Source organism: Fictibacillus sp. WQ 8-8, from assembly GCF_024494405.1.
Classification (GTDB): domain Bacteria; phylum Bacillota; class Bacilli; order Bacillales; family Fictibacillaceae; genus Fictibacillus_C; species Fictibacillus_C marinisediminis.
In genome coordinates this window covers 569,813-685,155 of sequence record NZ_JAMXKG010000003.1, presented here as the reverse complement: position 1 = coordinate 685,155, position 115,343 = coordinate 569,813, and the positions used below count along the sequence as shown (strand labels likewise).

Here is a 115,343-nt window from a genome sequence, read left to right as displayed (position 1 = left end):
GGGTTTAATCAAATCTTCCCTATTATTAAATAGACTCTCATCATTTGTCAAACGGTTTTCAATTATTGCCAATCGAATAAAGAGAAATAACAGGGACTAATACTTCATTCTGACCTAATATATCAAACTTAATTCACTTAAAATATCCTCAGCTTCCATTACAAGCTTGGCTCCCTGCTGAATCAGGCGGTTAGTGCCTGATGCACATTCATCCAATATGGATCCTGGAACAGCAAAGACTTCCCTTCCCTGTTCCATTGCTTGATCTGCTGTAATAAGAGAACCGCTTCTTTCCCGCGCTTCCACAACGAGAGTACCACGGGTTAATCCGCTGATGATTCTGTTCCTTTGCGGAAACTGCCATTTTCTTGGCGGCAGATCATACGGATACTCAGACAAGAGAAGGCCTTTTTTTGTAATCCGGTGTGCCAAGGCTGTGTTGGCCTTGGGGTAAATACGGCCAATTCCTGACCCGAGTACTGCAATCGTACTGCCTGACTGCGTTAAAGTCAATTCATGGGCATGGGTATCGATCCCTGCAGCAAGCCCGCTGACCGTTACCCAGCCTTTTTCCAGCAGGGGCATAAGCACTTTATTCAGGCTTTTTAATCCGCCCTCGGTGGGATTCCTGGTTCCTACTACACTAATAGCGAGAGGAGCTGACAGCGCCTCTGTGTTCCCTTTGCTGTACAACACCCAGGGCGAATCAAAAATATGGCGGAGAGGAACGGGGTAATGACTATCAAAATATGTATGTATTTTTATATTATGCTTTCGGTATGTTTGTTCGATGGAGCGGTAAGACAGCTTCCGGATATCTTCTAAAAAATCATTGCTATTCTGATGACTCATACGGAACCGTTCTATAAGCTCTTTCTTGCTCAATTGAAAAACAGCTTTTAACTCCGGGTCAAATGCTAAGAATGACTGGATGGCTTTCCACCCTGCTCCGCGGCAATGATGAAGAAGAATTAACCGTTCTCTGTCCATAGTCTCCTCCAATAAAACCAAAATTTTTTTAAAAAAAGCTCCCAAAAACGGGAGCTTTATGCTTATACATTCGCTTTATGAGTTGTGCAGCGGTCAAGAAGCCCTTTTTCCTTAAGTGCAGAAACAAGTGTTTCTCCCATAACTGAAGGAGTTTCAGCGACATTAATTCCGCATTCCTGCATGGTTTTGATTTTTTCGGCAGCAGTACCTTTACCGCCGGAAATGATCGCACCGGCATGGCCCATACGTTTTCCTGGAGGCGCTGTTTGTCCGCCGATGAAACCGACAACAGGTTTTTTCATGTTGGCTTTTACCCATTCAGCAGCTTCTTCTTCAGCTGTTCCGCCGATTTCACCGATCATGATGACAGCATAAGTATCTTCATCTTCATTAAATGCTTTTAGCACATCAATGAAATCTGTTCCATTTACCGGGTCTCCGCCGATTCCTACTGCTGTAGATTGGCCGATTCCGCGCTGTGTAAGCTGGTGAACCGCCTCATAAGTCAATGTTCCGGAACGGGATACAACCCCAACGTGCCCTTTTGTATGAATGTACCCAGGCATGATACCGATCTTGCACTCATCTGGCGTGATAACACCCGGGCAGTTAGGACCGACAAGACGAGTTTTCTTGCCTTCCATGTAACGTTTTACGTTAACCATGTCCATAACCGGAATACCTTCTGTAATACAGATAGCAAGATCAAGTTCTGCGTCAACTGCTTCCACGATGGAATCAGCGGCAAATGCAGGCGGAACATAAATGACAGAAGCCGTAGCACCTGTTGCTTTAACCGCTTCTTCAACTGTATTGAAAACAGGAAGGCCTTCTACTTCCGTACCGCCTTTACCCGGTGTAACACCGCCGACAATTTTCGTTCCATATTCAAGCATCTGCTGTGTGTGGAACAGGCCTACAGATCCTGTAATCCCTTGCACGATGACCTTTGTGTCTTTATTGATAAAAATACTCATCTATTTTCTCCACCCTTCTACCTTATTTCGGGGAATTTATTTTACTAAAGAAACGATTTTCTCAGCACCGTCTGCCATGGAATCTGCAGAAGTAATGTTCAATCCAGATTCATTAAGGATTTTCTTGCCAAGCTCTACGTTCGTACCTTCTAAACGGACAACCAGCGGCAGGTTTAACCCTACTTGTTTTGTAGCTTCAACTACTCCGTTAGCGATAACGTCACATTTCATAATTCCGCCGAAAATGTTAACGAAAATCCCTTTAACTTTTTCATCAGAAAGGATAATTTTAAATGCTTCTGTTACTTTTTCAGCAGTTGCACCGCCGCCTACATCAAGGAAGTTGGCAGGGTCTCCGCTGTAGTGTTTGATGATGTCCATCGTTGCCATAGCAAGACCAGCGCCATTAACCATACATCCGATGTTTCCATCAAGGGAGATGTAGCTCAAGTCATATTTGGAAGCTTCGATCTCTTTTGCATCTTCTTCTTCAAGATCGCGGTACTCAAGAATGTCCTTTTGGCGGTAAAGCGCATTTGAATCAAAGTTTAACTTCGCATCAAGTGCCTTTATGTTGCCGTCACCTGTTACAACAAGCGGGTTGATTTCTGCGATAGAGCAGTCTTTTTCAACGAAAGCTTTATAAAGTCCCATCATGAACTTTGCCGCTTTGTTCACAAGCTCTTTCGGGATGTTGATGTTGAATGCTAAGCGGCGAGCTTGGAATGCTTGAAGCCCGATCGCTGGGTCGATGACTTCTTTGAAGATTTTCTCAGGCGTCTTTTCAGCCACCTCTTCAATTTCAGTACCGCCTTCTTCAGATCCCATCATGACAACGCTTGATGTTGCGCGGTCAAGCACGAGGCCGATGTAATATTCTTTCTTGATGTCGCAGCCTTCTTCGATAAGCAAGCGTTTAACTTCTTTGCCTTCAGGGCCTGTTTGATGAGTGACAAGCACTTTCCCCAAAATTTCATCCGCATATGTACGAACTTCATCAAGGTTTTTAGCCACTTTAACACCGCCGGCCTTTCCTCGTCCGCCAGCGTGGATTTGAGCTTTAACAACAGTAACAGCGCTTCCTAATTCTTTTGCAGCTTCAACTGCTTCTTCTACGGAATACGCTACTTTACCGTTAGGAACAGCCACACCGTACTTTCTTAGTACCTCTTTACCTTGATACTCGTGGATATTCATTCTCCATCCTCCTATCATGTTCAAAACTAAACTACCGATACCATTTTATATAATAGAAGCCGAACTGTCTACCATTCTACAGAATTATTGCAAACGCATTCACCTAATATCGACATTTTTACATATTAAAAACTACACAATATGTAATAAAATAGGAGATATATCGCCTCATACTGCTTCTAAATGAAAAGCAGGTTATTCACCCCTGCTTTTTGTTTCTTTCCTGCCGTTCGATTTTTCTTTTTTTCTGTCTGGCTTTTTTTCCGTAAAATCCCGTTCTGCAGCCGGACGGTAGATCCCGAATTCTTCGCCGATCTCTTCCCTGTACTGATTGAGCATCGAGTCGACACCAGGAACAAGCAGTTTTCTTCTTGGCATGATGGACGCCTCCTTTTTTAGTATAGGATGCCCAATCACACTAAAAATATCGTCTCCTGTCAATGCTGTCCCTGATCCACTTGGTAGATGAACGCAAATACTTCTGCGACCACTTCATAGAGTTCTTGTGGGATTTTTTCATTGATCTCCAGCTGTGAAAGAAGTGCCACAAGGGAGGGATCCTTCTGGATGGGAATATTGTTTTCCTGGGCCACCGATAAAATTTTTTCTGCTGTTTTTCCCGTTCCTTTTGCTGTCAGCTTGGGCGCCGCCATATTCTCATGATAAGAAAGGGCAGCGGCACGAGGTAGTGTTTTCTCTTTATTCATATTCGCAGATCAACTCCATTCATAGGCTCAGGAGCGCTTTTAGCCAGTGCTGGCCGCTCCTTGCCTCCGCCCATTATCATAACCCCTGATAAGTGGTAATCGATTTGTTTGAGAGACTCCCGAAGCATCTCGATACGGTCCTGAGGTATCTTGTTGGCTTTCTCCTGGCCGTTCCAGATCTGCAGGGAGAGGATGCGGTTCTGAATCGTTACTCCTACTGTTGTTTCTTTCATATTTTCAAGCTGTAAAATAAAGAGAATTCGGCAAAAATCACTGTCGATTTCACCAGTTTCTGTTTTTTTTCCTTCCCATCTCACGGTAAGGTCAGCCGCCTGTATGCCTAAGTTCATCGGAAGCTGAAGCAGGACTTGTTGAACGTTCTCCTGGCTTTGGAGCATGTTCAGCTGAAGCCCGGTTATCTTATGCAGTACCTTTTCAGCCTGTGTTCTGAACGCTGCTGTCATCTTCTCGTTACTCTCAAGTACTTGAAGAAGGAGTGACTTTACACTTTTGTTCACTGCTTCTTCCTGAGACTGTAAGGATTGCAACCTTGCTTCATGAAACAGGCCAAGATGGTCAACCTGCTTCTTAATGGCTGCCGGCAGCCTGTCTTTGCTGTGGTCGGATAAAAGTAAGGATTGAACGAAAGCACGATCTTCTTCAGGAAGTTCAGGCAGAAGCTTCAAAAGCTGGGTCATCGCTTGTTCCCGGCTTACACCCTGCTTTGAGAAAAATTTCTCCATATCAACTTTGGCTGCTGTTCCGTTTCCTTTTGACGTGCTGCCGGCTTTGATTTCCTCCAATGTCCTGGCAGGATCCAGCCACCCGGCTTTTTTTAGTATATATTCTAGCTGCCCGGCTGTTTTTGGCTGTTTTTCGCTTACTAAGGCATTAAGAATCGCTGCTGCCGGCTCTTCCAGTGATACAGCTACAGACCCTTTTAATACACCGTTTAACGCTTGCTTCAGCTCGTTTAACAGTCCGGCAGGTTGGTGATTATCGATCGTATTCAGGAGCCTCAACAGCTCTGTCCGTAGCGGGCCTGTTTTTTCATAAGCTTCCATGACCCTGAACGTACCTTCTGTCAATGGAATATCTCGCTTCATCATCTGGTGAAGAATTTCTGCTGTTTTCGGTTCATTGTTCTGTGAAATTCGAAACAAATCCGCAACTGTTGCCAGCTGTTCTTTTGTAGCAGGCAGTTTGGAAGTCAGCAAAAACTGAGCGGCCATTCTTGCTGCAGGATCTTTAGGAGATCCGAGCTGTGCTGCCACAAATTCTGCAGAATCCATTTTACCGCCTTTTATGGCTTCCAGTTTCTTTAACGCCAGGGGTTCGGTTTGACTGACTCCAAACCAATAGCTTTCTCCTGCTTGAAGGGCGGTTTCCAGCAATGCTGTCCTAACCTCTCCCTGCAGAGACAATTTCGCCACGTTTCCTGGCAATATTTGCAATACCTTTGCTGCCGTCAGCTGTCCTTGCACCAATGCGGATCTGTTCTTGAAGGTTCCAAGCAGGGAAAGGAGCTCCCCGTTTTCTACTCTCATAAACTGCTCCTCCTTAAGCTTAAAGCAGTGAACCTTGCTGTACAGGAGAAAAGGATCGGCGGTGTTCCTCAACTGGACCGAATCTTTCCAATGCTTCAAGGTGCTCCTTCGTGCCATAGCCCATGTTTTTATTAAAATGATATTGAGGGTGGTTCCTGTGCAGCTTCTTCATATACCGGTCTCTAGTCACCTTTGCAATGATGGAAGCGGCCGCAATAGAAACACTTTTTGCGTCCCCTTTGATGATTTTGGACTGGGTAACAGCAAGGGGAAGTTCCATCGCATCAATCAGCAGATGATCAGGCTGCTCCTTCATAGCTCCGACTGCTTTTACCATCGCTTTCTTGGAAGCTTGATAGATATTAATTTCATCAATTTCCTGTGCGGTCACCAGACCGATGCCGATCGAAACCGCGTTTTTCATGATTTCTCCAAATAATTCTTCACGCCGCGATTCACTGAGCATTTTTGAATCATTCAATCCTGGTATGTATGTGCCTGGTTTTAAAATGGCTGCAGCTGCGATCACAGGGCCTGCAAGAGGGCCTCTTCCCACTTCATCAACCCCTGCGATTACATGCTTTCCTTTACTGGTCCACTCCTTCTCAAACACCATCATCTGTTCATAGCGATCCTTGAGCAGCCGGGCAGATTCCAGTGCTTTTTCATGTCTCAAAATGATTTTCTTAACTCCGGAACGTTCATCACTCTGAAGTTCATCTATAAAAGCATCAAGCTCATTTTTTTCTTCTTTAAGCGCATGGATTCTTTCTTCAATTTCCTTGATCGTAAGTTTCATCGTCAACCTTCGCTTTCTATGTATATCGGCCATCATGAATTAATCATTTAGCAGTTCAGGTTTATTATAAAGAAAATAGGCACGCTTGTGCGTGCCTACTGGATAAAATCTTTTGGTCTTTCATACGACAATCTGCCTAATTTTTCAGAACGGATGTCGCGCAGCACTATTTCTGCTGTCTTCTCATAATCGATATAGCCGCCGCTCATCAAACAACCGCGTTTTTTTCCAATCTCATCAAAAAGGACGATCGGGTCTTCTGGAATTGACTCAAGATTGTATCGTTCCTGCAGCCGGGCAGGATAGTGAACCTTAAAATACTTAAGCGCAAACAGAACAATCTCCGAAAAATCAAGAAGTGTTTCTTTGATGGCTCCTGTTACAGCCAGCTTCAGCCCAATGGATGGATCCTCAAATTTCGGCCAAAGAATACCCGGTGTATCGAGTAATTCCAGTGCTGAACCCACTTTAATCCATTGCTGTTTTTTGGTGACACCCGGTTTATCACCGGTGACCGCAATGTTTTTTCCTGCCATCCGGTTGATGAGCGTGGATTTTCCAACATTGGGAATTCCAAGGATCAACGCTCGGACAGCTCTTGGCTTAACGATGCCTTTGGCTCTCATCTTATCGAATTTTTCCTTGACCAGTTCTTTTGCTTTTGCCTCAATACGATTAATGCCCTGGCCCGTTTTAGAATTAATCACAAGAACAGGGAGGCCTTTCTGCTCGAAATAGTCCGACCAAAGTTTTGTAACCTCCGGATCCGCCATATCCGCCTTGTTTAATAACAGCAGCCGCGGCTTTCCGGCTGTAATCTCGTCAATCATCGGATTGCGGGAGGCAAGGGGCACTCTCGCATCTACCAATTCAAAAACAACATCGATCAGTTTAAGTTTTTCTGTAATTTCTCGCCTGGCTTTTGCCATATGGCCAGGAAACCATTGGATGGTCATTCCTTCACCTACTTTACTACACCTATATCATTAATCGGCCAGAACTTCACGCTGGCTTTGCCGATAATATCATCCATGTCTACAGTGCCGATATTCCGGCTGTCACTGCTGTGCCTTCTGTTATCTCCTAGCACAAAAACTTTCCCCTTGGGAACAGTGTGTTTTCCTGTCACTTCATACAGAGTGAAATCATAGGTTAAGTTTCCATCTTTCGTCTGTTTCTTATACGGATCCAAATATTTTTCCTTTAGTGGTTTGCCGTTTACATACAGAGTATCGTTTTTGTATTCAATCTTGTCGCCTGGAAGGCCGATGACCCGTTTAATGTAATCCTTCGTTTCTGTCGCCTTGAACACGACGATATCAAATCGTTCCGGTTTATCCATTTTATTAACAACAAGCCGATCCCTGTTGTGCAAGGTAGGCATCATGGACTCGCCATCAACCACGATCGGAGCGAATAAAAAGTAACGAATTGCTCCGGCGAGAATCAAGGCCACTGCCAATGCTTTTAACCATTCCCAAGATTCTTTTTTCTGACGTGCCATACTTCATCCTCACATTCAACTTAATTTTTTTCACATTATTTTAAATATGTAAAAAGGAGCTTGAGATGAGTCAAGCTCCTTTTGTGTGTAATTAGCGAATCTCTTTAATACGCGCTGCTTTACCGCGAAGTGCACGCAAGTAGTAAAGCTTAGCACGACGAACTTTACCGCGTCGAACGACTTCAAGGTTCGCGATTTTAGGTGAATGTAAAGGGAATACACGCTCTACACCAACACCGTAAGAAATCTTACGAACAGTGAATGTTTCGCTTATTCCAGTTCCGCGCTTTTTGATTACAACGCCTTCGAAAAGCTGGATACGTTCGCGAGTTCCCTCGACAACTTTAACGTGAACACGAACAGTATCACCAGAACGGAACTTAGGTAGATCCGATTTTAGTTGCTCTTTAGCAAGCTCTGCAATAATCTGTTGCATAGTTATTGCCTCCTTCCGACAGATGTTCTTGCCTCGTTTTCTTCAGCAGCGGAACACCTTAATACTGGCCTAAGCCACGAGATTTATCTTACCATAGGAGAGAGACAGAGGCAAGTAGTTGCATAAAATTTAGTCCTCTTTTTTAACCTCTTCAAGCCATTTTTTCTCTTGAGGGGTTAAGTCCATTCCTTCTAACAGATCAGGCCTTCTTCTCCAAGTGCGTCTTAACGACTCTTTAGCACGCCATTCTTCAATGTTTTTATGATTCCCTGACAATAGGACCTCTGGCACCTTCATCCCCCTGAAATCTGCGGGTCTCGTATATTGGGGATGCTCGAGCATTCCGCTGCTGAACGAGTCCTTTACCGGTGACTCTTCATTGCCGAGAGCACCAGGGAGAAGCCTCGTCACACTATCGATAACGACCATCGCGCCGAGTTCACCGCCAGTGAGAACAAAATCGCCGATCGAGATCTCATCTGTCACTAAATTTTCCCGGATGCGTTCATCATATCCTTCATAGTGTCCGCAGACAAAAATCAAGTGCGATTCTTTCGAAAGCTCCTCCGCTTTTCGCTGGCTGTAGCGCTCCCCCTGCGGACAGAGAAGGATGACCCTCGGCTGCTGAGTATCATTCTCCCGCTTCAAGGCTTCTACAGCGTCAAACAGAGGCTGGGGTGTCAGGACCATGCCTGCTCCTCCGCCATAGGGGTAATCATCAACACGCCGGTGTTTGTTTTCTGTATACTCTCTAAAATCGGTCACATGAAACTGGACGAGACCCTTTTCCTGTGACTTTTTGAGGATAGATGAACCGAATACACCGGTAAACATCTCAGGAAACAGCGATAAGACATCAATCTTCATGTTAAATCAGACCATCCATCAGATGAATCGTGATTTGTTTGTTTTCGATATCCACCTTTTTTACAACTGGAGGAATGTAAGGAACCAGGATATCAGGCCCGAAGTTTTTTCGTTTCACGACCCATACGTCATTTGCTCCCGGAGAGAGAATTTCTTTTACCTTTCCGAGTTCTTCGCCTTCATGCGTTATCACCGTGCAGCCGATGATATCATGATAGAAGAATTCCCCCTCATCAAGTTCAACGGAATCGTCCGCAGGCGTTTTCAGGAGATGACCTTTGTACTTTTCAACGTCGTTAATGTTCGGATGTTCTTCAAACTGCAAAAGGTCGAACTGTTTGTGAACCCTGTGCGCGGCTATGACAACCGGTATCAGGCTGCTCCCGTCTTCGAAATCCACATAAAGTGTGTTTCCTATTTTATATCGTTCTTCAGGAAAATCCGTGCGGGAGATCACCCGAACTTCCCCTCGTATACCATGTGTATTAACGATTTTTCCTACGTTTAACCATTTCGGCATATGTATCCACCCTTGTGCCCGTTTCTTATATACAGTGTGGGCTGAATGATTAGAATCTATAATCAAAAATCATTTAAAAGTGCAAAAAAGGGCTGAGGCTGCCCTCATCCCTTTTCAAGCTTAAAGAAGTAACTTTGCCGCCGAATTCAAATCCGGCTATACGATTTCTAGTGAAATACGTTTGTTCTGGCTTGTTCCAGCAGCATTGACAACAGTACGGATCGCTTTTGCCACCCGGCCTTGTTTGCCGATCACCTTGCCCATATCTGAGCTGTGCACGGTTAATTGATAAACAAGCTTTTCGCCATCAGCTACCTCTTTCACGCTGACTTCTTCTGGATGATCAACAAGAGCCTTAACAATCGTCTCGATTAACTCTGTCATCATATCATCACCCATTATTTTTGTAGTTTAGCGTTATGAAACTTTTCCATAATCCCTGCGTTAGAGAAAAGGTTACGTACAGTGTCTGAAGGCTTCGCGCCGTCAAGCATCCATTTAAGAGCCTGCTCTTCGTTGATTTTAACTTCTGCAGGATTAACAACTGGATTGTAAGTGCCAATCTCTTCGATAAAGCGACCATCACGCGGTGCGCGAGAATCTGCTACTACTACCCGATAAAATGGAGCTTTCTTTTGCCCCATGCGTTTTAAACGAATTTTTACTGCCATTGTAAAAATACACCTCCGAAAATTGTTCACACAAATCAATATAATATAATAAATTCCCAGCTTTGTAAACCAGAAAATTCATCCATTTTACATAAACGGAAATTTCATTCCGCCTTTTTTCTTGCCCTTCATCATACCGGACATTTGTTTCATCATCTTCTTCATATCGTCGAACTGCTTGATGAGGCGGTTTACTTCCTGTACGGTCCGTCCGCTCCCTTTCGCAATCCTTTTTCTTCTTGAAGCGTTGATGATCTCCGGCTGTTCTCTTTCGAGTTTGGTCATCGATCGAATGATAGCCTCGACATGGCCAATCTGTTTCTCATCTATGGAGACATTTTTCAAGCCCTTCATCTTGTTCGCGCCCGGCATCATGCTAAGCAGTTCATCAAGAGGGCCGAGGTTTCTGACCTGCCCCATCTGATCAAGGAAATCATCGAAAGTAAAAGACATGTCCCGCATCTTCTTTTGCAGTTCTTTTGCCTTTTCTTCGTCAACGTTAGTCTGTGCTTTTTCAATAAGCGTCAGCACATCACCCATTCCAAGAATCCTGGAGGACATTCTGTCTGGATGGAACGGTTCTAGCGCATCCATCTTTTCTCCCATACCGACAAACTTAATCGGGAGATCTGTCACTGCTTTAATGGAAAGTGCAGCACCGCCGCGAGTATCTCCATCAAGCTTGGTCAGTACGACACCCGTTAATCCAAGCTGCTCATTAAAGCTCTCGGCAACATTAACGGCGTCTTGCCCGGTCATGGCATCAACCACAAGGAAAATTTCATTGGGATTTGCCAGTTCTTTTACCTTTTGAAGCTCATCCATCAGTTCTTCATCAATGTGAAGGCGTCCTGCCGTATCGATGAGAACATAATCATGATGCTCTTCCTTTGCCTTAGCCAGTGCCTGTTTCGTGATCTCAACCGGGCTCACTTTGTCCCCCATTGAGAAAACAGGAAGACTCAGCTGTTTGCCAAGTGTTTCGATTTGCTGAATCGCTGCAGGACGATAGATATCGGCAGCCACCAGAAGAGGATTGCGGTTATGCTTCTTTCGAAGATGATTCGCAAGCTTCCCGGTTGTCGTCGTTTTCCCTGCCCCTTGCAGCCCGACCATCATAATGACGGTTGGCGGCCGGTTGTTGACAGCGATCTTGCTTTGTTCTCCGCCCAATAGAGCAGTGAGCTCTTCGTGAACGACCTTAACAACCTGCTGGCCTGGAGTAAGGCTCTTCAGTACTTCCTGACCTATGGAACGTTCTGTCACTCGCTTGATAAAATCTTTTACTACCCGGAAGTTAACATCGGCTTCCAATAGTGCAAGCCTGACTTCACGCATCATTTCTTTAACATCCGCTTCTGTTACCTTACCCTTGCCCCGGATTTTCTGCAAGGTGTTTTGAAGCCGGTCGGCTAATCCTTCAAATGCCATAGTATTGTCGCCTCCTATTCCATGTTTTCAAGGCGATCAATGATCTCAAGAACTTTATCAGACGAATTTCCGAGCAGTTCTTTTAATCTGGAAAGTAACTGATCGCGTTCCTGAAATTTCGCAAATAAACCGAGTTTTTCCTCGTATTCTTCAAGCATCGCCTCGGTCCGTTTTATATTATCATAAACGGCCTGGCGGCTTACATTATATTGTTCAGCGATTTCTCCAAGGGAAAAGTCATCCAGATAATAAAAAGCCATGTAATTCTTTTGCTTCGGTGTCAGCAAGGACTGATAAAAGTCATAAAGATAATTAATTCTCATCGTCTTATCCAGCATCCCAACACCCCTTGTTAAGTGAAAAGCCTTTACGTTAAATTATAGTACACTGTCGAAGAAACAATGTCAAGATTTTTTCTTGATAGATTAGAAAAGCTGAGATACCTGTTCAGGGACGACAAGCATTCTCCGCAAATACTGAGAAGTTGTCCGAAACACTTCCATTCAGCCAACCTCATACAAAAAAAGAAAAGCGGATTACTCCGCTTTTTCTTCCTCCAATCCAGAAAAGAGTCCGTAGACAAACTGATCAGGATCAAATGCCTGCAGGTCGTCGATTTTTTCACCTAGGCCGACAAATTTCACAGGGATATCAAGTTCGTTCCGGATGCCGAGAACGATTCCGCCCTTGGCTGTACCATCGAGCTTAGTAAGTACAAGACCTGAAACATTTGTCGACTGGCTGAATATCTTCGCCTGGCTCATCGCATTCTGTCCAGTCGTCGCATCAACGACAAGCAATACCTCATGCGGTGCTCCCGGCACTTCCCGTTCGATAACGCGTTTCACTTTTTCAAGCTCATTCATTAAATTAACTTTGTTCTGCAGCCTTCCTGCAGTATCGCACAGCAGAACATCCACGTTTCTGGATTTGGCAGCTTTTACGCTGTCAAAAATAACGGCTGCAGGATCGGATCCTTCCTGATGTTTGATAACATCCACGCCTGCACGCTGCCCCCAGACTTCAAGCTGCTCGATCGCTCCAGCGCGGAATGTGTCCCCGGCAGCAAGCATCACGGTTTTCCCTTGTTGTTTCAGCTGATGAGCAAGTTTTCCGATCGTCGTCGTTTTCCCTACGCCGTTTACACCGACAAAAAGGATGACCGTCATGCCTTCTGTTTGAAGGTTCAGTGAGCCGTCCTGTTCTCCTTTATGGAGCATTCCAGCGAGTGTTTCTGAGATCGCGAATTTCAGTTCTTCTGTTTCCTGGATGTTTCTCGTACGCGCGATGTCCTTTAATTTGTCGATTAAATCCATAACCGTATGGACGCCTACATCGGCACTGATCAAAATTTCTTCCAGTTCCTCGAAAAATTCTTCATCAACTTTTCTGTACCGCTTAACGAGGTCATTGACTTTTGTCGAAAAAGAAGTTCGGGTCTTTTCCAGTCCGCTTTTGAATTTTTCAGATACAGAGTCTGTTTGAGAAGTGAATTTGTCTTTTAGTCGTTTTAAGAAGCTCATAGGTTCCTCCTTCAAATTCATACATGATACATTACTTTGTCCCGACGAGATCCCTTGATTCCTCCAGCTTGACGGAAACAAGTTTGGAAACCCCGGATTCCTGCATCGTAACGCCGTACAGCACGTCCGCTTCCTCCATCGTTCCTTTACGGTGGGTGACGACGATAAACTGAGTTTCATTGCTGAACGTTCGCAAATAGCTCGCATAGCGGCTGACATTGGCATCATCCAGTGCGGCTTCCACCTCATCAAGGATGCAGAAAGGAACAGGACGGACTTTCAAAATGGCAAACAGCAGGGCAATAGCGGTCAGCGCCCGCTCTCCGCCGGACAATAGGGCAAGATGCTGCAGCTTTTTACCTGGAGGCTGAGCAAGGATATCCACGCCGGTCGTCAGCAGGTTTTCCGGATTGGTTAAAGATAAATCTGCCCTTCCTCCGCCAAACAGCTCTTTGAAGATCTGGCCGAAATGTGAGCGGATATTTGTGAACGTCTCCTCGAACCTCTTCTTCATTTCTTCGTCCATCTCATCGATGACTCCATGCAGTGTCTGTTTTGCTTCGACGAGATCCGCTCTTTGTTCTGTCAGGAAATCAAAACGCTGCGATACGCGTTCATACTCTTCGATGGCACCAAGGTTCACCATGCCGAGTTCTTCTATCCCGAGTTTGATTAATTTGACTTTCTTCCTCGCCTCAGCTGCCTCCATGGTCAGCTGGAATTGTTCCTTCGCACCTTCAAAGGAAAGCTCGTATTCTTCCCGAAGATGGGTGAGGCGGTTGTCGAGCTCAACATCGAGCCTGTTGATGCTCACCTCTTCTGTACGGAGGGCATCGTTCAGCTGTTTAAGAATGCGTTTTGATTCTTTCAGTTCACGGTCCCGGCCCTCCACTTGCTGGTACACCGTGAGTCTTTCCTGTCTGCGCTGAGAGATGAGGTGAAGTACAGAATTCTTGTCTTGCCTTTTTTTGGCGATGTGTCCATCAAGTATTTCTTCACCTGATGAATTGCTGTTCATCTCTTCTTCCAGCATCCAAAAATCCTGCTCAGTCTCTTTAAGCTGATCGTTCACTTCTCGGAGTTCCATCTGGATCCTCTCCAGTTTCTCTTCCTGGTTCGCCGTTTGCTGGTCTTTTTCTGCAATCTTGATTTTTAAAGCGGTGGCTGACTGCTGAATCTCTTCTTTCGAGGTTTGCTGGTCTTTCTTACGGGCATCCAGCTGTTCGATCTGATCCTCGAGCGATTTCGCGTCTTTCACATTTCTCTCTAATGAAATCTGAAGTTCTTTAATCCTTTCAGCGATCGTGCTTTGTTCCGAATGATAGCTATTCTTCTCCCGGTCATACAGAGAGAGGCGGTCATTCAGGTTTTTCTCTTCGATCTCAATTTCGCGCAGTCTGCTTTTTAAAGACTGCTCCTTTAGCCTGCTGTTCTCTCCTTCTTCACGGAAGGATTCGAGCTGAGATCTCAACTCTGTAATCGCTGTTTTTGAGTCCTTTACCTGCTCTTCGATGACAGCTGTCTGCTGTTCCATTTTCTCCAGTTTTCCAGTGACCGTGTCCAGTTCCCGCTGTCTTCCAAGGAGCGAGGAATTCTTTTGTTTGACGCTTCCTCCCGTCATGGAGCCGCCAGCACTGACTACATCTCCTTCAAGGGTAACAATCCGATACCTGTAACGGAGGGTTTTGGCGATCTCGTTCGCTCCCTCGATAGTTTTAGTGATCACGATGTTGCCAAGCAGGTTTGCGATGATCGTCTCGTATTTGCTGTCTCCAGTTACGAGCTGAGAAGCCACTCCGACATATGCAGAGTGCGAAGCGACCAAACTGATTTCAGACGGTGAGATAAAACGCCCCTTAATGACAGATAGAGGGAGGAACGTAGCTCTCCCGAATCTTTTTTTCTTTAAAAAAGCGATAGCGGCAACGGCATCCTTTTCACTTTGGGTAACAACGTGCTGCATGGATCCGCCGAGAGCCGTTTCGATGGCTGTCTCGATGTCAGCCGGTACGCTGATGAGTTCAGCGACCGCACCTTCAATGCCCTGCAGTACGGTTCCTTTGGCTTTAAGGACTTCTTTTACACCCTGCATAAATCCCTGGTACTCATCCTGCATGGATTCAAGCCATTCTTTTTTTGATTTGAACTGCTGAATGAACTGATAGGCTTGATACAGCTTGCTTTGCATTTCTTCGTTCTCTTTTTCTTTTTGTTCAAGCTGCTGTTTTAATCCGGCATACTGCTTTAAGTGAGACTGAATATTCTCCTCAGCTTCCTTAGCCTTCTCGAGCAATTCTTTTTTATCTGAGGTGACTCTTTCACGTTCAGCTACATATTTCTCGTGTTCTTGATCCAGCCTGCTCGACTTGAACTGCTGCTGGTTCTGCTGATCCGATAAATAACGAATTTCATTCTTAATGGAAGCCTGGCTGTTCAAGTTCTCAAAGTAGTCACTTTTTAAACGTTCCAGCTCTGCTTCAAGATCGAGCTCGATGATAGAAAGACGGTTCTCCTCTTCCTTCAGCTGGCTGCGGAGTGAACGCAGTTCCTTCTTCTGTTCGCCAAAAATCTTGGTCCCTTCTGTAGAAGCAGCCTGGAGCTCCTCGCTTTTTTTCTTAAGTGTCTGAATCTGCTGTTTGAGAGACTCTTTATTCTGATGATAGTTTTTCTTTCGTTCTTTTAAGACTTCGCGTTTCCCTTCAAGCTTTTCAAGCTCTTCGCTCGCGACGAGAAGCGACTGCTGCAGTTCGTCTATGGATTCGTCCAATGCCTGTATGTCGGCTCTGGCTCGTTCGAGTGATGCTTCTTCATTTTTCACTTTCGATGATAGTGCGAAATCTTTATTTTTGAGTTCTTCTACGAGTGTAGATTGTTTTTCCCATTTTTCATGCAGTTCTTCAATTTCAAAAACCGTCAAAGCCACTTCGATCTGCTGAAGTTCTTCTTTTTTCTCAAGAAAATCCTTGGCGATGGAGGCCTGTATTTTTAAAGGCTCAACTTGTCCTTCTAGTTCATAAAGTATATCTTCCACCCGGTTCAGGTTTTCCTGAGTTTCCTGCAATTTTTGCTCTGCCTTTTGTTTACGGGTTTTGTATTTCAGGACCCCGGCTGCCTCTTCAAAGATCTTTCTTCTGTCTTCCGCCTTACTGCTCAAGATCTCTTCGATCTTCCCTTGGCCGATAATCGAATACGCTTCACGGCCAAGACCGGAATCCATGAACAGATCCACGATGTCTTTCAGGCGGCACTGCTGTTTATTCAACAAATATTCACTGTCACCCGAACGGTACACTCTGCGGGTGACACTGATTTCATTATATTCAAGCGGTATATGCTGATCTTCATTATCAAGCGTTAGTGTTACTTCAGCCACGTTCAGCGGTTTGCGGTTATCGCTTCCAGCGAAAATGATATCTTCCATCTTTGAACCGCGGAGCGATTTGGCCGATTGCTCACCAAGCACCCAGCGGACGGCATCCGAAATGTTGCTTTTACCGCTGCCGTTCGGCCCTACGACCGCAGTCACACCAGGCACAAATTCAATATTGATTCGATCCGCAAAAGACTTAAAACCTACTACATCTAACCGTTTGAGGAACATCTTAATCCCCCTTATGTATTCTTAACTAATTTATTTTACCATAGATCAACTTACAAATAGATTCTTTTATGCTACAATTATGTAATATTGAGGATAGAAAGGGTGCTACTATGAACTTATCCACTCCCAGCCAGGAGAACATAGAGTTTATGATAGAAGGCTTGAAAAAAAAGCTCCAGCTCGTAAACTCAGGTCTGATCCAAGGTGATGATTACACCGTTGACCAATATGATGACATAAAAGAACTTTATGATATGGTAATGAAAATGCCTGGATTCAGTGTACGAGATATGGAAGGCATCGTCTCCGAGCTCGGTTCCCTAAAAAAGAAGTAAGCGTTCATACATAATCATAAGAAAAACACCCTTTTCGCAGGGTGTTTTTTTTATTGTTTCATTATCTTCTCGAGCGCTTCCTGTGCAGCATGCTGCTCTGCTTCTTTTTTAGAACGTCCAAAACCGATTCCGAACGTATCTTCATTTAACTTTACCTCAGATACGAATTCCCGGTTATGCGCCGGCCCTTTTTCCTGAATGATTTTATAATCAATCGTTCCAAGACCTTCTCGCTGAACATATTCCTGAAGCTGGCTCTTAAAATCCATCACATGAGAAAAAGCACCTTCATTAATTCGGGGAAAAACATTCACTTCCAGAAATCCTTTAACGGCTTCGATTCCTTTATCAAGGTACAGTGCACCGATAAAGGCTTCAAACACATCTGCGAGCAATGCCGGCCGTGTGCGTCCGCCGGTGTTTTCTTCGCCTTTGCCCAGCAAAACATAATCCCCAAAATGAAGCTCGTTGGCCAAAATAACGAGAGATGGCTCACAGACAATGGCTGCTCTTAATTTTGTTAACTCTCCTTCGCTCATAGTCGAAAACTTTGAGTAAAGAAATTGAGAAATTGTCAATTCAAGAACTGCATCCCCTAAAAATTCAAGCCGTTCGTTGTCTTCGTAAGGACGTCCCCGATGCTCATTCACATATGATGAATGGGTAAATGCCTGAACCAGTAATTTTTCATTGTCAAAGAAGAGATTAATTCGTTCCTGTAAGGGAGCTACCTTTTGTTTGCGTACCTTTTCATCCATCTGTTTTCTTGCCTGATGCTTAAATCTCTGTCTCGAATGTTTCTTTAAATTTGATGTCTGTTTCTTTGAACCTTTCATCATTGCCTCCTGCAAACACTTAGAGGGTATCGGCATTATTCTTCTGCCAACAGGTTTAAAGTCCCGCACCATCTGTTACGGGACTTTGTTCAGCATAAAATTAGTTGTTGTTGCTGTTTATGTAATTAACAACGTCACCAACCGTTGTAATTTTTTCAGCATCCTCGTCGGAAATTTCCAAATCAAACTCGTCCTCAAGTTCCATAACTAATTCAACAACATCCAAGGAATCAGCACCTAGATCTTCTTTAAAAGAAGCTTCGGTTTTAACCTCAGCAGCGTCTACACCAAGACGATCTACGATAATCTTTGAAACTCTTTCTAATACGTCTGCCATGTGTATTCACCTCCTTTCAATAATATATACCATTTCATAAGAAAAAAAAAGATAGAAAAGATAGAAATGCTGAAGTGGCCTGTTTAGAGACGAAAAATGGCGGAAGTCTCACACAGCAACACGGTCTTTGTGTTGGAGGGGGAGACTGAAGCATTCGAGTCTCTGGCCACTGAAGCTGGATTCCATAAAAACTGAGAAGCTCTCCTTAGGCTTCCCAGTTTTCGCTATTCTTACATCACCATTCCGCCGTCGACGTGGATCGTCTGTCCAGTAATATAGGAACTGCAGTCGCTTGCTAGGAAAGTGACGAGGGAGGAGATGTCTTCCGTGCTCCCAAAACGGGCAAGCGGTATTGCCTTCAGCATCTCACCTTTTACATTTTCTTCAAGAACGTGTGTCATATCCGTATCAATGAATCCTGGAGCCACTGCGTTCACCGTAATATTTCTGCTGGCTAATTCTTTAGCCGTTGATTTTGTCAATCCGATAACACCTGCTTTGGCTGCAACATAATTGGCCTGGCCAGGATTTCCGGATACACCGACAATGGAGGAGATATTAATGATTCTCCCCTTTCTCTGCTTCATCATCTGGCGGGTTACGGCTTTTGTGCAGAGGAATACACCTTTTAAGTTGGTGTCAAGGACAGCGTCCCACTCGTCCTCTTTCATTCTCATGATCAGGTTGTCTCTCGTGATACCTGCGTTATTCACTAGAATGTCCAGAGCACCAAACTCTTCAATAACTGTTTTAACCATAGCTGATACCGATTCACTATCTGCCACATTTGCTTGTACAGCGATAGCGTCCTGGCCCATTGATCGTATCTCATCTACGACTTCCTGCGCCTTCGCTTCACTGCCTGCATAGTTTACGGCCACTTTAGCGCCGTTTTTTGCCAGTTCCAACGCGATGGCCCTTCCGATTCCCCTGGATGCGCCTGTAACAAGAGCTGTTTTTCCTTTTAACATCAGTTTTACTCTCCCTTCAGCTTTTCCGCTGCTGCATTTATGGTTGCTTCATCACTGATGGCGATGACATTTGCCCGGCGATTCACTTTCTTCACGAGGCCTGACAGCACTTTACCTGGTCCGATTTCGATAAAGGTATCTACACCTAAAGCCATTAGTTCATTAATGGTCTCTTCCCATCTGACCGGAGAGTAGATTTGCTTGACGAGCTTTTCTTTTATTTCCCCTGCATCTGTTACCGGTTTGGCAGAGACGTTCGCAAGGACCGGAATTTCTGCATCCTGAATCGTAATCGAGTCAAGAACATCCTGCATTTTCTCAGCTGCCGGCTCCATTAAGGAAGAATGGAAAGGACCGCTCACTTGCAGCGGGATCACTTTTGCACCGTTTTCTTTCGCAAGGCTTGAAGCGTCTGCAACTCCCTGAGCAGTACCAGAAATAACGATCTGCCCCGGACAGTTAAGATTAGCGACCTGAACAGCATGCCCGTTCTGAGTAACCTTTTCTGTAATGGCTTCAAGTTCCTCCTGTTTCATTCCCAGGATGGCAGACATCGCACCGACTCCTGTCGGCACGGCTTCTTCCATAAAAAGGCCACGCTGTCTGACCGCGTATACAGCATCTTCAAACGACAGGCTGCCTGCCGCCACAAGAGCTGAATATTCTCCAAGACTGTGCCCGGCTGCATAGTCAGCTTTGATCCCATATTTCTTAAAAACTTCCAAAACAGCAATACTTGCAGTCAGCAGGGCCGGCTGTGTGTTTTCTGTTCGTTTTAAGTCTTCTTCAGGCCCTTCAAAAATGATAGAAGACAAAGAGATACCGAGCTTTTCATCTGCGGTATCAAAGATAGTTCGGGCTTCTACGAAATTTTGTGCCAGTTCTTGCGCCATTCCAACGCTTTGGGAGCCCTGTCCCGGAAAAAGAAAAGCAATTTTACCCATTATTCTTCCCCCTTTTGTTCTTCTCTTTCAAATTCTTTCATCTTTTCAGCTATGATTTGAACAACATTTTTCTCTACCATCGTTCTCGTTTGTCTTACCGCATTAAAAATCGCGTTCTCATCGGAAGAGCCATGGGCTTTTACTACCGGTGCAGCAAGCCCAAATAATCCCGCTCCGCCATACTCTGAATAGTCCAGCTTGTTCTTCAGGCCTTTAAGCCGGGGTTTTAAAATTCCAGCTGCAATCTTGCTGACAGCGGTCGCTGTAAGCTCCTGCTTAAGCATGGAAAACATCGTCAGCGCGGTACCTTCTATCGTTTTCAGCACTACATTTCCAGAAAACCCATCGCAGACGACAACATCGGCTGCTCCGTTCAGGAGGTCCCTTGCTTCAACGTTACCGATAAAGTTCACGGGAGCTTCTTTCAGCAGCTGAAAGGCCGCTTTGCTTAAGGCATTCCCTTTTTCATCCTCCGTGCCGACATTCAAAAGACCGACTCTCGGAGAACTCGTTCCCCTTACTTGCTCTGCATATGTACTTCCCATGATAGCGTACTGCAGCAGATGCTCAGGTTTTGCATCCATATTGGCGCCTACATCCAGGAGCAAAAACCCCTTCCCGTCTACTGTCGGAAGCGTCGGAGATAGAGCCGGACGGTCAATACCGCTGATCCTGCCGACGTTAAACAGACCAGAAGCCATAAGTGCTCCAGTATTCCCTGCTGAGATACAGGCATCCGCCCGCCCCTCTTTTACCTCTTTAGCGGCGAGAACCATGGAAGCGTTCTTTTTCTTCCGCACTGCACGTACAGGTTCATCATCGCTTGCTATTTTTTCTTCCGTGTGAATGACTTCAATGTTTTTTGCAGAAGTCAGATAAGGAGAGATTTTCTTTTCATCTCCAATTAAAATCACTGTAAGATCATCAAAGACAGAAAGTGCTTTTAAAGCTCCTTTAACCTGAGCTTCCGGAGCATTGTCGCCTCCCATTGCATCGATGGCAATTCTCATGTCTTACTCCCTTCCCTTCCTTCTCCAGTTGAACGGAACATGATGAACTCCCCGGAAAAAACAGCCTCTTTATCTACATAGCTCGTAACTTCCACTGTCGTCCGGTAGCCTTCAATGCTGCTCACCCTTGCCTTGGCAACAACTCGCTCCCCTTCTTTTACTTGCCGGGTAAAACGGATCTTTGCCTTTGAAGTAAGGGCCAGATCATCGTTTATAATGGCTACGGCAAGTGAGTTTGCCTGTGCAAACAGATGATGCCCCCTTGCTATTTTTGTCCGGGAAAACACATGTTCACTCTTTATGTCCAATATGGATATCGCTGCTTCGTCCAGCTGGAGATCAATAATTTCGCCGATTACTTCCTCGAGCGGAAGGGCTTTAACGGTATCCAGCTGCTGCTGTGCAACGTTTTTGATCCGTTCCCTTAGTTCCGGGATCGAAAGTTCAAGACGGTCAAGCCGTATGGTCTGGACACTGACAGTGAATTTATCCGCCAGTTCTTCATCCGTAATAAATGGCGTCCTTTCAATCGTAGCTTTCAGCAAAGCCTGTCGTTCTTTTTTCGTTCTTTTCATGTATACACCATCCAGATATGCCATTTAAGCATCAGCCTCTATGGATGCACGGTTTTTCGCTTTTTAAGAGCTGGTACTAACAGTAGTATATAATAGCAGCTATATCATTTCAAGAAAGGACCTATTCGTCAGAAGGCAGAACCCTCATCAATCAAGGCGTTCCGATGTTAACACGCCTTCCTTTTCCAAGAAGCTTCTAAGTGGAGCGTAGGCCGCTTCATGAAAAAGCGCTTCTGAATTGACGAGCCGGGAAGCATCGTTCCTCGCCACCTCGAGCACACGGTAGTCATGCACGATATCTGCGATCTTAAAATCTGGAAGCCCGCTCTGTTTGCTGCCGAAGAAGTCCCCCGGGCCTCTAAGTTCAAGATCTTTTTCTGACAGAACAAAACCATCAGAGGTTTCTGTCATGATCCTCATTCTTTCTTTTCCCTCTTCTGATTTCGGGTCAGCGATTAATATACAATACGACTGATCACTTCCACGGCCGACGCGGCCCCTGAGCTGATGAAGCTGTGACAGGCCAAACCTTTCCGCATCGTAGATCACCATCATCGTGGCGTTCGGTACGTTTACTCCGACTTCTACTACGGTCGTAGATACCAGAACATGGCACTTATTCTCAGCAAATTCTCTCATCACTTCCTCTTTTTCAGAGGAATGGAGCCTTCCATGCATTAAGCCGACCCTGTATTGAAGAAAATAGTGCTGCAGCTGTGCATGTACATCAATCGCATTCTGAACATCCAGCTTGTCTGACTCCTCAATAAGCGGACAAATCACATAGGCCTGTCTCCCTTGATCAAGCTCTTTCTGTACAAAACCTAGGACACGGTCAAGCATGTTATGTTTAGCCCAATAGGTTTCGATGGCTTTTCTGCCGGCTGGCATTTCGTCGATGACAGAAACATCCATGTCTCCAAACACGGAGATTGCAAGCGTCCGCGGAATGGGGGTTGCTGTCATGAACAGCACATCCGGACTTTGTCCTTTTTCGCGCAGCACCCGGCGCTGTTTGACGCCAAAACGATGCTGTTCATCAGTTATGACAAGGCCTAATTGATGAAATACAACCTCATCCTGAATGAGTGCGTGTGTACCAATTAACACATCCACTTCTCCCTCTATAAGCCTTGCTAAAATATCTGCCCGTCTTTTCCCTTTCACAGAACTTGTCAGCAATTCCACCCTAATCTGATGAGGTTCAAGCAGCTGGAGAAGCGAATGGTAGTGCTGTTCCGCCAATATTTCAGTCGGTACCATCAAAGCTCCTTGGCTTCCTGAGGAAAAAGCTGCAAATAGAGCGATGGCTGCAACGACTGTTTTGCCAGATCCGACATCTCCTTGAAGAAGGCGGTTCATCCTGTGGGGAGATGACATGTCCTTTAAAATCTCATGAGTGACCCGCTGCTGGGCATTCGTCAGCGGGAAGGGCAAAGAAGTAACAAACCTGTTGACATCATCCATGCTGAAATGCAGTTTTTCTCCGGCAGACTGTTCACGGTTGATCTTTTTAAACATTTGCATCTTAAGCTGAAAAAGCAGGAATTCCTCATATACCATCCGGCGGCGCGCCTGTTTTAAATGTTCAAAACTCTGCGGAAAGTGCAGGCTGTATAGCGCTTGTTTTCTCGGCCAAAGCTTATAGGACTCCAAACTCTCCTTCGGAAGCACTTCCTCAACCTCCTCACCATATTGGTTGAAGGCGAGTTTGATCAACCGCCTTACTTGCTTCACGCTCATCTCTCCCTTGACCGGATAGATGGGATCGATACTTTCATCTTGCGGCTGCAGTCCAAATTTAATGTCATTAACGGTCAGGGTCATTTTATGAGCATCCCATTTTCCTGTGAGGGTAACCGTCTGTCCAGGTGTCAGCTGCTTTTTTAAATATGGCTGATTAAAAAAGACAGCGGTTATTAAATAACGTCCGATCAGCACCCTGATGCTGAGTTTTGATTTTTTTCTTGGAAAATAACGGAGAGAAGGTTCGCTGTGAACCTTCCCTTCGATTGTTGCCCTCTCTTCATGTTTAACATCGGCCAGATCTTTCAGCTGATGATTGTCATAGCGGAACGGCAAATATGCAAGCAGATCCATCACTGAGACAACCCCAAGCTCTTTCAGTTCTTCTGATTTGCTCTCACCAATCCCATTGATCTCTGTCACTTTTAATTCGTTAAGCTTCATTTTTTATCCAGGGCTATTCCAAATATTTTCGCTTCAAGCTCCCGGGCAGTTGGTGTAGCCGCCAAACCTCCTTGCGCTGTTTCTTTCAGTGCTGTCGGCATGGATTGCCCGATCTTGTACATCGCATCGATGACTTCATCGCACGGAATCCTGCTTTTGATTCCTGCGAGCGCCATATCAGCAGCAACAATTGCATTGCTTGCTCCCATGGCGTTCCGCTTTACACAAGGTACTTCTACAAGGCCTGCAACAGGATCACAAACGAGCCCTAGCATGTTCTTCAGAGCGATAGCCATCGCTTCTGCGGACTGTGAAGGTGTCCCGCCAGCTAGCTCAACAATGGCCGCTGCTGCCATACCGGTCGCTGATCCGACTTCTGCCTGGCAGCCCCCGGCAGCACCTGAAATAGAAGCATTGTTGGCGACTACAAATCCGAAAGCTCCAGAAGCAAATAAAAAGGCGACCATCTGCTCTCTTGTCGGATTTAATTTATCTTTCAAGGCAAAGAGCGTTCCAGGAACCACTCCTGCTGAGCCTGCTGTAGGGGTGGCACAGATGGTTCCCATAGCCGCGTTGACTTCATTGGTTGCGATAGCTTTACTGACCGCATCCAGCATGAACTCACCTGAAAGGCTTTTCCCGCTTTTTAAATAATTCTGAAGGAGGATGGCATCCCCGCCAGTCAATCCGGAATGAGATTTAACATCTTCCGTTATTCCTCGTTCAACAGCTTCTTCCATCACCTTTAAGTTTCTGTCCATCTGGCTGATGATTTCATCTTTCGTCCGGCCCGTAAACTCCATTTCCTGCTCAATCATGATATCTGAAATCTTGCATTCTTTTGCCTCGGCAAGTTCCACTAGTTCGGCAACATTACGAAACATACTTACTTCTCCCTTTCAAGGTTACTCATTAATTTTTACCACTTGCTGAACAATTGGCAGCGATTCAATCTCCTCGATGAGTACCGGGTCTATATTTTGGTCTACTTCAATGATCATGAGAGCTTCTTGTCCTTTTTCTTTCCGTGAAACCCGCATGTGGCCAATATTGATCTGATGCTTGGCGAGAATATTTGCAACTCCTGCGATGGCTCCGTATCTGTCGTTATGAACAATCAGCATTGCAGGATGGTTTCCGCTCAGCTTCAATTCAAAACCGTTAAGCTCAACTATCTCTATTTTCCCTCCGCCGATCGAAATCCCAACCATTTCAATTTTTCCATTCTGGTCACCAAGAATGATCTTTGCGGTATTGGGATGATCGGTCAGTGCATCTTCCTCGGTCATCTTTATATCAATACCTTGCTCTTCTGCCAATGAAAGCGCATCCACAATCCTAGTATCAAAAGTATCAAAATCAAGGATTCCGCCAACGATGGCCACATCAGTCCCGTGTCCGCGGTACGTTTTTGCAAACGAACCATAAAAAGAAATATGGGCATATTCTGGCTTCCTGCCAAACAGGTGGCGGGCGACCCTCCCGATTCGCGCAGCTCCTGCTGTATGGGAGCTTGAAGGCCCAATCATGACCGGCCCGATTATATCAAAAACACTTTTGTATTTCATTCATGTCCCTCCGATAAAAATATATAGCTGACATAAAAAATATTCCCTCCATTACTGTATCATAACTCAACAATAATGGAGAGAACATTTTACCTACTCAACTGAGATAATAAAAGGATATAGCGGCTGGCTGCCTTCATGGACTTCCACTTCTACAGAAGGGAAAGATTCCTCGATAAACTGAACTAAACGTTCCGTATCTTCATCCGATGCATCTTCACCGGAAATCAGGGTGATGATTTCAGAATCCTCATCAATCATTTCCTTTACAAGCTCCTGAACCGCTTCATCTTTATCCGGCATGGAAGCTACGATCTTGCCGTTCAAGATCCCCATGAAATCGCCTTTTGAAATCTCGACGCCATCAATGGAAGTATCTCTTACAGCAAATGTAAGCTGTCCGGATTTTACGCTTGAAAGCGCGTCTGTCATCTTCTTTTGATTTTCTTCCAATTCGGCTGAAGGGTTAAACACAAGCAGAGCCGCCATTCCCTGAGGAACGTTTTTAGAGCGGACGACGATTACATCCTGGTCGACGATGGATGCTGCCTGCTCTGCAGCCATAACAATGTTTCCGTTGTTCGGAAGTACGATTACTTTTTCAGCATTCACTTCTTCAATGGCTTTGACGATATCTTCGGTACTAGGGTTCATCGTTTGTCCGCCTTCAATAACGTAACCGGCACCGAGTGAAGTGAACAATTCTTTAATGCCGCTCCCCATCGCTACGGTAACGATGCCATATGCTATTTTCTCTTGTTTAGCTTCAGGCATCTTAACGGGCACATGTGTCTCAGATTCCAAAATAGCAGTATGCTGCTCACGCATGTTTTCAATTTTAATGTTGATCAGACTACCATGTTTCTGAGCAAGGGTAAGCATGTTGCCCGGCTGTTCCGTATGAATATGAACTTTTACAAGATCATCATCGGCAACAACAAGCAAAGAATCGCCATGCTCGTTTAATTCATTGCGGAATGCTTCCTCACTGAAAGGCGCCTTCTTTAATTTCTCAGGTTCGAATTTCACCATAAACTCTGTACAGTATCCGAAATGGATGTCTTCGGTTTTCATATGAAGCTGTGCTTTATGGTGCTCGGCATTAACCATTTCCTTCATAGAAGGCGATTGCGGAGAAATTTCAGGAAGGTCCTTTCCTTCCAGCGCGGAAAGAAAGCCTTCATAAACCGTCAGAAGGCCTTGTCCGCCTGAATCAACAACGCCTACTTCTTTCAATACCGGAAGCAAGTCAGGTGTTCTGTCCAGGGAAGCTTTGGCTTCCGTTACAACTTCGTACATGACGAAAATGATATCATCACTTTTTTTGGCCGCCTTAACGGCACGTTTTGCCGCATCTTTAGCCACCGTAAGAATGGTTCCCTCGATTGGCTTCATCACAGCCTTATAGGCTGTTTCTACTCCGTTCTCAAATGCTCTTGCAAAGTCAGCCGAAGTAATGGTTTCTTTTCCTTCGATTGATTTTGAAAAACCACGGAAAAGCTGGGATAATATAACCCCGGAGTTGCCTCTTGCCCCCATGAGCAAGCCTCGGGAAAAAGAGCTCGCGACTTTACTGATATCGGGAATTATGTTGTTTTGAACTTCTTTTGCACCAGAAGTAATCGTAAGGTTCATGTTGGTTCCTGTATCCCCATCTGGCACAGGAAAAACATTAAGGGCATCTACCATTGCTGCGTTTTTTGATAAGTTTGCGGCTCCCAATGCAACCATGGCCGCAAACTTTTTACCGTCTAAAACTGTTAAAGACACGAACTTTCCTCCTAACTAAGGGGTTGTTACCCTTACACCCTGAACAAAAATGTTAACAGAATCTACTGAGAGACCCAGCATTTGATCGAGGGTATATTTCACTTTTGTCTGTACATTATGGGCTACTTCAGAAATCTTTGTTCCGTAGCTTACAATAATATACATGTCAATATGTATTTCATCTTCTTCCTGCCGAACCACAATCCCCCGGGAGAAGTTGTCACGTCCTAAAAGTTCGGTAATACCATCCTTTAACTGCTTCCTGGAAGCCATGCCTACAATTCCGTAGCAATCAATAGCAGCGCCGCCAGCAATAGTAGCGATCACTTCCGTAGAAATGTCAATCTGGCCGTATTTATTCTTCATTTCGATGGACATGATGAATCCCCCTTTAATCAATCAATTATGGCTAAACCTCATTTTACTATAAAATTAAGTTTTATGAAAGGACAACTCCATTTGACAATAGTCACAAAGCTGTGTCAAGCCTTTTTACTTGAAATGCGAAAAATCATTTGTTGCTTTTCTTTAGTGGTCATGCTACTATAGGTTAGTATTTAACATACGACTGATATGATACAGTTTTACTGTTATAAAGGAGGTACAATTATGTCACGCAAATGTTACGTTACTGGTAAAGGACCTAAAACAGGAAACAAGCGTTCCCACGCATTGAACAAATCTAAAAAGAGCTGGGGAGTAAACGTTCAAAAAGTCCGCATCTTGGTTGACGGGAAGCCTAAACGTGTTTATGTTTCTGCACGTGCCCTTAAATCTGGAAAAATTGAACGCGTTTAATCGCTCTTAAGACAACGGCATCCCCGTTGTTTTTTAATTTCCAAAAGAAAAAAGCACCCATCAAGGGTGCTTTTTTCTTTTGGATGGAAGTGATTATCCTTTTTTAAATGAACCTAAAACCGCACGTACAAATCCCCCTAAAAACCTAGGCAGTTTAATGGTGTAAAATTTCATCATACCCCTCCTCCAGGCCCTTTGAAAAATAAGACATTCCCTAATAAATATATTCGCTTTTATAAAAATAGTTCCATGCGGCCCGACGCATAAAATATTAATCATGGCTCTTTACCAACATTAATATGCCGCCCGAGAATGAATAAGTACCACTTTTATTTACAAGCTCATTGGAAATGCAGAGAGTAGAACCCATCGGCAAGTATTGATCCTGAAGCGGATATTTGAACCCTTTTAGAGTCAGGCCGGTAACAGGTCCGTTAAATGGAAGGAATGAGACATAGGAGAACTCCGGCTCTTGTTGTATGATATGCGGTCCTGGTGCTGATAAGGCAATCTTATTCTGCCTGTCCCATATTTCAATGTTAATTCCGGCTTCGAGTCCATGAAGGAGCAATTGGATATTGGCCAATTCATGATCCAGGCGCCCGCCCGTAACACCCATTAGCAGGATCTGTTCCGGTTTTTGCTCCAGTGCCCAATCAAGGGCCAGCTCTAGATCGGTTTTATCCTTTTCACTGTCATACTCAAATGAAGGAAGGTTAAATGAAGCCATCCACTCACGCTCACTTCTGTTCACAGAATCGAAATCTCCAAATACACAGCCAGGTATGATTCCTTTTTTCAACAAGTAGAATACGCCGCGGTCAACACCCGCCCAGACTGCCTTTTCGCCGGCAAATAAAGAGAGGTCCGGCTGCCTTTCTTCCGGACCTCCTGCTAAAATGATAATTTTCATGCCGCGTTAACAACTCTTGGATCGGTCCTGTGCAGCAGCCGCGGTGCTTTTTTTGTCAAGAAAATAAAAGCTGCTGCAGTGATCAAAGCAACCGGGATCATGTATGAAGCATTATACACAATGGAGTACAGGACAGGGTTCATGCCTTTTGGGGCGTATGATGCAAAGAATATGACTCCTGATACAACATGGGAGGCCAAACGGAGCAGGCTTCCGAAGGCGATGCCTGCCACAATCGCTGAGATCCTCCTTTTAGATTGGCTTGCCGAACTGACTTTAAACACCCCGGCAAATCCAGCCAATAGGAACGCGAGAGGGTAATCCAGGATCAAACCAGCGGGATTGTATCCTGCAGTTCCATCAACCAGGATTTTAACCATCCCGACAATCAGACCAGTTAATACTCCGCCAGGGACCCCTCTGCGGAATGCCATTAAAAAGATTGGCAGCATCTCCAATGAAACTGAGCCTCCATTTGCCCAAAGCCCTTTAAATTGAACAAAACTAAGTATGATAGCCAACGCTGACATCATCGCCACTTCAGTCAAAAACATAATTTTTTTACTCAAATCAATCTCCTCCTAAACTCATTAAGAAAAGAAAAAAGCAACCGGCATGTGAATGACGGTTGCTTAGCGTTAACAACAGCGACTCCACATTCCTACGCAGGCATGATCCTGCTTCAGGTTCAAAGGGTCGGGAGTGTACTCCCCTCTCAGCCCCTGTATGGGACTCCCCCTGTGGTTACTTTTTTCAATTATTCTCTAATATATTATACACCACGAATGGTACGGATTGCACCCTTTATGTCTTTTTGCCCATAAATGGCTGATCCCGCTACAAGTACGGTAGCTCCAGCTTTCTCACAAAGACGGGCAGTCTCTGCATTCACGCCGCCGTCCACCTCAATTTCAACGTTCAAGCCTTGCTCCTTGATCCTCGCAGATAATACTTCAATCTTTGGCAGCACAGCGTGGATGAAGGATTGTCCACCAAAGCCTGGATTTACAGACATGATGAGTACAAGGTCTATATCAGCCAAAATATGCTGAATGGTTTCAACAGGAGTAGCAGGATTTAATACGACCCCTGCCTTTTTTCCCTGCTCTTTAATTAATTGAATGGTCCGATGAAGGTGCGGACATGCTTCAACATGAACAGTAATGATATCAGCACCTGCTTTTGCAAACTCCGGGATATACCGGTCAGGGTTTTCAATCATTAAATGGACATCAAATGTCAGTTTAGTGAGCGGCCTGATTGCTTTAACGACTAAAGGTCCCATCGTAATATTCGGCACAAAATGCCCATCCATCACATCGATATGGATATAATCAGCACCGTTTTCTTCCACTGCCTTAATTTCTTCACCGAGCTTTGAAAAGTCTGCGGAAAGAATGGAAGGCGCAACTTTTACCATGCTAGTACCTCCGTTTTTGATCCTTGATTTCCTGCAAAAATTCAAGATAATGCTCATAGCGGAACGATGGGATCTCTCCCTCTTCCACTGCTTTTTTTACTGCGCATTTCGGTTCAGAGCTGTGAGTGCAGCCGCGAAACTTGCATTGTGATACCCTCTGTTTCATCTCAGGGAAGTTGTAGGAGAGCTCTTCGGTTTCAATTTCTACAAAGTCCAAGGAGCTGAACCCAGGAGTGTCTGCGATCAAGCCCTCTTCAAAAGGAAGGAGTTCAACATGCCTCGTTGTATGCTTTCCGCGTCCAAGATGATCTGATATGTCATTCGTCTCCAGCATGAGTTCAGGCATCAGCGCATTCAAGAGAGACGACTTCCCTACCCCGGACTGTCCTGCGAAGACGCTCGTTTTTCCTTTAAATATCGGTTTGATGTCATCCATGCCGGCAAGCGACATCGCAGAGGTTGGAATGACCTCATAGCCGAGCTTCTTATAAGCAGCGATGTAATTTTCGATTTCCTTCTGATACTCTGCACTTTCAATCAAATCCATCTTCGTAATGCAGATCACCGGCTGAATGCCATTGTCTTCGATATGAACAAGAAAACGGTCCAGCAGCGAACTTGAAAATTCCGGCCGGACGGCAGAGAAAACGAGAATTGCCTGGTCAACATTTGAAATTGGCGGCCGGTTTAACTCGTTCTTTCTTTCCTTAACATCCATAATGTATCCGTCTGTCGGGTTGGAGGATTCAAATACGACCCAATCTCCGACCACAGGCGTAATTTTCTTTTTACGGAAATTGCCCCGGCCTCTGCATTGAAAGACTTTGTCATTGTATTGTACATAATAGAATCCTGCGACTGATTTAATAATTCTGCCTTCAGTCTTATTGTCCATTGTTCGCTCCTTTGAATTTACCTTCCTTCGCATCTTGATAATTAAATGTTTTTGATGCCTGCTCTTTCCCATTTAAATAAACGGTATAGGAAGCATCATGGTCCGGCGAGACGGTCAAAGGCACCATATACTCTTTCGTCTGGGAAATTTCTTCTTCTACGAAAACAGCATTTTCCTCTTTGGCATCGCTGTAAACAATTCTGACCTGGAATTGTTTATTCTCATCACCCTTTGAAACTTCAACCGTTATTTTATTATTAAATGTGATGTCTTCCTGATCATCAGGCTTTGGTTTGGGCTTCGGTTCTGGTTTCTTGCCCTTTGAAATAACGACATCAACCGTAGAACCTTTTTTGACATTCGTATAAGGTGAAGGTTTTTGCGAGATGACCTTTCCTTCTTCTACGGTATCAGAGTACTCTTTTGTAAAGTTGACTCTAAGCCCTTCCTGCGAGATGTATTTCTCAACATCTTCCCTCGAGGAATTTGACAAGTTCTCAAGCTGAATCGAAGGCGGGCCAGTACTGACACGAAGAATCACCTGTATTTCGCTCGGATTGACTTTTTCCCCTTTATCCGGGCTTTGTGAGACGACCTCACCCTCAGGAGTTTCCTCTGATTCCACCGGTATGGTCTCAATGTTCTTGCTATCGTAGCCTCTTTCGTTTAAGAGGTCTCGTGCAGCATCTTCACCCATTCCGGTAAGATCCAGCATGTCCACTTTCTTAAAGCCTTTAGAAACAAAAAGTGTAACCGTGCTGCCTTCTTTAACCATAGAATGGGGATCAGGATCCTGTTTTATAATTTTCCCCTGTTCCACATCTTCATCGAAGCGCTCTTTCCGCTCGACGTTAAAACCGAGCTTTGCGAGCCGTTCAAACCCGTATTCGTAATCTTTGTGGATAACATTGGGAACAGAAACATCTTTCACTTTAAACCATCCAGGCATGACCACAAAGGCAGCCGCTCCAGCACCTGCGAGCAAAAGCAGTAAAATCAGCAGTACAAGCCACCAACTTTTTTTCTTCTTTTTGGCCGGTGGTTCAGCGGTTTCTTTTAGATTTGAAGCTGGCTTTTCGACTGCTTTGTTCATGGATACCGGAGGCATGATCCGTGTAGCATCTGCCGCATCATCAAAATTGCTCCACCGCTGCTCATGCAGACGGTGAGGAGAGAGCGCCGTATCCAGGTCGTCCATCATTTCAAGAGCACTGTCATACCGGTACACCGGATTTTTTGTCAGTGCTTTAAGAATAATATTTTCAACACTCTGCGGAATTTCCGGATTGATTTTCCTTGGCTCGGGAACTTCCTCCTGAAGATGCTTGAGGGCTACGGATACCGGTGATTCCCCTGTAAACGGAACCCTGCCTGTCAGCATTTCAAACAGCACAACACCTAGGGAATAGATGTCCGATTTTGCATTGGCCACTCCCCCTCGCGCCTGTTCCGGAGAGAAGTAATGGACCGATCCAAGCACTGAGTTCGTATGGGTAATCGTTGCGGATGTGATGGCGAGAGCGATCCCAAAGTCTGTTACTTTTGCCAATCCATGCTCATCAATTAAGATATTATGGGGCTTGATATCTCTGTGTATGATCCCATGCTCATGAGCTGCAACCATTCCTGAGGCAATCTGCCTGATAATCTGTATGGATTCTTCAACAGACAGGCGGCCGTGGTCCCTGATGTATTGTTTTAACGTTTTCCCTTTTACATACTCCATGACTATGAAGTACACGTTATTTTCCTCTCCCACATCAAATATGCTTACGATGTGAGGATGGGCGAGACTCGTTGCCGCTTCAGCCTCTCTTCTGAATCGTTTGATGAACTCCTCGTCGTCTGAAAACTCTGATCGAAGTATTTTAACCGCAACATCCCGGTCAAGGATTAAGTCCTTGGCACGGTATACGATTGCCATTCCGCCATCACCGATGACTTCAAGCAACTTATAGCGGCCGCTTATACGCTTGCCAATCATTTAACTTACTCCCTTTTCCGGTGTCTGGGGCGTATAATGGACGAGTCCAATCGTGATATTATCCTCTCCTCCGGCCTCATTTGCAAGGTTCACAAGTCGATCAGCTTTATCTTCCAACGAGAGGTTGTCATCATTCAGTATGTTTTCCATCGTTTCGCGGGTTACTTTGTTAGAGAGGCCGTCTGAACATAACAAAACGATATCTCCCTCGCCCCAGGAAATCGTTTGAATATCCACATCAATATGGTCATCCGTTCCAAGGGCCCGCAAAATCACATTCTTTCTAGGGTGATTTTCCGCTTCTGTTTCCGATAGCTGCCCTGACCGCACCAGCTCATTAACGAGGGTATGGTCTTCGGTCTTTTGAATCAGCTTTTTTTCAGAAAAATAATAAACGCGGCTGTCACCGATATGTAAAATCGTTAAATAGGAAGGTGTGCAAAGGGCTCCGACAAGCGTTGTCCCCATCCCGCTGCAGTCAATATTCTTATTTGCATACTGATGCAGATCCAAATTGGTCTGTGTTACGGTTTCTAAAAGCCACTCTTCAGCCTTTACAGGAGTCTCCGAAATTTCTTCTGAAGAAGCGTTCCAGGCTTCCTCAAATGACTGGATTGTTTTGGAACTGGCAACATCTCCGGCTTTATGTCCGCCCATGCCATCCGCAATAAGGGCAAGAAAGTGTTCACCTTTTGTGAACACTCCCCCGCTGTCTTCATTATGCTGACGAACTCTACCAGTATCTGTTTTAAAGGCATACTGCAATTTACGTCACCTCGTCTCTTCCTGACGCTCCTTCGCTCTTAACTGCCCGCAGGCTGCGTCAATATCATGTCCCTGCTCCCTGCGTAGGGTAGCATTGACACCCCGTTTTTTTAGCGTATCTAAAAATTTGAAGATCTGCTTCTTAGGTGTCCGGACATAATCACGTTCCGGTACATAGTTGACAGGAATCAGGTTTACATGGCATTTTACGTTTTTAATCAGATCTGCCAGTTCTTCAGCATGTTCAACCTGATCATTCACACCGCCGAAAAGACCATATTCGAAAGAAATCCGGCGCCCGGTCTTCTTGATGTAATAACGAATTGATTCCATCAGTTCTTCCATTGGATACATGCGGTTGACCGGCATGAGCCTGCTTCTGATTTCAGTATTCGGAGCATGAAGGGATACCGCAAAGTTGATCTGCATTCCTTCATCAGCAAATTTGTAGATGTAAGGCACGATTCCGCTTGTGGAAACCGTAATATGCCTTGCACCGATATTCAGCCCTTTGTCGTGGTTTACTACTTTTAGGAACTTGATCAGTCCTTCGTAGTTATCGAAAGGTTCACCAATCCCCATGATGACAATTGAGCTTACTCTTTCTTCAGTGGCATCGAGCGCACGCTGCACTTGAAGCACTTGAGCTACAATCTCGCCGGCATGCAGATTTCTCTTTAACCCGCCGAGCGTTGACGCACAGAATGTACAGCCGAGACGGCAGCCTACCTGTGTTGTCACACATACGCTGTTTCCATATTCATGGCGCATCAGGACTGTTTCGATAGAATAACCGTCCTGGAGTTCAAACAAAAATTTTATCGTACCATCAGAAGATTCCTGACGGGCTAATTCTTTCATCGGCTGAATATGAAAGGTTTCTTGCATCTTATCGCGAAGCCCTTTAGGAAGGTTCGACATTTCTTCATAACTCGTAATTCTTTTTTCGTAAAGCCAATCATAAACCTGGGAAGCACGGAATTTAGGTTCTTTTATATCAGAAAGCCAATTTTCCAGATCTGTCAGCTCAAGCGAAAAAATAGAAGGCATAATTGCCGGGTTCTGCTGTTTTTCACTTAACGGTTTTAACATCGGGTTTCACCACCAGTTGTAGTCTTTTTCTTAAAGCATGCAAGGTAAAAACCATCACTGTTAAAATAATGAGGAAGAATCTGTACCTGTGCTTCAGCAGGTTTAAGGTACGGCTGTAATGTTTCAGGAAGCCGTTCGTTAAAAGACTTGTCCCATTCAAAATCAGGATGATGCTTTAAGAAAGCATCTGCAATTTCATCATTTTCCTCTTTATCGACGGTACATGTACTGTAAAGTAAAGTACCGCCGGGTTTTAACAGTTCGGCCACTTTATCGAGGATCTGCATCTGAATCTCGGCTATGCGATGGATATCCTCTTCTTTTTTCGACCATTTGATGTCGGGCTTTTTTCGTATCACTCCGAAACCGCTGCACGGTGCATCTACCAGAATCCTGTCAAACGATGACACAGAAAACTTTTCGCCGGCCTTACGGCTGTCAAGAGCTTCCGTTTTGATATTGGTAAGGCCGAGGCGCTCCGCCTGCTCCTGTATCAATTTCACCTTATGAGGGTGAAGATCCAGGGCCGTTACCTCTCCCGTATTATTTAACAGTTCGGCAATATGGGTCGTTTTTCCTCCAGGAGCTGCACAGGCATCCAGGATTTTTTCGTTTGATGATGGATTAAGCGCCCTTGCAACGAGCATGGAGCTTTCGTCTTGTATTGTAACATATCCTTCCTTAAATGCAGAAGAATGTGAAAGGCTACCTTTTTTTAATTTAATCGCATCGGGCGAAAGGCCGCCGTTGCTCCCCTCTATGCCTTCATCATGCAGCGATTGCAGCACTTTCTCCCTGCTGGATCTCATGCTGTTGACACGGCCCGTAACCGGGGCAGGCTCCATGTTGGCCGCGCACATCTTTTCAGCATTATCCAAGCCATACTGAGTGATCCATCGCTGGACCAGCCACTCTGGCATGCTGTATTGAAGAGCGAGCCTTTCCTCATCATGGGTCAATTCGGAAAGATCAGCCGTTCCTTCCCTCTGAATTCTTCTCAGCACGCCGTTTACCATGCCGGAGATCCCTTTATGCCCTCGTTTCTTAGCAATTTCCACCGCTTCATTAATGATGGCATGATCCGGAATCTTATCGAGATAGACCATTTGGTAGAGCGACATCCTCAGCAGGACAAGCACCCATTTTTCAAGCTTTTTCAACCCTTTTGCGACAAAAGGCTCCAGCAGATAATCAAGAGTGTTTTTCCGCTGGACAGTCCCGTATACAAGCTCTGTCAGCAATCCGACATCCTTTTGGCTAAGATTGGCCTTCTGTATGGACTGATTCAGCAAAAGATTGCTATAGGCCTGATTTTGTTCAATTTTCAATAAAACTTCAACTGCAGTATTTCTCACGTTTTGTTTCACAGTTCTTCACCCAGCTTTGTACCCGGTTCCAGTTTGGCTCCTTGCAAAAATTGTGAAGCTGCCATGCGTTTTTTTCCGGCCGGCTGCAGATCGGTGATCAATATTCCTGTAGAATCTCCGGTCTTCACCGTCAATCCCTCTTTGCTTGTTTCAAGAACAGTCCCAGGCACTGCATCCGATGGAACAGGCACCTTTTTCCCCCACCATATTTTTAACGTCTGGCCATTCAGTGTGGAAAATGCAACCGGCCAAGGATGAAGTCCTCTTATCTGGTTATAGATGGCTTCACCGCTCATTGTCCAGTCGATCTTCTCTTTTTCCCTAGAGATATTATAGGCATAGGTAACTTTATCATCATCTTGCTTTATCGGGGTCAATTTCCCCTCGATCAGGTCAGGTATTGTCTTGGATAAGAGTTCTGCTCCTGCAATGCTGAGTTTACTGAACATGCTGTCGACATGGTCTTCTTCACCTATTGGGACCACTACCTGTGTCAGAATGTCGCCGGCATCGAGCTTGTCTACCATGTACATGATCGTTACGCCCGTTTCTTTCTTGCCGTCAATGATACTCTGATGGATCGGCGCTCCGCCTCGGTATTCCGGCAGTAGTGAAGCATGAACATTAATACAGCCATATTCCGGTGCTTCTAATATTTCTGAAGGCAAGATTTGTCCGTATGCCGCAGTTACGATCAGATCCGGCTGTAGATCTAAAATTCCCTGAAACTCATTCTTTAGTTTTACAGGCTGCAAGACAGGAATGCCGTGCAATTCGGCTTCTGCTTTCACCGGCGTTGGCTTAATTTCCTTTTTCCTCCCTTGCGGCTTGTCCGGCTGCGTGACGACGGCTGCGACTTCATAGCCGTCGTTAACGAGTCTGCGCAGTACTGGCACAGAAAAATCAGGCGTTCCCATAAATACTATTTTCATTTGTAACTCCTACCTTTCAAACTCTCCCGTTTCATAATACGAACTGACCTTAGAGGTAAATAGAATTCCGTTCAGATGGTCGATCTCATGCTGAAGGGCGCGGGCAAGAAAGTCTTCTGCAGTAATCGTGAACGTTCTTCCATGTCTGTCCTGCGCAGTCACACTGACTTTTTGAGCGCGTTTAACATCTCCAAATATACCTGGGAAGCTAAGGCACCCTTCTGGACCGTCCTGTTCGCCTTCCATTTTTTCAATGACCGGGTTGACCAGTTCAATTTTACCTGTTTCATCTCCGACATCAACTACAGCAATCTGTTTGCCGATTCCAATCTGAGGAGCGGCGAGACCTACTCCTTCCGCTTCATACATCGTTTCAAACATATCATCGATCAGCTGGCTCAGCTTCTGGTTGAATTCTGTCACTTTTTCACATTTCTTTTCTAAAATTTTATCAGGATAACATACAATCTCCCTAACTCCCATCCTCATTCTCTCCCATCTATAGGCTTACATAATATTTTGCGCATTCATATCGACTGAAATCTGCAGGCCGTTCCCATCCATTTCATGCTGAAAATGCTGCAATAGCTCTGAGATCAAGTCACTCAGCCGAGGTTCATTTTTGTATTTTATCATTACCTGATATCGATATCTATCTTTAATACGGGCGATCGGCGAGACGACCGGACCCAGGATGATTGTTCCCGGAGACACTTTCTGCTGAAGATAGGATGCCGATTTTTCACTGGCATCTACAGCCTTCAATAGCTCAGTGTGCGAAAACGAAATGAGCGTCAAATAGTAATACGGAGGATATTTGTGCTCCCGTCTGATCTGCATTTCCGTTTCATAGAACGAATGATAATCATGTCCTGATGCCAGATCGATGCTGTAATGGCCGACGGTGTAGGTCTGTACGACCACTTCTCCCGAAAGCTCGTGCCGCCCTGCTCTTCCGCTGACCTGAGTGAGGAGCTGAAAGGTTTTTTCAGAGGCCCTGAAATCGGGAAGGTGCAGCATCGTGTCCGCAGCGAGCACCCCCACCAGTGTCACTTTTGGAAAATCAAGCCCCTTAGCGATCATCTGCGTGCCGAGCAATATGTCTGCTTTTCCTTCACCAAACTGATTTAGGAGCTTTTCATGGCTCCCTTTTCGCCCGGTGGTATCCACATCCATCCTGATCACTCTTGCGTGAGGCAGCAGCTTGGCGAGCTCCTCCTCCACCTTTTGTGTCCCTGTGCCAAAAAAACGGATATACTGGCTTTCACACATGGGACATTGGGAAGGCATCGGTTCCTGATGGCCGCAATAATGGCATTTAAGCAGATGCTGTTTTTTATGGTACGTAAGAGAAATATCACAATGCGGGCATTCTCCGACATATCCGCAGTCTCTGCAAAGAATAAACGATGAGTAGCCTCTGCGGTTGAGAAACAATACAGATTGTTCTCCGCGTTTTAGGCGGTCATTGATTTTATCAAATAACTCACGGGAAAACATCGAGCGGTTTCCTGCCCTGAGCTCTTCCCTCATATCCACTACCGAAACAGAGGGAAGCTCCCGCTTGTTCACTCTGTCGCTTAACTCACAGAGCGTGTAGACCCCTTTTTGAGCTCTGGCATAAGATTCAAGTGACGGTGTTGCGCTTCCTAGAATTACCGGACACTGATGATGCTCTCCCCGCTGGACAGCAACATCCCGCGCATGATAACGGGGATTTTCCTCTTGCTTATAGCTTGATTCATGCTCTTCATCGATGATGATCAGGCCCAGATTTTCAAACGGAGCGAAAACTGCCGACCGGGCACCTACCACAACAGATACCTCTTTACGCTGAATTTTTCGCCACTCATCATATTTTTCTCCGGCGGACAGAGCACTATGCAAAACAGCAACCCTTGAACCGAACCGCCCTTTAAAACGGTTTACCATCTGCGGTGTCAGAGAGATCTCAGGCACTAATACAATGGCTTCCTGCCCCATTTGAATTGCCTTGTCAATACTCTGCAGATAGATTTCTGTTTTACCGCTTCCTGTAACGCCATGAAGCAGAATAGTTTCATGCCTCTTCTCCTCGAGAGCAGCCAAAACAGGCTGAATGCTTTGTTCCTGCTGAGAGGTTAAGAGCAGGGGCTGCGTTCTTTTAAATTCACGGCCACCATACGGATCACGGTAGATCTCCTTCTCCGCTATCTCTATAAAACCTTTGCTCTCCAAGGCTTGGACTGTGGACCTTGTCGTGTCGAACATCTCTAGAAGATCTTTTAATACTACAGGGCTTTCAGACTCATGAAGAAATGATAGAATCTCTTTTTGCTTAACCGCCTGTTTGGAAAGTGATTCGATATGCTGCAGTCTCTCCTCTTCTGTTCCCCGTCTCTGCACGATCTTTATTTTTTTCTTCGTTATTTTGTCTGACATCCTGTAGATCACTTCCAGGGAATTCTTTTGAACAAGTTTTTGGAAGAGGGCAAGCGGTGTCGGTGAAATTTTCAGCAGATCTTCCATCGGGATGTATTCCCGGTGTTTAAACCACTCTCTAGCTTCGTCCGGCAAGTCAGCGAGGCCGACTCCGTCAACCAGCCTGAATTCCTTGTGGTAGGTAGCTTTTAAAGCAGCTGGAATCATAGCCTGATAAGCTGTGATTAAGAAACAGAGTGTCTGATCCGATACCCACTTGCCGAGTTTCAGGAGTTCTTCAGTCAATACTGGGACCGGATCCAGAAGTTCAATGATCTTCTTTAATTTTTGAACAGAAGTTTCCTCGCCAAGCTCGATGACAAAGCCTTGCAGTTTTCTTGGTCCAAAAGGCACGGCTACCCTCATACCGGGTTTAACTGTATCTTTCAGTTCTTCAGGCACAAGGTAATCGAAGGTGCGGTTTACATTGCTGGCCGGCACATCCACGATAACTTTTGCGATCATAGAGGCATCAGTTCCATAGCCTGCGCCAAAACTTCCTGAGCCACTTTATCTTTTGACAGCAGCGGATATTCCTTTGCAGAACCGTCCTTTTTATAAATGACCACACGGTTTGTATCAACACTGAAGCCGGCCCCTTCTTGAGTGACGTTATTGGCAACGATCATATCCAGGTTTTTGCGTTTCAGTTTGTCGAGCGCATAACCCTCAAGGTTTCCGGTTTCTGCGGCAAATCCCACGAGGACTTGTCTCTCTTTTTTCTCTCCGAGTACTGACAGAATATCGGTCGTTTTCTCCATTTCCACCGACCAGCTCTCATTCTTTTTCTTAACTTTTTCACCATATTTAATCCGGGGAGTATAGTCTGCAACAGCCGCCGACTTAATAACGAGATCCATTTCAGGGTACTCTTTCATAACCGCATGAAACATTTCATCGGTGGATTCTACCGATATGAACTTGACGCCTGCAGGTTTATCAAGCGCTGTTGGTCCGCTGACCAAGGTGACTGAAGCTCCCATTTCTGCTGCCGCCCTTGCAATGGCATAACCCATTTTCCCGGATGAATAATTCGTGAAGTAACGCACAGGGTCCACCTGTTCTCTCGTTGGTCCCGCTGTAATCAAGACCTTTTTCCCTTCAAGAGGCAAATCCATCTGCCCGGCAGAGAAATCCTTAATACAGGCAATAATTTCTTCTGGCTCAGCAAGTCTCCCTTTTCCGATATAGCCGCATGCGAGCAGCCCTTCCCCTGGTTCCACGAACCGGTATCCGTAGTCTGCCAGCTTTTGCATGTTTGCCTGAACAGCAGGATGCTGATACATGTTGACATTCATTGCAGGCGCAATCATTATCGGTGCCGTAGTGGCCAGCAAAGTTGTTGTAATCATGTCATCAGCTATCCCGTTTGCCAGTTTGCCAATGCAGTTAGCGGTAGCCGGTGCCACGACAGCAAGGTCTGCCCAATCCGCAAGGTCAATATGGGCAACAACTTTTGGATTCCGTTCTTCGAATGTATCGGTGTAGACTTCGTTCCGGGATAAGGTTTGCAGTGTCAACGGAGTAATAAACTTCTGTGATGACTCTGACATCATTACCTTTACCTCAAACCCCAGCTGATACAGCTGGCTTGCGATCGTTGCTGCCTTATATGCCGCAATCCCTCCAGTTACACAAAGCAAAATCTTTTTCATTGAATGATCCAATGAAATCTCCCCCTGCCTATCTGTTTACATAATATAATTATGATTAACAGATGTAATATTCCGAAAAAATTGAAAAAAATAACAACCTATAATCATAGGTTGTTATTGATCATCATTCAGTGTCAGACTTTTTTGGCGTTAAATATCCCGCATAAATCTCTTCCAAAGCTTTTCCGACAAATTTGTGGGAAACCGGGTTTTCAACGATTCCGTTATTGCTTCTCTGAATCTCTCTTGCTCTTTTTGAAGAGAGGGTCACCAGTGAATATTTTGAATCTATTTTGTCCATAAGGGCATCAATTGAAGGATACAGCATGCTTATTCATCTCCCAGTAATTTTTTATAACGATTGGTTACACGGTCCACCTTGCAGTGTTCAGAGGTGATAATAGACTGGATCCTGCTGCAGGCATGGCTTATCTCATCATTTACGACGGAATAATCATAGTGCTGCATCATTTCTATTTCTTCCCTGGCTACTGTCATGCGGTTATTGATCAAGTCTTCCGTTTCAGTTCCTCTGCCGACAATGCGGCTTCGCAGTTCTTCAAGACTAGGCGGGGTCAGAAAAATAAAAACGCCTTCTGGAAAGGTCTTTCGTACCTGAAGCGCTCCCTGAACCTCAATTTCTAAAATAACGTCGCGGCCTTCATCCAGTGTCTGATTGACATACTCAATCGGTGTGCCATAGAAGTTGCCAACGTATTCTGCCCATTCGAGCAGTTCGTTATTTTCAATCATGTTTTGAAATTCTTCTTTAGACTTGAAAAAATAATCTACCCCATGAACCTCTCCAACCCGAGGATTTCGGGTGGTCGCTGAAACTGAATATTGAATGTCCAGCTTTTGTGCTCTCAGCGCTTTGCATACAGTACCTTTTCCGACACCGGATGGGCCGGAGAGCACAAATAAAATGCCCCGTTCTCTATCCATACTTACCTCCACTTAACTTTCTTCCGCTCCCTCTTCAATTGAGAGAAGCCGCTGTGCCACGGTTTCAGGCTGAACAGCAGAGAGTACAACGTGATCACTGTCCGTAATGATGACCGCCCTCGTCCGTCTGCCGTATGTGGCATCAATAAGCATATTTCCGTCTCTTGCCATAGTTATTAAGCGTTTGATCGGCGCTGATTCCGGACTTACGACGGAAATGATTCGGTGTGCTGCTACAATGTTTCCATAACCAATATTGATTAGCTTCATGTATATAACCGCTCCTAACGTTGGTAGTTCTATTCTAGCCAGAACGAGCAAGATCATAATCATTATGTAGAAATTAATTCGATGTATGGATATGTCCGTACCCAGCACATTTATATCATTTTAACATATTCCTCCGTTATTCTAAACAATTTTAACAGTCTGTACAACCCTGAACAATAAAAAGGATAGAAACCTATGAAGATTTGTTTCTATCCCCCCGCTTTATAATTTTTTAAATGCTTGAAACCCTGTAAGGGCAAATGTAGGAATCGCAGCCATTCCGAGGACCAGCAGCCAATCCCGGCCAGACAAGGGAACCGTATGGAAAATTGCTTGCAGCGGAGTAATGTACATGACCACGAGCGTAAGCAGAACAGAAGACAAAACAGCCAAGACTAACGCCATGTTACCAAACGGGTTCCGGTGCAGAACTGACCTTTCGCTTCTGCAGTCAAAGACATGGATCAGCTGGGCCATTACCAGGGTTGAAAAAGCGACAGTCTGTGCTTTCATCAGCTGATCCGGGTGCTCGTGCAGAGCGGTCCAGAAAGCAAGAATCGTTACGATTCCAATCATGAAACCCCTGGAAACGATCTTCCATCCAAGCCCTCTTGAGAATACCCCTTCATTGGGCTTCCTCGGAGAGCGTTTCATTACATTATCTTCCGCAGGATCGATACCAAGGGCCATTGCCGGCAGACCGTCTGTTACGAGGTTTACCCATAAGATCTGGATGGGCACAAGCGGCATCGGCATCGACAAGATCATGGCGAACAGCATGACGAGGATCTCACCTACATTTGAAGCCAGCAAGTATCGGATAAACTTCCTGATGTTTTCGTAAATATTTCTTCCTTCCTCGATCGCTGCACGAATGGTTGAAAAATTGTCATCACTTAAAACGAGTGAGGATGCCTCCTTGGCCACGTCTGTTCCCGTTATACCCATCGCGATTCCAATGTTGGCAGATTTTATTGCCGGTGCATCGTTAACCCCGTCCCCTGTCATCGCGACGATATGCCCTCTTTTTTGCAGAGCTTTGACAATCTTAAGCTTATGTTCAGGTGAGACCCTGGCATAAACAAAGATGTTTTCTGCTTCCCTTACCAGGTCATCATCTGACATGACCGATAAAGCCGCACCATCAATAACTTTCCCTCCCTGTGGCAGGATGTTCAACTGTCTGGCGATGGCACTTGCGGTAACGACATGGTCACCGGTAATCATAACGGTTTTAATCCCTGCTTCATGGCATCGGTCGATACTCTCTTTCACTTCTTCTCTTGGGGGATCTATCATTCCTTGAAGACCGATGAACGTCAGATGGTTTTCTGCCGACGGTCCTGCGGCAGCTCTGTCTTTTGTATGCAGTGGCTTGTAGGCAACGGCAATGGTTCTCAGTGCCTGGCTTCCGAGACCCAGGATCGCCTCTTTAATCTGTTCGGTATGCTGCTGTTTTAACAGCTGCCGCTTTCCATCCCATAATACATAATCACTTTTTTCCAGAAGGACATCTGGTGCTCCTTTAGTGATTAAAAAAATCTCGTTGTTTTGGTTGCGGACGATTACACTCATCATTTTTCTTGCCGAGTCAAACGGAACCTCGTCCAAAATTTCAACCGAACGGAGAATGTTATCTTTCATCAGCCCTGCTTTTGCTGCGCTGATCAGCAATGCGGTTTCTGTAGGATCACCCATGATGCTGCCAGAATCCGTAAGTTCAGCATTGTTGCAGATCGCGCCGTATGAAAGAAGCTGAAGCAGCCCCTCATGCTGATCGATTCTCGTCTTTTGCCCGTTTCTTATAAATTCTCCTGCAGTATCATAACCGCTTCCTGTTACATTCCATGTCGTTCCTTCACTCCACAAATGAGTGACCGTCATTTTGTTCTGAGTCAACGTTCCCGTTTTATCGGAACAGATGACAGTGGCACAGCCCAGAGTCTCGACCGAAGGAAGCTTTCTTACGATGGCTCTGCGCTTAATCATCTTCTGAACCCCAAGCGCCAGGGCGATCGTTACAATAGCTGGCAGTCCTTCAGGTATGGCAGCCACTGCAAGTGACACACCCGCCAGCACCATGCTGTATAAGTCATGTCCCCTGTACACGCCTGTAACAACAACAAGGACAGTCAAAAGCAAAGCGATGCCTATTAAAATCTTGCCAAGCTGCTCAAGCTTAAGCTGCAGAGGAGTTGCAAGCGTATCAGCATTCTGGATCAGATGGGCGATTTTTCCCATCTCCGTCGTCATTCCCGTCGCAATAACCACTCCAGTTCCGCTGCCCCTGGTCACCATCGTTCCCATAAAAGCCATGTTGGCCTGGTCACCAAGCGGCAATCCGCTTCCTTGGAGTGCCTCTCCCCGTTTTTGAACAGGAATGGATTCTCCTGTCAGTGCTGATTCCTCAATATAAAGGCCTCTAGCAGATACCATGCGGATGTCAGCACCGACCCGGTCTCCAGCTGAAAGCTTCACGATATCACCGGGAACGAGTTCTTTAGCAGAGATCGCCGTCCAGCTGCTGTTTCTCATAACGATCGCAGTTGGAGCAGACAGCTCACGCAGTGCAGTCAGTGACTTTTCCGCTTTTCGTTCCTGAATAAATCCTAATATTCCGTTCATGATCACGATCAGAATAATCGCAATGGCATCAAGATACTCTCCTAGCAAGCCTGACAATAACGTGGCGGCTAGAAGGACGAGCACCATGAAATCCTTGAATTGTGCGAAAAAAACGAGAATCGACGACGGTTTCTTTGCTTCCTGCAGCTGGTTATGTCCTGTTGTTTTCAGCTTTTTCTGGCTTTCCTTATCACTCAGGCCAGTCTGCAGGTTACTGTTGGTCAGGCGTTCAACATCTTCCTTTGATAGCTGATACCAATTCATTTCTCCACCTCTGCCTCATAACGTATATAGCCATTTATATGCAGGCATGTCCTCAATAATGCTATACTGATGAAGAGAGAAACAGAGGTGAAACTATGAGTTTTGATGGAATTGTTACAAGAGCAACAGCTTCAGAGATAAAAAAGACATTGCAATCCGGAAAGATTACAAAAATCTATCAGCCTGATAAAACAGACTTGCTGTTTACGATAAGATCCGGAGGAAAAAACCAAAAACTACTGTTATCCGCCAATCCTTCATTCAGCAGAGTTCAGCTGACCGCAAAATCGTATGATAACCCTGCAGTCCCACCCATGTTCTGCATGCTGCTAAGAAAGCATATGGAAGGTGCAGTCATCGAATCGATCGAACAGATTGATCTGGAAAGAATCATTCATATTAAAGTAAAAAACAGAGATGAGATCGGTGATATCGCCTATAAGACGCTGATCATAGAAATTATGGGAAGGCACAGCAATATTATTCTTGTAGAAGATAAGAACGGCACGATCATAGACTGCATCAAGCATATTCCCCCGTCACTGAACCGATACAGAACTTTGCTTCCCGGACAGAAATACTTATCTCCTCCGCCTCAGGAAAAACATTCTCCGCTTACAGAAAGTGCAGAAGGTTTTATACAAAAAATCAGATGGAACGAAGGTAAGATCGACCGTCAGATCGTGCAGCTTTACAGCGGAATCTCACCACAGATTGCCAGGGAGATAACGTTCCGTGCCGGACTGGCAACGAAAGAGACTCTTTCTGAAGCGTTCACCGCCATGATGGAGGAATTCAGGAACAACCGATATGCACCACAGATGTCTGTCTCAGATGGAAAGGAATACTTTTCGGTTACAGCTCTCTCCCATTTAAAGGGAGAAAGGAAGGATTTCGATACGGCTGGAGAGCTTCTGGACCGCTTCTATTACGGCAAATCCGAACGGGACAGAGTAAAGCAGCAAGCTGCAGATTTGGAAAAAATGCTGCATAACGAGCATGATAAAATTGCCAAAAAAATCAAGAAACTGAATGCATCTCTTTCAGATACAGAGAAAGCAGATAGATTTAAAGTCCTCGGTGAACTTTTGACAGCCCACCTTTATTTGGTGAAAAAAGGCCAAAAGAAAATTGAAGTGACGAATTTCTACGAAGAGGATCAGCCGAAGCTGGAAATTCCGCTTGATCCCCTGAAAGGTCCTTCTGAAAACGCTCAAGCTTATTTCAAAAAGTACACTAAACTTAAAAACTCGGTCGCTTATATTGAAGAGCAGCTGGAAAAAGCGAAAGAAGATCTTCTTTACTTCGAGAGTCTCATCCAGCAGATGGAGTCCGCATCTGTGAGAGATGTGGCAGGCATCCGGGAAGAATTAGAAGAGCAAGGGTATGTCAGAAAACGAAAACAGCAAAAGGCCAAAAAGAATGAAAAGCCTGTTCTAGAAACCTATCAATCAACAGATGGCATTACCATCCTTGTCGGCAAAAATAATAAACAGAATGACTATTTGACGTTTAAAGCCTCACGTCAAAATGAAACGTGGCTTCATACGAAAGACATTCCAGGTTCTCACGTCGTCATAAAGAGCGAGGAAGTTAGCGAAACAGCGCTCCTTGAAGCCGCAGGACTTGCCGCCTATTTTAGCAAAGCCAGGCATTCAGGCTCCGTTCCGGTGGATTATACGCTGATCCGGCACGTTAAAAAGCCATCAGGGGCCAAGCCGGGATTTGTGATCTACGACCAGCAGCAAACCCTTTATGTCACTCCAGATGAAGATCAACTGCTAAAATTAAAAAAATAACCAGGAGCTACCTGGTTATTTTTTTTGCAATGGTGATGATGGCCAATCCATCAAGCACTTCATGATGTGTGACCTCTTCAAGGCCGTTTGTTATAAGAAGAGAAGTCAGGCTATCTGATATGTATCGATGTCTCCTCGTTGAAACATTCGCCCACTTCAGCATGGCCGTTTGTTCAAACCCTGAAATGTTATGCTGCTTGCAATACTGAAAAGCTTCCATCTGATTCATTTTTTCTGATGGATTCAGCATAGCCAGCGTTCCGCCTGGTTTCAGGACTCGGATCATCTCCTTGATGCCCACTTCCGGTTCAGGAAGGAGAAACAGGACACACGTTGATAAAGCCACGTCAAATGATTCATCACCAAACGGCAGATCACATGCATCGCCGATCAAAAACTCCCCCTTCTTGCTGCGGTTATGAAAGAAGAAATTTTGCGTGCTGGCTTTTATCATTTCCGATGACAGATCAATACCTGTAAGCTTGTCGGCTTCATCTGCGCCGCGAAGCAGCAGTCTTCCTGTTCCACATCCGACATCAAGAACCTTTTTATCTCTCCACGATCCTGTTTTCTCCTTTAATGTATCATGGATTCCGCCGAGCCAGGTGGTTCGTGCCATGCTATCGAAAAAAGAGACCAATTCATCGAATTCTTCACCGTTCATCTTCCTCAATCAGAAGCGCTCCTTCCATTCTCCCGCTATGCGTTTTGAAGCCAGTTCTCCGGATTTTCTTTCCAAGAGAGCAAATACGAGAGATCATCTTTAGAAATATAGCCTTCCACAGAGGCTGTTTCTATTAATGTACTAAAATCGGTGAGAGTTTGCACGTTTATGTTGTTGGCTGCCAGATTATCCGCCCCTTTGGCAAGTTCGTAAGAAAAGACCGCAACAACTCCAAGTACATTGCAGCCTGCTTCCCTAAGTGCCTGAACGGCAGTAATGACGCTCCCTCCAGTTGAAACCAGATCTTCGACCACTACCACGTTCATTCCGGCTTCCGCTTTCCCTTCGATCTGTTTGCCTTTTCCGTGAGACTTTGCACTGCTCCTCACATAGCTCATCGGAAGGTCAAGACGGTCTGCAAGCAGTGCCGCATGCGGAATCCCGGCTGTTGCTGTTCCCGCGATCATGTTCGTTTCCGGAAAATGCTCTAGAACAAGGTTCTTCAATCCTTCTGCGATCTCATTGCGCACGTTTGGATAGGAGAGTGTCAGGCGGTTGTCGCAATAGATAGGAGATTTCATTCCAGATGACCAAGTATACGGATGTTCCACCGAAAGTGTAACGGCTTCAATGGAAAGCAGGTCTTTAGCGATTTGTTTTTTCATGTAAAATCCCCCATTCTTTTTCGATATTTACGTATGTTTGCAATGGATCAAGAGACCCGGTAATGCTTCTTCCCACCACAATGTAATCAGATCCTAGCTCTTTGGCTACTGCAGGGTCAGCGGTTCTCTTCTGATCGTTCTTATCATCATCTTTAAGCCTGATCCCGGGAGTTACGGTTAGAAATTCTTGTCCGCAGACCCTCTTGATGTGCGGCACCTCAAGCGGTGAACAGACCACGCCATCAAGCCCGCTTTCTTTCGCAAGCTTTGCATAATGGCTGACCGCCCACTCCATGGATTCGCCGATCAGCAATTCATCCTTGAGCATCTGTGACGATGTACTGGTTAACTGGGTCACCGCGATGCAGAGAGGACGCTTTTCTGGACCTGCTACAGCTTCCAGCCCTTCGATGGCACCTCTCATCATTTCTCGCCCCCCGGCTGCATGAACGTTTACCATATCGACTCCGAGAGCGGCAATTCGTTCCATCGCTTTTCGGACCGTTGTCGGAATATCATGAAGCTTTAAATCAAGAAAGATCCGGAACTTTTTTTCTTTCAGATAAGAGACCAGTTGAGGTCCCTCTCCATAGAACAGCTCCATCCCAACTTTTACCCAGGCCTCTTGCCCTTCAAATGGTTCAATAAACGCTTCTACTTCTTTTTTACCCGGAAAATCTAGCGCGATAATGACGGGACTTCGCATTCCCTCCAGCTCCCTCCGATTATTTCTCTGATATGGCTGACGTTCATTTTCTCAAGCAATTCCGGCAATTGTGAGATAATATCCGGGCAGATGAACGGATCTACAAAGTTCGCCGTTCCGACCGCGACTGCAGAAGCACCGGCCAGCATGAATTCGATCACATCCTCCGCACAGCTGACGCCTCCCATTCCAATGATCGGGATGGATACCGCCTGGCTCACCTCATGGATCATGCGGATCGCCACTGGCTTGATCGCTGGTCCTGACAACCCGCCAGTTTTATTGGCTAAAATCGGTTTTCGTGTTTTCAAATCGATTCTCATACCTAAAAGCGTGTTGATCATTGAAAGACCATCCGCCCCAGCTTCCTCTACCGCTATTGCCATCTCGGCAATATTGGCAACGTTTGGAGACAATTTAACATACACCGGCTTGGACGAGACGGCTTTCACTCTTTTTGTCAGTGCGGCTGCTGTTCTCGCGTCCGTTCCAAACTGAATGCCGCCTTCTTTTACGTTCGGACATGATATATTCAGCTCCAAAACAGAGACTTGAGGATGGCTGGACATCTTCTCTGCGACTTCACAGTAATCTTCTTCTGTTGATCCAGCGATATTGGCAACGATCGGAAGGTCATACGATTTAAGAAAAGGCAGTTCTTTTTCCATGATTTGATCCACACCAGGATTCTGCAATCCTATCGCGTTGAGCATCCCGCTATGGGTTTCGGCCACCCTTGGTGTAGGATTGCCGAACCTCGCTTCAACGGTAGCTGCCTTAATGGCAGCAGCCCCAAGGACTGACAGATCATAAAATCCTGCATATTCACGGCCGAATCCAAAACATCCTGAAGCAGGCATGATCGGATTCTTCATTTTTAAACCTGGCAGACTTACCTCAAGACGTTTCATAATACCACCTCACCAATCGGGAATACCGGACCATTGCTGCATACTTTCACATAGTCTGAGGGAAGCCCTCCATTCACATGGCAAACACAGGCGAAACAAGCTCCGATTCCGCAGCCCATCCGTTCTTCTAAAGAGAAGTAACCATCAGCTGAAGGCACCTGCTGTTCCAAAGCTTTTAGCATTACAGTGGGTCCGCACGAAAACAGCAGGTCATAATGTAAATCTTTGTTTTTTATCACATTTGTTACAAACCCTTTAGTCCCTTGAGATCCATCCACCGTTGAAACATATGCTTCTCCTAGCTCGGCGAATTTCTCACTGTAAAATCCGTCTTCTGCAGATTGGAATCCAAGTATGGATATCACATTGATTCCTTGGCTGCGCAGTTTTTTTGCCAGATAGTACAAGGGAGGCACACCGATACCCCCGCCGACAAGCAGCGCTGTCTGTCCTTGGGAGAGCTCGTCCAGAGGAAACCCGTTTCCTAACGGTCCGAGAAGGTCGATCTTCTCGCCCTCCTTTTTTTGGCTGAGCAAAGCGGTACCCGTGCCCTCTTTGCGGTAAAGCATCGTCACGGTCCGGCTATCCAGGTCCACATCACAGATAGAAATCGGCCTTCTGAGCAAAGGCTGAAATGTGTCAGTGACTCGTATGTGGACAAACTGGCCGGGAGAAGTCATTTCCTTAACAACATTTCCCTGTACTTTCAGTTCAAAAATGTGACGAGCAATCTCCTTCTGAGAAACTACTTCTACCAGTTCCTTTTTCATATGAGAACACGATCCTTTTCAAAGGCTGGCATTTGTCTGGCTGTAAAGGTCAAGGACTCAAGGACACCAAGCAAGGCTTCTGCAGTATCAAGACTTGTTAAACACACCACTCCGTTTTCGGACGATTCTCTTCGTATGCGGAATCCATCGCGTGCAGGAACTTTTCCTTTCGTCAGCGTGTTGACCACAAATTGCGCTTCGCCCTGGCGGATCACATCAAGCAGGTTTCTTTCCTTGCTTCCGATCTTGTGAACAACCGTCACAGGGATCTGCTGCTCTTGCAAATAGTTCGCTGTTCCTTCTGTCGCCATGATCGTATAGCCGATTTCGTAGAAACGCTTCATCAGGCGGAGCGCTTCTGGTTTGTCTTTATCTGCTACGGTGAACAGTACAGATCCATATGTTGGCATTTTCATTCCTGAAGCCACAAGTCCTTTATATAGCGCCTTTTGCAGCGTGGTATCTCTTCCCATCACTTCTCCAGTGGACTTCATCTCCGGACTTAAGTACGTATCCACCCGGCGCAGTTTGGCAAAAGAAAACACGGGTACTTTAACGAAAACTTCTTCTTTTTCTGGAGCATATCCTGTTTCGTAGCCCAGTTCTTTCAGTGGTGTTCCAAGAATCACTTTGGTTGCCAGGTTGGCCATCGGAATACCTGTAATCTTGCTCAAGAAAGGTACCGTTCGGCTTGATCTTGGATTGACTTCCAATACATAGACCTCTTCGCCATGCAGCACGAACTGGATGTTAAGAAGTCCGATGATTCCGAGGCCTCTTGCCATTGAGATCGTACGTTCGATAATTTTATCTTTCTGTTCAGGCGTCAATCGCTGAGGCGGATAGACGGCAATGGAGTCACCGGAGTGAACGCCCGCACGTTCGATGTGCTCCATTATTCCTGGAATGAATACATCATCTCCATCGGATATCGCGTCAACTTCTACTTCTTTGCCCTCAAGGTAACGGTCGATCAAGACAGGATGTTCAGGATTTACTCTCACCGCATTCTCCATGTATTGAAGAAGTTCTTTTTCTTTATAGACGATCTCCATCGCTCTGCCTCCCAGAACGTAGGACGGCCTAACGAGGACCGGATAGCCGATTCTCTCTGCAATAACCTGTGCTTCTTTGACAGAAAACGCTGTTTCTCCTTCCGGCTGAGGAATGTTCAGTTCTTTCATCGCCTGTTCAAACCGGTCTCTGTCTTCTGCTCTATCCATGTTGTCAAGTGAGGTTCCAAGGATGGCTACCCCTCGCTCATGCAAAGCATCCGCAAGATTGATGGCCGTCTGCCCGCCAAACTGGACAATCACTCCCTTTGGATTTTCTTGATCGATGACATGCATCACGTCTTCAACGGTTAACGGTTCAAAATAAAGCTTATCCGATGTACTGAAGTCTGTGGACACTGTTTCTGGATTGTTATTGATGATGATTGCTTCATAGCCGGCTTCTTTGATCGCCCAGACCGTGTGCACGGTCGCATAGTCGAATTCGATGCCCTGACCGATCCGGATCGGCCCGGAACCGAGAACAAGGACGCTTTCTCTTTCTGTTCGTAACGATTCATTTTCTTCACCGTATGTTCCATAGTAATATGGCGTTTCAGACTCAAACTCTGCCGCACATGTGTCTACCATCTTGTACACAGGCTTGATATCCTTCTTCATTCTAAGTTCATAGATTTCTTTCTCAGGCATGTTCCAGGCTTTCGCCAGCCATACGTCGCTGAAGCCCTTTTCTTTTGCGGCACGCAGCAATCCTAAATCACCAACTTTGTTAAGCACTTTCTGCTCAAGGTCAATGATTCCTTTGATCTTTTCAAGGAAGAAAACATCGATCTTCGTCAGCTCCCAAATGTCCCTTACCGTCATTCCGATTCTGAAACCTTGCGCGATATGGTATAAACGCTCATCGTCTGCGCTGACCAGTACTGGGATCAATTCTTCTCTTGTCTGCTTCGGATTGCTGATTTCAAGATGATAGCATTTTGTTTCAAGCGAGCGGACCGCCTTCAGCAATGACTCTTCCAAATTCCTTCCGATCGCCATCACTTCTCCCGTTGCTTTCATCTGGGTACCGAGCTTTCGGTTTGCTCCTTCAAATTTATCAAACGGCCATCTCGGAATCTTTGTTACGATGTAATCTAGTGCCGGTTCAAAACTTGCGTAAGTGGAGCCTGTGACCGGGTTTTTGATCTCATCCAGTGTGTAGCCGACAGCAATTTTAGCTGCGATCTTGGCAATGGGATAACCTGTTGCTTTTGAGGCTAGCGCAGACGACCGGCTTACCCTTGGATTTACTTCAATAATGTAATAGTTGCTGCTGTCAGGATCGAGAGCAAGCTGGACATTGCATCCTCCCTCTATCTTTAATGCCTGAATAATCTTGAGAGAAGCGTTTCTTAAAAGCTGGTAATCTCTGTCGCTCAGCGTCTGGCTTGGTGCAACTACAATTGAATCCCCGGTATGGATGCCGACAGGATCGATGTTTTCCATGTTGCAGACAACGATGGATGTGTCGTTGCTGTCACGCATCACTTCATACTCAATTTCTTTGAATCCGGCAATGCTCTTTTCAAGCAAGACCTGGTGTACAGGGCTGGCAAGCAAGCCGCTCGTTACGATTTCTTTCAATTCCTCTTCATCACTGGCAATTCCCCCGCCTGTCCCACCGAGGGTGAAAGCTGGGCGAATGATCACGGGATAGCCGATTTCTGCCGTAAATGCTGCTGCCTCTTCATACGTACGGATAATCTCGCTCTCCGGCACCGGTTCGTTCAGTTCATTCATCAGCCCTCTGAAAAGTTCACGATCTTCTGCCTGTTGAATGCTTGAAAGTGTTGTTCCAAGCAGTTCCACATTGCATTCTTCAAGAATGCCGCTCTCTGACAATTCCACAGCAAGGTTTAAGCCTGTCTGTCCGCCAAGTGTGGCTAAAAGTCCATCTGGGCGTTCCTGGCGGATAATCCGGCTGACAAACGGAACCGTAAGCGGCTCTATGAAAACTTTGTCTGCCATCGAGGTATCGGTCATGATGGTCGCCGGATTGGAGTTGACAAGGATAACTTCATAGCCTTCTTCTTTTAACGCCTGGCAAGCCTGTGTACCGGCATAATCAAACTCTGCAGCTTGTCCAATGACGATCGGACCTGATCCGATCACAAGTATTTTTTTAATGTCTAAGCGTTTAGGCATATTTCTTTCCCCTCTTCCTTGGTAGTTTCCATCATGTTCATGAACTTTTCAAACAGCGGATTGGCATCCATAGGCCCTGGTGAGGCTTCTGGATGGTATTGCACTGAAAATGCGGGTTTTACTTTGTGTCCCAATCCTTCGACAGTTCCGTCATTGACAGCGGTATGCGTTAATCTAAGCTCCGTTCCGGCAAGGGTTTCGGGGCTGACTGTATACCCGTGGTTCTGTGCCGTCATTGTTATTTTTCCTGTCTGAAGGTCTTTTACAGGATGGTTTGAGCCGCGATGGCCAAATTTCAGTTTTTCTGTATTTGCTCCCATTGCCAGCGCGAACAGCTGGTGGCCTAAGCAGATCCCAAACAGCGGGATTTCTTCTTCCAGAATGCTGGTGATCATATGAAGGGCTTCCGGCACATCCTTAGGGTCTCCAGGGCCATTGCTTAAAAGAATACCGTCTGGATTCAGCAGTAAGATCTCCTCTGCTGTTGTATTGTAGGGAACCACAACCACATCGCAGCTGCGCTGTGACAGTTCTCTTAAGATCCCGCTTTTTGCCCCATAATCCACTACGACGACCCTTCGTCCTGTGTTTGGGAGATGATAAGGTGTTTTCGTAGAAACAGATTGAACATGGTCCGTTTTAAGCGGTGCAGATTTAAGCTCTTCTACGATAGCAGCTGTATCAGCCTCAGCTGAAGCAATCTTGCCTTTCAGCGTTCCATGTTTCCGGATTAAACGAGTTAGCTTTCTTGTATCGATTCCCATTAGGCCCGGTATATTTTTTGCTTTTAACAGTTCGTCAAGCGTCCCGAGGGACTGATAGTGGCTGGGCATTGAACACGCTTCGTTGACGATCAGTCCGTGAACAGCAGGTGAGATGGATTCAAAGTCCTGGCGGTTAACGCCGTAGTTTCCGATCATCGGGTATGTCAGTGTCACGATTTGTCCGCAATAGGAAGGGTCGGACAAGATCTCCTGATAGCCCGTCATCCCTGTATTAAAGACAACTTCGCCTTCCTGATCGATTGCACTTCCAAATCCATCTCCGTGAAATACGGTACCGTCTTCTAAAACCAGAATCCGTTTCATGCGTTTACACTCTCCTTTTCATACTTAAAGCTGCCTTCTACAATCGTAAGTACGGGCCATCCTTTGCAGCTCCAGCCTGCAAACGGTGTATTCTTTCCTTTTGAAACAAAGTTTTCAGGATCTATTTTTTCTTCATGATTTAAGTCGATCACCGTCAGGTCCGCCTCCGCTCCAATCTCCAATGTTCCGTAAGGAAGATTGAACGAATCAGCTGGCTTCCGCGTAAACCCGTCAACCAGTTCCTGCAGGGTCAAAACTCCCTTTTGAACAAGATTGGTGTATAGAAGCGGGAAGGCTGTTTCCAGACCAACGATACCGAAAGGAGCAAGTTCCATTCCCTGGTCTTTCTCATCTTTGCTATGAGGCGCATGATCAGTCGCCAGAAAATCAATAACCCCGGATTTATAGGCTTCAATCAGCGCTTTTCTGTCTTCATTTCCTCTCAGCGGAGGATTCATCTTATAATTCGTGTCTAATCCTGGTATATCTTCATCACACAATAGCAAGTGATGCGGAGTTACTTCAGCTGTTACTTTGATTCCTGCTGCCTTCGCATCTTTTATCACACGAACAGACTCTTTCGTACTCACATGGCAGACGTGATAGCGGGCTCCAGCTGCCTCTGCCAAAAGAACATCCCTGGCAATTTGAACCGCTTCGCATACGGAAGGGATTCCATTTAGTCCATGTTTTTCTGCAAAATCTCCTTTATGTACCGATCCTTTATGGATCAGTGTGTTCTCTTCACAGTGAGCAACGATAACCGCATCGCTCTGTTTAGCCAGCCTCATCGCCTGAAGCATCATGTCCGCCGACTGGACACCTACTCCATCATCTGTAAAGGCAAACGCACCTTTGTTTTTTAACGCTTCAAAATCAGTAAGTTCCTTGCCTGCCTGCCTGGTTGTGATCGAAGCATATGGAAGGATACGAACTGAAGCTGTCTCTTTGATCTTTTCATTCACCCATTGAAGCTGTGCAGCGTTGTCAGGCACCGGTTTAGTGTTCGGCATGGCGGCAACTGTCGTAAATCCTCCTCTTGCAGCTGCTTTTGTTCCTGTTTCAATCGTTTCTTTATGTTCTCCGCCAGGCTCCCGCAAATGGACATGGAGATCGATAAGTCCCGGAGTAACCAGGTTCCCTGACACGTCAATCACCTTATGGCCTTCTTCAGGGAGTGACTCGCCCAGATCTGCTATTTTTGTATCCTCGATTAAAATGTCCTGTACTTTTAAACCATTTGTCCCAGTCAGTACTTTACCACCCTTTAACAAGATGCCCATTCTTTGTTTCCTCCTTTGAATTGGTTTCCAGCGCCCATTTAAGAACCGCCATTCTGACAAAAACTCCATTGTTCATCTGCTTAAAAATTCTTGAACGATCACATTCCACAAGTTCGTCGGCAATCTCTACTCCCCGGTTTACAGGGGCGGGATGCATGATGATGGCATGGTCTTTCATTCTTTTTTCCCGTTTAACGGTCAATCCGTACTTTTCGTGATACTGATCAGCCGTCATGCTGCTCTTGTTATCATGGCGTTCGTGCTGAATCCGCAGCAGCATGAGTACATCTGCTGTTTCAACCGCTTCATCCATCGTAAGATAGCCATTCTCACCCAGTTCACTGTCATACCATTCTCTCGGTCCTGAAAAATAAACTTTTGCGCCTAGACGAACTAGAATTTCCGCATTGGATTTCGCAACACGGCTATGCCTGATGTCACCGACGATAACTACCTTTAACCCCTGCAGGACGATGAATTCCTGCTGGATGGTGAGCAAGTCAAGCAATGACTGGGTAGGATGGTTTCCGCATCCGTCACCTGCATTGATGATCGGAATTCCTACTCTGCCGGCCAGTTCATCAAAGTACCGGTCTTTACTGTGCCGGATAACTGCGGCAGCCGCACCGATTTCTTCAAGTGTTCTGACCGTATCGTAAAGAGTTTCCCCTTTTTGGGTGCTCGAGAAGGCGCAGTCAAGGTTTAATACATCCAGTCCTAATTTCCGTTCGGCTGCTTCAAAGCTCATTCTCGTTCTCGTGCTCGGTTCAAAAAACAGGTTGGCTGTGAACGTCTGGCCTTCCGGCTGCCATCGCTCTCCTTTGGCAAACGCGTGTGCATCATGCAGGATCTGTTCGATCTCTAGAACTGACAGATCTTTCATCGTGAGTAAATTTTTCATAGTATCAGCTCCTTTTGAATTTTTCCTAAAAAAACACCCTGACGTTTTCTTGTCAGGGTGCAGCCAGATTTGAAGAAGCGTATACGCACTTCAAACTGGTTCACCCTTCTAAGCCTCTCGGACTCATTTAAAAGGTGTTCATTATGCAGCTGGGTCGTTTTCAGATACTCCGAACATCTTATTCAGTAGTTCAGAATCATCTTCTCGTCCTGGAAGGACAAGGTTTAAGAACACACCGATCAAAGTGGCCAGCGCCATGCCAGTGATCTGCAGAGTTTCACTAAATTGGAGGACCGCTCCCCCGATCCCTGTAACAAGGATGACGGAAGAGATGATCAGATTTCGTTTGTTTCCAAAATCAATTTGATTATCAATCAGCATCCTGAGCCCCGATGAAGCAATGATCCCAAAGAGAAGGATGGAAACACCGCCCATGACCGGTGTTGGTACAGAGCTGATAAGTGCAGTGACCTTTCCTGAAAACCCGAAGCAGATGGCCGTCACTGCCGCTCCCCCGATAACAAAAACGGAGAACACTCTCGTGATGGCCAAGACTCCTATGTTTTCACCATATGTGGTCACTGGGGGTCCACCTATGAAAGAACCGATCATTACCCCGATGCCGTCACCGAGGATGGAGCGATGCAGACCTGGTTTTTCTAAAAAGTTTCGGCCGACAACCTTGCTCAGTACAAGCTGATGCCCGATATGCTCGGCGATTGTAACTGTAGCCACCGGCATCATGATAAATGCGATCGACCAGGAAAAATGCGGTGTGTAGGATACAAACGGAAACATGAAGTCAGGTGCATCGATGAGACTAGCTTGCTTTACTTTCGACAAATCCACCATCCCCCTAGCAAAGGCAAAGAGATATCCGGCGATGATACCGATCAGGATGGGAATGATTCCAAAGATTCCTTTTAAATACATCGAGCAAACGATCGTGACAGCCAGTGTGAACAAAGCTACTGAAAAGTAGGACAAGCTATACTCGTTTGTATGTGGATTGTTCATTGCCATTTTAACTGCTGTATTGGCGAGCCCCAGTCCAATAACGATAATGACAGGACCGACTACAACGGGGGGCATAATTCTCATCAACCATTTCAACCCGCTTGTTTTAATGATCAAAGCTACTGCTCCGTAAACAAGCCCGGCAAGAAAGCTTCCGACCATCGCGGCTTCAGGTCCGCCCAGCATTTTAACGGAAATGATTGGAGTGATGAACGCAAAGGATGAACCAAGGTAAGCGGGAATCTGGCCTTTTGTCACCAGCAAGTAAGCCAATGTTGCCAAACCGCTTGAGACCAGTGCGACCCCTGGATCCAGTTTAACCAGGAATGGTACAAGAACCGTAGCACCGAACATGGCAAATAGGTGCTGCAGGCTTAACGTCAGCCATTGGTGAATTTTCGGTACTTCACGCACATCCAGTATGGCATGGCGTGTTTCCTGTTGATCTGTATATTCATTATTTTTGTTTTTATCCATAAAAAATACCTCCTTTGCAAGTGAAGGAGGTTGTGCTGAATACACAGGTCTGCCTATTTGTGCAGCCTGTCTATCCATACCTCCCTTGCTAGTCTCTCTGGACTCGATTTAAAGGGACGTGCGCTATTTATTGTTTTCGTGGATGGATACTTCATCAGCTCCATCGACCTCTGCTAAGGAAGCAGAAATGATTTCATTATTTGATGTTGGTACATTCTTGCCGACATAATCAGCCCTTATCGGCAGTTCGCGGTGGCCTCTGTCGATGAGGACAGCCAGCTGGATCGAAGCAGGGCGGCCGATGTCCATGACGGCGTCCATCGCCGCTCTTACCGTTCTGCCTGTGAACAGAACATCATCCACCAATATTACTTTTTTATTGGCAATATCCACAGGAATATCCGTTCCTTTTAATTCAGGTTCAAGATTCTCGGTCTTAACTTTAAGGTCGTCACGGTAAAGGGTGATATCGATGTCTCCCACCTTGACTGGCTTCCCCTCAATGTTCTGAATTCGTTCTGCAAGGCGCTTCGCCAAATATTCACCTCTTGTTTTAATGCCTACCAGGACCACATTTTCAATTCCTTTGTTCCGTTCAATGATCTCATGAGCAATCCTTGTCAGTGCCCGGCGGATCGCCTGATCATCCATAATGACTGCCTTTTGCATGACTTGTCACCTTCTTTTTTGTTCGTTAATGCTTATCCTTTAAGCGGCCCATAAAAAATCCCCTCACCGTATGGGCGAGAGGACATAGTTAGGCCTGCAGCCTAAATCCGTTTCCTTCTCAGCCTCACGGGACTGTTGTTAAAGGACTATTCATTTGACCTTATTATTACAGAAAGGAAGGACGCTGTCAACCCATTTTCCGTCGAAGATTGTCGAGCAGCTGTTCCATATCTTCTGGAAGAGGAACTTCAAATTCCATATATTCCTTTGTGCGAGGATGTTCAAAACCGATCAAACCTGCATGGAGGGCTTGTCCATTGATATCAAGCGTCTTTTTGGGGCCATATTTCGGATCTCCTGCAAGAGGAAAACCGATATATTTCAGATGCACACGAATCTGGTGTGTTCTGCCTGTTTCCAGCTGGCATTCAACAAATGTGAAATCATTGAACTTTTCCAGAACATTAAAATGGGTTACCGCATCTCTGCTGTTTTCATCCGTAACCGTCATCTTTTGGCGGTCACTTTTATCACGCCCGATCGGTGCATCAATGGTTCCCTTGTCGTGAGGCATGACGCCATGAACAATGGCTTTGTATTTCCGTGTCGTAGTCTTTGCTTTTAGCTGGCTCACTAAAGATTCATGGGCCATATCATTTTTAGCAACCATCAAAAGACCTGTGGTATCTTTGTCAATACGATGGACGATGCCAGGCCGAAGAACTCCGTTTATACCTGATAAATCCTTGCAATGGGCCATGAGACCATTAACGAGAGTACCTGAATAATTTCCAGGAGCCGGATGAACCACCATTCCTCTTGGCTTATTCACGACTAGCACGTCGAAATCCTCATAGACAATATCAAGATTCAATTCTTCTGCTTCAACATCCAAGATTGTCGGTTCGGGAATCGTGATGGAGATAATATCCCCTGCACTGCATTTGTAATTGGTCTTGACCGTTTTGCCGTTGACCGTTACCATGCCCTCCTTCACCCAATTTTGGACTTGAGACCGCGACCAGTCTGATTCAATGGAAGTTACCACCTTATCAATTCGCTCAGACTGTTGTTCTTCCTCTATTTTAACCTCGATGTGCTCCATTCATGTTCTCCTTCTTATTCTTGCTTTCCATTAATGTTTGAATAAATATTAGTATGACACCAATAACCAGTGCGGAATCGGCCACATTGAATATCGGATAGTTATAGTTCGATATCTTGACGTCTAGGAAGTCAACGACCTCTTTCCTGATGATACGGTCTAAAAAGTTCCCGGTTGCTCCCCCGAGCACAAGACCAAGCGCTGTTCGCAGCAACGGCTGATGTTTAGCGTGCTTCTGCATATAATAGATGACCGCAGCGATAACAGCGATCGTAATGATGACAAAAAACCACATCTGATTTTGCAGAATACCGAAGGCAGCTCCTCTGTTCCGATGTGAGGTTATGTAAAAAACATTTTCTATGACCGTAATACTTTGTCCATAATGCATGTTTTTAACGATCCACCATTTTGTCACCTGGTCGAGGCCAAGCACCAAAAGTGCAAGAAGATAATAGTACACTTTGTTTCCTCCGATTCCTAAGTTTATACTTTCAAATTTTAGCACAGGCTGAAGGCCAAGCACAATCCAAAGACTAAATTATTTAGCTTATCATCGCCATAAGCATCAGTATGCAGAAAAGGGGCTGTCCTGAAAGTCGAAAATTGACCTTCAGGAGCTCCTTTGACGTGAAAAATCTTCAATGAAAAGTTGATTGGAGTGCAAGGTGCGAGACTCCTGCGGGACTAGCGTGACAGGTGAGACTCCCGCAGGCTCTTGCGCCAAGAGGCTCACCGCACGCCCCGCGGAAAGCGAGCAGCCTGGAGCGGAGATCAACAGCTACCAGACTTCTTGGACAGCCCCTTTCAGCTACTCACACTCATGTATCTCTTTTTGCTTCTGAACTTTGCTTCCATAGATGATGAAACGGACAGGACGAGGCTGCCGTCTCATCATCCCTTAAATAATATTGTTTCCATTCTTTATTTTCGGCATCTCCATACTTTTTTAATTCAGGGTGGATTGGAGCGGTATCATAGGTTGACAGTCGATCCCTGATCCATTCAGACATCTTTTCTGCCTTTCTCTGGTCTTCATTGAAACAGGAAAGCACCCACCTCGGTGTAAGAGCGAGCATAAAAAAGGGAAAGTAACGGCTGTACCTTTTCACATGTGCGGGTGTTCCGCAAAATACGAAATATTGTTCCAATCCATAACAAAACTCCCAGGTAGCATCCTCTGGATCATTTGAAATATGTGCCGGCCAAGGTTTTTTGTCAAGCGATGAAGTTCTTTTCATCAAGTCCCAAAAAACTTCTTCGTACGTATTTACCGTTTGATACTCTTCAGGATGAGCCGGATCATTATTAAAGAAAACAACAAGAGCCGAATAAAGGCCGGTTTCACGGGAGCACTTTCCATATGAATCCAGCAGTTCTGCAAAGGCTTCAGAAGCTTCCCTGCTTTCTGGACGGGGTGCGAAACCATAACGGATATGGCCGAGCTGATACCCTTGAATGGCGGGAATGCAGGGAAATTTAAGTTCATGATTCGTCATCTTGCTATGAAAAGCATGGAATGCATTCCTTTTCCAATCGTCAAGCAGTACAGATGCACTCTCCTTGTCATATAACCGTTCCATACTCAGCCTCCTTGCTTTTACATTATTTCAAAGCAAGTGGTTAGGTGAATGTCCATACAAAAAGCAGAAAATAGCCTAAAAAAAAGCCGTCCTCCTCAAGCCGCAATGATTGCGTCGTCAGAAAGACAGCTATTCTTTATTCACTATTTAGTTTTCATAATTTTTAGTTACAATCTCTGCACACGATGCACAAAGTGTAGGGTGTTTTTCATCAGAACCAACTTCTGGTGTTACAACCCAGCAGCGCTCACACGTTTCGCCTTCAGCAGGCTTAACAGAAACCGCCAAGTGATCATATTTTACTGCCCTTTCAGGAGCATCATCTCTAAAACCGCCAATCACTGCCTCTGAAACAATAAACAGTTTATTAAGGTCCTCTACATTTTCAAGCCAGCTCTTCACATTTTCTGCAGGATACAGGGTGATAGACGCTGTAAGGGACTTCCCGATTACTTTAGCATTTCTTGCTTCCTCAAGTGCTTTTAATACTTCATCACGAAGATCCATAAACAGATCCCAATCTTTCATCAATTGGTCTTCGCCAGGATAAGTGACAGAGTCCGGCATGGTTGTTAATTGAACACTTTCCTCTGTAACACCAGGAATGTAGTTCCAAACTTCGTCTGCCGTGTGGGCAAGAATTGGAGCTGTCAATTTTGTGATCGCCATCAGTGCTTCATAAAGTACGGTCTGTATGCTTCTGCGTTTAATATCGTCCTCTGACTGAATGTAGAGAGTATCCTTAGCAATATCAAGGTAGAATGATGACAGATCGATGGTACAGAAATTATGGATCGCGTTATAAACAGACAGGAACTGGTACTCATCATAAGATTTCTTTACCCGGTCGATCAGTTTATTGAGTTTAACGAGCATGTATTGATCGATCTTGCCAAGTTCTTCAAAAGGAACAGCGTTTACTTTCGGATCAAACCCATTAAGGTTTCCAAGCAAGAAGCGCAGTGTATTACGGATTTTGCGGTAAACTTCAGCTACTTGTTTCAAAATATCATCGGACACTCTGACATCTGCCTGATAGTCCACAGAAGATACCCATAGGCGGATAATGTCAGCGCCAAGCTGGTTCATGACTTTTATTGGATCCATTACGTTGCCGATGGACTTACTCATTTTTCTTCCTTCACCATCAAGAACAAAACCATGGCTAAGAACCGATTTGTACGGTGCCTTGCCTGTGATCGCTACTGATGTGGAAAGAGATGAGTTAAACCATCCGCGGTACTGGTCAGAACCTTCCAGATAGAGATCAGCCGGACGGCTTAGATCTTCGCGTTCTTCAAGAACACTCCAGTGAGAAGATCCAGAATCAAACCATACGTCCATGATGTCTGTTTCTTTAGAGAACCTGCCGTTCGGACTGTGATCAGACGTGAATCCTTCAGGAAGCAGTTCTTTTGCATCTCGTTCGAACCAAATATTCGATCCGTGTTCACGGAACAGTTTTACAACATGCGCGATTGTTTCTTCCGTCATGATCGGTTCACCGTTTTCTGCATAGAACACCGGAATAGGAACTCCCCATGCACGCTGTCTTGAAATACACCAGTCTTCACGGTCTTTGATCATGTTAAACAGTCTTGTTTCGCCCCAGTTAGGAATCCAGTTCACTTCTTTAATAGCGTCCAGCATCTCTTCACGCATTCCTTTAATAGAAGCGAACCATTGAGCAGTAGCCCTGAAGATTACCGGTTTTTTCGTTCTCCAGTCATGCGGGTATGAGTGGGTGATGAAGGACAGCTTTAAGAGCGCGCCAGCCTCCTCCAGCTTCTGTGTGATTGGCTTGTTAGCTTCATCATAAAACATGCCTTCAAATCCAGGAGCTTCACTTGTCATAACACCACGGTCATCGACTGGGCAGAGCACTTCTAGTCCGTATTTTTTACCGACAAGGAAGTCATCTTCCCCGTGTCCGGGTGCTGTATGGACACACCCAGTACCTGCATCAGTCGTGACATGTTCACCGAGCATGACGAGGGATTCACGGTCATAAAGAGGATGCTGTGCAACAACATGTTCAAGATCTTTACCTTTTACGGTTTTAGAAACCGTCACATTCGTCCATTCTAATTCTTTTTCCAGCTGCTCGACTAGCGCCTGTGCCACTAGAAGCTTTCTCCCCTCTGCCTCAACAACGACATAGTCAAGATCAGGATGAACGGAAATACCGAGGTTTGCCGGAATGGTCCATGGTGTCGTGGTCCAGATGACGATGCTTACGTCTTGATCAAGTACGTTTTTTCCGTCTTTCACCGGGAACGCAACATAGATAGATGCTGAACGTTTGTCATAATATTCGATCTCTGCTTCTGCTAATGCAGATTCAGATGATGGAGACCAATAAACAGGCTTCAATCCTTTGTAGATGAATCCTCTTTTCACCATTTCGCCAAATACTTCGATCTGACGGGCTTCATACGCTTTGTTCAGGGTGATGTACGGATTCTCCCAATCTCCGCGTACTCCCAGTCGTTTAAACTGATTCCGCTGGCGATCCACTTGTGTCAGAGCATATTCTTCACACCGTTTACGGAATTCTGCAACCGACATCTCTTTTCTTTTTACTTTTCCGCTCTTGGTTAAGGCGGTTTCAATTGGAAGGCCATGTGTATCCCAGCCAGGAACGTATGGTGCATGATAGCCTGTCATGGATTTATAACGGACGATCATATCTTTTAAGATCTTATTCTCAGCATGCCCTACATGGATATCTCCATTGGCATAAGGAGGCCCGTCATGAAGAATGAAGGAAGGTCGCCCTTTCGTATGTTCCTGCACTTTATTGTAAATATTCAGATCTTCCCATTTGGCTTGAACTTCCGGTTCACGCTGAGGAAGATTGCCCCGCATCGGAAATTCTGTTTTAGGCATTAATAACGTGTCTTTGTAATTCATATTTTTCCTCCTACATCTATCGAAAAAATCATTTCCAACTGCTCACATGCATACAAAAAGGCCTTCTCGTCACTGTGAAGGGACGAGAAGGCCACCCGCGGTACCACCCTAATAGGTTTCAAAATGAAAGAAACCCGCTTTGCAATCGTATCGTGAAAGAACGCCAGGCTTACTTAGTGCAGGTTCAGCCTGGAAACTCCGGGGTGATCTTCTGTACAGTCCATTTACCGGTCTTCCACCATCACCAGCTCGCTTACTTGAAAAATGGATTCTCTACATACTTTCCCTTTCATCGTTGCCAAAATATAATAATCTTTAAAGAATTATATGCTTAGGACGAAAAAACGTCAAGCGTTCTATTTCATCTCCAGTTCGTATTCTTCACCACGTTCTGCAGGCTGAAGAGCATCCCAATCCTCATTCTTCAGCATTTCCAGCTGAGCTTCGATGAGCATGCGGAAACGGGTGCGATAAACAGAAGACTGCTTTTTCAATTCTTCGATCTCCATCGCGATTTTTCGGGATTTAGCCAGCGATTCATTGATAATTCGGTCCGCGTTCTTTTCCGCTTCCTTTACGATCAGCCTTGCTTCTTTTGTTGCGCTTCGTTTAACTTCCTCGCCTGTTTCCTGAGCAACAAGAATAGATTTGTTCAATGTTTCTTCAATGTTTTTAAAATAGGAAAGCTTCTCTTCAAGCTTTTCTACGGTTTCTTCCAATTCTCTTCTTTCGCGGATCACTGATTCATAATCTTTAATTACTTGATCAAGAAAATCGTTGACCTCATCTTCATTATAACCCCGAAATCCCCGGGTAAACTCTTTATTATGAATATCCAATGGTGTTAAAGGCATTTCCGCCACCTCCGCTAATGATGCTTTCTATTAATTACCTAGTTTCGACAATTGTAATGCCAATCCTTCTAAACTGTATAATTTATTGTAAAACTCCGTACCTTACCCGCCATCTGTCTTTCTTTGTCTTACCTTCAACAGCGATCAGTTTGCTCCTGCCGTATCCTCTTAAAGATAAATAATCTCCAGGTTCAACTGGGAAAGACACTTCTTCAGTAACCCTCCAATTGACCTTTGCTTTCGACCCTTGAATGAGAGGGCTGACTTTTGACCGAGAAAGCCCATAGATCTCAGAGAGAACCACGTCAAGCCGCAATGAAGAAACTGTTCCTTCTTTCATTTCATAAATCTCGTCTGATTCAATGAGATCATTTTCAGACACTTCTTTCAGCTTAACACTCGCTTTTCCGATTCGCTCTAAGTTAAGGCAGACGTAGTCGCTCACATCGCCTGCAACAACGATCTGCATCCTGTCCTTGTTTTGAAGGATATCACCAAACTTTCCTCTCTTCATTCCAAGGTTCATCAGAGAGCCGAGAACGTCTCGATGCTCCATCGTTACAAACTTTGCTGGATAGTGAATTTCCAATACAGAAACTTCAAAATCCTTTTTCTCGGGTACAAAATAAGAAGGATAGATTAATGCTCTCTTTCTCTCAGAAAAAGAAGAGCCTCCCCAGAACGCCAGGGAAGCCTCCGAGCCTTTTCCAATCATGCTTTCAGCGATATCCTGCTCTCTTGGATCAAGAAAATCAGTCAGTTTAACAGAATATCGTTCCTCAGCTTCAGCCTTCCACTGCAGCACTTGATCAATAAAGGGATATTCTTCTTTACGAAAATGCTGATATATGTTCATCTATGCTCCTCTGCCTTTAGGCCAGGTATTGGCCAATCCAGTAAATAACCATTTTCACACCAGCTTGTGCAAACGATAATGCAAATAATGCGACGATCGGAGAAATATCAATCATGCCAAGCGGCGGGATGATTCTCCTGAACGGCGCCAAGTATGGCTCCACGATTCTGGCAATAAATTGGCCGATGGAAGATTCCCTTGCATTCGGGAACCATGACATTAATATGTACGCTATGACTATATATCGATAGATAGTGAAAAGTTCGCTAACAAAGTTCCCAATCTGATATACCAAAGAAAGCCACCGTCCTCGTATTATTCGCCTTCCAGCATTTCCGAAATCGATCCGGAAATATCTACGTTTTCCGGTGTGCACAAAAATGTGTTAGGACCTAATTTTTGTATATCTCCACCGATCGCATAAACGGTTCCGCTTAAAAAGTCGACGATCCGTTTTGCCTGATCATGTGGAATGCGCTGCAGGTTCATGACAACCGCACGCCTGTTTTTTAATTGATCGGCAATGTCCTGTGCTTCCGCGTATACTCTCGGTTCAACAAGGACCACCTTGGATTGCTGATGAATACTTTGCAGGCTGACGACGTTCTGCTTGTTTTTCTTTGTTTGAGCAGGAGGATATTCACTCTCCACAGCCTCTGCACCATCCTCTTCAACTACCTCTTCATATACATATTCATCTTCTTCAAGGTCAAAAAAGCGCTTGAATTTGTTCTTTATGCTCATGATTGGCACCTCCTAAAATTCTTTGCCGACCAGGCTGGTCCCAATTCTGACGAACGTTGCTCCTTCCTGGACAGCTATTTCATAATCATTAGACATTCCCATGGAAAGCTCAGTGCATGGCGCAAATTCGTAATGCTTCGCCTGTATGTCATTTTGCAGCTGTTTAAGTGTTGAAAAAACAGAACGAAGGGTTTCCTCATCTTCTGTATGAGGAGCCATGGTCATCAGCCCTACGATCCGGATGTTTGGAAACTCTTTCATATTATCGACATATGATAGAGTTTTTTCAGCCGACAACCCATGTTTTGTTTCTTCTCCGGAGACATTGACTTGAACAAAACAATTGATGACACGGTCTGCCCTCTTATCGATCTCCTTAGCAAGCGAAAGCCTGTCCAATGAATGAATATAGTCAACGTAAGGGAGAATTTCCTTAACTTTTCTGGACTGAAGAGAACCAATAAAATGCCACGTCACATCATCACCAAGAACCTCATACTTTTCCTTGAGGCCTTCCGGACGGTTTTCACCGATGTGCTCAACGCCAGATTTCACTGCATCCACAGCCGTTTCAGTACTCACATATTTCGTCACGGCAATAATTTTAACGTCCTCTGGTTTTCTGTTTTTTTTCTTGCAAGCTTCAGAAATATTAGTTTGGATGACTGAAAGATTTTGCTGGATATTCACGTTCTGCTCCTTTCAAACGCCCGATATAGCTCATGATCCTGCCGGTTTTTCCAAGTTCCTTGCGATGAGAAAAAAATTGTTTATTATTGCAGCTGGTGCAATAAGAAGTTTCAACAATATTTTCCTCTTTCATGCCTGCCTGAATCAGGATCCTCTTATTTACTTCCCGCAAATCCAGCAAATAATGCGTCTCGTCTATCTGACGGTATGGAAAATTTGCTGTATCAGCCGGAAGCGCCTTGTTGACTTGCTTGATAACAAATTCATCTACCTCATAGCAGCAGCATCCGATCGATGGGCCGATTGCTGCAATGATGTCATCGGGCCTGACACCTTCAGCCTTCACCCATTCATCAACCATGTTTGCTCCGATCTTGCCGACTGTACCTTTCCAGCCTGCATGGGCAAGCCCGACAAGTTTGCTTTGGGGACTCAAAAAGAAAAGCGGCACACAGTCAGCGTAAAGTGAGGTTAGTAGTAGGTCTTCTTCTGATGTATATATTCCATCGGTGCCTTTAATCGCGCTTGCCAGATCTTTTGCGCCCTTTCCAGCATCCTCATGCGTAACTTTTTTTATGACTGCCTGATGCACCTGCTCAGTTCCGACCCAGTGGTCTAAAGCAGCTCCAATGGAAACACTTGCGCTCTGCCGGTTTTTTAGAACATCCTCCGGGTTGTCTCCGACATGGAATCCTAAATTCAATGATTCATATGGATGCTTGCTAAAACCATTACGCCGTGACGTGATGCCTGCTGTTAATCCGGCATGCTGGTTCATCCAGTCAGCCAGTTTAAACATGCTGCCTTGTTGTACAAATGGTTCAGCTCTCAAAACCGCACACTTCCTTCTGTGAAAAGTATTATCAAATTGAGACGGATATTGGGTTATTATGCTATTTATTTTATCACAGATGAGTCTTGAGCGTATAATGCTATTTACTTTTTCAGCTGATCAAAAGGTTCTTTAATATATTCTCCTGAATCCTGAGCGTCCATATAGCGGACAAGAATGACATCTGTCCCGATCTTTACGATATTTCTCCATGGAATGACAATATCACTTTCTCTTGCAAAAAAGCCGAGCATTTTTCCTGGCCCCGGTATGATCAGTGATTCTATCTTTCCCGTGCTTAAATTAATCTCCAGATCAGCGATATGTCCAAGTTTTTTGCCGTTCGCAACATTTACTACGTCCTTGACCTGAAAGTCAGAAATCTTCATCATCGTATCCCCGCCCTTCTTTTAATAACTATATGAGCGAGCTTGTAAAATCATGTACAGCAAACAACCCGCTTTATCAGCGGGTTGTCTTTTTAGCTGCTCTGTATATTTTTGTTCATCTGTGAGATGGCCGCTTTTTCCAGACGCGAGACCTGGGCTTGTGAGATTCCAATCTCATCGGCGACCTCCATCTGCGTTTTGCCTTGAAAAAATCTCATCGTCAGAATCATTTTTTCTCTTTCATTAAGGCGCCTCATTGCTTCTTTCAGGGCAATTTCTTCAATCCACTGAAAATCTTTAGCCTTATCATCACTTATCTGATCCATTACGTAGATCGGATCGCCGCCGTCATTATAAATAGGTTCAAAAAGAGAAACGGGGTCTTGTATGGCATCCAGTGCAAATACCACTTCTTCTTTAGGAACCTCCAGCACTTCAGCGATCTGCTGTGCCGTTGGTTCCCTTGAAAGCTTATTCATAAGCTGGTCTCTTACCTGCAACGCTTTGTAAGCGATATCCCGCAGAGAACGGGATACCCGGATGGGGTTGTTGTCCCGCAAATATCTTCTGATCTCTCCAATAATCATAGGAACTGCATACGTGGAAAATTTTACATTTTGACCAAGGTCAAAATTATCGATGGATTTCATTAGGCCAATACAGCCGACCTGAAATAAATCATCAACAAACTCCCCGCGGTTGTTAAATCTCTGGATAACGCTGAGAACTAAGCGCAGGTTGCCGTTTACTAACGTTTCGCGTGCAGTAGGATCCCCGTTCTGCATCTTTGTGAACAATTCACGCATTTCGGGATTTTTTAATACTGGAAGCTTAGACGTGTCTACTCCGCAGATCTCTACTTTGTTTCGGGTCAATGGATTTCCCTCCTACCGGGAGTTTTTTGTCAAAGTCAGTATTTCCCTGGCAGGAATTTTTATGCAGTAGCTTCATCTTCAGGAAGTAAAGCAGGATGCCGGAAATCATGCGGCAGTATAGCTTAATTGACTGGAAATTATTTTCAAAATAAGCAGAAGGGTATAAGCCAGCTGTTCCCCCCTGCTATAGGAGTTTCAACCATCAGTATTCGATGCCAAATTTCAATGCCAAATAAAAAAAGAGGCTGCTGCCTCCAATCAGACCATTTTATTAAATTCCTTTTGCAGCCGTTTAATAATTCTCTTCTCCAATCTTGAGATATAGGACTGAGATATCCCGAGCATATCAGCCACATCTTTCTGGGTCTTTTCTTCCCCTCCAGATAGTCCAAATCTAAGCTCCATGATCTGTTTCTCCCTGTCATTTAACGTAAATAAAGCCTTCAAAAGCAATTTCCGATCGACATTCGCCTCTAATCGGCGTGTAATAATATCCTCTTCTGTCCCGAGGACATCTGATAATAAGAGCTCATTTCCATCCCAGTCAACATTCAGCGGTTCATCAAAAGAAACTTCTGATCGTGTTTTGTTATTTCTGCGCAAATACATAAGGATTTCATTTTCAATGCATCGGGATGCATATGTAGCCAGTTTTATTTTCTTTTCAGGATTGAACGTGTTTACCGCTTTGATCAGTCCGATCGTACCAATACTGATTAAATCCTCTATATTGATCCCGGTATTCTCAAATTTTCTTGCAATGTAGACGACCAGCCTTAAATTCCTTTCGATGAGCAATGATTTAGCAGCCTTATCGCCGGATGGCAGCTTTTCAAGGAGTACAGCTTCTTCCTCCTTGCTCAGCGGAGGCGGAAGCGCCTCATGGCCGCCTATATAATGGATTTCCTCCGTTTTGATCCCAAGCTTAATTAACAGTTTGTACCAAAGAAGTGTCAGTTTCAGACGAAGCTTTCTCACTTTGCCATTCTCCCCTCTCCTTATTCTATGAGGCTGCTATGCTCTCGATACCTTTTGACATGACTTCTGGATGCACAATGCAGGTAAACGCATTTTCACTTGATAATGCTGTATATGTTAACCCGATAAGAACTCTCGAACATGAAAAGTTCCCCTGTTTGCTTTTGATTACGACTTCATCCGGCTTGATGGCCGGGAGAAATTCACTGTCTTTCCCCACAGCACGAAATGGAATAATCCGCAGGCGTGATTCCCATGAATGCCCCGAGGCACCAATTTCGTTAAATGACTCCATATCTTTAGAAAACGCTATGATTTCCGGTGGAAGGTGTTCTTCGTGGATATTCAAGTCAAGGATCATTACAGGCACCTTGGTGATGGGGTCATGCAGCTTGTTTCCGCTGTCAATCAGCCCGGCAGCTTGTATGCATGTATCCTCAATTCTGATTTCCACCCCCACCAATTCTGTATAATGGAGTTTCTGCACTTTAATGTCATCCACTCTTCTTTTGGAAAACAGCCATACTGCCGGAAAGCCGATACAGACAAACGCCCAGCTTAAAAGATCACCCTTTCCTGTACTCTTGGTCGCCAATACACCATGCATGATCGTTAAATCTGTCTGTAAGAAATAATGTGCCGCAAAAAGCCCCCCTCCTGTGACAAACGTTACAAAATAAAACATCCCAACATTTTTAGCGAAGTATGAAAATTTTTGAAAACCAAATGACACGACCATGATGATCAAGGAAAAAACAAATTTGATGAGCGGATGATACATGCTGATATCCGTAGGAATGAAAAGCAGCAAAACATACGAAGATCCGATGAAAGAACCCGCAGCCAGTCTCCATTTTTGCATTTTGCGTTTTAACACCATTCCGGTTAAAACAATCAGCAGAAAATCAATGCAAAAATTAAGAAACCAAATGACATCCAGATAAAGTGTCATTTGTTTTCTCCTTTCTTTAGAGTTGAAACAAGTATAAAACAGGCGAAATATAAAGTCTGTCAATTTATGAGACAAGATATCTTTTTATTTTAAGAGATTTTGTCATAATCTACTGCTTGCAAAAAACTGTTTTGAAGGCATAAAAAAACACCTTTCATAGTCTGAAAGGTGTTTTGCAAGTATTGTTGGCGCTTCTGCTTTTCTTAGTTATCTTCTTCGGTTACGGTTGCGGTTGCGAAGGAAAGTAGGGATATCCAGTGTATCAGAATCGGATTGTGAAGGCGGAGCCGGACGGTTTTCGTTCGTCACTTCCTCACGCTGGTTTCCTTGGCTAGTTGGAGCCTTTGGAGCCTGCTGCTGGAATTTTGGACGCTGCGCCTGTGCCTGCATGGCTTGCATGTTTTCTCTTTCATCGAAACCGGTCGCAATAACAGTCACCAGAATTTCATCTTTTAAATCTTCATTGATAACAGACCCGAAGATCATGTTGACTTCAGGATCTGAAGCAGAGGATACAATATCTGCCGCTTCATTAACTTCATAAAGGCTTAGGTTGGCTCCTCCAGTAATGTTCATCAGGACACCCTTGGCACCGTCGATTGAAGTTTCAAGCAATGGTGAAGAAATGGCCTTTCGTGCTGCCTCAGCTGCTCTGTTTTCGCCAGTGGCAATACCAATACCCATTAGAGCAGAACCTTTTTCAGTCATGATCGTTTTAACATCGGCAAAGTCAAGGTTGATCAATCCAGGTACAGCGATCAAGTCAGAGATCCCTTGTACACCTTGTCGCAATACGTTATCTGCCTCACGGAAAGCTTCAAGCATCGGAGTGTTTTTATCAACGATTTCTAGTAGTCTGTCATTTGGAATGACAATCAATGTATCTACTTTTTCTTTGAATACGCTGATTCCGCCAACAGCTTGAGTAGAACGTTTTCGTCCTTCAAACGTGAAAGGACGGGTAACAACACCTACTGTCAATGCTCCCATTTCCTTAGCGATTTCAGCGATTACAGGAGCTGCACCTGTTCCAGTTCCTCCGCCCATACCGGCAGTAACAAAGACCATATCGGCCCCGCGCAGGGCTTCTTCAACCTGTTCCCTGCTCTCTTCCGCCGCTTTTTTTCCAATTTCCGGGTTGGCTCCTGCACCCAATCCCCTAGTAAGCTTTGAACCGATCTGCATTTTAATCTGAGCCTTTGAAAGGTTTAGTGCCTGGGCGTCAGTATTCACGCAAATAAATTCTACTCCTTGTACACCGTGCTCAATCATGCGGTTAACAGCGTTGCTTCCGCCGCCGCCGACACCAATGACCTTAATTGTAGCTAATGAATCCATGTTCATATCAAACTCTAACATGAGCGTTCCTCCTAATGACTAGTTAAACCTGTCTCTTATTCGAAAAATAAACCAAACCAATTTTTCATTTTGGATTTCATGCCGCCTGCGGTTTTATCACTTTGCTGCTTTGCCGCTTGAGGCTGTTTCTTTCTTTGCTGGACCTCTGCTCCCTCAGTAAGGGCAGAAGCTACCTCTTTTCCTTGTACCTTAATGTTGCGGTACGTAAATTGGATGAGGCCGATACCTGTCGTATATTGCGGCTCTCTGACGCCGATATAATCCGGCAGGGAGACCCTGACATTGTTTTGGAAAATTTCCTGTGCCAATTCCAGCAATCCAGGCATCGCGGCAACACCACCGGTTATCACAAATCCTCCTGGCAGATCTCTATAGCCTCTTCGAATGAGCTCTTCGTCAGCTAGTTCGAGCATTTCAGCAATACGGGCTTCAATAATAAGAGCCAGATCGTACTGACTGATCTCCTGATCTGATGAGGATCCAATCTGAGCGACAGAAAACGTTTCGTCTTTTGATGCATGATCAACAAAAGCATGTCCATGCTTGACCTTTATTTTTTCTGCATCTTCAGCAGTCGTTCGAAGTCCGATAGATATGTCTTTAGAAATGAACTCTCCGCCGAATGGAAGAACGGTGGTCATCTGCATTGTTCCCTGATCAAATACGGACACTGTAGTTGATCCTCCGCCGATATCGATTAAGGCTGTTCCTAAGTCCATCTCATCCCTGGTAAGGGCTATTGAAGCAGTAGCCAGTGGTTCAAGACAGATATCAGCAACTTGCAGCCCCGCTCTTTCCACGCAACGCAGTAAATTATGTAATATGGTCTTAGATCCTGTTACGATCGTTCCTTCCATTTCCAGCCTGACTCCGAGCATACCGCGCGGATCAATAATTTCATCGGTTCCATCAACAATAAACTGTCCAGGTATGACATCAATAATTTCCCGTTCAGGAGGAATTGAAACTACTTGAGCAGCATCAATCACGCGTGCAATGTCTTCATCCCCAATTTCACGGTCTTCACTGGAAACAGCAACTACACCATGGCATGGCTGAAGCTGAATATGATTTCCTTTCACACCTACAATTACTGCATTAACCGGTATACCAAGCATTCGTTCTGCCTGTTCAACCGCTTTTTTTATGGAACGAACAGTTTCATCGATATCAACAATAGATCCTTTTTTTATTCCTGCAGATTTTGAGTGACCTACACCAATTACATTAAAGGATTCACTGGTCATTTCTCCAATGATAACTTTAATATTGGATGTACCGATGTCTAAACTTACATAAATCTCGTTGCTGTTCATTCTTTGGCACCTCCTTGAGTTTAAAATGTCCGTTATATACTATTCGTCTATCCGTTATGTAATTATATCGGTATACGAGTGGGTTAATTAAGGAATAAATTCCACAAACAAGGATTATTCCCTCTTTTTTTTCTTAAGTTTTTAAGAAAATTAACTGTTTTTTCTAGATTTGCTCCATTTTGAAATAATAAGCCGGCGAATGACAGCTATATTATTAAACAATCTGACGCCAAAAGCAAATATTGCCGCCAAATATAAATCAATTCCAAGATGTACCCCTAGATAGGCAAGGCCTGCAGCAAGCAGAATATTAAAGAAAAACCCGCTGATAAATACCTTATCCTCGAAATTCCCTTGCATGTGGGCCCGAATTCCTCCGAACAACGTGTCAAGCGCTGCCAGAACAGCGATAGAAAGGTAGTTTGTATATTCATAAGGAATCCGTATTTCAGATAAAAAACCCAAAACCAGACCAATGATTAAAGCCAAGACCGGCAGCCACATTATAATTCCTCCTTTGCCTGCTTCATGTATTTTACACGGATGGGTTTATCGTAAGCGGGCAGTGTCAGCTGGTTTTGTGGCTTAGAATCAATGTATAGGTTCTCCCTCACAAAATCTTCCGCAGATTGCGAAGCAATAATTTTATTTTGAAGTTTTTGGGCATCATCTGATAATACTTTGATTTCAATAGGAAACGAGCCGAGCGGCTGGTTATTTATGTAGGTTTCGCCATTGACTTCCCTGATCGGTGTAGTCGAGATGATTCGCTGGCCATCCACTGAAATATCCTTTGCTTCATATCTGTTCAGTTCATTGATCAGCCTTCTGATCAATTCCGGATAGAGTTTTGGCGCTTCTCCTTCATTAAAGGGTTCGATGGTGATCAGAATTCCTTGTCCGCTCACTTCTGTCAAACCTGCCGCCTCTTTTAAGTCATTAAGCGCTTTTTCCATCGCCTCTGTTTTTTCCTTCTTTCGTGATTGTTCATAATCATCTAAAAGATCCTGATACTTTTTGATTTCATTGTTTAGATCCTGCTGGCGCTGTTTCTCTTTTTCCAAGTCCGCACGGAGTTCCCACGTATCTCTTGTGTCTCTCGTTATGGGATTGTTGGTTGTCTGAAACTGAATGGCCAGCATTACGCCCAGAATGCAGGCAACGCCGGCGAATATTGCTTTTCTTTTGTTGTTCAATTGGCTCATCCCTCTTTGCTTAAATAAGGATCCATCGTAATTCCATCCTTTGTCGCTACTCTAACTTCAATGCCATCATTGACGAGATCACTGACTACAGATAAATTCAACGATTTTTCCATTATTGACTTATCTCCGATCGCTGTAATGGTAAAAGGAGCTGGATATTGATTGCCGTCTACGCTGACGACCGGACCCACGCATGTGATATAGCTGCTGTGGGAAATCCTTTGTCCGTTAACAGCAACAGCTTCCGCTCCTGAAACAAGCATTTCGTAGATCACGCTTCGAATGTGCTCTTCATGAACAATATAATTATTGGGATTCTCACCATCTGGAACATAAGATGAGTCCGAGAGGGTTACTTCAATTCCTGGACCCTTAACTTTAACGCTTCCAACTACTTTCCTCATTTTTTTCAGGTCTTCAACTAAGTTATAGGATTTCTTCTCCTGATCCGCTAGTTTGTTTTCTCTTTTTTGAATTTGAAGCTGAATTTTTTTTAATTCCCCGTTCAATTTCCGGTTAGTCTTTTGGGTTCTCAATATACCGCTTCTCAAACCATCCTCTTGTTTCCACTGGCTGTTCGTTTCATGAGTCGCTGCTTCCTTTTTCGTAATTTGATAGGAGTACGATAGAAAAAAGCCTGTCACGAGCATGATGATCGAAAAGAAAACATACTTACCTGTCGGTTTCACTCTTAGGTGCCTCCTCTTTGCCGAATTCATGGAAATACGTGCTGACATCCATATTGATAACCCCTTTTTGATGAGGTCCCAGCTGCTGTACGATGGATGGGTAAGCCTCCATTTTTCTGGCAAAATGGGTGATCGAGGACCTGACTTCGTAACCGTCTGTCATATAAAGAATGATTCGATTGCCGTCCTTGCTTTCAGTATCTAATTGAATCTCAGAAATACGGTGGGTGATCCCTTTCGTCAGCTTGCCGAGTTCCTTCGCCATAGGTTTCAAGAGCTTCCGGTCCTTCCAGTCTGTGATGATTGGTGCGTTTACTGGCAACGAGCCCTTTTTCATACCAGCAAGGAGTTTCCCGCTTTCGAGAACAGGATAATATTTTCCATTTTCCTTCAGATAGCCTACTCTATGAAATTCCTTCACTTCTATGATGAGATGATTGTAGAACTTTTTATGTACATCAACAGAGGAGATCTCCCCCATTTTTAGTATGCCTTTTTGAATGTCTTCATCCGACAGGTTCAGAAAAGAGGTGTGAGGGCTGATTTTCGCCGCTTTAATAATGGCTTGGTCGCTGATGTTTTCGTTCCCGCTCACGGTTATCTTTTTTATGTCACTGAAACTGGATTGGAAATAGACAAATACCAATATCAGCAAAAAGAAAAGGGACAAGTAAATAATCATTCTTCTGTTTGTTTTTTGTTTGCGCTGCGTTTTTAATTTGGGAATGCGGTCTTCAATCGTAACAACTTTTTCCTTGTCCATTTCCTTTCCCCCGTGTAAATACAAATAACTGAATACCATCCTTCATATGTAAAGAGAAAGGAAAACAGCTCTGCAAGCTATTCTCCTTCTCCAAAAGGAACCATCCAGTCCGATTTATGTCTATTAAATTATAACATAAGTTAACGTGAACGATGTGGCATTTTTTAGCTTTTTCTGCCGATTATCTCCACTTCGGTCTCGATATCGATATTGTGCAGTTCTTTGATCTTTTTCTGGATCAGCGAGATCAGATCCAGGACATCTTTCGCTTTGGCATTTCCAGTGTTTACAATAAAGTTAGCATGCATGTCAGAGATCTGTGCACCCCCGACAGTTGTTCCTTTTAAACCAGAGGATTCAATAAGCTGGCCCGCATAATTCGGAAGAGGATTCCTAAATACGCTGCCGCAGCATGGATAGTTCCAAGGCTGTGTATTTCTGCGGTAGTCCTTATTCTTTTTCAGTTCAGCCATTATGGTTTCTCTGTCGCCTTTTTCAAGAAGCAGAACGGCTTCCACGCAGATCCCGCCGGTTTTCTGTAGTACTGAGGTACGATAAGAGAACTCCATTTCTTCATTGGTGAGCCATTTCAACTCCCCATCCGGAAAGAGGACCAATGCTTCTTTCAAGATATTTGACATGTCTGATCCATGAGCTCCGGCGTTCATGAATACGGCTCCGCCGAGAGATCCTGGAATTCCTGCGGAAAATTCAAGTCCTGAGTATCCTTCGCGGGATAGAACGGTAGCCAGTTTGACGAGGGAATACCCCCCTCCAATCCTAAACTCGCCCCCATTTTGTTCAAGGCTGTCTAGACCGTCACCTAGCTTTATGACGACTCCTTCGATTCCTTTATCCGATACGAGCAAGTTTGATCCTCGGCCGATCGGACGGAAAGGTACACCTGCTGCTTTAATGTATTCCATTGCTTTTTTAAGAGAGTCTGTATTGTTCGGCTCAAAAAAAAGATCTGCAGGCCCTCCGATTTTTAATGTAGTATGGTTTTTCAGCGGCTCATTTTCCAAAACTTTACCTAAGTTTTCATTCCGCAGTTGATCTGCCAGTTTATTCAAAAAAATCCCCCCTATATCACACAAAATCTATTATCATATTTTATATTATTTCGCAGAAGTATGTTTAATATTTTCCATCAGCTTTACCACATTCGCTGCAGCCCCTGGCATACCCAGTTCTTTTGAGGCCTGGTGCATTCGTTCCCAGTTCTCCTGGTTAAGCAAGATATTGTCCACTTCTTCAAGAAGCAATGAACCATTCATATCTTTTTCAAGAATCACAACAGCCGCTCCGTTCTGTTCAAGAGCTCTCGCGTTCTTTTCCTGATGATTATTGGTCACGTATGGGCTCGGTATTAAAATACTAGGAATTCCAAGCGCCGTCAATTCCGCGATAGATGTGGCCCCTGCCCGCGCAACCACAAGGTCAACACCTGCAAGAAGTTCGGGCATGTTGTGAACAAAAGGAACAATGGTCACATTCGCCGGGCTTCCTGACTGGCTGACCGCCTTCAGGACGTTCTCATGATGCACGTCACCTGTAACATAGACGAATTGATAGCTCTTCTTCTCTGCTTCTGTAAGCACATCCAGAAACGCTTCATTGATTGGGCGGGCTCCCCGGCTTCCCCCTACAATCAATACTGTCTTCTTCTCCGGATCGAGGTTCAATGATTGTCTTCCTTTTGCACCGTCAGTTCCAATGACCTCAGAAGCTCTGGGATTCCCAGTGAAAACAACTTTTTCCTGAGGAAAATAACTTGCGCTCTCTTCAAATGAGATCGCAATTTTCTTAACATACTTGCTAAGAAACTTGTTTGTCAGGCCTGGGACACTGTTCTGTTCATGGATCAGCGAAGGAATCTTCAGGCTGCTCGCCGCATATACGACTGGTCCGCAAACATATCCTCCTGTGCCCACTACAACGTCCGGCTTAAATTCCTTCATGATTTTCTTGCAGCGGGAAACACCTTTTAAAAAACGCATGACCGTTTTTGCGTTTTCCATTGAAAGACTTCTTTTAAAGCCTGTAATATGAATACTTTTAAAAGGGATGTTTTCCCTCGGAACGAGCTTGCTCTCAAGCCCTTTTTCTGTACCGATATATAAAATCTCCGCATCCGGATGAAGTTTCTTAATCTCATTTGCAAGCGCAAGAGCAGGATAAATATGTCCTCCCGTACCTCCGCCGCTTAACACAATTCTCATAAAGCACCTCCGTAAAACTGATTAAAAATAATACAAACCCTGTCACCACACTGACAGGGCATGCGAGAGACAAATAAGCTAAAACCGCTGTGAGGACACTGTACTTCCAGCTGTTTCACTTCTTTGTCCATAAAATTCAGCATGTAAGACGCTGCTTAATACTTGGCATATCGGCTGATGTTCAGCAGAACCCCGATCGATGCAAGCATGAGAGTCAGTGATGATCCCCCATAGCTGATCAGTGGAAGAGTGATCCCTGTGACCGGCATAAGACCTGTGACTACTCCGATGTTAATCATTACTTGAATAGCAACCATTCCAATAATACCAATTGCCAGAAAGCTTCCGAACAAATCAGGCGCGCCGAGTGCAATTCTGACTCCCCTCCACAGAAGGATGCTAAAAAGCAGCAAGACCAATGCACCGCCAATAAATCCAAGCTCCTCTGATAGAATCGCAAAGATAAAGTCCGTCTGTGGTTCTGGAAGGTAACCAAACTTTTGTCTGCTCTCACCAAGTCCGAGCCCCATCAATCCGCCGGGACCCAATGAATACAGAGATTGAATGATCTGAAATCCGCTTCCAAGCTCGTCACTCCATGGATCCAAAAAGGAGGTAATCCGCTTAATCCGGTATGGGGCTGATATGATCAGACCGGCGAATCCCACAAGCCCGACGAACCCTAGTCCTACAAAGTGGGAGATTCTTGCACCGGCTACAAAGATCATAACGATGCTCGTTCCTACCATGACAGAACCTGTACCGAGATCGGGCTGCAGCATGATCATCGCGAACGCCAGCATAACAAGGCCTAATGTGGGCAGCAAGCCCTTCTTAAAGGACGTTATCTTTTTTTGATGTTCTGCTAAATATTTAGCCAGAAAAGTAATCATTGCAAGTTTCATAAATTCTGAGGGCTGGATGGAAAAGGCTCCCACTCCAATCCAGCTTCTTGCGCCCCCCCGCACCATTCCCACTCCTGGGATGAGCACGCCTACCAGCAAAACAAAACATATGACTAAGAGGATCTTTGCCCAAGTACGCCAGGTCATATAATTGACATTCATAATAAAAAACATAGCTGCCACTCCGACTCCGGCAAAAAGAAGCTGCCGTTTAGCGAAGAAGAACGGATCGTTGAACTTTACAAGTGCCCAATCCGCACTGGCGCTGTAAACCATAATAATTCCTATGGATAATAGAAGCAATGTCGTGCCAATTAAAATAATATCCGGTGTTGTTCGTGTCGCAGGCAAAAGAAACACCTCAACTCTTCTGTATTTGCTCGTTCCAAAACCAGCATGTACAAACTCTACTTAAGTTTATGCACAGAGTTGATAAAGATGTCCCCTCTTTGTTCAAAAGTTTTAAACTGGTCCCAGCTCGCGCAAGCCGGGGATAGAAGGATAATATCGCCTTCAGAAGAATTCTGATATGCGGCAGGAACGGCTTCCTCCACATTATCAACAAGTTTAATATCTTCTATTCCGGCGTCTTTTGCAGCTCGCTGCAGCTTAGGCGCTGTTTGGCCAAATAAAATAATCGACTTCACTTGTTTCAGCTGCGGGATCAAATCATCAAATTCGTTCCCTCTGTCCAATCCGCCGGCAAGAAGAATAATTTTTTGCTCAAACGCAGAAATGGCTTTTTGGGTAGCCAGTATATTGGTAGCTTTTGAATCGTTATAAAATTTCCTGCCGTTGACCTCCGCTACGTACTGCAGGCGGTGCTTGACACCGGTAAATGTATTTAACGTTTCCTGAATCTGTTCATTATTCGCTCCAGCTAGCTTCGAAGCGGCAACAGCGGCAAGAATATTCTCAAGGTTGTGCTGCCCAGGAAGAACAATATCTCTCAAAGAGATGATTTTCTCTTCTCTAAAATAAAGGCTTCCATCTTTTATGTAAGCCCCATCATGGTATTCTTTCGTCACAGAAAAGGGAACCTTCACCGCTTTTGTGCTTTGAGCCAATTCACAAACTCTCAGGTCATCCGCGTTATAAACCGCGAAGTCTTTCTCTTTCTGGTTGGCAAAAATCCTTCCCTTTGCTGCTGCATACTCTGCAAGTGAACCGTGATAATCCAGGTGCGCCTCAAAAATATTAAGAAGAACTGCGATTCTTGGTGCATACGACTGTGTTCCCATCAATTGAAAACTTGACAATTCTGCAACAATAATATCTGATTCGTTTGACCTGTCTGCCACTTCAGACAGAACCGTTCCGATGTTGCCTGCAACTACAGGTTTGCGTCCGCTGTTTTTTAGCATCTCTCCCACCAGGGTGGTCGTCGTAGTCTTTCCGTTAGATCCCGTAATGGCAATCATCTCAGCACGGGATACCTTTCCGGCGATTTCTACCTCGGTGATGACAGGAATGCCGCGTTTAACCGCCTCACTGACAATCGGATTGGTATAAGGAATTCCGGGATTTTTCACAACAAAGTCTGTCGGACGGTCCAATAAGGATAATGGATGATCCCCGCAGACTACTTCATAGCCTTCACTTGAAAGTTTTCTTGCTTGTTCATTCTCTTCCATCGGCGTTCGATCGTTCACGACGACGTTCGCACCATAAGTCTTAAGCAGCTTGGCAGCAGCGAATCCGCTTTTAGCCAAGCCGAGAACTAGTACATGTTTTCCTTGAAAATTTTTCATATCGTTCATTTTATACCCACACCTCTAAATAGATTCCAAGGGCAGCGAATAACAATCCGACACCCCAGAAGGTTACAACGATTCTCCATTCCGACCAGCCGCTGAGTTCATAGTGGTGGTGAAGAGGACTCATCTTAAAGATTCGTTTTCCTCTCGTCTTAAATGACGCAACCTGAAGCATAACCGACAATGTTTCGATAACGAACACACCGCCAATGATCACAAGCAGAAGTTCCAGTTTCAAAATGATGGCAATAGCACTTATGGCTCCCCCTAGAGCGAGCGACCCTGTATCACCCATAAAAACTTTTGCCGGATGGGCATTGAAAACTAAAAAGCCGAGAACGCCCCCGACAACAGCTACTGAGAACAACGCAGTTTCATAGTGGTGGAGGTTGGAAGCAAGAACCGCGAATGCCCCAAAAGCAATGGCGGCTGTTCCCGCAAGAAGTCCATCGAGACCATCCGTTAGGTTCACCGCGTTAGAAGCTCCTATCAGCATGACGACGACAAGAACGGGATAAAACCAGCCAACATCAAAGGAAAAATCCGTCCCTGGTACACTGATCTCTGTTGAAAAACCTGTTTTAATAAGTCCAATGTAGAAGATTGCGGCAATAACCAGCTGTCCTACCAGCTTTTGTCTGGAAGTGAGCCCTAGATTCCTCTTTTTTACGACTTTGATAAAGTCATCCAGAAAACCTACGATCCCGTAACCTACTGTTACAAGAAGAAGCAAATACGTCTCCGTCTTCATTCCAATGAATTTAAAAGTCATAATATACGCAGCCAGCGAAAGGGCGACGATAATAATAATGCCTCCCATTGTTGGTGTACCCGACTTCTTCTGATGAGATTTCGGCCCTTCTTCCCGAATGCTTTGCCCGAACTTTAATCTTCGTAAGAATGGTATGAAAAATGGCGAGCTTAAAACAGCAATTAGAAAAGAAGCAAGAAGTGTAAATAGTAATACTTGTTCAATCATTTCCCTGCCTCCTGAACATCCTCAATAAATGGTTTAATGATGGTCTCCAGCGCCATCCCGCGTGATGCTTTAAACAGAACTGCCGTGTCCTTCGAGAGCAGAGAGCGAATCGCATCAGACGCCTCTTCTTTTTTGTTGAAAATGGAGACGTTTAGCCCAGGTTTACCCTTTTTTAATACTTCCTCGCCGATCCACTTTCCTTTTTCTCCGATGGCGATAACATCTGTGATTTCAGCATCAATGTACTCTGCTACGCCACGGTGCATCTTTTCTTCCGTCGGACCAAGTTCATACATATCTCCCAGTACAACGGCTTTTCTTTTATAATTCTGCAGTCCTTTAACAGCTTCTATAGCAGCCGCCATGCTTGTAGGGCTGGCATTATATGCGTCATTGATCAGCAGCGCCCCATTCAAGCCGCGGTATTTTTCCAGCCTCATGTTGGTCAGCTTCAGGTTTTTCAAACCCTCATTGATCGCGCTGTCCTCAATGTTCAAATAATGGCCGACTGCGATAGCATATGCTGCATTTTTAACATTATGAGTACCGAGCAGCGGAAGAGAATAAACCATGTTCTCTCCTTCAAGCTCGAATGTGAAGCCATCCTCATCACCATCTTGATTCACGATCTTCACCGTGCAATCTTCACCATAGCCACATTTTAATATATGGGGTGATGACAGATGCTGAAGAAGAGGTTCATCTCCATCAACAATGAGCAGCCCGCTTTCTTTAAGGCCGTCTTTAATCTCAAGTTTAGCTTTTGCGATGCCTTCTCTGCTTCCGAGGTACTCGATATGTGATTCTCCAATATTTGTTACAATCGCCAGATCAGGTTCAGACAATCTGCTAAGTAATGAGATCTCTCCGAAATTGCTCATTCCCATTTCAAGAATGATAACCTCAGTGTCGTTTTCCATGGACAGGATCGTCAGAGGCAGGCCGATATGGTTATTGTAGTTGCCTTGTGTTTTATGGGTTTTAAAACTCGTGGAAACAACAGCTTCCAGCAGATCCTTAGTCGTCGTTTTCCCATTGGAACCAGTTACAGCAATAACGACCGGCTTTATTTTCCTTAAATAAAGCTTAGCCATCTGCTGAAGAGATTCCACCGTATCTTTTACATAAAGGAGAGGGAACGAGCTTTCGAGCCCCTCTGGCAGGGGTGTACCTTCTTTCCAAAGGGAGGCTACAGCTCCCTGCTCAATGGCCTGCATTAAAAAACGATGTCCATCGAATTTCTCTCCAGAGATTGGGATGTACAGCGATTGCGGAGAAGATTGCCTTGAATCTTTGGTTACCTCATGAATCACTGTATTCTCAATGTTTCCAGTAGTCGATACAGCTATCCCTGTTAATTCTTTTAAATCCAATTTCATTGCTATTTCGCTCCAATCGCTTCTGCAGCTACTTTCCGGTCATCAAAATCCAGAACGTCTTTTCCGATAATTTGGTAGGTTTCATGCCCTTTTCCGGCAACCAGGATAATGTCATTGTCATCTGCGATTTCTACCGCGTAGATGATCGCATCTTTTCGGTCTGGCTTAATGATGTATTCGTAGCCCTGAACGCCTTCTTTCATATCCTCAAGTATCGCAAGGGGATCTTCTGTCCTGGGATTATCGGAAGTAAAGATGGCAACATCCGAATGCTCTGCTGCAATCTTTGCCATCAGCGGCCTTTTAGTCCGGTCACGGTCTCCTCCGCAGCCTACTACAGAAATCACTTTTCCAACGGCAAATTCATTCACGGTTGTAAGTGCATTCTCGAGGCTATCAGGTGTATGGGCATAGTCAACGATTACCGTAAAGCTTTGGCCAGCATCAACCGTTTCAAACCGCCCCGGTACACCATTCATATTTTCCATGGTTTTGACAATAGAGTCAATCGGAATACCGGATAAAAGCGTAGCTGAAATCGCAGCAAGTACGTTGTATACTGAAAATTTACCGACTAGTTTTATGGAAACAGGCCTCTCTTCTAACGGCGTTACAAGAGTAAAGGAGGTTCCTTTTCCAGTCACCTTAATATCCTTCGCCATAATATCGCTTTTTTGTTCAATACCGTACGTTAATATTTGGGCGGCTGTCATTTTTTCGAACTCTTTTGAAGCCTCGTCATCCCTGTTAAGGATGGCGATCTTTTCCTTATTCCCGGCGTATGTATTACCGAGCTGAGCGAACAGAAGCCCTTTAGCTCTTAAATACGTCTCCATATCTTTATGATAGTCCAAATGGTCCTGGGTAAAATTCGTGAACACAGCGATGTCATAATCGCAGCCCCTGACCCTGCCCATATCCAGGGCATGGGAGGAAACTTCCATGACTGCACTCTCCACGCCCTGATCATTCATCTCTTTAAACGCTTTTTGAAGAAAAAGAGATTCCGGGGTGGTGTTGGATACTTTATGGCTGACTCCATTTATTTTCATATCGATGGTGCCTATCATGCCCGTTCGTTTCCCAGCATCTGAAAAAATCTGCTCGATCAGATGAGAAGTGGTCGTTTTACCGTTCGTTCCGGTGACCCCGATCAGATGCAGTTTACTTGTTGGGTAATCGTAAAATACATTCGCGAGCACCGCCATCGCCCTTTTGGTATCGTTCACTAAAATGACGGGCACCGAATCAATGCCCTCCAGAGGTTTTTCAGCCAATACTGCAGCTGCTCCGTTTTTTACAGCCTGCCCGGCATAGTCGTGACCGTCTACGGTAAACCCTTTGATGCAGACAAACAGACTTCCCGGTCCTGCTGCTCTGGAGTCCATTTCAATCGAAGTAATTTCAGCGTTCGTTTCATGATCTGTTTTATAGTTTAATAAATGATTTACTAGTGTCTTTAGTTCCACATTATCAAGACCTTTCTACAAGAGTTCACATCAGAAAAAGAAGCCAAGGCTATCGCCTGGCTATTAGCATTCAAGTCTATTTTAATCCTACCTATCCGGTTTGTCACCCAAAAACAGGCGAATAACTGAACCCGGCTTTAGTTTAACTCCAGGTTCCGGTGCTTGCTTTACTACATATTGCCCTCGTCCGGAGCTTTGGATTTTCAAATCATAGAGCAAGCCTTTGATTTCTTTCGTCGACTTGCCTACAAGATTGGGCACTTTGATCAGCTCCTGATCCTGCCACGTTTTTTTCTTTTCGATCTGGTTCTTCCGCTTCTCTACCCCCATCGCTCGTAAGGAGTCATCCACAATCTTTCCAACCATCGGCGCAGCAACTACACCTCCGAATTGAATGGTGTCTTTCGGGTTGTCGACCGCAACGTAAACAACGATCTGCGGATCATCTGCAGGAGCCATACCGATAAACGATACAATATGATTGTTCTGAAGATATTTTCCATTCTTAGCTTTTTGTGCTGTCCCTGTTTTTCCGCCTACACGATAGCCATCTACAAACGCATTGCCGCCAGTACCTTGTGCCACAACGGTCTCAAGTGCATGCCGGACTTCTTTTGATGTTTTCTCTGATATGACACGCCGTTTTAGTTTTGGCGTCTGCCTGCTCACCGTTTTCCCGGTCGCTGGATCAACCAGTTCCTTGGCAATGTATGGCTCATACAGATAACCACCGTTAATCGCAGCGGATACCGCTGCAACCTGCTGGATCGGCGTAACTGAAACCCCCTGGCCGAACGCGGTCGTTGCGAGCTCGAGCGGCCCTACGTTCTTCAGGTTAAACAATATTCCTGTTCCCTCTCCTTGAAGGTCGATACCCGTTTTCTGGCCAAATCCAAACTTTTGAATGTAGGAGAACAGTTTTTCTTTGCCAAGACGCTGCCCGAGAATAACAAATCCAGGGTTGCATGAGTTCTGAACTCCTTCCAAGAAGGATTGGCTGCCATGTCCTCCCCTTTTCCAGCAGCGCAGTTTCCTGCCGCCAACTTCAATAGATCCAGGATCATGAAAGTGGTCGTGCTCGAGATCAACTTTATTTTCTTCCAGGGCCGCTGCCAGCGTAATGATCTTAAATGTTGAACCGGGTTCATAGTTTGCCCATACCGGCAGATTTCGGTTATACACTTCCGGCGCAACACGGCGGTATTCTTCGGGATCAAAGTCAGGCCGGCTTGACATGCCAAGGATCTCACCGGTATTCGGGTTCATCGCAATGGCTACTGCTCCATCAGGATTGTATTTCGCCTGCGCGATGTCCAGTTCGCGTTCGATGATGGTCTGTACTTTTGAGTCAATGGTCAGTTTGAGGTTATAACCATCCTTTGGCCGCTCATAATCATCCGATAACGAGGGCATTCTACGTCCCCTCGCATCAGAAAAGAACGAAACATGTCCTTTTGTTCCTTTTAGCTGTTTATCATAATAGAGCTCCAGTCCCATAAGCCCCTGGTTGTCGATCCCGGCAAAACCCAACACATGGGAGAGATAGCTGCCGAAAGGATAGTGCCTCTTGCTGTCTTCAGCAATAAAGATACCAGGCAGGTTTAGCTCACGGACTTGATTCGCTTTTTCATTGCTGATCTTCCTGCCGCCTTGGTCCAGACGGATGATGGAAGATTTCTTGGTGATTTTTTTATATACATCAAGCTGGGAAATATCCAGCACGGCTGCTAATTTTTCAGACGTTTGAACAGGATCGCTGATCTGCCTTGGTATCACAAAGACAGTAGGCGCACTGATATTGGTTGCCAGCGGCACATTGTTCCGATCCAGAATTTCACCCCTCTGCGGTTCAAACGGAATATTCCGGCTCCATGAGTCAAGTGCTTTGCCTGTCAGCCAGTCTCCGATTACAAACTGTACATAACCAAGCCTGACTCCAATGATAAAAAAGAAGATCAGCCCAAAGGTAAGAACAAAAATTAACCGCCTACGTACCGTCACATTTGAAACACGCACATGATTACCTCCTCCACATGGCTCGTTTCAATATATGCTTGTACATAGGCGATTAGAACGGAATGGCAGTGTGCCATTCCGCCAATCTATTCTGTTCCGCCTCCGCTTTCATCGCTGAGATTCACGGAAGGCATCTGAGGCTTTTCAAACTCGACTGTCAGGTAATCTTTATCTTTGATTACCGATCCTTTTTTCAAACTCTGTTTCGATGCAAAACCTGAACCTTCTACGGAGGCGTCGATGTCCATGATCTTCGAAAATTTCAGGACATCTGTCAAAGACCATCCGGTAAGGTCCGGCATCTGTACATCACCTTCTGTCCGAAGGATGACCCTCTCTCCAGGAAGCAGTCCTGAAGAGGCAGAGGGCTGCTGGGAGATGACTTGGTTTCCGCTTCCAAGGGTCAGCACTTTCATCCCTTTCTGTTTCAGTTCATCTTCAGCTTTTGCAGACTCCTCACCGCTGTAATCATCGATTTTGATTGAACTGTCGGAAATTTTTCTTTTTGTTTCTTTTTCATCTTCAGGTTCAATGTTCAAGTATTGAAGGCTGTTTTTCATAACTGTAGTGAAGACGTCTGACACCGGGTAAGATCCGAGCTCATTATTCTTTAAATGAGGGCGGTCAACAGCGACATAGACGAGCAGCTTAGGATCGTCTTTAGGAGCCATACCCATGAAAGAAAAAACATTTTGTCCCCATCCGTGAGCATATCTTCCAGTCTCTTTATCTACCACCTGTGCTGTACCTGTTTTGCCAGCGACAGAGTACCCTTTGATCTGATAAGGCTTTCCTGTTCCTTTCGTCACAACGGTCTCTAAAATATCGCGGACTTCTTTTGATGTTTTTTCTGAAATCGGTCTTCCTGCCACTTCCGGTTTGTGCTGCAGCAGCACTTTTTTGTCGGAGGGATCCACCACTTTGTCAATCACATACGGCTTCATCATTTTACCGCCGTTCGCTATTGCTGTTGCCGCCTGGATCTGCTGGATTGGTGTTACTGTTGTCCCCTGTCCGAATGCGGTGGTGAGTTTTTCAATCTCATAGTTGTAGAGGATTCTTCCGGATTTTTCATTCGGCAGATCAATGCCGGTTGGACGATCCAGGCCGAACTTTTTCAAGTAATTTAAAAGCCGGTCATAGCCTAGCTTCTCTCTCGCAAGCTTGGAGAATAGCACGTTGGAAGAGTTTTGAACCCCTTCATTGAAGGTGATCGTTCCCCAGCCAACTTTGTTATGATCGCTGATCGGCCGGTTGTGGGGAATCTTGTATTGGCCTGATTTATAAGTTTCATTGCCATTGTACACCCCTTCTTGGATCGCAGCCGCCAATGTAAAGATTTTCATCGTAGATCCTGGCTCGTAAGGATCTGAGATGGCAAGGTTCGTAAAGTCTTTAATGTTCCGCTTGTTCGGATTAAAAGCCGGCCGGTTGCTCATGGCCAATATCCTGCCCGTTTTCGGATCGGCTACAATACCGATAATCTTTTCAGGCTTATATTTTTTGTTCGCCTTATCCATCGACTGTTCGAGCACCATTTGGATTTTCTCATCGAGAGTTAAGTATACATTGGAACCGTTCTTCGGTTTCTTGATCTTTTCTCCTGGATCCGGAAGCTTTACGCCTTTCGTATCACTCTTGAACGACAGGCTTCCGTTTGTTTCTTTTAAGTATTTATCAAGCGTTTTCTCAAGACCGAAAGCCCCAGATATTTCATTTTCCCCCTGCTCATTCGTATAGCCGATCACGTAAGGAGCAAACGTTTGGTTTGGATAATATCGTTTCGTTTCCGGCCGAAAATCAATACCGTCTATTTTCATCTTTTCTATTTTTTCTTTATCGCTGTGGCTGATCTTTCTGCCGCCGGGAACTTGGACCTCAAACAATTTCTTTTTGCTCAGCGCTTCTTCGATCGTCCCTTCATCTGCATCCAGGACACCTGCCAGCTTGGAAGCAGCCGCTGCAGGATCCTTAATATGGGTCGGATACTTCTTGTCAAGTGTGGCTGTTACAGTATAGGATGGAATATCTTTGGCGATTGCCTGCCCGTGGCGGTCAAAGATTGTCCCCCTGTTGGCATCAAGGGTTTTGTGCCTCGTCCATTTTTCTTCTGCATAGGCTTTTAAATCAACATTTTCAATGTGTTTCGTATACGCGATGTAAAAAAATCTTCCTATCAACACAAAAAAGAGCAGGCTGAAAACTAACATGATAACCCCTGCTCCCCAATTAAATTTAAACTTATTTTCCATAGTTCAATACTCCGCCTTAATTTTCAAGCACTTTTACGTTTTTATCGTTAAGCGTCATCCCTAGCTTTTCTTTTGCAATTTTAAGAATGCGGTCGGGTGCACTTAGTTCTGTGACCTGCTGTTTGTAATCATCCACTACTTTATTTTCGTAGTTGATCGAACTTTGAACGGATTCGATGCTGGAGTTCACTTTATAGATTGAGGCGTAGTTTGACACCATGAAAATGGCGCCTGCAATAAGCATAAGGGAGGCAAAAACCCAAAGGAACTTTTCTCCTTTTGTTATTCGTGGGGTTCTGATTCTCGGTTGTGCTTGTTGCTGGACATATTTTTGTTTTGATTCTTGCTGATACTGTCTCTGTGTTTGATACGCTAAATTACTCAACCCATAACTCTCCTTTATTTTTGTTTTTCTGCTATGCGCAGTTTGGCCGATCGTGATCTCCTATTAACTTCAATTTCCTCTTCACGTGGTAGTATCGGCTTCCTTGTTATGTTTTTTAATACCGGCAAAAATTCTTCGGGTATGATCGGCAAACCTGGAGGCAGGGACGGTCCGGTACTGTGCTTTTTAATGATCGTTTTGCAGGCTCTGTCTTCCAGTGAATGGAAGGTAATGATGCTAAGTCTTCCGCCGATCGAAAGCAGCTCTATAGAATCCTCCAATGCTTCTTCGAACGCATTCAATTCATCATTGACTGCGATTCGGATGGCTTGGAACGTTCTTTTGGCTGGATGCCCGCCAGCTCTCCTGGCTGGTGCAGGTATGGCATCCTTGATCAGGTCCACAAGTTCTCCAGTTGTGTCAATCGTCCGATCTTTCCTGGCAGCTTCAATTTTTCTTGCGATCTGCTTAGCGAACTTCTCTTCTCCATACTGAAAAATAATTTTCACTAGCTTCTCATAAGGCCACTCATTAACTACTTCATGGGCAGACAGCTGAGCCGTCTGATCCATCCTCATATCTAGCGGCGCATCGTGCTGATAGCTGAATCCCCGATCTGCTTCATCCAACTGCGGCGAGGATACACCCAGGTCGAATAAAATTCCATCTACTTTCTCAATCCCACGATTATAAAGCTCTTCTTTAATGTAACGGAAATTGCTTTTAATAATGGTGAAAGTTCCTTCATATTCCTTAAGGGCAGCTTTTGCATGTTCAATGGCCGTGTCATCTTGGTCAAAAGCATACAGGTGGCCTGATGTCAGTTTTGAGAGTATGAGTCGGCTGTGGCCTGCTCCTCCAAGTGTACAGTCAACGTAAATTCCATCCGGTTTCACATCTAAGGCATTAACGGCTTCTTCTTTAAGTACGGTAATATGGTCAAACATGATGTATTCCTTCCTGTGTATAAAGTCAGAGAGTTTTTCATTTGGCTACAAATCAAAATCCATGAGGCTTTCAGCGATTTCACCGAAGGATTCCTCTGAAGCTGCGAAGTATTCTTCCCAAATTGATTTGCTCCAAATTTCAATTCTATTCGAAACACCTATCACTACGCAATCTTTTTCGAGGTTGGCGTACTCTCTAAGCTGAGGTGCCACGTTTACTCTCCCCTGTTTGTCCAATTGGCATTCTGCTGCACCGGAAAAGAAGAAGCGGGTGAAAGCTCTTGCATCTTTTTTTGTGAATGGCAAACTCTTCAATTTCTCCTCGATCACTTTCCATTCTTCAAGAGGATAACCGAATACGCATTTGTCCATCCCACGGGTTAGGATAAAGGTCGAACCAAGGTTTTCACGAAATTTAGCGGGAATGATCATACGTCCTTTTTCATCGATGTTATGCTGATATTCACCCATGAACATAGGACATCCCCCACTTTCTACCCTAACTCTACCACATTGCCCCACTTTTCACCACTAACAAATTATTCGCTAACAAAAAAAAGAATCCTGCTGTAGGGCAGGATTTTTTTATCTTTTTATTTCGTTTTTAATTTAACGTACATATACAAGTTTATGCTTGCCATTGAATTCAAGAGGCTGCTCTGTTAGCTGTTTAATCCAATCTGTTCCATAGCGGTTAATATATGAAAAAGCATTCCAAACTCTCTCCTGAAGCACACCATCCGGAGCGAGATCGCACTGCAGATGATCGAACAAAGCAAGAGGCTCCATTAATTCCTTTTTCATGGACCGCTCCATTTTTGTATGCAGATAATCAACTTCATTCTTGATTCTGTTTAGATTTATGTCCGTAAGCCTCTTAAGAGAAGGATCAATAGTGAGCGCCAGCATTTTCAGTTCTGTATAAGCCGCCTCGATCTTGGTCAATGTCTCCGTATAGACACCTTTCGTATCGATTGGTTTATGGCTTTCATACCAAGACTGTTTGTGTACTTCGGTTCCTTCCCGCAGAACATCCTCCACTTTCAACCCTGTTTCTTTCAGCTGTTTTTCATTCTTTCCAGTTACGATGGTCATGGAAAGCCTGGGTACTAGAGGCGGCATCTTAAAGCCAAAAAGATGAAATACTTCTTTAAGTGCAGACCAGTAGGCAATCTCGCCCGATCCTGCGATAAATGCCAAGACAGGAAACAGGCTTTCTTGCATGACAGGTCTGGTCACAACATTATTGCTGAAGAGTTCCGGCTTTTCTTTGGCATTAGCCATGAGCTGTTCTGAGGTGATGGTTACTTCCTCATTTTTCGTGAGGAAGTTACCGCTATCATCCCGAAATAACAGCAGTCTTTCTTCATTATGATAGATAAACAAGTGGGCGTTGTTCTCTTGAAGCTCTACCGGGGCAGAAAACCCTCGACCGGTTAATTGTCCGATGCCAGCAGCAAAAGCCTCATCCACCTCTATGTTGCGAAGAATCATTTTTTCCAAGGTTTCTGTCTGAAGCCGCTTAAAATGCGGTTCCCCAGAGTCCACTAAAACCAAACCGTATTCACCAAATAGATCTGTAATAAATTGAGCAAACGAATGAACCGCTGTTTTAGAAGATTTGAAGATCTCTTTTACTTTTGAAAGTACTTCTTTTGTGAATTCCGTTTCTCCAAACTCCCTAAAAACAGATTCAGCCCACTCCGCCGCCATCACGCTATCCCACTCCATTAAGGTTGCAGAAGTCTTTAACGGGCTAACCGGTGGAAGGGAGCGTTTTTTAGGGCCTCCGTTCCGTTCGACATTCACATGATTGATCTCATCATAATCATGGTCTTCACCAGCAATCCAAAAGACAGGAACGACAGGAACACCCAGCTGCCGTTCCTGAATACAGGCAAATTGTATAATGCTGATGCATTTGTATATGGTTAACAGCGGGCCGGTAAGCAATCCCGCCTGTTGTCCGCCGATCACTGCTGCACTTTTAGGGTTTCTTAGTTTTTCGATGTTGGTTAAGGTTTGTTTTGAACAGGAAAATTGAAAATTATAATCAGAAAGATAATTCGCCAATTTTTCACGTTCATACTCTCTGCTGCCGATATCCGAAATCCGTTGTTCCATCATTTCAGCAGTAAACCCATTGTAATCATAGAGGTTTTCCACTGAAGGATCAGCAGCTGAATATGATGCGGCTATTTGGTTTTTATCTTGAAGAGGGAATTCATCGATCCTCATATAAGTACGTCCTTTCTCTATGTATACAACTGCTTATAGAGTATAGCAAACTACAGGTTCATCACCAAAATGAAATGCTCGGAGAAAAGTACAGAAATTAAGAAAACAAAACAAGACTCTTCATTGTAACTTATGCGAAAAGAAGAACAACATTCAATAGAAGGTGAACCACTGCGCTTTTATGGTTCTAATGCCTTGATTCCATGATAGACAAACTTCGTGTAAGGAAGATGCATCCCCTTATGATCAGCGACCATAAGAAGATATCCACTGATCGCTTCGATCTCTGTTTTTCGTCCTTCTTCAATATCCCTTAACATTGAAGACCGATTTTCCGCTGTTCTTCTGCAGACATTCCTTACATGCTCCCAAAGAGCATCCGTCTCTCCAATACCTAAAACACCACAGGCTTCTTCAAAAAGAAGTTTCGCCATTACTCTTAAATGAGCATTCCGCTCAATGTCACCATTCTGAACACGGAACAATGAGGTTAATGGATTGACCACACTGTTTACCACAAGTTTTTCCTTCATGATGGAATCAAGCCTGTCTTTTGATTCAATACTGAAGTTTCCTGTTATCATTCTTCCCCAAAATGCATTGTCAATGCCGCCCCGGTAAGAGGCGAGCTTAATTTTCCCATTTCCGGTATGCCGCACTTCATGATCACTGATCTTAAGCGCTCCATGTTCAATGATGCCGGCCAAAATATTCTGCTGGGGCAGGGAATCCAATGAATCCACATGCCCCATTCCGTTTTGTATAAAGAGCAGTGTACTGTCTAAAAACCTCTGGCTGGAACGTAAAATAGCATAGACAGCAGGCAGCTGATGCTGTTTTACACAAACAACCGTATAATGCGGTTCTTCTTTGTATTCATCAATCAGACTCGCAGAAACTGGATATGTTTTTTCAGTACCTGAAGCGGACCTGCAGCTCACACCATTTCGTTTGATGGCGTTTGCCTGCTGGCCTGTCCTTGTGCAAACTGTAACCTCTTGGCCTTCTTCTGAAAAAAATGCTGCGAGGAGCAGGCCGATGGATCCTCCTCCGATTATGGCAATTTTCATGGACTCCTCCTAATCCCTATGTATCGTCGTATTTTCTTCATATTATCATATCTTGACACAAAAAAGACCTCCGCCAAAAACAGCGGAGGGATCCTTTATACCGGATAGACAGGATGCTTTCTTTCACTAAACACCATATCTTTTGATTCAAAAAAGACGAGTCTGTGATAGAGCGTCTCCCTTAAAGCAGAAGGTTCAACAATATCATCAATAATCAGCTCAGAAGCCAATTTATACACGTCAATATGCTCTTTGTATTCCTGTTGTTTCTGCTGGACATACATCACGCGTTCTTTCGGATCTTCAATCTCATTAATTTTGTTTGAATAAACTGCATTTACCGCAGCTTCTGGGCCCATAACAGCAATTTGCGCGGTAGGAAGCGCGATACAGCAGTCCGGTTCAAACGCAGGGCCAGCCATCGCATAAAGTCCAGCTCCATAGGCTTTTCTTACGATAACAGACAGTTTAGGAACCGTGACATCACTCATGGCGGCAATCAGCTTGGCTCCATGGCGGATAATGCCCGCTCTTTCTACTTTCGTACCAATCATAAAACCAGGTACATCCGCCAGGAAAATAACAGGGATATTGAAAGCATCACACAGCGTGATAAATTTAGCGGCCTTATCGGCTGAATCAACAAACAGCACTCCGCCTTTCACTTTTGGCTGATTGGCGATCAATCCGACCGGGCGGCCCTTTATTCTTGCAAAACCGGTAACAATTTCTGCAGCGAAAAGCTTCTTCATCTCAAAAAAGCTGTCTTCATCCACAATTCTGCTGATAAATTCATACATATCAAAAGGCACGTTCTGGTTCTTTGGCACGATATCGCTGATCTCTCTTCCAGAAACTGGAGCCTTCTCTTCTGTAAAAGCAGGCTTATGCTTGTAATTGGCCGGAAAATAAGAAAGGTACTTTCTCGCATAGCTGACCGCTTCTTTTTCATCTGCAGCGAGGATATCCCCGCAACCGCTCACCGAACAGTGCATCCTTGCTCCGCCCATTTCTTCCAGGGTAACTTTTTCGCCGATTACTTTTTCAGCCATTCTTGGTGAGCCCAGATACATGGACGCATTCTGGTCAACCATGATAACAACGTCACAAAATGCAGGAATGTATGCTCCGCCTGCAGCAGAAGGTCCAAAAAGGAGGCAGACTTGAGGAATCATGCCTGACATTTTTACCTGATTATAAAAAATCCTTCCAGCTCCCCTGCGATTCGGGAACATGTCAATCTGATCGGTAATCCGTGCACCTGCAGAATCGACCAGATAAAACATCGGAACTTTCAGCCGCTGTGCTGTTTCCTGGATACGAATAATTTTTTCCACAGTCCGGGCACCCCACGAGCCCGCTTTAACCGTAGAATCATTCGCCATCGCACATACCGTCTGTCCGTTTACCTTGCCCGTTGCCGTGATGACACCATCAGCGGGAAGATCTCCCGCCTGGCTGTTTGCAAACAGTCCGTCTTCTTCATGAAATTCACCTTCATCAAATAACAGCGAGAGACGTTCTCTTGCAAACATCTTATTTTGAGAGGCGTTTTTAGCATGATATTTTTCCGCACCGCCTGCTTTAATCTTGCTGACAAGTACTTCATAGGACGATTCTGTCTTCGTTGAATCCATCGTTATCCCTCCATCTGCGTTAAAGAGTGAGCGCTCGTTCAGTTTTTCTCCGTAACCTTAAGCCAGAGTAACTAGAACGTCTCCTTCATTTACGAAATCTCCAACCGCTACTTTAATCTCTTCTACTGTCCCTGCCGACTCTGCTTCGACCGGTATTTCCATCTTCATTGATTCGAGGATGATCACACTCTGTCCCGCTGATACCTGGTCTCCTTCTGATACAGCAATATTCCATACTGTTCCTGCCATTGATGCGATAACCTGTTTCATTCTCATACACTCCTACGTATTTTATTGTTCTGTAACCTTTGGCTTCTCACTTAAAAAACCTGTCGTATAGACCCCTTTTTGAAAATCAGGATCCTCAAGAACCTTTTTGAAAAGAGGGGCATTTGTTTTTATCCCTCTGACCTCAAACTCGTTAAAAAACTCAGCTGCTTTCTTTAGGCACTGCTCTCTGTTGGAATCGCTTACAATAATCTTCGCAATCATTGGGTCATAAAACGGAGAGACAGTGTTTGTTGCTGCATAACCTGCATCAATTCGGATCCCTTCTCCTTGAGGGAACGAAAGAACTTCAATTTTTCCTGGTGAAGGAAGAAATTTAACAGGATCCTCTGCATATAGGCGGAATTCCATACTATGGCCTTTCTGCTGCACTTCATTCTGCAGGAGCGGGAGCGATTTTCCTGAAGCCACTTCAATCTGCCATCTCACAAGATCCAACCCGGTCGTCATTTCCGTTACGGGGTGTTCGACCTGAAGACGGGTATTCATTTCAAGAAAATAAAAATGCCCATCGCCATCAACGATAAATTCCACTGTACCCGCATTCGTATAGGAAACAGATTGAGCAGCTTTCACTGCGGCTTCACCCATTTCTCCACGCAGTTTCTCAGTTAAATAAGGTGAAGGTGATTCTTCAATGACTTTTTGATGCCTCCTCTGAATGGAACAGTCTCTTTCAAACAAATGGATGATGTTTCCTTGGCTGTCTCCAAATACTTGAACTTCAATATGGCGGGCAGGGCTGATAAATTTCTCTATAAACATACGGTCGCTGCCAAAATACATTTTAGCTCGCTGCTGGCTGGAGAGGAACTGCTTTCGAAGGGTTTCTTCATCGTCACAGCGGACCATACCGATCCCGCCGCCTCCTGCGCTTGCCTTAAGCATAACAGGATAGCCGATCTTGCCAGCGATAGATGCCGCTTCTTCTACATCTGCAATCGGTTCAGTCGTTCCAGGGACAACAGGGACACCCGCTTTCTCCATGGTTTTTCTCGCCTGAACTTTGTCTCCCATGGCCTCCACTACGTTCGGGGACGGACCGATGAACGTTATGCCTAGTTCTTCTATTTTTTTAGCAAACTCCCCGTTCTCGGAGAGGAATCCATAGCCTGGATGAATCGCATCAACCTTTTCAGATTGTGCAATCTCAATGATTTTGTCCTGGTTCAAGTAAGATTTAATGACCGGGGGTTCTCCCAGATGATAAGCACGAGTGGCCTGCTGAACGTAGGGAAGTTCCTTGTCAGCATCCGAAAAGACCACAATCGATTCTATTCCCATTTCCGAACACGTTTTAACGATTCGTCCGGCAATTTCTCCCCGGTTAGCGATCAATATTTTCTTCACTTTATATCCTCCCTTCGATGCCTCATTGTCGTATATTCGACAAAAAATATTTTTTTCCTTTTGTAAGCGGCAACAAAACGAATATTTCTTTTTTAAAGAATTTTTCGCATAATTAGTATATACTAAAAGAAACATAATCAACAGAGTCATTCGAGGGGGAACGAGTTATGAGCACCATGGAAACGTATACAGTTAAACGCTTAGTCATCAACTATAAAACATTAGAAGAATTTAAACAGTTCAAAGAATACGGTATTCAGGAGCTGTCTATGCTCGAGGATCTTCAAGATAACATTATTGAAAATGACAGTGAGTCTCCTTTTTACGGAATCTATTTTGGCGACAAATTAGTGGCCAGGATGAGCTTATATAGAATTGAGGCAGCATACGACCGTTATTTCAGTCCACCACAGGATTATTTTGAATTGTGGAAGCTGGAAGTACTGCCGCAGTATCAAGGGAAAGGCTATGGTAAAACGCTGGTTCAATTTGCACAATCGTTCAATCTTCCAATTAAAACAAATGGAAGACAGCAATCGAGCGGGTTCTGGGAGAAAATGGGCTTTGAAGCCGTTACCTACAATGAAGAAAGGGACCGCGGGGAAAACCCTTATGTGTCCTATCCAAAAGGGGTAACTGAACAAGCGCTATAATTAAATAAGCAAAAATAAAAAAAGATGGCGCTCTCCGCCATCTTTTTTTATTTTTCAAGTTTTTGAAGGCCATCTACTTTGAATGTCAGATGATTGCCGCCTTCTTCATCCGTCGCCACCATTTTTCTAGCACGGTCCATGATTTCTATCAGTGCTTTATAATCTTCACAAACGAGCTGGTATTCATGATTTAATTTCTGAAGATGGGACTGAAACTGAGCATTTTGTGTTTTCAGTTCCTCCACTTGATTCCGAAGATTAGCCAGCTCTTGGCCCGAACGGCGTTCTTCAGTAGATTTAAAATTCTTCAAGAAGACAATGACATCATCCAGTGATAATGACTTTTCCTTCGCAACGACATATTCATCTCTTTTACCATCATGCCTCGAAACGTCTACACGGCTTTCCTCATAATCAATCTTATCTTTATTTCTTTCTTTCCGCTGCTTTTTTGCTATAGCGATGGCTGATTCATACCTTTTTCTGATCAAAGAATTCCATCTGAACCCACAGGCCGCAGAAGTACGTGACAGTTTTTCTCCCACTTCTTCAAACGCTGCCAGCTGAGTGCTCCCTTCCCTGATATGGCGAAGTACAACATCTGCTAGCAATACATCTTCATCCTGGTTCCAAGCATCCTGGCGAACAACAGTCAACCTAATCCCTCCATCTTTTATGTCGTTTTTACATAGTTATGCAATTAATAGAAAAGATAGACTTTTGTTCTATTAATAAGAGGTCTCCATCGTACGTTTTCCATTTCGCCAGGATACTATACTTAGTAAAAAGATCAAGGCAAATCAGTTGCTGTTATTGAAAAATGCTGCCACAGCATGGTGATGATTTTCTGATTCCCAGAGCTTTGCACATGTTTTTATTTCTTCATCTGCTCTTGTATTAATTTCTTGGAAGGGAAGGCTGCGAAGATATACCTGTTTATAGGCCTTCAGCACATCAACCGAATGTTCCGTATACCTTCTTAAATATTTAGTGCACTCTGTTTGAATGTCACCGTCTTTTATCAGATACTGTAAAAATCCTTTGTCGGCTGCATGTTTCGCCGTCAGCTTTCCTGCGCTCCACAGCATATCCAGTGCATCCAGTTTCCGTACCCTCTCCATGAGATAGGTGCCGCCTCCCCATCCTGTTGTAATCCCGAGCGTTCCCTGTACGAAGCCCATCTTCACATTCGCCGAAGCGATCCTGACATCACAGGCAGACGCGATTTCACATCCGCCTCCTACTGCCGTTCCATTGATCAAGGCGGCAGTTGGCTTCGGAAAGAAAAACAGGCTCTTCAGCACTTCACCCATCCTCGAAAGCATAATGTGAGCTTGTCTTTCTGTTTTGAGACCTGAAAAAGCCCGTAAATCTCCCCCAGCACAAAATGCCCGGTTTCCAGCTCCTCTGATCACTAAGACTTTTACTTTATCATTTTGATTGACTTGAGTTATGTATTCCTCTAATTGCTCCATTACCTCAAAATCCACGGCATTTCTGACTTCAGGACGGTTGATGGTGATCCATCCGATCTCATCTTCAATTGTATACAGTACTTTTTCCATCTAATTCCCCCTTTACGTCACACATATAGTTCGTTTTTAAGCGGGAAAATCCTTTAATTGATCAATAAATCCTCAATTTACATATATATAAAAAAACAGGAAGCAGATTTGCTTCCTGTTTCTTCTTATTTGCTGCTGATTACTTCTTTTCCTTTGTAAGAACCGCATTCACGGCATACGCGGTGAGAAAGTTTGTATTCTCCACATTGTGGACATTTTACCATACCAGGCATTTCAAGCTTGTAATGAGTACGGCGCTTTGCTTGGCGGGTTTGGGAAGTTCTGCGAAAAGGTACTGCCATGTTATCCACCTCCTTAAAATGGGGTATTGGTTTTGTCTGAAACATACATCAGATTTTCCAATTTTACGATTTGTCTTTGTCAAAAAACTTGGCAAGATCCGCAAGTCTAGGATCAATCTTCTTCTTGCGGTCTTCCTCAGTAACGACCTGCCATCCTTCTCCTTCAGGCGGAGCCTTCTTATCCTTAACATCAGGTCCGGCTACCACTTTGATTGGCTTTTCAAGCAGAATATGCTCTTGTATATAAGGCATCAGATCAAGGAAATGCCCTTCTACCGTGTGAAGGTTCTCCTCTTCAGCCGGTACCGTATATGAAGGATCCAGAAGAAAAATTTCGGTTGTCTTTATCGAAAATGGAAAATGGACATCTGCCAATGTGTTTGAGCAGGGAAGGACCATTTCTCCCTGAATTTTCAGGTAAAAGGTGGCTTTCTGCTGAGTAACATCGGCATGTCCGCTAACATGAACAGGCGGTATATCGCGAATTTCCTTATCAAGCGATTTAAGTTCACTTGCATCAACATACTCATCAAATTCAAGCGGTTTTCGATAAAAGTTTTTTAATTCCTGTAGTGACCAATTCATCTATTTTCACCTCAAGGCAACAGTAATAATTATATCGGCCATAAAGAGAAATGTCAACATAATATCTTTACAGCATGTTCTTTAAAGAAGCGGCGATTAACGTTAAACTAGAATAAGTACTATGTTTATTCAAAAAGGAGGTTAATCCGTGAAAGCCTGCGGAATCATCGTCGAATATAATCCTTTCCATAATGGACATTCTTATCATTTGCAACAATCAAAAAAACAATCAGAGAGTGACATAATTGTTGCCGTTATGAGCGGGAATTTCCTGCAGCGCGGTGAACCCGCCATCCTCTCGAAATGGGACCGGTCAAGAACGGCCCTTATGGGAGGCGCTGACCTTGTTATTGAACTACCCTATCTGTTCGCCGTATCACCTGCACCTATTTTTGCACAATCCAGTGTCTTTCTTTTAAATGAAATGGGTGTTGATGCTATCTGCTTTGGCAGTGAATCAGGAAACATGGATTCATTCTACCATACAATTTCAGAACTGGAGAAGAATAAAACTCTATATGATCAATCTTTTCAATCGTTTATAAAACAAGGGTATTCATTTCCGAAGGCTTCTTCCCTTGCGGCCGATTCACTTATGTTAAGCAGCAATACCCTCGATCTGGCCAAGCCCAATAATATTTTAGGCATTGAATATGTAAAAGCAATCCTCGATCAGGAGTTCCCCATCAAGCCTAATACCATTAAACGGATCGGGGCCGCCTATCACGAAGATCAAATCACTGCACATAAAATTGCAAGTGCAACCGCCATAAGAAAGACTTTATTTGAATCTGAAAATATAAGCACAAACGAAATTAAGGAAGCGGTTCCAGATTATACACGGGATATACTAGAGAGTCACCTTCAGGAAACAGGACAATTCACTACATGGGAGTCATTATATCCAATCCTCCGGTATAAACTGCTCTCATCAACACCAGAACAGTTAAGTGAGCTGTATGAAACAGAAGAGGGCTTGGAGCACCGCCTCCGTTCAGTTATCTCAGGCGCAAATAATTTTCATGAGTTTATGGCTGCCTTAAAAACCAAACGCTATACATGGACAAGGCTTCAGCGAATGTGCCTTCATATCCTGCACAATATTAAAAAAGAAACAGCTGCAGAATGGGTTCGCAAAGGGCCTCCATACATACGCATTCTGGGAATGAGCAGTGAGGGGCAGAGGTACTTAAGAATGCGCAAAAAAGAGGTCACTGTACCAATTGTAACCACAGTCTCACAGTACAGTCACCCTATGCTGGAGCTGGAACAGCGTGTCTCGTCCATTTATTATGCCGGATATCCGCAAGCGGTTCTTTCCAAAAAAATAAAGGAAGAGTATAGTACTCCTCCCTTACGCTTTGACAGAAGCAAGGGCCTCTTTCTATAGGCCTTTGCTATTTTATTTTAATTTGTTCAGGTAGTTGATTGCGTCATCCATTTTTTTAACTGGTATGATCTTCATATCCGTTTTAATATCTTTCGCTGCTTTTACAGCATCTTTGTAATTGTTGGCACTGACAGGTGCAAAAAAGATTTCAGCACCTGCTTTGTCCGCTGCCACAATCTTCTGCTGAATGCCGCCGATCGGCCCGACTTCCTCATTAATATTAATCGTTCCTGTTCCCGCAATCTTGTGTCCCTTCGTCATATCGCCTTTTGTCAGCTGATTTAAGATTTCCAGAGAAAACATCAAACCTGCTGAAGGGCCGCCGATTTCACTTGTTTTTATGTAGATCGGCGGATCAACTTTAATCTCCACATCTGTTACAGGATATGTAATGCCGATGCCCGCTCTTTTTTCATTGTTCTGGCTGAGTTTTTTAGGGAATTTAGCAAGTGCTACGGTTTTCGCAAATGTCTTTTTGCCTCTGAGGACTTTTAATTGCACTTTGTCTCCCGCTTTTTTCCCTGCCAATTTTTTTAGCAGCTCTTCTGTTGTTTTTACCGGTTTTCCTTCTAATTCCGTAATCTCATCCCCGACTTTTAGCTTTCCTTCTGCAGGCATACCTGAAATAATTCCGGTGACATAGACACCTTTGCTGATGATTTTTACATTTTTTCCAGCTTTCCGGTAAGCTACTACTGTAGCTGCGTGCTGAGAATCCTGCATCATCTGAAGCTGCCGCTGGTTGTATTCTTCATCTGTTTCATCGTCGGAACGAACTTCATTTGCCGGCAGAAGTTCACGGTAATCGCTTACTTTTGCATATAAATATTGAGGGATATTTGCTTTTCCGATCCGTACGGTGGTCAGCATAAAGCTTCCCTTTTCTTTATCGCCGTCTTTTACATGAATAATGGGTGCCAGTTCATTGGCACTTCCCGGTGATGTCACATAATAAGGCAGTGGATACAGTGCGATGACCAGCGCCAGCACGATCACCCCAAGAAGTGATAATTTACTAATCCGGCTCGATCTCCGGGGGTTTTGATGGTCTTTCATGATTGTTCTCCTTCCATTTCTCAATTCTGCTTTTAATCATCTCAATTTTACTTTTCCCAGCTTCTTCTCCAATTAAGATGATCTCACTTACATTCTTAAAAGCTGTCGAGCTATATTGTTCGACCATCGGCCTGATCATAATATCAGCTGAGATCTCATGATAGCGGACAATTTCTCTTTGCATGATATCAATGCTTTGGACAATAACATCCAGAATGGAAGCCATCTCCGGCTGAGCTTTAAAATGAGAGATATCTACAGCAATCACAATATCTGCTCCCATTTCCCTTACAACAGCAGCCGGCACTCTTTCGATCACTCCTCCGTCAACGAGCAGCCTGCCGCCTATTTTTTCAGGTACAAAAATGCCAGGAATTGAAATGCTTGCCCTGACCGCCTCGGCAATCGGTCCTTTTCTAAAAACAATTTTTTCACCTTTGATCAAATCAGTAGCAACAATGGAAAGCGGGATGATGGTGTCTTCAATCTTTTTATTTTGTGTGAGCAGGCGGACCAGTTCTTTTATTTTTTTTCCTGAAACAAACCCCATTTTAGGAACTGTATAATCCATATAATACTTTCTTTTAAATAAAGTTGCCATTTTTATGAGATTCTCATTATTATGCCCCATTCCAACCATAGCTCCGACTAGGGCACCCATACTGCTTCCCGCGATCATATCAATCGGTATTTCCGCTTCACGGAGTGCCTTGATTACTCCTATATGTGCAAAGCCCCTAGCTCCACCTGACCCTAGTGCCAAACCGATGATCGGCCTCTGCATTACAGACTCCTCCTAACCTTTTGTCCTTTTTAAGATATGGTCTAATTAACTTGCCTATACGTATAAATATATAGATGGACAAGGGATGGCTCTTTAGTCTCACTTGATGAAACGGGGGATGAAAGTGAAATGGAATTTTTATAAATCTATCGTACTCTCTATAGCCGCGATCACGCTCGCTGCTGCGGTTATGATCTTTCCAAAAGCGGCGTTTGCGGCATCGCTGGACGGTTTAGAGATGTGGTGGGAAGTTGTTTTCCCTTCTCTTTTACCCTTTTTTATCCTTTCCGAAATCTTGATCGGGTTTGGTGTTGTTCATTTTTTTGGCGTGCTGTTTGAGCCTTTAATGCGCCCTTTGTTCAAGGTTCCCGGTTCTGGGGGATTCGTCTGGGCAATGGGGCTTTCATCCGGTTTTCCGGCTGGAGCCAAACTTACGGCCAGACTGTGGCAGCAAAAAGAAATCACTACGATTGAAGCAGAGAGACTCGTTTCTTTTACGAACTGTTCGAACCCGCTGTTTATCTTTGGAGCAGTGGCTGTCGGTTTTTTTAACAATCCGTCTCTCGGTATCGTTTTGGCCTTAAGCCACTATGCAGGAAACATTCTTGTCGGCCTCACCATGAGATTCCACGGGAAGAAAATGATGAAAGGGGAAGATTCGAACCGCTTTTTAACAAGGTTCAAGCCGTTAAGCGCTCTGCAAAAAATGCATCAGGCCCGGCTGGCTGACGGCCGGCCCATCGGAAAGCTGTTAGGAGATGCTGTTCAATCATCTACCAGTACACTTCTGATGATCGGAGGATTTATCATCTTGTTTTCAGTGATCAATAAGGTTTTAAGCCTGTTGGCGATAACGCCTGTCTTTGCACACCTGCTTGAAAAATGTCTTTCGATCCTCTCTATTTCAGGCGTCCTCAGCTATCCGCTCATAACGGGCTTATTTGAGATCACTCTCGGCAGCAAGCTCGCCAGCGAAAGCACAAGCATGCTTTTACAGCAATGCATTATTGTCAGTTTCATTCTCGCCTTCAGCGGCTTTTCTGTTCAGGCTCAGGTTGCCAGCATTCTTGCTGATACGGACATTCGCTTCAAACCGTTCTTTTTCGCCAGGCTTTTGCACGGTCTGTATGCTTCTGTACTAGCAGCGCTGTTCTTTCCCTTGTTTCTTTACAGTCATTCCAAAACATCAATAACTGTTTGGGCACAGAACCAATTGATGATGTACCCTTGGGATGAATATTGGCACTTCTTTATAAAAGCAGGTTCATATATGACACTTGCTGCTCTTATTCTTTCTATATTGATCTGGGGTCTTAAGCATTCGCTCAACAAAAAAAACCCCCGTTTTCATTAAAGAGGGGAACTGAACTTTTGTTTTAATGCGTCCTGTACGGCGGGGGGAACGAGTCCCTCTACAGATGCATGGTATTTAGCTGCCTCTTTAACGATACTTGAGCTTAAGAAGGAATACTGATTATTTGTCATCATAAAAAACGTTTCTACTTCTTCGTTCAGCTTTTTGTTGATGGATGCAATCTGCATTTCATATTCAAAATCCGATACTGCCCGGAGCCCCCTAAGTATGACGCTTGCTCCTACGCTTTTAACATAATCGATCAAAAGTCCGCTGAATGAATCGATCCGGACATTTGGAAGTTCACCTGTCACTTCCTGTAGCAGGCCTAACCGTTCTTCTACAGAAAATAATGGGCTTTTGCTCTGATTTTTCGCTACTACAACGATAACCTCATCAAAAACCTTTGCGCCTCGTTTGATAATATCCAAATGTCCAAGTGTGACTGGGTCAAAACTCCCAGAACAAACTGCTATATTCGGCATGCTCTCCACCTCTTGTCCAATGTATTTACTCTTCTCTACGTAAATATAAAGAAAGCTTAGTACTTCCGTAAGTCTCTTCTCTCACTCTTTCAAGACTTCCGATCGATGAAGGAAGGAGCACACCAGGATCGTGTTCAGCTACAACCTGAACTCCCTTGCTTAATAAGCCATATTCATCAAGTTTTGTTATGTCGTCGGCAATCCGCTGTTTCGCATAAGGCGGATCAAGAAGCACAAGGTCAAATTGAAACTCCCTTTTTTTCAGTGCCTTTAAGGCTCGCTGTGATTCTATTCTATAAACTTCTGTCTTTTCTTCATAACGGCATGCTTTAATATTATTCTTAATCGTCTCTGCTGCCTTTATGTCACGGTCCACAAAGATCATCTTATCCATTCCCCGGCTAAGAGCCTCTATTCCGAGCCCTCCACTGCCGCCGTATAAGTCCAGTCCAATTCCGCCATCAAAATAAGGGCCGATAATATTAAAAAGTGACTCTTTGATTTTATCTGTTGTGGGGCGTGTTGACTGTCCCGGAACAGCTTTCAAAGGCCTGCCCTTGCATTCACCTGAAATAACTCTCATTTTTCCACACCTTACATATCAATTTACGATTAATGGCTGCTTCCAGCTCTTATTCAACATTATCCTATCACACTTTTTTTAGAATAAACAGAAACTGTCAAGTTATTTTACAAGCCTAAAGTATAGAAAATTAGACAAGGGCTATACTAATCCTAACAACATCCCTAATGATGTTGTTGCCAACCGCGGAGAAGACTTACTTCCCCATAAGTTCTTCCTCCGGTTTCTCCTCTCCCATCGCCTTAAAGATAGTAAAAAGTGTTTTTACCTATCCTTGGGCAACCCGCAGATGTTCTGCGGGTTTTTTTTGATTCATAAAAAGCTCCCCTCCCTTTTCAGCCTCAGCCTTGTGTGCTAAAGTCAAAGAAAGAAAGGGGGATCAACGCATCCTATGATTCAGCGTTTTATTGAACTCGGAGAAGGTTATTCAGATATTTATGAACTAATGGAAATCGCCAAAACGAACAAAAAGAGACTCAGTCAGCTGCTCTGTCTAAGAACTGAAATCAACGGGATTCAAAAAGCCTCATTCATCGTAGTACTGCATCCCGCAGATGAAGGAAATTTCCAGCCTTTATACATATGCCGGGAAGGGATTCCGGCAGATTCAAAGCGATATCAGCTTTTTGAAGGGCTCTCCCGGAAACTGGAGAAGAAAATCATCACCTTTGACGTGAAACCTTCAGGAGACTTCGAAGAAAAAGAACTGTATTTTCACTATTTGACCGGCATTTTGCGTTTAAATTATCTAATTCCGCCATTGTTTTAAAATAAAAAGATGACCCAATCCTTCTTTCGGGTCATCGTCTTTTATAATCCCATCTTGTAATCATATTCTTTTGCTTTATCCGGGATCTTGCTTTCATATTCTGTTTTGATCTCATGTTTATGAGATCGTTTCACTTCTTTCACAAAATGAAGAGATTCCAGTTTGCCGGCAACATCATCAATTTTTGCTGCATCACAATATATAACAGCATATTTCAACCGTTTTGAAATATAATGTACATTTCCATATCTCCTCAGCTGCTTTGAAAATTTCAGTGAATGCAAATAAACCGCAAGCCCCATTCGGTTTCCAATCATAAATTACTCCTTTAACACCATCATTTTTTTTAGTCTAGCATGATTATTATCAGTCTGCAATTTAATCCCATTTAAGAAAAGGAGTTTCCCCTATGAACCTTGACATCATTTGGAATGGCTTCCTCGAGGCCGTACGGAAGACTTCCTTTATCGATTCTGCAGAAAAAAAACTCATCACCGGTATACCGTTTCTTTATATTAAAACGGATGGATCGGCAGACAGAACGAAAATAGAGGAAGAGATAAAACTTCGATCAATCCAAGCCATGAAGGGCAAAAGGCTGAACGCAGAAATATCCTATTTCAGGACAGATTCTCATTTATATGTATACCGGTTCCGATTTCTCGTTCCTCAACAAAAGATGTTCTGCTGCGGCAACCTTTGTGAAGATTGTATCCGCTATCATAGATAAAAGAAAAATAAGAGCTCTGTTTCGAGAGCCCTTAACCGCAGCTGCATCCGCCTCCGCTTCCGCAACCGCCGCTGCAGCTTTTTGAATCAAAGAATGGGTTGCCTGTCGGCACTTTGATGTGCTCTGAAACGCTTCCCGCTATAAGGGAACTGCATTCGTTTAACAGGCTTTCCAATTCTTTCTCCGCTTTTTTGAAACCGGCTATGGTCTCATTAAAATCGAGTTCCCTTTTTAAAACCCTCACCTTTGTTGATACGGTTTTATAATCAGGATGATACTTTCCAAAACGCTGTACTTCCTCATACAGCTCTTTTGTTTTGTTGAACTCATTGATGAGCTTCTGAGCATTTGCGTCTTGTTCAAGATTATATTTACACACTCGGTATTGTATGGCAGCTTCTGATTCAGCTATCATCTTTCCGAGAGAATAGGATTCATCCAGCAATTCAAAATCCAGCACTAATCCCAGCATCCTCTCACTCCCTGCAGTGATTACTTATACTTTCTACCTTCATCTTATTATTATAGCCGAAATTATTATGAGATAAAAGAAAAACCGCCTCCATAACATTGACTCCTTCTTATAAAAAAAAGTATAATACTCTCGTTTGAAAGACTTTGAGAGCGAGGACCGCAATGAAACTTGTAACGTTTAACCCTTTTAGAACGATTGGAATCCCTGGCATACAGTATGTAAAGCCTGACAACATGTTCAAAGAGCTTGATAAAATAAAAGCAGCAGACGTCCTTCTTTTTCCGGAAAACTGGCAGGTAAACTCGTTGGTATATGGAATGAAGAAAAAAATATTTCCGAGCATCGAAAGTATTCAGCTTGGGTTTAGCAAAATGGAGATGACACGTGCGTTATGGACGGTTTGTCCAGAAAATCTTCCATACACTGAGATTCTAGGACATTCCAATGAGAACAAGCGCAAGGTTCTGGAGACTTTTCCTTTTCCTTTTGTTGCCAAGGAGATTCGTAATTCAATGGGGAAAGGCGTATTTCTTATTCATAACGAACAAGAATTCGAAGAATATGCAAAAGAAAACAATGTTTTCTATATACAGGAATACCTTCCGATTGACCGTGATCTTCGAATATGCGTAGTTGGAAATGAGATTATTGGAAGTTATTGGCGCATAGGCAGCAACGGCTTTCATAATAACGTAAGCCAGGGCGGAACCCTCTCATTCGATAACATTCCTGCTGAAGCATTAGAGCTTGTCCTTCGTGTTGCTCAAGGACTCAATATCAACCATGCAGGCTTTGATATCGTTGCGGCGAACGGCCGTTTTTATATTCTAGAGTTTAATGTGCTTTTCGGAAACCAGGCCTTTAACCACCTTGCCGTATCTCCAGAGAAAAAAATTCATGAATATCTTACAGCAGCTGAGATGGACCGGTAAGCAAAGTATGCCCCTTATTATGGTGAAAAGAGAAGCCTATAGCAGGCCTATAGGTCTTCTCCTTTTCCAATCATGCTCAGAAAATCAATCATCAATCCCACTGTTTTCACTTGATTGTGGAACTTATCAATCCGCTGGCCAAATGTCCTCCCAAAAAACACATTCGCTTCACTTTCCATCACTTCCAGCAGAAGGGGATTTCTCGATAGATCCCGATACCATCTAGGCTGCTCCCGAATAAAAAACTTAAGGTCTGGTCTAGTATTTAAATAGTCAATAATTTCCCTTCTCATCCGTCACACCCCTTAGTCTTTAAATACTGAAAAATAACTATCCTTTGAATTTGACGGCGGGCCCTGAACTGATTTGCTGCCCTGGAACTGCTTCAGCAGCTGATGAATGCCTTCTATCGCACCGCTGAATTGGACAATATGCTGCTGAATTTCACTGACATTGATGTCTCGAAACATGGAAAAAACATCTCCGACTGTAATTTCTTTTTTAGAATGTTCTTCAGCCGATTCCGGTTCCTGTTTCTGTTTTCTTTCCTTCAGTCCCCTGAAATGATCGGTTTTTAACGTATCCTGATCCTTTTCGGCCTTAAAAGCCTTCCAGCTTTCATGATTTGCCCCAAGGAAATACCAATCTTCATAAACATCCCTCCACGTACGATTATTTGAACGGACTTCACTTATCAGCTTAGGATGTTTCTGAACAAATATTCGGAATGCCTCAACGTCCTTTTTCATCTTCTCACCCCCGGCTGTCCTTCAACGACTACAATTCACCTATTACATGATACAGTTCCGCCTATAAAATGGTGCGCCTATTTTTCTTGTGCTGCTTTAAACATCGTTGTTTACCTTTGTTTTTTGTGTCAAAATTGAAGAGCAGCAGGTGTTGCAACTAGACAGAGAGAGAGGAAATAAAAAAATGGAATTGTATAAAGAGATGGAGTCTTTCATAACAGAAGCCTCAGAAGAAGAGAGAAATGTGCTGTCAGGCATCATAAAAAGCTTAAAAAATAAAAGGGAACACACCCACTCTACTTATATTTCAAGCTTAATGGATATGAAGCTGAACATCATTAATGATCATAAATTGGAAATCACTGTGCCAATCACTCCATTATTAAGCAACACAATAGGAATAGTGCATGGCGGACTCACTTCAACTTTAATGGACACCGCTATGGGAACAGCAGCCAACCAGACGCTTTCTGAAGGATCAGCAGCTGTTACCGTTGAAATGAAAGTAAACTTTACTTCTCCCGGAACAGGAAGCTTTCTTCGCTGTGAAGCAGAAGTGCTAAACCGTGGAAAAAAAGTCATCGTTACAGAATCAAAAGTTTACGGTGACCAAAACCAATTAATCGCCGTCTCGACCGGCACGTTTTTTATTGTAAGAAAGGCGTAAGCGGTCAGTCCGACAAGCGCTGGAGCTCTAACACAGCAACACGTTTTTTGTTTTTCAAAAAAAATAAGGGAGATCATCTGACCTCCCCTGACTGCTTATCATGGCTTTATAAAATTTTGTGTATAATTGCTCCCATAAACCCCTACACCCAAGCGAGTATAGTTTTTATTTAAAAGCGCTTCCCGGTGGCCCTGGCTGTTGAGCCATCCCTCTACTGCAGCCGGTCCATCTGTATATTTTGCTGCAATATTTTCACCGGCCTGTGAGTATTTCACTTTTCCCGCTTCTAGCCGATCGGCCAAGTCACCTGACGTGGGTGATTTATGCGAAAAATAATTAAGCTCTTCCATTTCTTTGCTGTGGTTATAGGCCACTTTTGCTGTCTTGCTATCCTTTGCTAAAGAAGCTAACCCATGTTTTAAGCGAATGACATTGGTAATATCCAGAATCTGCTGTTCTTGTCCTTTTTCAATTTTTCTCTTCAACTTTTCGGAGAATACAGGCTGTTTCTCCAAGCTGCCTCTGTATACGACAGAATAGGGTCTTTGCATGAGCAATGTTTCTTTATCCAGATACCTGATGCTGGAAAGCTCCTGAGTAAATTTATCAAAATAAAGCTGAGCAAAAATATCATGAAATGGAATAAGAGGACGGGTGTTCATTTCATCTTCCGATAGCTCGAAACGAAAGAAATCATCGGTTTTATTAACGGTAACCTCACTCTTAACAGGAATCTCTTTTAGAAGTGACGTTACGGACTGGCCGATCTTGAACGGTTTGATCGGCACTCTGTCCCCTGCCACAAAGACGGTTACCACTTTATTATCCTTGATTCCAGCCTGCATATACTGGTTCTCGGAACTTGAGTAAACATACCAGTCATATCCGTAAGCTGATGGTTCGATCCGGTCCGGGGGGCCAAGCCGTTTGGTCAGATAGTTATTGCTTTTACCTACAAAATTAGCCACGGTCGATTTTTCGATGCTTAATGTTTGAATACTCTCCTGAGGGATTTTATGTTTCTCCTGTCTCTCAGGAGTATGATAAGAATTCTGATCACAACTGTCCAAAAAGAACGAGATAACGAGAATTGCAAAAAGCGTTAGGATTGCTGTTTTCTTCAAAAGTGGTTCTCCCTTCAAAACATACCTTTCATAACTGTACTTCACAATTGTGGAATTTGTCTATAAATTAAAAAAGCACCTTCTACAAGGTGCTTTCATTTAGGGTATTTGCAATTTTACTGAAGCTGATCTCTTTGTTCCGAAATCTCACTTAGTGCCGCACCTGCTTTAGAGTCTGTTTCTTTATGCACAGCGATGTCACCAAGGGAAACAATTCCAACTAAATTGCTGTTCTCTACGATTGGCAAGCGGCGTATCTGATCCTTTGACATGAGATCGGAAGCTTCCTCTATGTTCATGTCCGGGCTCCCTGTTACGAGTTTACTGCTCATGACATCCGTTACCTTCGTTGAACCCTGTTTCTTCTCTGCAACTGCCCTGATGACGATATCTCTGTCCGTGATGACTCCGAGGAGTTTCTTTCCTTCACATACTGGAATGACCCCTACATCATCCTGTTTCATTTTTACAGCAATTTCATAGATACTGTCCTGTGGTGAACAAGTATCCACGTTCGTTGTCATAATGTCACGTATTGTTTTCATTAAAGATTCCTCCATACTCAATTTTTATCGAGATTAGTGTTCACTTCTGAAGGCATTCTATACGCCCATTCAATAAAGGGGAAATATTATGACAACGATTGCATCTTTAAAGCATTCATACTATCATAGATAAGTAAAGGTTTACATGAACAGTGGGAGGTTAAGGAAATGTTATTTGAAGAAAGCGGCCTGAAGGGTCAAGTTGTCCAATTTTCAATTCTTGAACATATTATGCATAACCATGGAATCATCCGTGCAGGACAGTGGGATTATGAAAGAATTACATACGATTATAAATTTGAAGATATGACGAATGGTGACGTATATTACTTGCGTTTTCCATGCCGTGTGGCAGAGGGCGAAGTTGAGAGCTCTCATGCAAAGATTGAACTATCGGATCCTTACCTTGGAAAACACTATTATCCGCACGGTGTTGAATATGATGAGGAGTTTCCTAAAACAATTACAGATCATTGCAAAAAACTTATTAATCAAGTGATAGAAGAAATCAAATAATGCCCTTCCGGCAAAAAACCCTTTCCCGTCGGAAAGGGTTTTTCCTTATTCTCTTTTTCCTATTGCATATCCTTCAAACAGCCTTCCTCCGTATGGCTCAAGCACATCATCTGCAAAGCCAATCACCTGCTGTTTCTCTCTTGCTTTATAGTACTCATCAAACACCTGAACAAAACGTAGTGCAAACTCCTCATCAAATTCTTTTAACGCCCTTACCATCCATTTCCCTTCACCAATCCAGCAGCTATTTACACGGAGGATAAATTCATGGATCATGTACGCCAATTTTGAAACAATGAAAAGATCTTCAGATGGATTACTCGACCCTTCCAGATCATCAAGCAGGTTTGTGATCTCATAGCGGGCAGAATCCACTTCTTTGGACTTCCACGGTGACGGGCCTCTTTTTAACAAAGCCAGAGATTCATTTTTGATGGCAGCTGCCTGTCCGTTGTCTTTCAGAATGATCCCTTCTGCGCACATCTGTGGAAGTGAGGGTCTTGCTCTGTCTCTGTTTTCCTTAAAAAAAACTTTATAAGACTGAAAGCTGTGAACGAATGCTTCAATTGGCCATCCAAACTCCAGGTACGATTTTCTAAACGAATGTTCTGCCAAGGCATCAAAAATCACAATATCGAGATCAGAGCTTTCGGTACCTTCCCCTCTAACGATACTCCCCGCTAGAAATACAACTTCTCCAGAAGGAAAGAATTGATCAATAAACTTTTTGGCAGCCTCAACGGCCGAATCTCTATTTGACATTATTTCATTCTCCTTAAAAAAAGTCGTAGATAAATGGTGTGTTTTTTGGGAGCAGTGATTCAAATAAAGCGATATCTTCTTCCCTCCCGGATATTCTCCCATGATTCAGCAGGCTTTTAGGTTGTTTATAGTTAAAGAGAATAGCCGTCAGTTCCTTAATTCCAAGGGAAATTCCACGTTTAGGCGCCATTTGGCATGAAGATTCTCCTTCTTTAGCAGGGAAGAAATTCACACTTGGCTGTATCCCATCTGCTGTAACGGAATAGGTACCTGTATTCCATTCAGCGAAGTCATCTCTCACGTGGAGAAACAACGTTTCACCTGGAATCTTGTTAAATGGATATTCTTTTAGAGCCTCAAGAACGTTTACAACTCTCGCCATAAAATAACTGTGCTGCCCCTGATGAATCTTAGGATCATCCAAATAAAATCCCGTTTCATCATCAGGGGGAGCTACAATGGTGACTTCGTTAATCATT

121 protein-coding genes, 1 riboswitch and 1 other annotated feature (1 of these 123 cut by a window edge) are annotated in these 115,343 nt (G+C 44.4%); of the genes, 11 read left to right on the top strand and 110 right to left on the bottom strand.

All coding sequences use genetic code 11. The annotated features are described in order from the left end of the window. Positions 1-114 precede the first annotated feature (114 nt). The 18 genes from dprA to smc all read right to left on the bottom strand — a co-directional run bounded on the left by dprA (position 115) and on the right by smc (position 16,770). Complete coding sequence (dprA, locus tag M1K46_RS08915) at positions 115-990, bottom strand: DNA-processing protein DprA (protein ID WP_091005420.1); 876 nt, start codon at positions 988-990, stop codon at positions 115-117. A 62-nt stretch (positions 991-1,052) separates the two neighbouring features. Further along, positions 1,053-1,967 (bottom strand): succinate--CoA ligase subunit alpha, encoded by a 915-nt coding sequence (gene sucD, locus M1K46_RS08910; protein ID WP_256225759.1) that lies wholly within the window; start codon positions 1,965-1,967, stop codon positions 1,053-1,055. A gap of 36 nt (positions 1,968-2,003) precedes the next feature. Then, complete coding sequence (gene sucC, locus M1K46_RS08905) at positions 2,004-3,164, bottom strand: ADP-forming succinate--CoA ligase subunit beta (protein ID WP_256225758.1); 1,161 nt, start codon at positions 3,162-3,164, stop codon at positions 2,004-2,006. Between the two features lie 195 nt (positions 3,165-3,359). After that, on the bottom strand, positions 3,360-3,542 hold the full coding sequence (locus tag M1K46_RS08900; protein WP_053354509.1) for a hypothetical protein: 183 nt from the start codon (positions 3,540-3,542) through the stop codon (positions 3,360-3,362). Positions 3,543-3,601: 59 nt separating this feature from the next. After that, complete coding sequence (locus M1K46_RS08895; protein ID WP_053354510.1) at positions 3,602-3,871, bottom strand: EscU/YscU/HrcU family type III secretion system export apparatus switch protein; 270 nt, start codon at positions 3,869-3,871, stop codon at positions 3,602-3,604. Further along, the gene (locus M1K46_RS08890) at positions 3,868-5,418 is read right to left on the bottom strand and encodes a hypothetical protein (protein ID WP_256225756.1); all 1,551 of its coding nucleotides are present in this window, start codon (positions 5,416-5,418) and stop codon (positions 3,868-3,870) included. The genes M1K46_RS08895 and M1K46_RS08890 overlap by 4 nt, the downstream gene beginning before the upstream one ends. 19 nt (positions 5,419-5,437) lie before the next feature. Further along, entirely contained in the window at positions 5,438-6,217 is a 780-nt protein-coding gene (locus M1K46_RS08885; RefSeq protein WP_256225755.1) for a ribonuclease HII, read from the bottom strand. 95 nt (positions 6,218-6,312) lie between these two features. Continuing rightward, entirely contained in the window at positions 6,313-7,173 is an 861-nt protein-coding gene (gene ylqF / locus M1K46_RS08880; protein ID WP_091005405.1) for a ribosome biogenesis GTPase YlqF, read from the bottom strand. A gap of 8 nt (positions 7,174-7,181) precedes the next feature. Then, complete coding sequence (gene lepB, locus M1K46_RS08875; RefSeq protein WP_256225753.1) at positions 7,182-7,721, bottom strand: signal peptidase I; 540 nt, start codon at positions 7,719-7,721, stop codon at positions 7,182-7,184. A 91-nt stretch (positions 7,722-7,812) separates the two neighbouring features. Further along, on the bottom strand, positions 7,813-8,157 hold the full coding sequence (gene rplS / locus M1K46_RS08870) for a 50S ribosomal protein L19 (protein ID WP_007202524.1): 345 nt from the start codon (positions 8,155-8,157) through the stop codon (positions 7,813-7,815). A 129-nt stretch (positions 8,158-8,286) separates the two neighbouring features. Continuing rightward, positions 8,287-9,024: a tRNA (guanosine(37)-N1)-methyltransferase TrmD gene (gene trmD, locus M1K46_RS08865; protein WP_091005402.1), complete on the bottom strand. Its 738-nt coding sequence runs from the start codon at positions 9,022-9,024 to the stop codon at positions 8,287-8,289. A 1-nt stretch (position 9,025) separates the two neighbouring features. After that, on the bottom strand, positions 9,026-9,544 hold the full coding sequence (gene rimM, locus M1K46_RS08860; protein WP_256225752.1) for a ribosome maturation factor RimM: 519 nt from the start codon (positions 9,542-9,544) through the stop codon (positions 9,026-9,028). Between the two features lie 156 nt (positions 9,545-9,700). Then, complete coding sequence (locus M1K46_RS08855; RefSeq protein WP_053358276.1) at positions 9,701-9,928, bottom strand: KH domain-containing protein; 228 nt, start codon at positions 9,926-9,928, stop codon at positions 9,701-9,703. Between the two features lie 14 nt (positions 9,929-9,942). Next, entirely contained in the window at positions 9,943-10,215 is a 273-nt protein-coding gene (gene rpsP / locus M1K46_RS08850; RefSeq protein ID WP_053354517.1) for a 30S ribosomal protein S16, read from the bottom strand. A gap of 87 nt (positions 10,216-10,302) precedes the next feature. Then, positions 10,303-11,646, bottom strand: a complete 1,344-nt coding sequence (ffh, locus tag M1K46_RS08845) for a signal recognition particle protein (RefSeq protein WP_053354518.1) — start codon at positions 11,644-11,646, stop codon at positions 10,303-10,305. Between the two features lie 14 nt (positions 11,647-11,660). Further along, on the bottom strand, positions 11,661-11,984 hold the full coding sequence (locus M1K46_RS08840) for a putative DNA-binding protein (protein WP_062231712.1): 324 nt from the start codon (positions 11,982-11,984) through the stop codon (positions 11,661-11,663). Between the two features lie 198 nt (positions 11,985-12,182). Then, positions 12,183-13,169, bottom strand: coding sequence for a signal recognition particle-docking protein FtsY (gene ftsY, locus M1K46_RS08835; RefSeq protein ID WP_053354520.1), 987 nt, complete (start codon positions 13,167-13,169; stop codon positions 12,183-12,185). A 31-nt stretch (positions 13,170-13,200) separates the two neighbouring features. Further along, the gene (gene smc / locus M1K46_RS08830) at positions 13,201-16,770 is read right to left on the bottom strand and encodes a chromosome segregation protein SMC (RefSeq protein WP_256225749.1); all 3,570 of its coding nucleotides are present in this window, start codon (positions 16,768-16,770) and stop codon (positions 13,201-13,203) included. A 110-nt stretch (positions 16,771-16,880) separates the two neighbouring features. Here smc and M1K46_RS08825 point away from each other — a divergent pair, with 110 nt between their 5' ends. Next, positions 16,881-17,105, top strand: coding sequence for a DUF1128 domain-containing protein (locus M1K46_RS08825; RefSeq protein WP_053354522.1), 225 nt, complete (start codon positions 16,881-16,883; stop codon positions 17,103-17,105). A 50-nt stretch (positions 17,106-17,155) separates the two neighbouring features. Here M1K46_RS08825 and rnc read toward each other — a convergent pair whose 3' ends face one another. From rnc to M1K46_RS08770, 11 genes are all read right to left on the bottom strand, one after another. Continuing rightward, positions 17,156-17,941: a ribonuclease III gene (rnc, locus tag M1K46_RS08820; protein WP_375162178.1), complete on the bottom strand. Its 786-nt coding sequence runs from the start codon at positions 17,939-17,941 to the stop codon at positions 17,156-17,158. 100 nt (positions 17,942-18,041) lie between these two features. After that, positions 18,042-18,278: an acyl carrier protein gene (gene acpP, locus M1K46_RS08815; RefSeq protein WP_053354523.1), complete on the bottom strand. Its 237-nt coding sequence runs from the start codon at positions 18,276-18,278 to the stop codon at positions 18,042-18,044. A 230-nt stretch (positions 18,279-18,508) separates the two neighbouring features. Continuing rightward, positions 18,509-19,249: a 3-oxoacyl-[acyl-carrier-protein] reductase gene (fabG, locus tag M1K46_RS08810; RefSeq protein ID WP_256225746.1), complete on the bottom strand. Its 741-nt coding sequence runs from the start codon at positions 19,247-19,249 to the stop codon at positions 18,509-18,511. A gap of 5 nt (positions 19,250-19,254) precedes the next feature. Next, positions 19,255-20,193 (bottom strand): ACP S-malonyltransferase, encoded by a 939-nt coding sequence (gene fabD / locus M1K46_RS08805; protein WP_256225745.1) that lies wholly within the window; start codon positions 20,191-20,193, stop codon positions 19,255-19,257. Next, positions 20,193-21,203, bottom strand: coding sequence for a phosphate acyltransferase PlsX (gene plsX, locus M1K46_RS08800; RefSeq protein WP_256225744.1), 1,011 nt, complete (start codon positions 21,201-21,203; stop codon positions 20,193-20,195). Before plsX ends, fabD begins: the two co-directional genes overlap by 1 nt. Beyond that, positions 21,200-21,778 (bottom strand): transcription factor FapR, encoded by a 579-nt coding sequence (fapR, locus tag M1K46_RS08795; protein WP_256225742.1) that lies wholly within the window; start codon positions 21,776-21,778, stop codon positions 21,200-21,202. Before fapR ends, plsX begins: the two co-directional genes overlap by 4 nt. Before the next feature lie 147 nt (positions 21,779-21,925). After that, complete coding sequence (gene recG / locus M1K46_RS08790; protein ID WP_256225741.1) at positions 21,926-23,968, bottom strand: ATP-dependent DNA helicase RecG; 2,043 nt, start codon at positions 23,966-23,968, stop codon at positions 21,926-21,928. Then, positions 23,965-24,852, bottom strand: coding sequence for an L-serine ammonia-lyase, iron-sulfur-dependent, subunit alpha (sdaAA, locus tag M1K46_RS08785; RefSeq protein WP_062231698.1), 888 nt, complete (start codon positions 24,850-24,852; stop codon positions 23,965-23,967). Before sdaAA ends, recG begins: the two co-directional genes overlap by 4 nt. 21 nt (positions 24,853-24,873) lie before the next feature. Then, complete coding sequence (gene sdaAB / locus M1K46_RS08780) at positions 24,874-25,536, bottom strand: L-serine ammonia-lyase, iron-sulfur-dependent subunit beta (protein ID WP_256225739.1); 663 nt, start codon at positions 25,534-25,536, stop codon at positions 24,874-24,876. Between the two features lie 93 nt (positions 25,537-25,629). Beyond that, positions 25,630-27,306 (bottom strand): DAK2 domain-containing protein, encoded by a 1,677-nt coding sequence (locus tag M1K46_RS08775; protein ID WP_256225737.1) that lies wholly within the window; start codon positions 27,304-27,306, stop codon positions 25,630-25,632. 15 nt (positions 27,307-27,321) lie between these two features. Continuing rightward, complete coding sequence (locus tag M1K46_RS08770) at positions 27,322-27,684, bottom strand: Asp23/Gls24 family envelope stress response protein (protein ID WP_256225736.1); 363 nt, start codon at positions 27,682-27,684, stop codon at positions 27,322-27,324. 231 nt (positions 27,685-27,915) lie between these two features. On the opposite strand from M1K46_RS08770, the gene rpmB reads away from it, so the two are divergent. Next, a complete protein-coding gene (gene rpmB / locus M1K46_RS08765; RefSeq protein WP_053354532.1) occupies positions 27,916-28,104 on the top strand; it encodes a 50S ribosomal protein L28 in 189 nt (62 codons plus the stop codon). Positions 28,105-28,197: 93 nt separating this feature from the next. Here rpmB and spoVM read toward each other — a convergent pair whose 3' ends face one another. The 17 genes from spoVM to M1K46_RS08680 form a co-directional block, all read right to left on the bottom strand. Next, positions 28,198-28,278: a stage V sporulation protein SpoVM gene (gene spoVM, locus M1K46_RS08760; protein ID WP_053354533.1), complete on the bottom strand. Its 81-nt coding sequence runs from the start codon at positions 28,276-28,278 to the stop codon at positions 28,198-28,200. A gap of 97 nt (positions 28,279-28,375) precedes the next feature. Continuing rightward, the gene (locus M1K46_RS08755; RefSeq protein WP_053354534.1) at positions 28,376-29,017 is read right to left on the bottom strand and encodes a thiamine diphosphokinase; all 642 of its coding nucleotides are present in this window, start codon (positions 29,015-29,017) and stop codon (positions 28,376-28,378) included. Next, complete coding sequence (thiT, locus tag M1K46_RS08750; RefSeq protein WP_256225734.1) at positions 29,014-29,586, bottom strand: energy-coupled thiamine transporter ThiT; 573 nt, start codon at positions 29,584-29,586, stop codon at positions 29,014-29,016. The genes M1K46_RS08755 and thiT overlap by 4 nt, the downstream gene beginning before the upstream one ends. 72 nt (positions 29,587-29,658) lie before the next feature. Next, positions 29,659-29,766, bottom strand: a riboswitch (TPP riboswitch). Between the two features lie 23 nt (positions 29,767-29,789). Beyond that, positions 29,790-30,437, bottom strand: coding sequence for a ribulose-phosphate 3-epimerase (gene rpe, locus M1K46_RS08745; RefSeq protein WP_256225733.1), 648 nt, complete (start codon positions 30,435-30,437; stop codon positions 29,790-29,792). Between the two features lies 1 nt (position 30,438). Next, positions 30,439-31,332: a ribosome small subunit-dependent GTPase A gene (rsgA, locus tag M1K46_RS08740; RefSeq protein ID WP_053354536.1), complete on the bottom strand. Its 894-nt coding sequence runs from the start codon at positions 31,330-31,332 to the stop codon at positions 30,439-30,441. Next, complete coding sequence (pknB, locus tag M1K46_RS08735) at positions 31,322-33,316, bottom strand: Stk1 family PASTA domain-containing Ser/Thr kinase (protein WP_256225732.1); 1,995 nt, start codon at positions 33,314-33,316, stop codon at positions 31,322-31,324. The genes rsgA and pknB overlap by 11 nt, the downstream gene beginning before the upstream one ends. After that, a complete protein-coding gene (locus tag M1K46_RS08730; RefSeq protein ID WP_053354538.1) occupies positions 33,317-34,081 on the bottom strand; it encodes a Stp1/IreP family PP2C-type Ser/Thr phosphatase in 765 nt (254 codons plus the stop codon). Positions 34,082-34,087: 6 nt separating this feature from the next. After that, positions 34,088-35,173 carry a 23S rRNA (adenine(2503)-C(2))-methyltransferase RlmN gene (gene rlmN / locus M1K46_RS08725; RefSeq protein WP_053354539.1) on the bottom strand — a complete coding sequence of 362 codons (1,086 nt, stop codon included), beginning with the start codon at positions 35,171-35,173 and terminating at the stop codon, positions 34,088-34,090. After that, positions 35,167-36,540, bottom strand: coding sequence for a 16S rRNA (cytosine(967)-C(5))-methyltransferase RsmB (gene rsmB, locus M1K46_RS08720; RefSeq protein WP_053354540.1), 1,374 nt, complete (start codon positions 36,538-36,540; stop codon positions 35,167-35,169). The genes rlmN and rsmB overlap by 7 nt, the downstream gene beginning before the upstream one ends. Continuing rightward, on the bottom strand, positions 36,537-37,472 hold the full coding sequence (gene fmt, locus M1K46_RS08715; RefSeq protein ID WP_256225730.1) for a methionyl-tRNA formyltransferase: 936 nt from the start codon (positions 37,470-37,472) through the stop codon (positions 36,537-36,539). Before fmt ends, rsmB begins: the two co-directional genes overlap by 4 nt. A gap of 9 nt (positions 37,473-37,481) precedes the next feature. After that, positions 37,482-37,955, bottom strand: coding sequence for a peptide deformylase (def, locus tag M1K46_RS08710; RefSeq protein WP_256225728.1), 474 nt, complete (start codon positions 37,953-37,955; stop codon positions 37,482-37,484). A 24-nt stretch (positions 37,956-37,979) separates the two neighbouring features. Then, positions 37,980-40,397 (bottom strand): primosomal protein N', encoded by a 2,418-nt coding sequence (gene priA / locus M1K46_RS08705; RefSeq protein WP_256225727.1) that lies wholly within the window; start codon positions 40,395-40,397, stop codon positions 37,980-37,982. Further along, positions 40,394-41,587 carry a bifunctional phosphopantothenoylcysteine decarboxylase/phosphopantothenate--cysteine ligase CoaBC gene (gene coaBC / locus M1K46_RS08700; protein ID WP_256225845.1) on the bottom strand — a complete coding sequence of 398 codons (1,194 nt, stop codon included), beginning with the start codon at positions 41,585-41,587 and terminating at the stop codon, positions 40,394-40,396. The genes priA and coaBC overlap by 4 nt, the downstream gene beginning before the upstream one ends. Before the next feature lie 124 nt (positions 41,588-41,711). Then, positions 41,712-41,915, bottom strand: coding sequence for a DNA-directed RNA polymerase subunit omega (gene rpoZ, locus M1K46_RS08695; protein ID WP_053354544.1), 204 nt, complete (start codon positions 41,913-41,915; stop codon positions 41,712-41,714). 2 nt (positions 41,916-41,917) lie between these two features. Further along, a complete protein-coding gene (gene gmk, locus M1K46_RS08690) occupies positions 41,918-42,532 on the bottom strand; it encodes a guanylate kinase (protein WP_053354545.1) in 615 nt (204 codons plus the stop codon). Positions 42,533-42,544: 12 nt separating this feature from the next. Beyond that, complete coding sequence (gene remA / locus M1K46_RS08685; RefSeq protein ID WP_053358281.1) at positions 42,545-42,808, bottom strand: extracellular matrix/biofilm regulator RemA; 264 nt, start codon at positions 42,806-42,808, stop codon at positions 42,545-42,547. Between the two features lie 216 nt (positions 42,809-43,024). Continuing rightward, positions 43,025-45,691: a calcium-translocating P-type ATPase, SERCA-type gene (locus M1K46_RS08680; RefSeq protein WP_062231678.1), complete on the bottom strand. Its 2,667-nt coding sequence runs from the start codon at positions 45,689-45,691 to the stop codon at positions 43,025-43,027. A 95-nt stretch (positions 45,692-45,786) separates the two neighbouring features. Between M1K46_RS08680 and M1K46_RS08675 the strand changes: the two genes are divergently transcribed. Continuing rightward, positions 45,787-47,490 carry an Rqc2 family fibronectin-binding protein gene (locus M1K46_RS08675; RefSeq protein WP_256225726.1) on the top strand — a complete coding sequence of 568 codons (1,704 nt, stop codon included), beginning with the start codon at positions 45,787-45,789 and terminating at the stop codon, positions 47,488-47,490. A 7-nt stretch (positions 47,491-47,497) separates the two neighbouring features. Here the strand turns inward: M1K46_RS08675 and M1K46_RS08670 are convergent, their stop codons facing one another. The 48 genes from M1K46_RS08670 to M1K46_RS08435 form a co-directional block, all read right to left on the bottom strand. Continuing rightward, positions 47,498-48,154, bottom strand: a complete 657-nt coding sequence (locus tag M1K46_RS08670) for a class I SAM-dependent methyltransferase (protein WP_231689254.1) — start codon at positions 48,152-48,154, stop codon at positions 47,498-47,500. Between the two features lie 35 nt (positions 48,155-48,189). Next, positions 48,190-48,819: an orotate phosphoribosyltransferase gene (gene pyrE, locus M1K46_RS08665; RefSeq protein ID WP_256225725.1), complete on the bottom strand. Its 630-nt coding sequence runs from the start codon at positions 48,817-48,819 to the stop codon at positions 48,190-48,192. Next, complete coding sequence (gene pyrF, locus M1K46_RS08660) at positions 48,800-49,525, bottom strand: orotidine-5'-phosphate decarboxylase (protein ID WP_256225722.1); 726 nt, start codon at positions 49,523-49,525, stop codon at positions 48,800-48,802. Before pyrF ends, pyrE begins: the two co-directional genes overlap by 20 nt. Further along, positions 49,498-50,436, bottom strand: coding sequence for a dihydroorotate dehydrogenase (locus M1K46_RS08655; protein WP_256225721.1), 939 nt, complete (start codon positions 50,434-50,436; stop codon positions 49,498-49,500). The genes pyrF and M1K46_RS08655 overlap by 28 nt, the downstream gene beginning before the upstream one ends. After that, positions 50,433-51,206, bottom strand: a complete 774-nt coding sequence (locus tag M1K46_RS08650; RefSeq protein WP_256225720.1) for a dihydroorotate dehydrogenase electron transfer subunit — start codon at positions 51,204-51,206, stop codon at positions 50,433-50,435. The genes M1K46_RS08655 and M1K46_RS08650 overlap by 4 nt, the downstream gene beginning before the upstream one ends. Further along, positions 51,203-54,406, bottom strand: a complete 3,204-nt coding sequence (carB, locus tag M1K46_RS08645; RefSeq protein WP_256225719.1) for a carbamoyl-phosphate synthase large subunit — start codon at positions 54,404-54,406, stop codon at positions 51,203-51,205. Before carB ends, M1K46_RS08650 begins: the two co-directional genes overlap by 4 nt. After that, the gene (locus tag M1K46_RS08640; RefSeq protein ID WP_256225718.1) at positions 54,391-55,494 is read right to left on the bottom strand and encodes a carbamoyl phosphate synthase small subunit; all 1,104 of its coding nucleotides are present in this window, start codon (positions 55,492-55,494) and stop codon (positions 54,391-54,393) included. Before M1K46_RS08640 ends, carB begins: the two co-directional genes overlap by 16 nt. Next, positions 55,491-56,777 carry a dihydroorotase gene (locus tag M1K46_RS08635; RefSeq protein WP_053354555.1) on the bottom strand — a complete coding sequence of 429 codons (1,287 nt, stop codon included), beginning with the start codon at positions 56,775-56,777 and terminating at the stop codon, positions 55,491-55,493. Before M1K46_RS08635 ends, M1K46_RS08640 begins: the two co-directional genes overlap by 4 nt. Next, complete coding sequence (locus M1K46_RS08630; protein ID WP_256225716.1) at positions 56,752-57,678, bottom strand: aspartate carbamoyltransferase catalytic subunit; 927 nt, start codon at positions 57,676-57,678, stop codon at positions 56,752-56,754. Before M1K46_RS08630 ends, M1K46_RS08635 begins: the two co-directional genes overlap by 26 nt. Positions 57,679-57,819: 141 nt before the next feature. Then, a complete protein-coding gene (locus M1K46_RS08625; protein WP_256225715.1) occupies positions 57,820-59,172 on the bottom strand; it encodes a solute carrier family 23 protein in 1,353 nt (450 codons plus the stop codon). A gap of 123 nt (positions 59,173-59,295) precedes the next feature. Then, positions 59,296-59,841 carry a bifunctional pyr operon transcriptional regulator/uracil phosphoribosyltransferase PyrR gene (pyrR, locus tag M1K46_RS08620; RefSeq protein WP_053354558.1) on the bottom strand — a complete coding sequence of 182 codons (546 nt, stop codon included), beginning with the start codon at positions 59,839-59,841 and terminating at the stop codon, positions 59,296-59,298. Positions 59,842-60,028: 187 nt separating this feature from the next. Continuing rightward, a complete protein-coding gene (locus M1K46_RS08615) occupies positions 60,029-60,946 on the bottom strand; it encodes an RluA family pseudouridine synthase (RefSeq protein ID WP_256225714.1) in 918 nt (305 codons plus the stop codon). Further along, entirely contained in the window at positions 60,927-61,409 is a 483-nt protein-coding gene (gene lspA, locus M1K46_RS08610) for a signal peptidase II (protein WP_053354560.1), read from the bottom strand. The genes M1K46_RS08615 and lspA overlap by 20 nt, the downstream gene beginning before the upstream one ends. A 358-nt stretch (positions 61,410-61,767) precedes the next feature. After that, entirely contained in the window at positions 61,768-62,529 is a 762-nt protein-coding gene (locus tag M1K46_RS08605; protein WP_256225712.1) for a YqcI/YcgG family protein, read from the bottom strand. A 147-nt stretch (positions 62,530-62,676) separates the two neighbouring features. Beyond that, entirely contained in the window at positions 62,677-65,442 is a 2,766-nt protein-coding gene (gene ileS, locus M1K46_RS08600) for an isoleucine--tRNA ligase (protein ID WP_256225711.1), read from the bottom strand. A gap of 75 nt (positions 65,443-65,517) precedes the next feature. After that, positions 65,518-65,744 (bottom strand) — a binding site (T-box leader). Positions 65,745-65,798: 54 nt separating this feature from the next. Further along, entirely contained in the window at positions 65,799-66,296 is a 498-nt protein-coding gene (locus tag M1K46_RS08595; protein WP_053354563.1) for a DivIVA domain-containing protein, read from the bottom strand. Between the two features lie 82 nt (positions 66,297-66,378). Further along, positions 66,379-67,152, bottom strand: a complete 774-nt coding sequence (locus M1K46_RS08590; protein WP_062231652.1) for an RNA-binding protein — start codon at positions 67,150-67,152, stop codon at positions 66,379-66,381. Between the two features lie 16 nt (positions 67,153-67,168). After that, a complete protein-coding gene (locus M1K46_RS08585) occupies positions 67,169-67,447 on the bottom strand; it encodes a YggT family protein (RefSeq protein ID WP_234293161.1) in 279 nt (92 codons plus the stop codon). Positions 67,448-67,467: 20 nt separating this feature from the next. Further along, positions 67,468-67,896 carry a cell division protein SepF gene (locus M1K46_RS08580; RefSeq protein WP_062231650.1) on the bottom strand — a complete coding sequence of 143 codons (429 nt, stop codon included), beginning with the start codon at positions 67,894-67,896 and terminating at the stop codon, positions 67,468-67,470. 12 nt (positions 67,897-67,908) lie between these two features. Next, positions 67,909-68,586, bottom strand: coding sequence for a YggS family pyridoxal phosphate-dependent enzyme (locus M1K46_RS08575; protein WP_062231648.1), 678 nt, complete (start codon positions 68,584-68,586; stop codon positions 67,909-67,911). Then, a complete protein-coding gene (gene pgeF / locus M1K46_RS08570) occupies positions 68,549-69,418 on the bottom strand; it encodes a peptidoglycan editing factor PgeF (RefSeq protein WP_091005337.1) in 870 nt (289 codons plus the stop codon). Before pgeF ends, M1K46_RS08575 begins: the two co-directional genes overlap by 38 nt. Positions 69,419-69,522: 104 nt before the next feature. After that, positions 69,523-69,810: a YlmC/YmxH family sporulation protein gene (locus M1K46_RS08565; RefSeq protein WP_053354569.1), complete on the bottom strand. Its 288-nt coding sequence runs from the start codon at positions 69,808-69,810 to the stop codon at positions 69,523-69,525. An 89-nt stretch (positions 69,811-69,899) separates the two neighbouring features. After that, positions 69,900-70,682 (bottom strand): RNA polymerase sporulation sigma factor SigG, encoded by a 783-nt coding sequence (sigG, locus tag M1K46_RS08560; RefSeq protein ID WP_062231643.1) that lies wholly within the window; start codon positions 70,680-70,682, stop codon positions 69,900-69,902. A 258-nt stretch (positions 70,683-70,940) separates the two neighbouring features. Further along, positions 70,941-71,660 carry an RNA polymerase sporulation sigma factor SigE gene (gene sigE, locus M1K46_RS08555; RefSeq protein WP_053354571.1) on the bottom strand — a complete coding sequence of 240 codons (720 nt, stop codon included), beginning with the start codon at positions 71,658-71,660 and terminating at the stop codon, positions 70,941-70,943. Positions 71,661-71,685: 25 nt separating this feature from the next. Next, positions 71,686-72,612: a sigma-E processing peptidase SpoIIGA gene (gene spoIIGA / locus M1K46_RS08550; RefSeq protein WP_256225710.1), complete on the bottom strand. Its 927-nt coding sequence runs from the start codon at positions 72,610-72,612 to the stop codon at positions 71,686-71,688. A 207-nt stretch (positions 72,613-72,819) separates the two neighbouring features. Then, the gene (gene ftsZ / locus M1K46_RS08545) at positions 72,820-73,971 is read right to left on the bottom strand and encodes a cell division protein FtsZ (protein ID WP_053354573.1); all 1,152 of its coding nucleotides are present in this window, start codon (positions 73,969-73,971) and stop codon (positions 72,820-72,822) included. A 35-nt stretch (positions 73,972-74,006) separates the two neighbouring features. Next, positions 74,007-75,287: a cell division protein FtsA gene (ftsA, locus tag M1K46_RS08540; protein WP_091005330.1), complete on the bottom strand. Its 1,281-nt coding sequence runs from the start codon at positions 75,285-75,287 to the stop codon at positions 74,007-74,009. 150 nt (positions 75,288-75,437) lie between these two features. Continuing rightward, positions 75,438-75,791, bottom strand: a complete 354-nt coding sequence (locus M1K46_RS08535) for a small basic family protein (RefSeq protein ID WP_053354575.1) — start codon at positions 75,789-75,791, stop codon at positions 75,438-75,440. After that, positions 75,791-76,483, bottom strand: a complete 693-nt coding sequence (locus M1K46_RS08530; RefSeq protein WP_053358282.1) for a DUF881 domain-containing protein — start codon at positions 76,481-76,483, stop codon at positions 75,791-75,793. Before M1K46_RS08530 ends, M1K46_RS08535 begins: the two co-directional genes overlap by 1 nt. Positions 76,484-76,488: 5 nt before the next feature. Continuing rightward, positions 76,489-77,181, bottom strand: coding sequence for a DUF881 domain-containing protein (locus M1K46_RS08525; protein WP_231689121.1), 693 nt, complete (start codon positions 77,179-77,181; stop codon positions 76,489-76,491). After that, a complete protein-coding gene (locus M1K46_RS08520) occupies positions 77,165-77,944 on the bottom strand; it encodes a cell division protein FtsQ/DivIB (protein WP_256225709.1) in 780 nt (259 codons plus the stop codon). Before M1K46_RS08520 ends, M1K46_RS08525 begins: the two co-directional genes overlap by 17 nt. Before the next feature lie 164 nt (positions 77,945-78,108). Beyond that, positions 78,109-79,017 (bottom strand): UDP-N-acetylmuramate dehydrogenase, encoded by a 909-nt coding sequence (gene murB, locus M1K46_RS08515; RefSeq protein ID WP_256225708.1) that lies wholly within the window; start codon positions 79,015-79,017, stop codon positions 78,109-78,111. 45 nt (positions 79,018-79,062) lie between these two features. Then, positions 79,063-80,166 (bottom strand): undecaprenyldiphospho-muramoylpentapeptide beta-N-acetylglucosaminyltransferase, encoded by a 1,104-nt coding sequence (gene murG, locus M1K46_RS08510; RefSeq protein ID WP_053354579.1) that lies wholly within the window; start codon positions 80,164-80,166, stop codon positions 79,063-79,065. 155 nt (positions 80,167-80,321) lie between these two features. Further along, positions 80,322-81,422 carry a stage V sporulation protein E gene (gene spoVE, locus M1K46_RS08505; protein ID WP_053358283.1) on the bottom strand — a complete coding sequence of 367 codons (1,101 nt, stop codon included), beginning with the start codon at positions 81,420-81,422 and terminating at the stop codon, positions 80,322-80,324. A 56-nt stretch (positions 81,423-81,478) separates the two neighbouring features. Then, positions 81,479-82,831: a UDP-N-acetylmuramoyl-L-alanine--D-glutamate ligase gene (murD, locus tag M1K46_RS08500; protein ID WP_256225706.1), complete on the bottom strand. Its 1,353-nt coding sequence runs from the start codon at positions 82,829-82,831 to the stop codon at positions 81,479-81,481. Position 82,832: 1 nt separating this feature from the next. Continuing rightward, positions 82,833-83,807 (bottom strand): phospho-N-acetylmuramoyl-pentapeptide-transferase, encoded by a 975-nt coding sequence (gene mraY, locus M1K46_RS08495; protein WP_053354581.1) that lies wholly within the window; start codon positions 83,805-83,807, stop codon positions 82,833-82,835. Beyond that, entirely contained in the window at positions 83,804-85,186 is a 1,383-nt protein-coding gene (locus M1K46_RS08490) for a UDP-N-acetylmuramoyl-tripeptide--D-alanyl-D-alanine ligase (protein ID WP_256225705.1), read from the bottom strand. The genes mraY and M1K46_RS08490 overlap by 4 nt, the downstream gene beginning before the upstream one ends. Before the next feature lie 2 nt (positions 85,187-85,188). Continuing rightward, positions 85,189-86,655: a UDP-N-acetylmuramoyl-L-alanyl-D-glutamate--2,6-diaminopimelate ligase gene (locus M1K46_RS08485; protein ID WP_256225704.1), complete on the bottom strand. Its 1,467-nt coding sequence runs from the start codon at positions 86,653-86,655 to the stop codon at positions 85,189-85,191. A gap of 87 nt (positions 86,656-86,742) precedes the next feature. After that, positions 86,743-88,671, bottom strand: coding sequence for a stage V sporulation protein D (locus M1K46_RS08480; RefSeq protein WP_053354584.1), 1,929 nt, complete (start codon positions 88,669-88,671; stop codon positions 86,743-86,745). An 86-nt stretch (positions 88,672-88,757) separates the two neighbouring features. Continuing rightward, the gene (locus tag M1K46_RS08475; protein WP_256225703.1) at positions 88,758-90,923 is read right to left on the bottom strand and encodes a penicillin-binding protein; all 2,166 of its coding nucleotides are present in this window, start codon (positions 90,921-90,923) and stop codon (positions 88,758-88,760) included. 16 nt (positions 90,924-90,939) lie between these two features. After that, on the bottom strand, positions 90,940-91,308 hold the full coding sequence (gene ftsL, locus M1K46_RS08470; protein WP_053354586.1) for a cell division protein FtsL: 369 nt from the start codon (positions 91,306-91,308) through the stop codon (positions 90,940-90,942). A gap of 14 nt (positions 91,309-91,322) precedes the next feature. Further along, on the bottom strand, positions 91,323-92,255 hold the full coding sequence (gene rsmH / locus M1K46_RS08465; RefSeq protein WP_256225701.1) for a 16S rRNA (cytosine(1402)-N(4))-methyltransferase RsmH: 933 nt from the start codon (positions 92,253-92,255) through the stop codon (positions 91,323-91,325). Positions 92,256-92,300: 45 nt separating this feature from the next. Then, complete coding sequence (mraZ, locus tag M1K46_RS08460; protein ID WP_062231616.1) at positions 92,301-92,732, bottom strand: division/cell wall cluster transcriptional repressor MraZ; 432 nt, start codon at positions 92,730-92,732, stop codon at positions 92,301-92,303. Positions 92,733-92,864: 132 nt separating this feature from the next. Then, positions 92,865-94,493: a bacillithiol biosynthesis cysteine-adding enzyme BshC gene (gene bshC, locus M1K46_RS08455; RefSeq protein WP_256225700.1), complete on the bottom strand. Its 1,629-nt coding sequence runs from the start codon at positions 94,491-94,493 to the stop codon at positions 92,865-92,867. A gap of 179 nt (positions 94,494-94,672) precedes the next feature. After that, positions 94,673-95,563 carry a 2-dehydropantoate 2-reductase gene (locus tag M1K46_RS08450; protein WP_256225698.1) on the bottom strand — a complete coding sequence of 297 codons (891 nt, stop codon included), beginning with the start codon at positions 95,561-95,563 and terminating at the stop codon, positions 94,673-94,675. A 95-nt stretch (positions 95,564-95,658) separates the two neighbouring features. Further along, the gene (locus M1K46_RS08445) at positions 95,659-97,200 is read right to left on the bottom strand and encodes an acyl-CoA carboxylase subunit beta (RefSeq protein ID WP_053354591.1); all 1,542 of its coding nucleotides are present in this window, start codon (positions 97,198-97,200) and stop codon (positions 95,659-95,661) included. 57 nt (positions 97,201-97,257) lie between these two features. Continuing rightward, positions 97,258-97,470 (bottom strand): acetyl-CoA carboxylase biotin carboxyl carrier protein subunit, encoded by a 213-nt coding sequence (locus tag M1K46_RS08440; RefSeq protein WP_053354592.1) that lies wholly within the window; start codon positions 97,468-97,470, stop codon positions 97,258-97,260. A gap of 21 nt (positions 97,471-97,491) precedes the next feature. Further along, complete coding sequence (locus M1K46_RS08435; protein ID WP_091005315.1) at positions 97,492-98,838, bottom strand: acetyl-CoA carboxylase biotin carboxylase subunit; 1,347 nt, start codon at positions 98,836-98,838, stop codon at positions 97,492-97,494. Positions 98,839-99,014: 176 nt separating this feature from the next. Here M1K46_RS08435 and M1K46_RS08430 point away from each other — a divergent pair, with 176 nt between their 5' ends. Beyond that, positions 99,015-99,491, top strand: coding sequence for an N-acetyltransferase (locus M1K46_RS08430; protein ID WP_053358284.1), 477 nt, complete (start codon positions 99,015-99,017; stop codon positions 99,489-99,491). A 47-nt stretch (positions 99,492-99,538) separates the two neighbouring features. On the opposite strand, the gene M1K46_RS08425 is transcribed toward M1K46_RS08430, so the two are convergent. The 4 genes from M1K46_RS08425 to M1K46_RS08410 form a co-directional block, all read right to left on the bottom strand. Beyond that, positions 99,539-100,147 (bottom strand): RsfA family transcriptional regulator, encoded by a 609-nt coding sequence (locus tag M1K46_RS08425; RefSeq protein ID WP_256225696.1) that lies wholly within the window; start codon positions 100,145-100,147, stop codon positions 99,539-99,541. Between the two features lie 144 nt (positions 100,148-100,291). Then, positions 100,292-101,056 (bottom strand): enoyl-CoA hydratase/isomerase family protein, encoded by a 765-nt coding sequence (locus M1K46_RS08420; RefSeq protein ID WP_256225695.1) that lies wholly within the window; start codon positions 101,054-101,056, stop codon positions 100,292-100,294. A 125-nt stretch (positions 101,057-101,181) separates the two neighbouring features. Then, entirely contained in the window at positions 101,182-101,358 is a 177-nt protein-coding gene (rpmF, locus tag M1K46_RS08415) for a 50S ribosomal protein L32 (protein ID WP_053354596.1), read from the bottom strand. A 63-nt stretch (positions 101,359-101,421) separates the two neighbouring features. Beyond that, entirely contained in the window at positions 101,422-101,943 is a 522-nt protein-coding gene (locus M1K46_RS08410) for a YceD family protein (protein WP_053354597.1), read from the bottom strand. A 148-nt stretch (positions 101,944-102,091) separates the two neighbouring features. On the opposite strand from M1K46_RS08410, the gene M1K46_RS08405 reads away from it, so the two are divergent. Next, on the top strand, positions 102,092-103,333 hold the full coding sequence (locus M1K46_RS08405; protein ID WP_256225694.1) for a nucleotidyltransferase: 1,242 nt from the start codon (positions 102,092-102,094) through the stop codon (positions 103,331-103,333). 12 nt (positions 103,334-103,345) lie between these two features. On the opposite strand, the gene M1K46_RS08400 is transcribed toward M1K46_RS08405, so the two are convergent. Next, positions 103,346-104,389 (bottom strand): SepM family pheromone-processing serine protease, encoded by a 1,044-nt coding sequence (locus tag M1K46_RS08400; RefSeq protein ID WP_053354599.1) that lies wholly within the window; start codon positions 104,387-104,389, stop codon positions 103,346-103,348. After that, positions 104,349-105,173, bottom strand: a complete 825-nt coding sequence (locus tag M1K46_RS08395; protein WP_062231601.1) for a patatin-like phospholipase family protein — start codon at positions 105,171-105,173, stop codon at positions 104,349-104,351. Before M1K46_RS08395 ends, M1K46_RS08400 begins: the two co-directional genes overlap by 41 nt. A 118-nt stretch (positions 105,174-105,291) precedes the next feature. Between M1K46_RS08395 and ylbJ the strand changes: the two genes are divergently transcribed. Beyond that, positions 105,292-106,527 carry a sporulation integral membrane protein YlbJ gene (gene ylbJ / locus M1K46_RS08390; RefSeq protein ID WP_256225693.1) on the top strand — a complete coding sequence of 412 codons (1,236 nt, stop codon included), beginning with the start codon at positions 105,292-105,294 and terminating at the stop codon, positions 106,525-106,527. On the opposite strand, the gene coaD is transcribed toward ylbJ, so the two are convergent. Beyond that, complete coding sequence (gene coaD, locus M1K46_RS08385) at positions 106,524-107,012, bottom strand: pantetheine-phosphate adenylyltransferase (protein WP_256225692.1); 489 nt, start codon at positions 107,010-107,012, stop codon at positions 106,524-106,526. The two genes, ylbJ and coaD, sit on opposite strands and share 4 nt — an antisense overlap. A gap of 25 nt (positions 107,013-107,037) precedes the next feature. Then, complete coding sequence (rsmD, locus tag M1K46_RS08380) at positions 107,038-107,595, bottom strand: 16S rRNA (guanine(966)-N(2))-methyltransferase RsmD (protein WP_062231595.1); 558 nt, start codon at positions 107,593-107,595, stop codon at positions 107,038-107,040. A 391-nt stretch (positions 107,596-107,986) separates the two neighbouring features. On the opposite strand from rsmD, the gene M1K46_RS08375 reads away from it, so the two are divergent. Next, entirely contained in the window at positions 107,987-108,364 is a 378-nt protein-coding gene (locus M1K46_RS08375; protein ID WP_256225691.1) for a DUF7147 family protein, read from the top strand. Between the two features lie 41 nt (positions 108,365-108,405). Here M1K46_RS08375 and M1K46_RS08370 read toward each other — a convergent pair whose 3' ends face one another. Continuing rightward, positions 108,406-108,681, bottom strand: coding sequence for a YlbG family protein (locus tag M1K46_RS08370; protein ID WP_053354605.1), 276 nt, complete (start codon positions 108,679-108,681; stop codon positions 108,406-108,408). Positions 108,682-108,773: 92 nt separating this feature from the next. Here M1K46_RS08370 and M1K46_RS08365 point away from each other — a divergent pair, with 92 nt between their 5' ends. Continuing rightward, the gene (locus M1K46_RS08365; protein WP_256225690.1) at positions 108,774-109,094 is read left to right on the top strand and encodes a hypothetical protein; all 321 of its coding nucleotides are present in this window, start codon (positions 108,774-108,776) and stop codon (positions 109,092-109,094) included. A 31-nt stretch (positions 109,095-109,125) separates the two neighbouring features. Here M1K46_RS08365 and M1K46_RS08360 read toward each other — a convergent pair whose 3' ends face one another. Continuing rightward, positions 109,126-109,566, bottom strand: a complete 441-nt coding sequence (locus M1K46_RS08360; RefSeq protein ID WP_053354607.1) for a YlbF family regulator — start codon at positions 109,564-109,566, stop codon at positions 109,126-109,128. A 164-nt stretch (positions 109,567-109,730) separates the two neighbouring features. On the opposite strand from M1K46_RS08360, the gene M1K46_RS08355 reads away from it, so the two are divergent. Then, positions 109,731-110,501, top strand: a complete 771-nt coding sequence (locus tag M1K46_RS08355) for an ATP-grasp domain-containing protein (RefSeq protein WP_256225689.1) — start codon at positions 109,731-109,733, stop codon at positions 110,499-110,501. Positions 110,502-110,548: 47 nt separating this feature from the next. Here the strand turns inward: M1K46_RS08355 and M1K46_RS08350 are convergent, their stop codons facing one another. Beyond that, positions 110,549-110,794: a YlbE-like family protein gene (locus tag M1K46_RS08350; protein ID WP_256225688.1), complete on the bottom strand. Its 246-nt coding sequence runs from the start codon at positions 110,792-110,794 to the stop codon at positions 110,549-110,551. 12 nt (positions 110,795-110,806) lie between these two features. Next, positions 110,807-111,250 carry a spore coat protein YlbD gene (gene ylbD / locus M1K46_RS08345; RefSeq protein WP_053354610.1) on the bottom strand — a complete coding sequence of 148 codons (444 nt, stop codon included), beginning with the start codon at positions 111,248-111,250 and terminating at the stop codon, positions 110,807-110,809. 184 nt (positions 111,251-111,434) lie between these two features. Between ylbD and M1K46_RS08340 the strand changes: the two genes are divergently transcribed. Beyond that, a complete protein-coding gene (locus tag M1K46_RS08340) occupies positions 111,435-111,917 on the top strand; it encodes a PaaI family thioesterase (protein WP_256225687.1) in 483 nt (160 codons plus the stop codon). A gap of 98 nt (positions 111,918-112,015) precedes the next feature. On the opposite strand, the gene M1K46_RS08335 is transcribed toward M1K46_RS08340, so the two are convergent. Then, on the bottom strand, positions 112,016-113,041 hold the full coding sequence (locus tag M1K46_RS08335) for a CAP domain-containing protein (RefSeq protein WP_256225686.1): 1,026 nt from the start codon (positions 113,039-113,041) through the stop codon (positions 112,016-112,018). 116 nt (positions 113,042-113,157) lie between these two features. Then, on the bottom strand, positions 113,158-113,586 hold the full coding sequence (locus M1K46_RS08330) for a CBS domain-containing protein (RefSeq protein ID WP_256225685.1): 429 nt from the start codon (positions 113,584-113,586) through the stop codon (positions 113,158-113,160). A gap of 168 nt (positions 113,587-113,754) precedes the next feature. Here M1K46_RS08330 and M1K46_RS08325 point away from each other — a divergent pair, with 168 nt between their 5' ends. Next, positions 113,755-114,102: a YugN family protein gene (locus M1K46_RS08325; protein WP_053354614.1), complete on the top strand. Its 348-nt coding sequence runs from the start codon at positions 113,755-113,757 to the stop codon at positions 114,100-114,102. A 45-nt stretch (positions 114,103-114,147) separates the two neighbouring features. Here M1K46_RS08325 and M1K46_RS08320 read toward each other — a convergent pair whose 3' ends face one another. Together M1K46_RS08320 and M1K46_RS25735 are read right to left on the bottom strand one after the other, a co-directional pair. Further along, entirely contained in the window at positions 114,148-114,864 is a 717-nt protein-coding gene (locus M1K46_RS08320) for a nucleotidyltransferase domain-containing protein (protein ID WP_062231579.1), read from the bottom strand. 13 nt (positions 114,865-114,877) lie between these two features. Beyond that, positions 114,878-115,343: the final stretch of a GNAT family N-acetyltransferase gene (locus tag M1K46_RS25735; RefSeq protein WP_256225684.1), read on the bottom strand. It continues 722 nt past the right edge of the window; 466 of the gene's 1,188 nt are visible here — the last part of the coding sequence; its start codon lies beyond the right edge, outside the window; its stop codon occupies positions 114,878-114,880.

Bases quoted from the DNA above. Each gene is read 5' to 3' on its own strand.
- M1K46_RS08605 (WP_256225712.1), bottom strand. From the start codon at position 62,529: ATGGAACGGTTATATGACAAGGAGAGTGCATCTGTACTGCTTGACGAT.
- M1K46_RS08885 (WP_256225755.1), bottom strand. From the start codon at position 6,217: ATGAAACTTACGATCAAGGAAATTGAAGAAAGAATCCATGCGCTTAAA.
- priA (WP_256225727.1), bottom strand. From the start codon at position 40,397: ATGATCGCAAAAGTTATCGTGGATGTGCCGGCCAGCAATGTAAACCGC.
- pyrR (WP_053354558.1), bottom strand. From the start codon at position 59,841: ATGCAAAAGGCAGTCATTATGGATGATCAGGCGATCCGCCGGGCACTG.
- M1K46_RS08630 (WP_256225716.1), bottom strand. From the start codon at position 57,678: ATGAAAAATTTACTCACGATGAAAGATCTGTCAGTTCTAGAGATCGAA.
- rnc (WP_375162178.1), bottom strand. From the start codon at position 17,941: ATGAAAGGTTCAAAGAAACAGACATCAAATTTAAAGAAACATTCGAGA.
- M1K46_RS08625 (WP_256225715.1), bottom strand. From the start codon at position 59,172: ATGGATAAAAACAAAAATAATGAATATACAGATCAACAGGAAACACGC.
- rpmF (WP_053354596.1), bottom strand. From the start codon at position 101,358: ATGGCAGTACCTTTTCGCAGAACTTCCCAAACCCGCCAAGCAAAGCGC.
- M1K46_RS08360 (WP_053354607.1), bottom strand. From the start codon at position 109,566: ATGCTGGGATTAGTGCTGGATTTTGAATTGCTGGATGAATCCTATTCT.
- M1K46_RS08680 (WP_062231678.1), bottom strand. From the start codon at position 45,691: ATGAATTGGTATCAGCTATCAAAGGAAGATGTTGAACGCCTGACCAAC.
- pyrF (WP_256225722.1), bottom strand. From the start codon at position 49,525: ATGCGAAGTCCCGTCATTATCGCGCTAGATTTTCCGGGTAAAAAAGAA.
- M1K46_RS08370 (WP_053354605.1), bottom strand. From the start codon at position 108,681: ATGATTGGAAACCGAATGGGGCTTGCGGTTTATTTGCATTCACTGAAA.
- rpoZ (WP_053354544.1), bottom strand. From the start codon at position 41,915: ATGCTGTATCCTTCAATTGATGCCCTTATGGACAAAATAGATTCAAAA.
- M1K46_RS08325 (WP_053354614.1), top strand. From the start codon at position 113,755: ATGTTATTTGAAGAAAGCGGCCTGAAGGGTCAAGTTGTCCAATTTTCA.
- rpmB (WP_053354532.1), top strand. From the start codon at position 27,916: ATGTCACGCAAATGTTACGTTACTGGTAAAGGACCTAAAACAGGAAAC.
- ftsZ (WP_053354573.1), bottom strand. From the start codon at position 73,971: ATGTTAGAGTTTGATATGAACATGGATTCATTAGCTACAATTAAGGTC.
- ileS (WP_256225711.1), bottom strand. From the start codon at position 65,442: ATGAATTACAAAGACACGTTATTAATGCCTAAAACAGAATTTCCGATG.
- M1K46_RS08340 (WP_256225687.1), top strand. From the start codon at position 111,435: ATGGAATTGTATAAAGAGATGGAGTCTTTCATAACAGAAGCCTCAGAA.
- lepB (WP_256225753.1), bottom strand. From the start codon at position 7,721: ATGGCACGTCAGAAAAAAGAATCTTGGGAATGGTTAAAAGCATTGGCA.
- M1K46_RS08440 (WP_053354592.1), bottom strand. From the start codon at position 97,470: ATGAAACAGGTTATCGCATCAATGGCAGGAACAGTATGGAATATTGCT.
- ftsA (WP_091005330.1), bottom strand. From the start codon at position 75,287: ATGAACAGCAACGAGATTTATGTAAGTTTAGACATCGGTACATCCAAT.
- M1K46_RS08590 (WP_062231652.1), bottom strand. From the start codon at position 67,152: ATGAACATATATCAGCATTTTCGTAAAGAAGAATATCCCTTTATTGAT.
- M1K46_RS08355 (WP_256225689.1), top strand. From the start codon at position 109,731: ATGAAACTTGTAACGTTTAACCCTTTTAGAACGATTGGAATCCCTGGC.
- M1K46_RS08675 (WP_256225726.1), top strand. From the start codon at position 45,787: ATGAGTTTTGATGGAATTGTTACAAGAGCAACAGCTTCAGAGATAAAA.
- M1K46_RS08580 (WP_062231650.1), bottom strand. From the start codon at position 67,896: ATGAGCATAAAGAACAAATTCAAGCGCTTTTTTGACCTTGAAGAAGAT.
- rimM (WP_256225752.1), bottom strand. From the start codon at position 9,544: ATGCCGAAATGGTTAAACGTAGGAAAAATCGTTAATACACATGGTATA.
- acpP (WP_053354523.1), bottom strand. From the start codon at position 18,278: ATGGCAGACGTATTAGAAAGAGTTTCAAAGATTATCGTAGATCGTCTT.
- M1K46_RS08400 (WP_053354599.1), bottom strand. From the start codon at position 104,389: ATGAAAGACCATCAAAACCCCCGGAGATCGAGCCGGATTAGTAAATTA.
- M1K46_RS08410 (WP_053354597.1), bottom strand. From the start codon at position 101,943: ATGAATTGGTCACTACAGGAATTAAAAAACTTTTATCGAAAACCGCTT.
- fabG (WP_256225746.1), bottom strand. From the start codon at position 19,249: ATGTTAAAAGGAAAAACAGCTCTTGTTACAGGCGCATCCAGGGGAATC.
- M1K46_RS08450 (WP_256225698.1), bottom strand. From the start codon at position 95,563: ATGAAAATTGCCATAATCGGAGGAGGATCCATCGGCCTGCTCCTCGCA.
- plsX (WP_256225744.1), bottom strand. From the start codon at position 21,203: ATGAGAATTGCCATCGATGCAATGGGAGGCGACAATGCTCCGGAAGCT.
- sdaAA (WP_062231698.1), bottom strand. From the start codon at position 24,852: ATGTTTCGTAATGTTGCCGAACTAGTGGAACTTGCCGAGGCAAAAGAA.
- M1K46_RS08375 (WP_256225691.1), top strand. From the start codon at position 107,987: ATGATTCAGCGTTTTATTGAACTCGGAGAAGGTTATTCAGATATTTAT.
- ylbJ (WP_256225693.1), top strand. From the start codon at position 105,292: ATGAAAGTGAAATGGAATTTTTATAAATCTATCGTACTCTCTATAGCC.
- M1K46_RS08825 (WP_053354522.1), top strand. From the start codon at position 16,881: ATGAACTTATCCACTCCCAGCCAGGAGAACATAGAGTTTATGATAGAA.
- mraZ (WP_062231616.1), bottom strand. From the start codon at position 92,732: ATGTTCATGGGTGAATATCAGCATAACATCGATGAAAAAGGACGTATG.
- M1K46_RS08420 (WP_256225695.1), bottom strand. From the start codon at position 101,056: ATGGAAAAAGTACTGTATACAATTGAAGATGAGATCGGATGGATCACC.
- ylbD (WP_053354610.1), bottom strand. From the start codon at position 111,250: ATGAAAAAGGACGTTGAGGCATTCCGAATATTTGTTCAGAAACATCCT.
- M1K46_RS08595 (WP_053354563.1), bottom strand. From the start codon at position 66,296: ATGCCTTTAACACCATTGGATATTCATAATAAAGAGTTTACCCGGGGA.
- M1K46_RS08855 (WP_053358276.1), bottom strand. From the start codon at position 9,928: ATGACAGAGTTAATCGAGACGATTGTTAAGGCTCTTGTTGATCATCCA.
- pyrE (WP_256225725.1), bottom strand. From the start codon at position 48,819: ATGAAAAAACAAATCGCTAAAGACCTGCTTTCCATTGAAGCCGTTACA.
- sucD (WP_256225759.1), bottom strand. From the start codon at position 1,967: ATGAGTATTTTTATCAATAAAGACACAAAGGTCATCGTGCAAGGGATT.
- M1K46_RS08520 (WP_256225709.1), bottom strand. From the start codon at position 77,944: ATGGACAAGGAAAAAGTTGTTACGATTGAAGACCGCATTCCCAAATTA.
- fmt (WP_256225730.1), bottom strand. From the start codon at position 37,472: ATGAAAATAGTATTTATGGGAACGCCTGATTTTTCTGTGCCAGTACTG.
- M1K46_RS08840 (WP_062231712.1), bottom strand. From the start codon at position 11,984: ATGCTGGATAAGACGATGAGAATTAATTATCTTTATGACTTTTATCAG.
- M1K46_RS08650 (WP_256225720.1), bottom strand. From the start codon at position 51,206: ATGAAAAAGGAACTGGTAGAAGTAGTTTCTCAGAAGGAGATTGCTCGT.
- carB (WP_256225719.1), bottom strand. From the start codon at position 54,406: ATGCCTAAACGCTTAGACATTAAAAAAATACTTGTGATCGGATCAGGT.
- M1K46_RS08475 (WP_256225703.1), bottom strand. From the start codon at position 90,923: ATGGAAAATAAGTTTAAATTTAATTGGGGAGCAGGGGTTATCATGTTA.
- spoVM (WP_053354533.1), bottom strand. From the start codon at position 28,278: ATGAAATTTTACACCATTAAACTGCCTAGGTTTTTAGGGGGATTTGTA.
- ftsY (WP_053354520.1), bottom strand. From the start codon at position 13,169: ATGAGCTTCTTAAAACGACTAAAAGACAAATTCACTTCTCAAACAGAC.
- coaD (WP_256225692.1), bottom strand. From the start codon at position 107,012: ATGCCGAATATAGCAGTTTGTTCTGGGAGTTTTGACCCAGTCACACTT.
- M1K46_RS08430 (WP_053358284.1), top strand. From the start codon at position 99,015: ATGGAAACGTATACAGTTAAACGCTTAGTCATCAACTATAAAACATTA.
- fabD (WP_256225745.1), bottom strand. From the start codon at position 20,193: ATGGGTAAAATTGCTTTTCTTTTTCCGGGACAGGGCTCCCAAAGCGTT.
- murG (WP_053354579.1), bottom strand. From the start codon at position 80,166: ATGAGAATTGTGTTAAGCGGCGGAGGTACGGGAGGACATATTTATCCT.
- rsmD (WP_062231595.1), bottom strand. From the start codon at position 107,595: ATGAGAGTTATTTCAGGTGAATGCAAGGGCAGGCCTTTGAAAGCTGTT.
- M1K46_RS08490 (WP_256225705.1), bottom strand. From the start codon at position 85,186: ATGAAATTGGATTTAAAAGAATTAACAGGGATAGCTGTATCGACTACT.
- rplS (WP_007202524.1), bottom strand. From the start codon at position 8,157: ATGCAACAGATTATTGCAGAGCTTGCTAAAGAGCAACTAAAATCGGAT.
- sucC (WP_256225758.1), bottom strand. From the start codon at position 3,164: ATGAATATCCACGAGTATCAAGGTAAAGAGGTACTAAGAAAGTACGGT.
- M1K46_RS08890 (WP_256225756.1), bottom strand. From the start codon at position 5,418: ATGAGAGTAGAAAACGGGGAGCTCCTTTCCCTGCTTGGAACCTTCAAG.
- M1K46_RS08640 (WP_256225718.1), bottom strand. From the start codon at position 55,494: ATGAAACGGATTCTGGTTTTAGAAGACGGTACCGTATTTCACGGAGAT.
- M1K46_RS08365 (WP_256225690.1), top strand. From the start codon at position 108,774: ATGAACCTTGACATCATTTGGAATGGCTTCCTCGAGGCCGTACGGAAG.
- M1K46_RS08635 (WP_053354555.1), bottom strand. From the start codon at position 56,777: ATGGGCATCTTGTTAAAGGGTGGTAAAGTACTGACTGGGACAAATGGT.
- pknB (WP_256225732.1), bottom strand. From the start codon at position 33,316: ATGATTGGCAAGCGTATAAGCGGCCGCTATAAGTTGCTTGAAGTCATC.
- M1K46_RS08445 (WP_053354591.1), bottom strand. From the start codon at position 97,200: ATGGATTCAACGAAGACAGAATCGTCCTATGAAGTACTTGTCAGCAAG.
- fapR (WP_256225742.1), bottom strand. From the start codon at position 21,778: ATGAAAAGAACGAAAAAAGAACGACAGGCTTTGCTGAAAGCTACGATT.
- rsgA (WP_053354536.1), bottom strand. From the start codon at position 31,332: ATGGACAATAAGACTGAAGGCAGAATTATTAAATCAGTCGCAGGATTC.
- bshC (WP_256225700.1), bottom strand. From the start codon at position 94,493: ATGAGGATCGATGAATTCCCTCTTCAAGATAAAAACCAAATAGCCGCA.
- M1K46_RS08770 (WP_256225736.1), bottom strand. From the start codon at position 27,684: ATGTCCATCGAAATGAAGAATAAATACGGCCAGATTGACATTTCTACG.
- M1K46_RS08535 (WP_053354575.1), bottom strand. From the start codon at position 75,791: ATGTGGCTGCCGGTCTTGGCTTTAATCATTGGTCTGGTTTTGGGTTTT.
- ffh (WP_053354518.1), bottom strand. From the start codon at position 11,646: ATGGCATTTGAAGGATTAGCCGACCGGCTTCAAAACACCTTGCAGAAA.
- gmk (WP_053354545.1), bottom strand. From the start codon at position 42,532: ATGGATAGAGAACGGGGCATTTTATTTGTGCTCTCCGGCCCATCCGGT.
- M1K46_RS08615 (WP_256225714.1), bottom strand. From the start codon at position 60,946: ATGGAGCACATCGAGGTTAAAATAGAGGAAGAACAACAGTCTGAGCGA.
- murD (WP_256225706.1), bottom strand. From the start codon at position 82,831: ATGAACGATATGAAAAATTTTCAAGGAAAACATGTACTAGTTCTCGGC.
- M1K46_RS08655 (WP_256225721.1), bottom strand. From the start codon at position 50,436: ATGAAACGTCTTGAGGTAAGTCTGCCAGGTTTAAAAATGAAGAATCCG.
- smc (WP_256225749.1), bottom strand. From the start codon at position 16,770: ATGTTCCTCAAACGGTTAGATGTAGTAGGTTTTAAGTCTTTTGCGGAT.
- M1K46_RS08670 (WP_231689254.1), bottom strand. From the start codon at position 48,154: ATGAACGGTGAAGAATTCGATGAATTGGTCTCTTTTTTCGATAGCATG.
- rsmH (WP_256225701.1), bottom strand. From the start codon at position 92,255: ATGTTTGACCATATTACCGTACTTAAAGAAGAAGCCGTTAATGCCTTA.
- sdaAB (WP_256225739.1), bottom strand. From the start codon at position 25,536: ATGAAATACAAAAGTGTTTTTGATATAATCGGGCCGGTCATGATTGGG.
- recG (WP_256225741.1), bottom strand. From the start codon at position 23,968: ATGAAGCTTAACGAATTAAAAGTGACAGAGATCAATGGGATTGGTGAG.
- M1K46_RS08330 (WP_256225685.1), bottom strand. From the start codon at position 113,586: ATGAAAACAATACGTGACATTATGACAACGAACGTGGATACTTGTTCA.
- M1K46_RS08900 (WP_053354509.1), bottom strand. From the start codon at position 3,542: ATGCCAAGAAGAAAACTGCTTGTTCCTGGTGTCGACTCGATGCTCAAT.
- M1K46_RS08395 (WP_062231601.1), bottom strand. From the start codon at position 105,173: ATGCAGAGGCCGATCATCGGTTTGGCACTAGGGTCAGGTGGAGCTAGG.
- ylqF (WP_091005405.1), bottom strand. From the start codon at position 7,173: ATGACCATCCAATGGTTTCCTGGCCATATGGCAAAAGCCAGGCGAGAA.
- M1K46_RS08895 (WP_053354510.1), bottom strand. From the start codon at position 3,871: ATGAATAAAGAGAAAACACTACCTCGTGCCGCTGCCCTTTCTTATCAT.
- M1K46_RS08565 (WP_053354569.1), bottom strand. From the start codon at position 69,810: ATGATGAAGATTTCTGACTTTCAGGTCAAGGACGTAGTAAATGTTGCG.
- rpsP (WP_053354517.1), bottom strand. From the start codon at position 10,215: ATGGCAGTAAAAATTCGTTTAAAACGCATGGGGCAAAAGAAAGCTCCA.
- rpe (WP_256225733.1), bottom strand. From the start codon at position 30,437: ATGGTAAAAGTTGCGCCTTCCATTCTTTCCGCAGACTTTTCAAAGCTC.
- M1K46_RS08755 (WP_053354534.1), bottom strand. From the start codon at position 29,017: ATGAAAATTATCATTTTAGCAGGAGGTCCGGAAGAAAGGCAGCCGGAC.
- def (WP_256225728.1), bottom strand. From the start codon at position 37,955: ATGGGAGTTAGGGAGATTGTATGTTATCCTGATAAAATTTTAGAAAAG.
- M1K46_RS08350 (WP_256225688.1), bottom strand. From the start codon at position 110,794: ATGAGAAGGGAAATTATTGACTATTTAAATACTAGACCAGACCTTAAG.
- coaBC (WP_256225845.1), bottom strand. From the start codon at position 41,587: ATGAAAAAGATTTTGCTTTGTGTAACTGGAGGGATTGCGGCATATAAG.
- dprA (WP_091005420.1), bottom strand. From the start codon at position 990: ATGGACAGAGAACGGTTAATTCTTCTTCATCATTGCCGCGGAGCAGGG.
- trmD (WP_091005402.1), bottom strand. From the start codon at position 9,024: ATGAAGATTGATGTCTTATCGCTGTTTCCTGAGATGTTTACCGGTGTA.
- spoIIGA (WP_256225710.1), bottom strand. From the start codon at position 72,612: ATGACACTTTATCTGGATGTCATTTGGTTTCTTAATTTTTGCATTGAT.
- rlmN (WP_053354539.1), bottom strand. From the start codon at position 35,173: ATGTTAAAACCGTTAAGTGAAAAACAGCAGAACCCGGCAATTATGCCT.
- M1K46_RS08320 (WP_062231579.1), bottom strand. From the start codon at position 114,864: ATGTCAAATAGAGATTCGGCCGTTGAGGCTGCCAAAAAGTTTATTGAT.
- mraY (WP_053354581.1), bottom strand. From the start codon at position 83,807: ATGATTGAACAAGTATTACTATTTACACTTCTTGCTTCTTTTCTAATT.